We start from the raw sequence: 115,343 nt of genomic DNA, 5'->3' as shown, positions 1-115,343 counted from the left end.
TTCCAGTTGGGCCTGCAAAGCCGACGATGTCACGGCGTCAGCGCACATTGCCTGTCCAGTCGATAGGATGACGATCGATGCGGTTCATGTGCTGGGCTTCTCGCAGGAGCAGATCAACAATCGCGCCCGGCTCAACAGAGCGTGGCACGGTTGGGATACAATTCCTTCGGCGGATCATCTGGGCAATCCTAGGCTATGGGTGCACGTTAAAAGCTTCCATGATGACACGACAGCGCTCTGTCCTGCATTTCTTTGCTACGGACGCTTAGGCGATGTCGCATATTGCGACGCCAGCTTGAACGTCGACTCCAATGGCTGCGCGGCAGGCACAACGCGGGCCGATGCAAGGACTCGCGCCTTGCTTGAACTCGTGGAGCGAGACGCCACCGGAATCTGGTGGCATCGAGGCTCTTTGAGAAGGCGGCTGGACGTCGAGCAGCTTGATGACCAAGGCCTGACGTCTCATATCCGGCAGCATCGCCGCGACACCGGACGAAGGCTCTGGCTTCTGGACATATCGTCCTTCCGGACGGCCATGGTGGTCGTGGCGATCAGCTGCGAAGACAGCGGCGAGCGCATGGCTGTTGGCTTCGGAGCCGGCTTCCATATGGTGAATGCCGCCAGGGCCGCGTTTCTGGAATTGGTACAATCCGAGGCTACCATGCAGGCCCATGTCGAACGAGCTGAACGACGTTGGAATGCAACGGCGAGCGATGCCGACTGCCGGGTGAGTCGCTGGAAGCGTTTCGCCGACGTGCGCAACTTCCGTTTCGCCATCGGCGAGCCGGCCGCTGGGCTGGAGAACGCCGGCACCGGAAACGTCGACGACCTGCTGGATGAAGTCGAAGAAGTTTGTGGGCAGCGGGTCTGGTTCGCAGACCTTTCGCGATCCGAGATTGGTATCCCCGTAGCAAAGGCGATCTGCGAAGGATTATCCCACTTCAAGGTGCGCTGGGGATGCCGCCGAAACACCGCACCTTCCATCGCCAGTGTTTCGAGCAGGACCGTCAGCGGCCTGTCGCAGGCCAGGAAACTTTTCATCTAATTCGCTACAGGCGCCACCGATCAGATTTGGTACAGCACTCGCTCGAATGAGCGCACGCAGTCAATGTGAATGGCAGGAACTGCTCCTGCGTGTCCACTTTTGGGAAAGACTATTATAAGGCCGAACGACTGCAATTGGGCGCATTGCCGTCCGGCAGCTTTAAGGCGTGAATCGTCAAAAGCGGCCGTTCACCCCAACGCGACATCCGCATATCACCTGGGCACAGGCCTTCCTAGCTGTCTGACATCCATAGGTGACAAGCCCCTACGACTCGTCCCTCTCATCGCGCAAATTAGACACAACGCGGCGGTTCTGCGACCTGCAGGCTGCGTCGGGGCAGTCGCGGACGAGCCTGTCCTTGCCGTAGCCCTTGGCCCATATGCGGTTGCGGTCTATGCCGCCGGCGGCGAGGTAGCCCATCACCGCATCAGCGCGCTGCTGCGACAGCGCCGTTTCACTTGCGCCGGGATCGTCGGCGAAACCCTGCAGCTTGAGCAGCCAGCGTGGATGCTTTGCCAACCAGGCGATCTGGGTGTCGAGGGTCGCCTTGGCGACAGAATCGAGCGCGGCCGAACCTTGCGTGAAGTAGGTGCGGCGGCCGACATTGAGGATAAAATCCTCCTCGCTGCCTGGCTGCACGTTCTGGAAGCCGGCAATCTCGGCGTTGGTGACGTCGGGCGTGGGGGCCAGCGTGTTGCTTGTCGAGCAGGATGCGGCCAGCACCAGCAGGCCCATGGCGAGCAGCCGGCGCGTGTTTTCAATCATGCGGTTCATGAGGCGCCAATCATTCGACAGTGGTGGAAGCGGGCGCCTGATCGGCGATGTGCGGCAGGACCTCCACGGCGGTTCCGATCGGGCACCGCTGGTAGAGGTCGATGATGTCTTCCGGGAACATGCGAATGCAGCCGCTGGAAGCGTCGGTGCCGATGCTCCATGGTTCCAGCGTGCCATGCAGGCGGTAGCCGATGTCGGCGCCGTCGCGGTACAGATAGAGCGCGCGCGGCCCGAGCGGATTGTTGGGCGCGCCGCCTGCGACCATGGGCGGCAGTTCCGGCCTGCGCTTAAGCATTTCGGGCGGCGGGACCCATTGCGGCCACAGCGCGCGGCGGTCGATCGTGGCGCGGCCGTACCATTTGAAGCCCTCCTTGCCGACACCGACGCCGTAGCGGATGGCGGTCTTATTTTCCATGATGAGGTAGAGGAAGTGGTGGCGGGTATCGACCACGACGGTGCCGACCGTCTCGCTGCTGAAATACTTGACAATCTGGCGATGCCATCTCTTGTCGATCTTGGCGAAGTTGGTCTTGCGATAGACAAAATTGTTGTCACTCGCGATACCGGCGAAAAAGGATTTTCCCGTCGCAGCTTGAACAATATTGCCCGTCGCACCGACCGCGACCGCCGCCAGGCCGCCGAGCACGACACCCCTGCGTGACAAAACCATCGGCAATCCCCCTGCCTTAAGCCTGGCGAACCATAGTTGAGAATTATTTCGCCTCAAAGTGGAAAATGCTTGGCCTGGGGCCGACGGTCCGCTTTTGCGTGCGGCTGTTGGCCATAGCTGCCGCGATCAAACGCCCTCAGCAGAACTGAGGCGCCCGGAGGGCCTGTCCCGCCCTTTAAGCGAGTACTCGGCTCCAGCATGCAGTCGCCGCGTACCGCATGTCTGCTACAACCATGATGTTTTGCCTTTTTAGCCTTTTCGCTCCACCGACGCACTGCGTTTCAACGACCCACATTTAAGGAGGGCGTCATTGTCGATGGTGATGACGACTGACCGTTTCAGCACTTGGCATCCTCCTCGCCTCAGGCCTCCCAGCGGTGTTAGTTTTAATTCACAATGCAGGTCGGCATCCCTGCGATCCGCCGGATCCAGTCAGCGTGTGCTTCGGGTTCGGGGTGCAACATCGGGCGGTGCTATTTGAACGGATGGCGGCGAACCAATCACCACGGCAGGAGCGCCAGATTGCTCACCATGTTGGCTCTCTAATTCGCGGCTCATACCTTGGTGAGCAATCTGCATCTCCGGAACGGTGAAAACCGGCACCTCGCCCTTGAAACCTTGGAGCTCAAAGGCGCCCGCCTGGACGACCGGCATCGATGCTCCCGCTGCAAAGCCGGGTCCAAGCACCAAGGGGATGCCCAGCTTCTTGGTCGTCGATTCGAGCCGTGCCGCGCGGTTCACCGGGGAGCCGATCGCGGTGTAATCGAAGCGCCGTTCGGAGCCGAAATTGCCTACCGAGCAGATGCCGGTCTCGATGGCGACGCCGATCGCGATGGAGCGATAGCCATCCGAGGTGAAGGCGGCGTTTTCGCGCTTCACCCGCTCGATCAGGGCAAGGCCCGCCTCGAGCCCACGCTCGCGGTGATCGGGTTGATCAAGCGGTGCGTTCCAGAAGGCCAGCACCGCATCGCCCATGAACTTGTCGATGGTGCCGTCGCGCTTGAGGATCTCATCGGTCGCAATGCCGAGGAAATGGTTGACCACCTTGGCGATTTCTTGGGTGTCGAGCTGTTCGCTCATCGTCGTGAAGCCGCGTATGTCGCTTATCAAAATTGTGATCTCGCGCTTCTCGCCGGACAGGATTGCCTCGGTGTCCGAGCTTGCGAGGCGCTGCACGACGGAGGGCGACAGATATTGGGAGAACTGTCGGGTCAGGGTAGACCGGCGCTGCTCGCTGCGCCTGTAGAGGGTATAGCCTTCGAAGCCCGCAACCATGATCGTTGCAAGCGCCGGCTGCAGCGGGTCATATAGCGCACCCTGCAAGCTGTATTCGAGAGCGCCGAACACGAACGGCGTGACGGCTAGCAGCGCCACGGCGAGAGCGCCAAGCACGACACGTCCGGCGAGCGCTCCGGAAAGCCCGATGAAAACGACGGCACTGAGGAGAAACCAGAGCCGCTCGACCATACGCGCGTGCGTTGGCTCAGCCAGGTAGCGCCCGGCAAGCATCTGGCCGATCGCATCGGCGTGGATGTCCGCGCCTGGTCGCGCCGGACGCGTCGGCGTGGGCACGTACTGCGTCAGTCCCACAGCCGACAGCTCGACGATGGCGATAGCGTCCCGCAGCCGCGGATCGCCGTGGCCCGAAAGGATAGTGCTGGCAGACACGCGGGGCGTATCGGTGGCGGTTTCCCAGAGACGCATGCTCCCCTCCGGCTCGAGCGGCACAATGGCGCCGGCCATCTTGAGTGCGTCGAACCCGGCTGCATTCATCCGGGCTATGTAACCGTCCTGTCCGGCGTTAAGGCGCAGGAGCTCGAGTGCGAAGGACGGCCACAGCTGCACGCCGTGAGCGGTGTTGCGAAGCCAGAGCAGCGGCACATGGCGCAGTACACCGTCGGGATCGGGCAAGGTGCGAATCACGCCGAGGCCCGCGGCGGCATTCGAGAATTCGGCAAGCGAGCCGGTCAGGCCGGTGAAGCCGGGAAGTGTATCGGGTACTTGCCCGACGATCGACCAGCCGGCTTTGGGTTCTGCTTCTGAAACCGTCGCCTCAGTGCCAAGGCTGACGGCAAGCGCCGTTCGATTTTTGGCCAGCGCCGCTGCCAGGCGCTTGTCTCCGGCGATGCCCTCAGGCGAGGTGTCGGCCTCAGGGAGTACCAGCGCAAGCCCGACCACCGCCGCGCCGGATTCGGTGATGCCATAGACCAGATCGGCCAAGAGGCCACGGTTCCAGGGCCAGCGCCCATGTGCCCTAAGGCTGGCGTCGTCTATCGAGACGATCACGACAGGATTGCTCGTCGCCTGGCGTGGGGCGAGAAACTGGTAGAAGTCGTACGTGCGTTCGCGCAGTCGCGACAGCGGCCCGTCGAAAGCCAAATGGCAAGCGAGCAGCAAAAGAACGAGCACGAGACTGGATATCTTGCGCCTGACGGTCCAGCGCCAATCAGCAAAGGGGCTCATGCCGGGCGGCCGGGCTTAATTGCAGAAGGGGGAGCAGCCATCGCCATCGCCACCCCGCCGCCGCCCGCCGCCCACAGGTGGCGTTGGGCTGTCAGGGAATTCCATGACCACTCCTGGCAATGCGCCGTCCGTCGACTCGCAGACTTTGAGCGAGCCGCCGAGTGCCGACGCACAAATTGCGCTTACGTCCAAACCAGGACCCGGTGCGCCTGGCAGGCCGTTGCCGGCTATCCGGTCGATACTGTCCAATATCGGGAAGGTGTCGATTCCGCCGTAGCCGGTCAGCAGCTTGCCATCTTCCGATGTGCAGGCGTAGCCCGGGTTTGTGATGACCAGCCGTTTGCCCTTGATCGTGCAGGTCATGCGGCCGGCGCGCAGTATGCCGACGGTCTGGCCGGCTGCCACCAGCACTTCGATGATGCCGCCTCTCGCCCCGAGCACCATGTGCGGCGTCGCAACCTGCATGACGCCCCGTTTCGAAACCTGGCCGCCATAAAAACGGGCCAGGCCGCTGTTCATCCCGATGTCGATCTTTCCCGATCCGGAGCCCGGATTGTAGACGAATTCATCGATCGTCAGGCTGGTGTTCGGACCAATCTTGGCGCTCGATTCATCCCGGAACACCAGCATTCCAAGACCGGTGGGATCGCTGCGCAGCTGGTCGCCGAGTTCGACGCCGGCACCAACGTTCATTGTCCAACCGTTATTGCGGACGATGTTGGTCTGATAGGCTGTCATCGACCCGACCGTCTCGGCGGCGGATGGTGCCGCGAAGGCAAGGCAGGCGATGAAAATGGCGATCTGACGGTACCTCATCGCGGCCTCTTTCAATTGAGCGTCAACGTGTAGCTCATGAGCATTTCGAACGATTTTCGGTCGCGGTTGGCGATGGCAAAGTTGGTTTCGCGATAGGCGAGATCGACGCCGATCTTCTGCGCTTCCGTCAGCTGAAAATCGCTTTCCGAGGCAATGCGCCAGAAATCGCTCTTGATCTTCGTGCCAATGCCGACAGAAAGATCGGGAGTGTCGCTATGGCCGGCCGAGAAGGCGATCTGATGCGACCATGCGAAAAGATCCGGTACGTTCATCAACAGGCCGCCATAGCGGACCTCGCCCGTGTAGCTGCGGCCGATTTCGCCAGATCCGGAAGCGAAGTCATTCGAGCCGACAAAGCGCAGTCCGAGCGCCTGGCCGTTGCGGAAGCGGTAGCTGCCGCCTGCCTCATAGAAGACCCTGCTATCGGCGAAAATGCCTTGCGAGGCGCTTAGATCGATGTAGCCGCCACCGGCGAACATGGTCGTCTCGACCGTCGGGCGAACAAGGAAACGTCCACTGAGGCCGATACCGGTTTCGTGGATATCGCTGTCGAAACGGTCTGTAACGGTAAACGCGGAAAGCAGCAGGCGCAGCGAATCGATCCCACTGTTGGGCAGCCCCTTGTCCCAGGTAATCGCTGCGTTGCCGTGGATAAAAGTCTTCTCGCCACCCGGGACCGACAGGTCTTCCGTGAAAAAACGCTCCGTCCCCGTCAACGACCCCGAAAGAACGAGGGCGTCGGCACTTGGCGTGCCGAGGTCCCACCGCACAAAGCCTTCCGCCTGCCCGTAGGGCGAGACGAAGCTGTCGTCGTCCTGCGCCCCGCCTGGCTCAAAATGCGTAAATGCGCTGAATACGCCGCCGGTCATCGCGAGTTCCCAGGTGACGCCACGCAGCGCGCGCTCGATGCGGGCGAGCAGGCGAACAGCTTCCTGCTGCTCACTTGCGGTCAAACCGCCGACTTCGATGCCGTACTGCACCTGCCGCCGGGCCAATTCATAGGAGCCGACATGATAATACAACCGGCTTGCCGCAAGCCGGGCGCGCGCGTCGCGGGGGTATTTGATCAGATACTGCTCGATCGAGGAGATCGCCTGATCGTATTGTCCCGCGTTGACGGCAACCGTGACGAATTGGGCGAGCGTTCCATTGTCGGCCGGACTGGCGATGCGGGCTGAAAACGCATCGTCGTAGGCCGTAAAAAGACCTTGTGCGCCGGCCGGCAATACGCTGCAAAAAAGCAGCGCTGCGGCGAAGCCGAAGATCGTTCGAAGCCAAGATTGCATGCCGAGAACCCACCCCAAACCCGACTAGTGCGAGGGATTTAGCACGACCACAAGAAAAAGGCGACTGAACTGGCCACAGACTATGCGAGTCCCAGCAGCTGTGGCAACTACGCAACAAAATATCGGGGCTTATTCCAATTTCGGCCGCGCTGGTTGTCAAAACATCTTCTCAGCGTTGCTGCACGACGTATTTGGCGCAGCGCCGCTAACTCAAATCATCCTTACTGGTGATCGCACAGCCGACAAGATTAATTTTGCGTGCGCGATTCTGCGCTATCTGGTCGCCGAATGCGGCTTCAAGGCCGCCCACGGCTCGTCCGAAGGTCTTCCGTCGCGTTGCGCAAGGGTCGGAGCTGCCGAAAGGTGCTCTCGCCACGCGTGCGCGATGCGGCCTGGCCCTTGCAATTTCGCTGAATGCGACGAGGTCAGCTTATTGCCTCCACTCCCAGGGACGCATCACCGGACGCGCCTTGCTACAGCACGAGCATAGTGGCCAGCCCCAGCATCAGGCCCATGCCCACAATATCGGTCACCGTGGTGAGGAAGATCGCCGAAGCGACCGCCGGATCGGCGCCGATCCGGCGCAGGCCCAAGGGGATCAGCACACCGGAGATTCCGGACATGAGGCAGGATCCGGACATGGCAAGCAAGATCACAAGCGCCAGCATTGGCGCCTGGGCGGCCGACTGCGGTTGCCTCGACGCGTAGAACCACATCGCCGCGGCGGCAACAAGGCCGACGAGCACGCCGTTGGCGATCCCGAGCGCGCCCTCTCTCATCACCAAATGCAGCTTCGGTCGTTTGTCCACGTCCCCCAGGGCAAGGCCACGCAGCGTCATAGCCAGTGCCTGGCAGCCGGTGTTTCCGCTCTGCCCGGCCAAGACCGGAAGGAACGCCGCCAGGGCGACGATCTTCTCGATCGTGCCCGTGAAGGAACTGACCACGAATGCGGCCATGAAGGCTGTCACGAGGTTCAACTGCAGCCAGGGATGACGCTTCAAGAAGGCTGAACACAGCGGCGTAAACGACCGCTCCTCCTTCTGAACACCTACCATCTGGCCAGACTGGGCGGAAATCTCGATGATTTGCTGCTCGAACAAGCGCCAGCCTCGAACCTGCCCGAGCAGCCGGTTCTCCGCGTCCACCACCGGGTAGACAGGGTAGTGACGCCGTACCGCTGCCTTGCATGCGTTGCTCAAAGAGAGACCGACATTAAGAGCGAACGGCCTGGGCAGCATGATCTGATCGACAATCGCCTCCGGTTCGCTCAGCATCAGATCGCGCAGGACTACCAGGCCAACCAGTTTATTGCCCTCGTCCGTGACGTAGAGATAAGTGAGCTCGGTGGGCACCTCGGCGCGTCTGACAGCTTCGACCGCGGCAGCAACCGTCGTCCCGACAGGAACGCTGCCGGGAATCGGGTCCATCACCTCGAGGAGCGACTCGGGGATCGCGAAATCCCTGCCATCGCCCTGAGAGCTGATGGGCAGCACATGCAATGGCAAATGCTCGGCCACCTTACGGGCGTGCCCGTCCGGCAACAGCTTTAGTGTGTCGCGGATGAACTCGGGAGACTCTCTGGCGAGCAATTCAGCTGCGTCATCAGGTGCTCGGGCACGCAGCGTGCGCACCAGCTTCTGAACGCCGGTCTCTTCTTTCATTTGCTATAGCCCCCAATTGAAGCTCACATAATATGTAAAGTGTCGGATCGTACCAGTGCGGAAATACGCCAGGTTCTTCCGGCCCCAGCAGTCCGCCTTGTGGTTCTCGAAGTTATTGCGGCCTAATATGAGTTGATGTACGCCGATTGACTCCAGCGTCCACCCAGCAGACGCCATCTCACCTGGGGTGGGCCTGATATTGTTGAAAAGGTTTTCGGCAAGACCTCTCGCCTAGGTCGTGTGGACTCTTGGGGATTCCTAAGGCTGAGCAAATCAGATTCAAGGCTGCCTTTTGGAGACAGACTTGGGTGTTCTCGACCGTCTGATTCTTCGTGACGACCATTGGGAGCGCATGTCGGCGCATGTCGGCGCATATCATCGGGCGACCAGCGGACGCGAGGTTCGTCAGGCCGCAACAACCGGATGGTCGTGGAAGCAGTGCTTTGGATCGTTCGCAAGGGGCGCGATCTGCGCGATGCATTCGGAGATTGGAACAGCGTCTTCCGCGGGTTCAGCCGGGGGAGCCGTAGGGGTGTGGCGCATCTTCGCAGCGAAGTCGGATGATCCCGACTTTGAGTATCTGATCGTCGACTCCATCATCATCCGCGCCCACCAGCACGCCTCGGGAGCCAAAAAGGGGGTCTGAAGATCAGGCCCTTGGCCGTTCGCGCGGCGGTCTGAGCACCAAAATCCATATGGCCGTCCGAGGCCTTGGGTGCCCGGTGCGCTTCATTCTGACAGCTGGCCAACGCGGCTACTGCCCGCATGCTGACTTGGCGGCCATAGGACATTCAGATGGTAGGGACCACATTGCCTGCGAGTGACTCTACGTCGAGCACGGCGTGACCCTGGGACGGCAATCTTCCGTCATGCCGTTCCATGTCTACTCCAGCGGCGCTATATGGCTGTATGACGACACCATCTAACGCGACAGGGCTAGGGCCGCCGACGAGCCCTGCCGACCTCCCGCTCCGGTCGGCTCCAGCTCGGCTGCAGTGAGGGGAGGGATCGTGCTGTATCGCGTCGCGCAGTCGGCAATCCCGGCGCTCTAGCATGCCGTCCTTCAGCCTCTGCGTTCCGCTCTCAAAATAGGTCTGAACAGCAAGTCCGCAATGCTCGGTTTGCACGCGATCCCTTCCGGTCCCGGCGATGGTGGTGGTCGTCCGATAGGCTTAATTGCGCTGTCGCTAATATAAGATATACCACGCCTTGCGGGAGGCCCCCCGACCGCGATGGCCGGTGCGGCCCGCATCCCAACACCCCAGACCGCGCCGGCCATTCCAGCTCGTGTCCAATGAGGGGATGTAGCTCGCGCTGGCAAAGCTGCTTGCATGTGGATTTGACAGCGCCGCGATGAGCGAGCCGCGCACCGGAGGCATCGGCGCTGCGCCATAGGTTTGGTGTGGACACCAACATTTGCCTCAAAGGGCTACGATGAGGGCTTTGCTGGCTACGAGCTAAAGGGAGATGGAAATCACCCAGGCGTCAGCGCCGCGGAAGCATGGGCGGTCGAACACGCAAGGTGCGGGGAGCCGGCCCGGCGGAATCCCTGGGAAGGGTCATCCGGCGCCAATGGCCGTGCAGAGCCAACCCTTTTGCCGGCCTTGCTGCGGGACGGCAATGCGCTCCTCGCTCAGGAGGCATCTGGATGCCAAGTTGCTCCTACAGATGTCAACTGTCGATATAGCTGCATTCGAAACCCGCATATTCCGTCATGCCTCGTAGATCGAGCACGCGAACACGGCCTTGCCGGAATTCGAGAAATTTACGCTCGCGCAGTTCGCGCAGCATCCTGTTGACATGAATTGGAGTGAGACCGAGGGCGTCCGCGAGATCGTACTGGGTCAAAGGGCATTCATAGCTATCGCGGGTGACGGAGCCTATGTGTTCCAGGCGCGTCCTCAATTCGAGGAACAGATGTGCGGTACGCGCCAAGGCACTGCGTCGTCCAACATTGGTGAGATGTTCAGCGATGACCGCAGCCTTGTGCCCAAGAGCCTCGACGACAAGGGAGAAAAGATGGGGGGATTTCATGGCTGCGAGCGTAAATGTCTTGGTCGAGGCTACCAAGACGTTCAGTTCGGTTTGAGCAACAAACGTTTCAAGCGCGCCACCCCCGCTCGACCGGGACAGGACGAGATCCCCTTTCAAGGCAAAGTCAAGGATCTGTCGTTGCCCCCCTGCAAGTTCGTGCGACAGGCAACCCCAGCCCGACTCGACTATGAATACGCGATCATTGTCCTCACCCTGGCTGAAAATGACCGTCTCGGGTGGATAACGCTTCGGTGTGAACCCCAGCGTCTTCATGAGCGCCGAATCTTCGTCGGCAAGCCTGATATACGATGAGCGCTTTTCATTCCCGCCCAAAAACTGTGAAGCGTACAACATCTATAATCCCGCCCGATGTCTTCCTTTCTATCCCCAACGGATCGAATGTACATTAAATTTGGCGTGATGGGTACCTGTGCGACGTCGCAGCTACCAGCATGCGAAAGCAAGCGTTGTGCGTCGCAACCCCGCAGCTAGCTTTTATTTCTTGTGAAAGTTTCTTGCATGGAATCGACTATTTCGGCGGCGATGAAGCTACTGCGATTGTCCACTTGGCCGGCATTCCGCAAGGTCTTTGATGCGTCCTTGAGCAACCCTCTTATCTGTCTCGCCGACAACAATTCCGATGCCTCAAGTTCAAGCAGCACCGATTCACTTACGTGCAACGCGGCAAGGGCAACAGCTCGAGGCCTGGTGGCCAGCAATTTCAAGAGATCACTGGTGGGCCTAGTACGCGATTTCTTTTTTGCCATGGTATGCTTCTCAACTGTCCGGACAAGAAGGGTATTTGGACTCACATCACCTCGCCTTGAGCGATTTAATCGCGATCCGCGGCGGCAACGAGACTGGAAAAGCTCAATCTGTGCGTCCGTTTAGACATATTGTAAGCATGCTATCCCGGTTTGGAGCGACGACACAGAGGCAGGCCTACCGAATTAGCCGTAGCTTGCCCTTCCACCTTGGGACACCACGATACCGCCATCGCCGCTGAGACGTCGCATCGGAGAACGGCGACAAGTCTTTTATCAGAGAAACCATGGTCACTTACCCAGTTAACGGGGTCGCCGCTTGCCGTCCGCGACGGGTCTCGCCCCTTTGATCGGACGGGCGGGTACATCGGTGGCCTGCCAAGCTGTCGAATTCTTCCGCACCCAGCCGGATGAACGGTGTGGGGCAGACCGTGAGGCTTAGCCCAGAGCCCGCGCGGCGACGCTCTTGCCCAGGCCCAAAGCCGGCATCGGGAAAGATTCGATCTGCCCTTCGGTCTTATCCAAATACTGCATCAAGGCCGTCACCAAGTGGTAGAAAATGCTTGCGGGAACCTCTGTTGCCTGTGATCTTCCGCGCTCGTCAATTCTGTCGATCCACAAGCCAAGGGGGGCGGGATCGATATGCCATCGAAAGAGGCGGGCGACACGGGCCTCTATTTCTGGTTTCAAATCAGGCCCGCCTATGCCGTCCAAGGCTATGGCTGCCTTGATGGCCTCGCATTGCGGCCAACTGCGGGAGAGCCGGTCGATGGGCATTCCCTGCCGCGACACAGCCGCGTACGCCAGACCCGTAGCCCGATTCAATCCGCTGGCGATCGCGGACGAATAGAGCTTCCGTGCATAACTAGCCAAGTCCTTTTGTCCGCTTTTTTGAGCGAAATCGATGAGAAGCGAGGCCCATTCGAAATGGTGGCCCGGTTCGGTCGACAGGCCTTTTTCTCCAGGCAAAGGTAGCCAATCGACGTCGAAATTTTCCCCTACCGTCCAGCTCTCCTGGTCGAAGAAATGGCATCTGAAGAGATCGACGACGCGAGCCGCCCGGCGCAGATAGGTGCGGTCGCCAGTAACGTCATGCCACGCAAGGAAAGCCTCCAGCATGTGCATGTGCGGGTTCGAAAACCGCATCCCGTTGGAGCCGGAGGTTTCCAGGAAGCCGTTCAGGCGGTCGTCTTCGAGATGCGCGTCGATGAAAAGAAATGTCTCTTGTGCCAGTCGCAAGGCCTCGCGATGGCCACATCGATGAGCATGGCAAAGTGCCAGGAGTACGCAGGAATGATCGTATGCGTCCTCCGCAGGGTCAGCCACGCTGCCATTGACATTAAGGGTGCGCACCCAGCCGCCACGGGTGGTACGGCCATATTTGGCAATGAAGTCGATGCCGTGGTCGATCAGCTCGTCGGCTGGTCCGGCCCAGCCGCGTTGCTTGGCCACCGCGAAGGCGTAGATCTGGCGAGCCATGGTGCGCATGCGCTTGGGCTTCCCCAGCGGCCTTGTGTCGAAACCGAGCGCCTCGTGAAAGCCGCCGTTCACATCATCGACCCCTACGGTGGACCAAAGAGGCAGGGTTTCGTTGAAGAGCCAATGTTCGACGCGCTTGCGCCAGGAACCGTTGATGATGACCCGGTCTCCCGAGGGTGTGTACTTCGTCTCAAGCCGTCCGCTCTTTTCCAACTGCTCGACGACCTTCTTCACGTTCTGGCTGTGGCTGACAGGGGCGACGAACACCGCGTCCGGTGTCGCTACTACCGCCACCCCCGTCATGCCGATGACGGTCAGCAGCCTGCCTTGGCTTCTAAGGTAGGAGCTGTCGCAGTCCATGGCGACGATGTCGCCCATCACGACATTGCCATTGCCGTCTGTCGGGCTCGCTTCGAGCAGCGATTGCCACGACCCAAGGTCGTTCCAGCGGAAGGAAGCCGTAACCATGGCAATATCGCGTGCATGCTCCATGACGGCATAGTCGATCGAGGTGGAGGGGACGGCCGAGTAGAAGCCGTGGGGGAGACAGATACCCGAGAGGTCCGTGCGTGCAGTCTTGTGGGCCCGTTCTGCAGTTTCCCAGATGTCCGGCTGGAACTCGAGAAATGCCCGGCGCATGGTGTCGGCACGAAACAGGAAAATGCCTGCGTTCCAGTAGAATCGTCCTGACGATACGTAGTTGCGCGCTGTCTCTGCGTTGGGCTTTTCGACGAAGCGCGAAACTGCAGCCACGCGGTCGTCAGTTGCTGCAACTTCTATGTAGCCGTATCCAGTTTCCGCATGCGTTGGCTTGATGCCGAACACGATGATGCTCCCTGACTCGGCGGCAGGAACGCCCGACTCGACGGTCTCCCAGAATTGCGCGTCAGTCGATATTTCATGATCGGAGGGAACCACGAGCACAAGTGCATCGCTGCCATGTTCCGAGATTGTCTGCAGGGTGGCTATGGCGACGGCTGCGGCGGTGTTGCGACCGACAGGCTCGAAGATCGGTTTACCGCCGTTCAGGCCGAGCGAAGCAATGTCAGAGATAACGCGATCGGCATGTCGTTCGGAAGCGATCAGGTAGATTGGGGTCAGATTGTCGGACCGCGCCTTGAGCCGCCGGACAGTCTTTGCGAGCATTGAACCGTCACCCGAAAGGTCGTGGAATTGCTTTGGATTGTCTTCGCGCGAAAGCGGCCACAGGCGTGAGCCCACGCCCCCGCTCATGACAAAACACACCAGCTCGGATGCCATACTCGAGTCCCTTCTCAACAAATCTCTAACTACTGGCTCCGACCTATGGATCTTGGCGCAGCCGCAGGTCGAGAGCATCGACCTTGTCGCGGCGCCCTTTGGACGGAGCAGCGCACCAGAGCCGGATTATCGGCTTCTCCGACGAGGCCGTAACCGTGGCCCCGGCGAGGAGCTGGCAGCAGCGGCGTGAGGCAGGCAGGCTGCGAAAAGCCATGCCGACGTCCTGGACGATGGCCGCCAAGGAACACCCTCGCGATTGGGCGCCAGGCGCCGATCAAATGGCTGCCCAAGTCACGTCCACTGCCATCCAGCGCGGCGGCCGGCCCGACACCGCCTCGTGATGTAATTGAGTTTGTAAAGGACACCTTCCGCTCCCAAATCGCTCACGAGGGAGGGTTTTAGCATGCTGTGGGACGCCGGCCTCGTCAGGAATTCGGGCAGTCCTGACACCCAGATACGATCCCCTCATCCAATAGGAGATGCCAATCGGCCGCCAAAAGGATGTCTCGTAGAGGCGAGAGCGTTTTGTATTCTGGCACATGCGTTCCATTCGGGCGCTCACGTTAAGGATTGGGCCGCAAAATGCCGCTTCCCGCATTGAGGTCCCCGTCGCGCGAATATGTCGATGAAAGGCGCCTTGGCCGGCTGGTTCGCCTTCTTCAGGCCACGCAAGTCGAAATCGAGAAGGAGGCGACGCAACTTTATCCGTCGGAAAACGCGATGGCGGACTGCGCCGCGTTTTCTGTGCAGGCGCTCGAGAACGGCGAAACTCTCGAAGTTATCTCCGTCAGGATCGATACGCTCACACATAATATGATGTTGAATCACACACGGCAGGTCTCGCTGCAGCAGCAGCTGTCATTCGTGCGCAGGACTCAAGCAGAATTGCAGCGCCTTCTTCCCTCCCATAGGACGTAGCCGCATACGCCAATTGGCGGCGTTTACCTTCCGCACCGCCGGGATAGTCTTTTGGGGCAATCTGGGATCGCGGGGCCGCAGCTTTCCACCAGACATCGGCCGGACAACATGCTTCGCCTGCATCAGGATGGCGCGTGCGCCGGAGTTCCCGCACGCCTGCAGGAGAAGTTGAATGGACCGCATGTTGCCTCATCAATGGCCTGCGACAACGAACAAGCAGGGTGCCATCAGCCAGGAGTTTATCGGCCTCGCTGATATAAGCGGATTTTTGCGGCGTTACCTCAGAACGATCATTGCCTGTCTTGGCGCCGCGCTCTTGGTGGCCTGGTTCTACAACTCGACCACCGACCCAGTGTTTACCGCCAGTGCGCAGATCCTGATCGAGCCGAAAGTGCCGCAACATCTCCAGGAGGGCGGAGAAGTAAACCTGTCATTGGACACCGCGCAGGTGGAAAGCCAGATCGCAGTGATGCAGTCGGAAAAAATCGCCGCGATGGTCATTGAGCAGCTGAAACTCGTCGAAGACCCTAAGTTCAATCGTCCACACGCGCCTATTTTGCCGGAGGCATTCAGAAAAATAAAAATGGTCCTGGCTAACGCTTTGGGAGCCCAAAAAAGCGCCAGGCTGACGTCGCTATGGGAGTATTTCGGCTTGGGCATGCCAGAACCCGCCGCATCACTGACCGACTATCAAAAATTCCGCCACACAATGTCGAGTTTCCGCGACGGCCTCGATATCCGCAGGGTCGGTGTTTCCTACGCGATAGACATTTCCTTCACCTCCGTTGATCCCGAGGGCGCATCCAACATTGCCAACGCCACGGCCGATGCCTTCGTGCATGAACAGATCGAAACCAAGGCCGACGCGGCACGGGAAGGTGGCGCGTGGCTCGAGAAGCGTCTTCAGCAGCTTCGAGCGCAAATGAACTCGGCCATGGCGAAGGCTCAGGAGTTCCGTTCTCGGCACGACTACAGCGTCGGCAACGAGGCCAACAATGAAGAGGCCAATGCCACGGACGGCGTCAACGCCGTGCCGACGCTCGAAGAGCTCGAGGTGACCGCCGAAACCTATCAAAAGATGTACGAAAGCTTCCTCCAGGCCTACACCAACTCGGTGAGCCAGCAATCGTATCCGGTGGCCGATGCGAGGGTGATCACGGCCGCGACAGCGCCGCTTTATCCGAGCGCTCCAAGGCCGAAACTGGTCCTTGCCTTCGCCGCGATTGCCGGGCTCATTGTCGGCATCGGGATTTCGTTTGTCAGGCACACGCTCGATTGGACCGTCAGGTCGCCGCGGCACATCAGGGAGAACCTCGGCATCGAGTGCCTCGGAGAGTTGCCTTTGACGAGCAAGCGAATGGAATCCGGCCACATTGACGAGGTCAAGAGACATCCATACTCGCGATACAGCCAGTGCCTCAGGAAGGCACGGGCCGAGATCAGCCTTGCGGAAACCAACCATCAGGTCAAATTCCTCGGGTTGACCGCCGTATCCAACGGCAGTCCCAAGAGTTCCGTCATCAGCAATCTCGCCACGCTTTACTCGATGTCCGGTCTAAAGACGCTGGTGATCGACGCCGATGTGCGGCGATCGGTGACCACCATGCGGCTGCTCGGCCGCTCGGTTGTTTACGACAGACTGTGCCCGGACCCCATCCGGCTTAGCATCGTGCGCGCACCAGGCCGGCCGTTCGACCTGCTTCGCAGTTCCGTGGTGGAGGGCACCGACTTGTTGACGCCACGCAACATGGAGGCGTTCCTCTCGGAAGTTACTGCTTTTGGTCTCGCCGATCACGAACTTGGCGCCTACGACGTTGTCATCGTTGACCTGCCGACACTGGCCTCGGGAGCCGACGAACTGATGGTCGGGTCCGTTCTGGACGGTGTCGTCATCGTTGCGGAATGGGGCAAGACGCATTCCGAAACGCTGCGGGACCTTGTCAGAGCGTTGCAGGCCAGCAGGGCGCATGTGCTTGGAGCCCTTTTGGCGAACGCTCGGGCGATGACATCCAAACACCGCACGACATGAGAAGGGCAGATGCGTCGTCGAAAGCCTGGAAGACGTTCGGGATCACCCCTTGGCATTAGGGTTAGGGTGGGCGCGTAGTGCTACCTCCTTTGCCTTTCTTGCCGAGCGTCCTCCAGATTGGGAAAGTGTCAGAGTCAAACAATTCGAAACAATGATCGTCATGACAAACGCCTTCGAGAAGCAATCACATCTCGCACCCTCGGGTTGGGGCCCGCCATCCGTTCCGGTGGCAGTCGAGAACCGAGCGGTCCTGCATGTTGTTTCGGCTCCCGACCACGACAGTGGCGGGGTGTTGTTGATCGACTTGTCACCCGCCATCAGGGCAGGCTCTATAAATCCTCCCGTGGGAGGTCTTCTGAAGCGAATCCTGGATTTGATCATAGCGGTCACGGCGCTTGTCATGGCAGCGCCGGTAATGGTTGCTGTTGCCCTGCTCATCAGAATCACGACAGGCGGCCCGGCGGTGTTCCCGCACCGCCGGGTCGGCCTCGGCGGAAGACCGTTCAACTGCTATAAGTTCCGTTCGATGGTCGCCAATTCGGAAGCCGTTCTAAAAGCCTGCCTCGAAGCCAATCCCGACATCAGAATGGAGTGGGAGAAGACCCACAAGATCAGGAACGACCCGCGCGTGACGTTCCTCGGGCGAATGCTGCGAAGGTCAAGCCTCGATGAACTCCCCCAGCTCTACAACATTGTCCGTGGCGACATGAGTTGCGTGGGGCCGAGGCCGGTCGTGAAGGAAGAGCTCCAGCTTTACGGCGACCACGTAGCGGACTATCTCCGCGCCAGGCCGGGACTGACCGGTCTTTGGCAGGTGAGCGGAAGAAGCAGCGTGGACTACGCCACGCGCGTGGCGCTGGACAGCCACTATGTTCGGAACTGGTCTGTCTGGTCCGACATCGTGATCCTGTTCAGGACCGTCTTCGCGGTGATGCGCTTCGACAGGACCTCCTAACCCCCCTGACCCGTCACTCTGCGGTTTGCTTCCAGCGGACGGACAGAAACACCCCGATGATGTACGCGCCTGCCAACACGAATGCCAGGATCAGGAATTTGAGGACGCTCACATGGCCCGGAAATCCAAAGCCGTTCCAGGCCAAGCTTCCAATCGCAAGCAGGGCGGTGGCTGCGAGAAGGGCGGAAACCTTGAACCGCAGGCCTATCAGAGCGCCCGCAGCCGCCAGGGCGATTAGTGTCATGAGCACCGACATCTCCAGTGGCAGGACGGATCAACTCACTGCGGCACAAGGTTCCGTCCGGGGCCTGAGGGCCCACGGTGCTCACTGATATGCGGCCTCCAAGAGCAAGGCAAGTGCTGCGAGCACTGCCTAGACGGTCGGCTTGAGTGCCGAGTCTTGCTTCATCTTCCCGATCTTCCTGAATGGCTTCGGCGGCCGTGGTTTCAGGGCACAAGCCAGCCGATCATATGGAGGCGATCGAGAGCGTCATAGGATCTGATGCGGTGGGGACCGACCAGCCAACTACGTCAGTTGCCCTGGCGGATCGCGGACTTGATCAATTGATGCCCTGAACGGGAACCGTCCCGGCCTGAAGGCTACCGCCTGTAGGTATGCTAGCCAGACCTGCGTCCGGCGCCGGGATCTCGACCTTCACTGTGTCGCCGGGTTCTAATGCTGTCGTCTCCTCGGCGGGAAGTTCGGCTGTGCTGCTATCCGTCGTCCGGACGATCTTGAAGATTGGCTTGGCACTTTCGGAGCGTTGCCTCAGAGCGAGCAGGGCGGGGACTGCAATCTCGGTTTCGTGCAGCAACTGAACCGCGGTATCGGCCTTGCTGGTGACTTCGTTGAGCTGCAGCTGGGTTTCGCGCAAACCTTCAGCGACTTCGCTGGCGTGCCGGTTGCTGATGTTGAGGATCTCGATGTCGGTCTTGCTGATCTCCTGCCTCACGCGCAGCAGCGAGGTTTCGGCAGCGAGCCTGTCCCCTTGCATCTGCGCGACCGTCCCCTCAAGCGATAGCTCGCGTGGTGCAACCGCCAGTCCCTTCTCGACAAGCGTCGAAACACTCGCGAGCTCCTTCTGGACAAGCTCGATCTGTTTGTCGTGGAATGTGAGTTGCTGTCCCAGCGAGTCCAGTTCCTTTTCTAGGAAGTCCCTGAGTTCATGGAGTGAACGCAGTTGCGTCGTCAGCGCGTCTTTGCCGATCGCAAAGATCTTGCGTTCCTGGTCCATTGTCGATGCAACGGTTTGGTTGGAAGCCCTGTCGTTCAATTCCGCAGGAAACGAGATCTCCTCGCTGCCGGCCAGTTCGGCTTCAAGGCGCGCCTTGCGGGCAAGAAGGCTGACATTGTTCAGCGCCAGTAAACCCACATCGCCCTGGCCTGAGATGACTTCCCGCCCGAGCCGCGATATGTCGTCCTGGCGTATGGGCAAGCCGCCCGCGATCCCCACCGCCTGCAGCACGGTCAGTCCGGGCCGATAAGGAAACTCCCCGGGCTGCTTGACGTTGCCGACGATGTAGAAAGGTCTGTACTGCACAATTTCGACAGCGACATCGGGCTGGCGGCCGAGCCCCATGTTCCGCATCAAGCGATCGCCGATGGCCCGGGCGAGGTCGCCGGGAGCGGTGCCCTGCGCGCGTATCTGGCCGACAAACGGAAGGAAGAGCGTGCCGTCGGCACCGACGACGAAAGCGTCGTTGAGAGCCGTCCATTCGAAAATCACATCACGTGATGCGCGCCATTCATAAACCTTGAGCCTGACCTTATCTTGGGGTCCGAGCAGATACTCGGCAGCCGCCGAAGGCAATGTGCCGGCGACCGCCGCGGCCAGTGAGGCAGACGCGATCGTCAAAACCCATTTGCGCATTGTCTTCCCCTTCGTCAGATTTTCAAGATGTACTCGGGTTCGATTCGGCCAATCGCGACGTGCAGGATAGCGAGCAGGTTACCCCTGAGCCTGCCCCTACGGTCGACATACGGCTCGGGCGACAGGCTCTTTGCCAGATTGGCTGCAATATTCCTGAGCATCAGGGGAAGCGCGAAAGAGGCCGGCACAGACCCCTTTCTGATCAGATAGATCGCATTAGCAACCTGGGAGTAGCCGAATCGCTCTCCGCTGACGCGACCTGTCTTGATGCCCAGATGGACCCCCCTGATCGAGGATACGCAGACCACCCGGCCTTTGGATCTCAGTTGGCTGGTGAAGTCGATGTCCTCCTGCCAGCCATACAGGACGAGGCGCTCGTCGAAACGCAAATCGCCCACAAGCGAGGAACGGACGGACATGTTACATCCGTATGCACCCACATGGTCGATTGCCGAAGGTCCGGCACTGCGGGTGCCCTCTGCTGCCCGCAGCGCGGCTTCGGCATCTTCCCAGGTGAGGCCAGCGTTGGCGGCCCCGTCCTTGATGACCCTGCCCATCACCACCGCCCACTCTTCATTTGTGACAAAGGCTTCTTCGATCTGCTTCAGGTATTCGGCCGATGGGACGAAATCGTCGTCGAAGAATGTGATGATGTCGAAGCGCGCCAGCGACGGCGCAAGAGCCGTGTTCCGCTGTGCGGTGAGCCCCCTCGGCCCGAAAACACATTTTACAGGAAAGGGGCAACTGGCCGGCAATTCAACATGCGTGGCGTCGGGCGCGGACACTATGACTTCATCGGGAAGTCTCTTCTGGCTACCCAAATAGCCGAGCAGGCGCGCAACCTGCGCGCTGCGGCCTAGGGTTGGGATAATCACTGCCAGTCTCATGCCCGGTCCATGTTTCGGTGTCCGCCGACCCTAGGACGGCGAACACACCTGGACAGCCTGCATAAAAGGGTAAGGACAGCCCCAGGTTACCTCGGAGCACAGGCTTTTGGCGTATTCCGGGCGGACGGTCTCCAACCAAAAGTATTAGGCCGGCCCGCGCCCGCAGCGTCCTGTAACCGATCGGACGACTTGCAAGAGCCATGGCATGAAAGGGAGACTGCGGGCAGTGCGATTGCTGGCTGCAGCAAGGGGGGAACCATGCTCCACGAACGTTCTTCCGACCTGGCAATCGCCGCCAAGCTCGCGGTGCCAATCGAGAAACCGCCGACCGCGCCGGGAAGTGTCGACAGATACGCGAGAATAGCGGTGGTTCACGACTGGTGCCCCAACTTCCGGGGAGGGGAGCGGGTTCTTGCGCAAATCTGCAAGCAGTTTCCGAATGCCGAAGTCTTCACGCTTTTCGATTTTCTGCCGGCCGACGTCAAAGAGCAATATTTTCGGGATGTGGAATTCCATACGTCGGCAGCCAACCGGATCCCCATGGTGCGGAAGTTCTACCGGTCTCTTTTCTTCTTTTGCCCTTTCCTGATCGAGCAATTCGACGTGACAGGCTACGATGCGGTGATCTCCTCTTCGGCCGCGTTTTCGCGCGGCGTAATCACCAGGCCGGATCAACCGCACTTATGTTACGTGCACAGCCCCGTCCGCTATGCGTGGGATGAGCAGTTCTCCTATCTTCAGCAGGGAAAGTTGGGCTTTGGTCCCAAGGGAATTCTCTATCGATACATGCTGCACCGGCTGAGGACGTGGGATACCAGGACCGCGCATGGTCCGGATCTGATGTTGGCGAACTCGAACTATGTCCGTTCCCGAATCCAGCACATTTACGGGCGCGACGCGCGTGTCGTCTTCCCGCCGGTTTGCGTAGGAGAACTGCCGTGTGTGGAGGACAAGGATGACTACTACGTCTCGGCATCCTTCCTAGCCCCATACAAGCGCACCGACCTGGTCATCAGGGCCTTCAACGAAATGCCGTCGCGACGGCTGGTCGTCGTTGGCGAAGGACAGCAATCCGCCAGCTTGCGATCGCTGGCTGGGCCCAACATCTCGTTTGCGGGTTTTCTACCCCGCAAGGAGTATATAGAGACGCTGGCGCGGGCAAAGGCCATGGTCTTCGCGGGCTGCGAGGACTTCGGCATCGCTTTGGCCGAGGCGCAAGCCTGCGGGACCCCGCTGATTGCCTTCGGCCGAGGCGGCGCGGTTGACATCGTGCGGCGCCTGGGGTCCTCGGCCGAGCCGACGGGGGTGCTGTTCAAGGCGCAGACTATCGAGTCTCTCAAGGCGGCGGTCGTGCGCTTCGAAGAAAACAGCCACGCTATCACCCCCAGCGCCTGCACCGCTAATGCAGCGCGCTTTTCCGAAGAGAACTTCGATCGCGCGATTCTGGAATCGATCGGGGCAGTCCAGTCACTTCACGACATCATATGAGTTCGCGCACCCTGACGTCCTTGGTTTGCGCGTCGAGGCCATCGGCAGCCGCCATGGCCTTGAGATAAAGCAACGCCGTCGCCCTCCAGCTGTATGCTGACGCCCTTGCCTTTCCCTTTGCCAACATCTCCGTTCGCAACGCCTGAGAACGATGAAGTCGCATGAAGCTGTCGAACCATGCCTCCGGATTGTCGGGAGAGGCGTATAGGGCCGCGCTCGCGCAGACCTCAGGCAGGCTTGCGCGGTCGGAAACCACCACGGGGCAGCCGACAGCCATCGCCTCGAGGGCAGGGAGGCCGAAGCCTTCGGTAAGCGACGGGAAGGCCAGGCACAGCGAGTCCGCAAGGAGAGCAGCCAACTCGCCATCGGAAACGCGGCCAAGCCAGTGGATGTTTTGCGCTTGCGTGCGCGCAGAACCTGACCGGTAAACGCGGGATTCCGACATTCCGACGATGGCTATCCTGAGCCCGACTGCTCCAAGCCGGTCAGCCATGTTCAGGACCAAGTCTACATTCTTGTGGGGTGCGGCACTTCCGATCATGACTATGGTGTCCCGGGAGGCCGCCAACCGTGTCGGCGCCGAGTGTTCAGGCTTCCAACGCAAGACATGCTCATGGCCGTTAGGGGCCACGAGGGCCTGGTGGGCCTGGATCACGCCTTGCCGGATGAGTTCACCGAGCGAAAAATCGGAGACAGTCGAAATACCCCACGCAGTCTTGCCGAGGCGAGGCAACAGCGTTCTGTAAAGGCTTCTGAAGGCGAGGGAATAGCTCTGCGGCGCGTTCCATACATTTGCGTCATGAATACAAACGATATGTTTGTGGGCAAGCAGCGGCCCGGTATTGCAGAGGCTGAGCAGACCGCCGCCGTCGAGAGCGACGGGAAGTCGCGCTTGCTCCCAAACATGCCCGCGCGCGCCTCCGATCTCTCGGCGTTCGATGGACGTGAGGGGAATGTCCCCCGATCCGGGTGGACAGAGCAGGCGGAGCTGGAGATCGCTAGCAAGTGGTACTCGCTCCTCAATCAACGAGTCCAGCGAACGGACGATTTCACGGGCATAACGTTGCACGCCCGTTGTCGCCTGGGAAAGAAAGCGCCCATTAATCGTCCAACGTCGTGGCATGCCCTTACCCCCGAGACTTTCACTGTGGAGCGGCCATAGGGGCGCAGTCACTACGGCCATTCGGTCACCTGTTGGCGCGGAGCCTCATCCGGCCGGGCGAGGGCGGTGTTCAACCTACCTCGAACGTTGGAGGGCCGTGCGCGACCGAGAATGCTAATCTGACCACAGGTGCGGCCGGACCGGAGAGGGTTATGGGTAATTCCGAATTCGATGCGACGCAGTCGCCGTCATCAAGGCGGTTGAATGGCCACGACAGCGGCACACAGCTGGCGGGAACCCTTGTCGAAGACGCCAAATACCTGGTTGGTATACCCGAGCGAAAGTCACGGGACCAGGGGGCGGCGAGGCGACGCTGGACGATAAACGGAGACTTCACGACGCTTCGCCGTAATGGAGTAGCCCGTTATGCTCGCGAAGTGACCATGGCTCTCGACGCTCTCATTTCGGAAGGTCATCCCCTTGGTCGCGACCTGGACATGGATCTGGTGATCCCACGCCCGCTAACCGAACCCTTGCCCCTTAAGGCCATCGCCGTCCGCATCATTCCGGAATTCAACAGACCACGACTTCCTCAATTTTGGGTTCAGGCGCAGTTGCCCTGGCATGTGCCTGGCGGGTTGCTGAGTTTCTGCAACCTCGCTCCCGTCATGCTTAGCCGTCAAATCGCTTGTATCCACGACATGCACACGAGGCTGATGCCGTTGAGCTATGCGAGAGGCTTCCGGTGGGCGCATCGCCTCATACTCCCAGCGCTCGGCAGGCGGGCTGCTCGTATCACGACGGTCTCGCAGCTGGCGCGAAGTCACCTGATCAAGTTCGGAATAGCACCGGAGGAAAATATCGTCGTCACCTACAACGGCAGCGACCATGCCAGGAGATGGGATGCCAAGAAATCGTCCCTGGCCGTGGATCGGCGTAGGCCATATGTCCTTTGCCTTGGCCGGGGGGACCAAGAATACAAGAACCTGGAACTTCTTGCCCGGCTGGCTCCACTCCTCGATGACATGGGTCTGGATCTGTGGATGCCTGGGGACGTCGACGAAGCCACAATCCTGCGATACGTTGCGAAACTGCCCGACAACATCGTCTTGCTTGGCCACATAGGCGATGACGACTTCAAGAAGGCGCTCGAGGGCGCTTTGTGCTTCCTGTTCCCCTCACGCATCGAGGGTTTCGGGCTCCCGGCGGTCGAGGCGATGGCGTCTGGCTGTCCCGTCATTGCATCGAGCTCGCCGTGCCTCCCGGAAATCTGTGGGGACTCTGCTCTTTATGCCGATCCTGACGATGTCCATGCGTGGGCCGAGAAGGTCCGCCAGCTTGTGCTCACCCCAGCATTGCGCGAGTGGCTGGTGACCAAGGGCAACACCAGGGCAAGCAGTTATTCCTGGCGGTGGATCGCGTGGAAATACCTGGAACTGATGGTCCAGGTTGACGCCGATTTCGCGGAGCGGTCCCGCGGCTAGAGACCGTCCGAAGGAAACGACCTTGCCGATTTCCCGAAACCGGCCGCAAAGCCGCGCTGATTGAAGGCTTCGTGTCTGGCCGGGTGCCAATCCGCGCTCGACAGCCTAACAGAAACGATTGACCCAATATTCCTCAAATGGATTAGCAATGCGCCGTTTGGGTCAATTCTCAGGTCCGCTCGCCTCCGGTAAATTGAGATCGAAGCCGATCGAGGGCAAACAGGCCACCGTAGCGGCTTCATTGGATAGGGCGATGGTCTTCTTAACGCTCGGCACGGTCCGCCTGGCATCGATAACGGCCAGGGTCAACGCTGAGTACTCTCCGGCCGCGGCCCGGTCTGCTCAGGCAAGGAAGTTCTGGCACAATCCTCAGCTTTTGAGGCTCGTATCCGCCTATGCCATCGCCTACATCCACATGCCTGCGGTGGTTGGCGCCGCCCACATTCATCCGGCTGTCTTGGAGATTTTCCGTTTCGGAACGGATTTGTTCGTGGTTCTGGCCGGCTTTCTAACCGCGCATGTGCTCGGGAACAACGGCATGTCCGCAGGTGCTTATTTGCGCGCGCGGCTCATTCGCATCGTGCCTTTATACTGGGGCTTCACGGTTCTCGCATTTCTTGTCGAAAATTACGCGATGAATAACCATTCGACGCCCTTGTCAGCACTCTTCATGTCGCTTGCCTTCGTCCCCTACGGTCCATACCCGATCCTGTATCCGACCTGGACCTTGCTGGTCATCGTCGAGTTCAGCTTGATTATCGCGGCTTTTCAGACTGCCAGCGCCAAAAACGGTGTTTTCTATTCCGCCGCCTTTGCGGTACTCCTTGCAGGCGCTGGCAGAATAACGAGATTCGAGAACCCGATTTTCGTATTTTATACCAATCCCATACTGATCGATTTTGCCCTCGGCATCCTCATCTTCACGCTTGTCAGCTCTGGGCCCTTCCTTTTCAAAATGCCGCAGCGCCGCGTCGTTGTTCTCGCAGCGGTGGCAGTCACCTTCGGAGCTGTGGCTGCAGTGTTGCGTCCGTTCTTCTGGCCGGCACTGCCTCGCGTCCTCGCCCTCGGCGTGCCGATGTCGCTTCTGTTGCTGGGGGTTGTTACTCTGGAGCAGCTTGGCATCTACGCCCACTCGAAATTTTTGAACTTTCTCGCCAAATGCACCTACTCGATCTATCTGACACACTGGTTCGTGGATCTCATCTCCGAAAAGCTCGTTGTCGAAAGCGGAAATTCGGCATGGCTGGCCACGGTGCTGTTGTTCGTGACCCCCATGGCCGTAACCTGCGTGTCAGTTTTCGTCTATCTTTATGCTGAAGTGCCTATGACTCGATACCTGTCTGATTGGTTCGTCGCACCGGGAATATCACCGTCATCGGCAGCGCCTAGATCGACGACAGGGCATCAAGGTGGCGCGCAGCCCGGATCGGAGCATCGAAGCCGTTTGCCATGAGAAAGGTCCTGGGCTGCCTCATCTTAACGAAGCCACCGACAGAAGCTGAGGTCGGCTTCTCGCTTTTGAGTAGGTCAATTCAATATCGCCGTCCGAAACGAAAAAAGATAACGTTATGAGACACTGCTCGGCGCCAGCTCTACCTCTCGTTGCGGTGGTAACGCCCGTATACAACGGAGGTGCGTATCTGGAGGCTACGATGAGATCTGTTCAGCGGCAAAGCTATGATAACATTATACACGTTATCGTTGACAATTGCAGCTCGGACAACACGCCGCAAATCATCGATCGCTTTCGGTCGGAGCGTGTTGAGCTGATTACCATTCGCAATGACAGCCTCCTTCCGCTGCGAGAAAACTGGACCAAGGCGCTTTGTGCGGTTCCCACCGAGGCCCTTTACGTGAAGATTCTATGCGCAGACGACCTGATGCGCAGCGATTGCATCTCGCGCTTCGTGGAGATTGCTCAATGCGACGAAAAAATCGAGGTCGTTCTTTGCGACGACATCTTCATGGACAGGGTCCATCGCGCGAATTTGCCGTTGAAACAAGGTGTTTTTGGAGGCCTTGAGATCGCGGCCAAGATGCTAGACGAAAGCATTAATTGGCTGCCCTATCACCACTTATTCGTTCGTTTTCCTGGCAGCGCGCAAAGCCCGGTATTCTTCAACGATGCGCCGATCCATTTTGATTTTTCTGCAGTCGTGCGCAGTGTCCTGCGTGGCAAGCTCGCCTATTTGCACGCGCCACTCGTCTACACACGGTGGCACCCGAACTCGCTTACAAGCCAGCAACTCGGTGCGAATCAGTTAAAAACCTTACTTGAGCGTTTTGACATTTTATGTGCCTTTGGGGTGCAGTGTTGGGACGAGCCGACTTTCCGAAGTAAAAAGGAATGTATGCGTGCCAGAATGATGCGCTTGGCCATAAAATGGACAGTGATGGGAAGGCTAGACGCCGCTCAGGAACTCTTGAAGGGCCTGAAAGAGCGGCAGGTCGCTCCGAGCGCCGCGGATTGGGCCAAATCGCTGGTTGGATGGCTGCCCTATTCGAATTGGAAACGAAGCTGGCGTCTTTCAACGGGCCCTGAGATTGGCGAAGCCAAGTTCTGCTCGGAGAATTTTTAAGGCGGAGGCCGCTGACCGAATGCATCCACAGGAGTTGCTGAGCGGTTGAAGCCGCGACAGATCGCGCGAGACAGTATTTCAGCAGGCAATAATTTGGCGCCTCGGCTTAATTTCAAAGGATCTTGGACAACAACTCCTGCTCGTGCTCCTTTACACGAAACAGTACATGATCGAGATGGCGCCGAACGACTGCGCGATAGTGCACCTTGTTCTTTAACAGTTCGGTGAGGTGCGTCTCCAACAGCTCCAGGTCGAGATTTTCTATGGATTGACAGAAATCGCCAAGACCGAAATCAGTCATCACCGCATCGTTCTTGGCCTCGTATCCGATGGAGATTGTCGGTACAGCAAGCTTCAGAGCGCAAACCACGTTATGGAAACGGGTGGCGACAACGACGTCAGTGTCGCCAATTTGCCGCATGACGTCATGCAGGGAGTTGATTGGCTCGGCAACAAGCTGACGAGCCTGCCGAGTGAAGCGGGTGCCGTCGATCAGGTCATATCCGCTCGCCTTAGCAATTCGGCCGATATCCCTGACTGCCCGCATATCCACGGTTTCGCCGATAATAAGGCGTACTCGGTAGCCTCGATCCAGCAATGAGTTGACGAAACGGCCCATCTTCTCGATATAGGTTTCATAGATAGCGGTATCCGACCCTGAGCGCGCGCCTGCGCGCCAGCCGTTGTAGTTCATGAGCCCGACCCCAACTGTCGTCAGTTTTCCTCCGGTGTTGTCTCGCACGGGCAATGGCGTAGGCAGTCTGAACACCAGATCTGGGTAGACTTGATCTCTACTTGTGTCGATGCGGAGCGACGATAAGAAATCCTTGGAGACCTGATCGCGGAACGAACGGAAGTAGGCCCAGGCCGCTGCAGACCTCAACATCCGGCGGCTGGTAGAATTTAGGATCGGACCTGCGCCGGTTCCAATAAAGCAGAACTTCACCCCCGACAGTCGCGCAGATGCAGCCCAGCGGAACAGACCGTAGGATGTTCCAAATGGACCTGAGCCGTAGTCGTTTAACGTTGACGTTCCTGGCACAATTATGATGTCGAATTGCCTGACATATTTGATTGCCCGGCGCCAGTTCGCTAGCCTTCCCATTATTCTCAGGCTGACTTTATTGCAGAACCTTAGGAGGGTATTGGAAAACTCTGGGGCGCTGATTGGTGTTGTGACAATCTGATGCGCTTTACCAATGGCATCTGGATCAACACAGACGCACGCGATAGCCGCCTCCGGCCGAGCTTCCCGCAAGAAAAGCAAGAACGCTTCCAATGACGCGTCATTACCGAAATTACCCCCGCCAAACATTCCGAAAAGGCATATTTTCTGTGGCTTTGCGCCGATGACCTGCGAGAACCCATTCCTGTGCGAAAGGACCATGGTGTGTGCTCGCTATCGGTGCATGCATGCGTGCGGCAGCATGATACCGCGGCCGTGCACGCTCTGATTGGAAGGGGCGACCGAGGTCAGGAGGTCCGAATGGCAAATGCGGCGGCTTCGGCATGCCTCGCAGTCCAAGCCTTTCGGCAGGGTGAGGCCCTGCTTCTTGTCCCGCTTGTTCTCGTCCATAAACATTCGCGTCCTTCCAGGCTCGTTTGGATAACCATTGGCTATGCGACTTTTTCGTCGGCCATCGTGTTCACTGGTGCTCGCCTCACTCGGCCGGGCGGAGCGAGGCACGCCCTAAACCGGGAATGGACCTGATTATCTCGTCAACCAAAGGATGTCGGGTAAGGACCAATGCCGCTCCCCATCCACCAAACGCCAACACCCCTGCTGCGAGTGCCTGCCCATGTGAAAGAGCGAAGCCTGTGCCCGACAAGAAAGCCACGCACAGCGGACCAGCCGCGCTCGCTATGGCCATGACGGCGCTTCTCCATAGCGCTGCGGCGATATCCTTCAGTTTCAATCCCAACCGTCGCCGAACGAAGCTCAGGGCAACATATGCCTGGAAAGGAACCGTCACCAGCATACACCAGGCGGCCGCCTGCAATCCGCCGAAGACGCCAGCCATTGACAACAGAATGCCAGAAATCGGGAAGACGATGAGGGCACGGATGAACAAGTCGCGGATCGCACCGACTGCAACCAATACCGGGTAATTGAGCTCAAAACTGAAGGAGAAGAGAAGAGCAATCGCGACGACCTGAACAAGCGGCGCAGCCTCGATCCATTGTCGACCGAGCACGACGTCCACGACCGGATAGGCCAGCACTGAGAGCACAAGGAGAGCCGGCCAGTAGAAAGCCGTGACAATAGAAAGGGCCGCGAGATACGGGCGCTTCAAATCACTGCCTTGTCTGACCTCTGCCGAAAACGCCGGCAATACGACAGCCACGGCCCCTCCGAGGAGGAGTTTGTCGGGTATCTGGCTGATCAAGAGGGTCCTGCTGAACAAGGCTGCGGCATTCGGTGACACCAGTCGGCCCAACAACAGCAGGGGCAGGGCGTCAAAAATGCGGAAGAGTATGGCGATGGAGCCGTTGTATCCGCCGAACGAGACCATTGCGCGCCAATTGGCGAGGGTTGGCTTGAACATCCAGAAATGCGGACACAGGGCAAGTGCAAGGCATGCAGCAAGCCCACTGCCGATTAGCCACGCCCAAGCGAAGCTCATATAGCTGAAGCCCGCGAACGCCAAAGCGATTGTTGCCACAGCCCCTGTCGCGCCGTTGGTGATGCTAATGGCAGCTACCTTGCCGAAGGCCATTTCCCGGCGCAGGAGAGCGTTGACCAGGATAACCAAGGCGTCGAGGAAGAGGCAGGCTGAAATAACTCGAAAATAGGGGACGAGGTTCGGCTCCGCGTAGACTGAGGCCAGAATAGGGGACGCGGCTAGGAGAACGGTGACGGCAATCCCGGTAAGGACGAACATCACTGTAAAGGCCCCCCGAATATCCTCGCGGCTGAGTTCCCCGCGCTGGATCAGGAAGCTTGAACTGGAGAATTCCCTGACAGATAGGGCTATCGCCAGGATTGCCATCCCGATCACCGACACGCCGATTTCCTGTGGTGTCAATAAGCGCGAAACCACTGCGGTCGTGGCGAAATTCGATACGAGCAGGACATAACGTTCGCCCGTGCTCATCAGAAGTGCGCGTTTAACAGAAGGCATAGTGCCCTTTCCCGGTAGCGGCGGGGCCGCCTTCGTCACGCTGAATAGTCCGACAAACCCAGTTAAAGGTCAGTACCTTCAAAGTAAGGACTAATCACAGACGAAAGGGGTAACGAGCATGGCAGCCGGAGTTGTCGGGCCTTTTTCCAGATCAGCTATGGGCTGATCACATTTGGGTAAAATAGGGCGTAAGAGGTTCAAGACAGGGCGTGAGTTGGTGGCGACCTCCGAAAGGGGTATCGCAGACGCGTCGGTCACCCGTATGGGTAGATTGCTACCGGCGCTCACAGTCCCGACTATCGAGGCCGCCCCGACCGGGAGAACTGTCGCCATGTCGTTTCGTTTCGCAGTCGCTTTGGCTTGCCTGCCGGCGTTTGTCTCGTCTGCCTCCGCCAGTTTCCTTTGGGGCATTAATGGTCATCCAATAGTTGCTTATCCGGGTATCCCGATCGAAAGGCAACTCGACTTCGTTAAGGATCTCGGCCTGAAGTCGTACAGGGTCAATGTTAGGGGCGAGGGCGACGTGGATACGCTTGCCAACCTTGTCTCCGCCGGAAAGGTGAGAGGCATCGAGATCCTGCCCGTCCTCACGCCCGCCGGAATCGATATGGACAAGGATAGTCCGGAAGAACTTTACGCCAGGACCCGGAAACTTGCGATCGCACTTGGCTCAAGGTTCAAGGCCGACATCCGTGTCTGGGAACTCGGCAACGAGATGGAGAACTACGCCATCATCAAACCTTGTGAGAAGCGCGATGATGGTTCGCAATATCCATGTGGTTGGGGACCTGCAGGTGGAACGGGAACGCTCGATTACTACGGCCCGCGCTGGATGAAAGTGAGTGCCGTCCTCAAGGGGCTGTCCGAAGGGATGATTGCGGCCGATCCGACCATCAGCAAGGCGATCGGCACCGCCGGATGGGGCCACGTCGGCGCGTTCGCACGGATGAAGCAGGACGGCATCGCTTGGGATATCTCGGTTTGGCATATGTACGGCGACGATCCGGAATGGGCTTTCCGGGAAATCTCGGCCTACGGCAAGCCGATATGGGTTACCGAATTCGACAACCCTTACGGAAGCCAGCGCGGCGAGAAGCAGCAGGCCGACGGCATCAAGCAGACAATGACGAGACTTCAAGACCTCAACAAGAAGTACAAGGTCGAGGCCGCGCACATCTACGAACTCGTCGATGAGGCCTACTGGGCTCCTAGCATGGAAGCCAATATGGGATTGGTGAGGCTGATCCCGGCGCCCTACGGTAAATGGAGGGTCGGCGAGCCTAAGCCTGCCTATAAGACGGTGCGTGACTTCACCCGCGGCCCGCAGCCGGCGCCTAGACCGTACCGGGAATGCGATCCAGAGACCCTGGCTGCAAACAAACCCCTTTATGTGAGGCAGGCAAGTTTCGTCTATTGCCTCATTCTTGGTCACGATGGCGACACGGCCAGCGTGGATCGTTGGTCGGCAGCTCTTGAAAGCGGGAATAGCAAGCTTGCTGACATGATCTTGGACATGATGGACACCGACGATTTCGAAAGCAGATATGCCACGATCGGCCTGACGGACCGCGCCTACATCAGTTTCCTCTACCTGCTGCTTCTTGACCGTCCCGCAGACAACTACGGCCTTGACACCTATACGCGGCCGCTACGCGCGGGCACCATGACCCGCAAGGACGCAGCCTACGGCATTGTCACCTCATCGGAGTTCAACTCCAGGCACTCCTCCATCCATGAGGTCTCCGGGGCGCCGACCCCTGGGTGAGCATGATCGACGGGCGGGAGGGAGTGAGCGCAATGCGCTTGATGTCTGTTGTCATGACCTGCGTCTTTTTGGTGGCTATGGAGACCGGAAGCTTAGCCTGCGAACGCGACAAGGGGACGCGTTTCCCTTTACGGATCGAATCTGGAAAGAGCTTTCCGGTCGACAAGGACGGCCATCCATTCTTGATGCATGGCGACTCGGCCTGGTCCCTCATCGCAGATCTGAAGGATGACGAAGCATACCTCTATCTTGAGGACCGCAAGGCTCGTGGTTTCAATACGGTGCTGGTCAACCTGCTAGAGCACCGATTTTCCCGCAACGCGCCCGCAAACGCATATGGCGAGAGGCCATTCGCTGGCAACGCCGATTTCGCCGTTCCGAATGAGGCGTATTTTGCCCATGCGGACCGTGTCCTGCAGAAGGCTTGCGACCTCGGTTTCCTGGTGCTGCTTGCCCCAGCGTATCTCGGCTATCGCGGTGGTATTGACGGTTGGTATCAGAACATGGCGGCCGCAGGGCCAGGAAGGCTTGCTTCGTACGGCCATTTCGTCGGACATCGCTACCGGCACTTCGACAATATCATGTGGGTCAACGGTGGCGATGACGATCCAGCGGACAAGGATCTGGTGAGGGCTGTTGCCAAAGGCATCCTTGACGAGGACCCGGGCGCTCTTAGCACCATCCATGGCGCTCCCGAAACGCCACCACTTGATTTGTGGACTCACGAATCCTGGCTGAACGTGAACAACATCTACACATACGGACCTGTCTACACGGCCGCGATCAGGGAGTACGGCAGGGGTATGCCTTTCTTCCTGATTGAGAGCGCCTATGAGTTCGAAAGTGGTACCGACGAGTACCGGGTCCGCATTCAGGCTTACCAGGCGATCTTCTCGGGCGCCTTTGGCCACCTCTACGGCAACAACCCGATATGGCATTTCGGCGGGCCCGGTCTCCATCGGCAAACATTGGGGTGGAAAGAGGCTCTGAACAGCCCGGGGGCAAAAAGCATGGGGGTGCTTTTCGCTTTCATGTCATCGATAAAGTGGTGGCTGCTCGAACCCGACAGCAAGAACAGACTGCTCGTCGATGGCACGGGCAAGGACATGGGGAGGGCGGTCGCCGCGGCCGCCAGGGACGGATCCTACGCTGTCGTCTACATGCCAGGCAACGACCGCATCACAGTGGACCTGGCGCAGCTTTCGGCGGCTTCCGTCCGCGCTCGCTGGCGCGATCCAACCAGCGGAGAGCTGACGGATGTCGAAGATTCTCCCTTCAAGGCGGAGCGCACGGTTTTCCAGCCGCCAGAGCTAAACAGCCGCGGATACAGGGATTGGATCCTGGAGCTGATAGCTCAAGGCCCCGTAGCTCAAAGCCAATGAACGCGCAATTGCGTGCAGCCGGCAGCGCAAGGCAAGTCGTGCGCCGGTTCCTTCGAAAGGGTTAGACGAGCGCCACTGCAAAAGAGGTAAGCGCCGGCAACGCTTCCTCGAACGGGGAATCCTGGGCGTCCATTGGCGTTCTCCCCCGTTCCTTCAAGCCCAAGTAGCCTCCCGGATATCAATATCGGTTTGAGAAGAGGTGCGCGATGAAAGTCATGGTAACCGGCCATCAAGGCTATATCGGATCGGTGATGGTGCCGATGCTGCTTCGTGCCGGGCATTCGGTGATGGGCTATGACAGCGATCTCTACCGGCGCTGCACCTTTGCCGCTGGGGGCGAGCGGGCTTCAATTCCATCCATCCAAAAGGATGTCAGGGACGTGCATGCGCGCGACCTCGAAGGGTTCGATGCCGTCATCCACCTTGCGGCCCTTTCCAATGACCCGCTGTCCGACCTTGATCCGGACATCACCTACGAAATCAACCATAAGGGCAGCGTCCGCTTTGCGAAGGCGGCCAAGGACGCCGGCGTGTCGCGCTTCCTGTTCGCCTCGTCTTGCAGCAATTACGGACAGGCAGGGGACGGGATGGTCGATGAAACTGGCGAACTGAATCCGGTCACGCCCTATGGTTGGTCGAAGGTCCTTTCAGAACGGGATATTTCCGAACTGGCCAGCAGCAGCTTTTCTCCCACCTATTTCCGCCCCGCCACGGCGTATGGGCTCTCGCCGCGGCTCCGTTTCGACATCGTATTGAACAATCTGGTCGCGTGGGCGGTCACCAAAGGCGTCATCCTCCTGAAGTCCGATGGAACACCGTGGCGACCGATTGTCCATATCGAGGACATTTCCAGGGCATTCATTGCCGGGCTGGAGGCGCCCCGCGAGGCCATTCACAATCAAGCCTTTAACGTGGGACGAACCGACCACAATTACAGGATCCGGGACATCGCCGAGATCGTCGCCGAGATCGTGCCCGATTGCCGGCTTGAACTCGCGCCCGACGCCGGACCCGACAAACGCTCCTATCGGGTCAACTTCGACAAGATCGCGCTTGCCCTGCCTGCCTTCAGGCCACAATGGGATGCGCGCAAGGGTGCCGAGCAACTCTACCAGGCATACCGGAAGTCGAATGTCACGCTGGAGGAATTCGAGGGGCCGCGCTTCCAGCGCATCGGTCACATCAGGCATCTGTTGACCAGCGGACTTCTGGACGAGCGGATGCGGGTTGCTGGAGTATCCAAGCCATTGGAGGAGGCGCTCGGATAAGCTGGATGGAACACCTGAACCCCGCCGGGATCGGCCCGCCGGCAACCGGAGTCGGTCACGAAATTTATGCCCTGGCCGAACGTCTGTTTCCCATCTGCCGGAGCATCACGGGAAACGGCGTTCGAGCAACGCTGGATGTCCTGTCACAGCATATCGAGTTGGAACGGCACGAAGTGCCCACCGGGACGCAGCTGTTCGACTGGACCGTTCCGAAGGAATGGAACATACGCTCTGCAACCATCACAGGCCCGGACGGACAGACGGTCCTCGATTTTGCGGATTCCAACCTGCACGTCGTCAACTACAGCTTGCCGTTCAAGGGCATCCTGCCGCTCGCCGAGCTGAGGCCGCACATTCATACTCTGCCCGAACAGCCGCAGCTGATCCCCTACCGCACCAGCTATTACGCCCCGACCTGGGGCTTCTGCGCAGCCCACGACCGTGTGGCCGACCTGCCCGACGGTTTCTACCGTGTGGAGATCGACGCCGAGCTCGAGGACGGCACTCTCACATACGGCGAATACCTGCACCGCGGGGAGAGCGAGCGGGAATTCCTCCTCTCGGCCCACATTTGCCATCCCTCACTTGCCAACGACAACTGTTCGGGCTTGGCGCTGCTGGCAATGCTGGCGAGAAGTCTCAAGGCAAGGAAGACACGATACAGCTACCGCTTCCTATTCGCTCCCGGCACGATCGGCGCGCTCGCGTGGCTGTCGCGCAACGAGGACCGTACATGTCTCATCGACCACGGTCTGGTGCTGTCATGCGTTGGCGATTCAGGAGGCCCGACATACAAGCGCAGCCGCCGCGGGGACGCCTCTATTGACCGAGCCATGTCCCACGTGCTGGAGCGTCGAGCCGGGGCAAAGCTGATGGATTTCTCCCCATACGGGTATGACGAGAGGCAATATTGTTCGCCGGGCTTCAATCTTCCGGTCGGGATGTTCCAGCGAAGCGTCCACGGCACATTTCCCGAATACCACACCTCGGCCGACAATCTTGACTTCATCAGGCCAGAGCATCTCGAGGATTCCTTCCGCATCTTGATGGAGGTGATCGACATTGTCGAAGAGGACTGGACGCCGTTGAACCGCTTGCCCAAGGGCGAGCCGCAGCTCGGCAAACGCGGCCTTTATGCAGCCGTGGGAGGGCAGAAGTCGTCGGGGGCGACGTCGATGTCCCTGCTTTGGGTGCTGAACCTCGCCGACGGGCAGCATTCGCTCCTGGCCATGGCGGAGCGCTCGAACCTGCCCTTCAAGGAACTGGCCGCCGCTGCGAAACTGCTGTTGGAACATGAGCTCCTGGTAGCCTTATGAGGCCGTTGCGGTTCGCCGTCTGATAAGGGGCCAGCTTTTGTCCCTTTCCGACATGGCCGTCGGCATCAAGGGCCATCCGATGGACAAGGTGGGGTCATTGTAATGAACGCCGGTTGAAGCGTTGGGCGTATAGAACTGTGATATGAGATACGAGACCTCGGTGCCGTCGGTTAGGGTCTGGAGGCCGTGGGCGAACCCGGCAGGGATATAGAGCTGCTTCATGTTTTCGGAAGTCAGTTCGAAACCGAGCCATTTGTAGCGCGTCGGCGAATTCGGGCGCAGGTCCACGACGACATCAAAAATCGCGCCCCGGACACAGGAGACCAGCTTGACCTCTGCGTAAGGCTCCTCCTGGTAGTGCAGCCCCCTAAGAGTTCCCTTTTTGATCGAATGAGCCCGGCTGTGCTGGACAAAGCGCGTCGCCAGACCACAATCGGCCATCTCCTTCTCACAGAAAAGGCGGGTGAAAGAACCACGGTCGTCAAGCATGGGAGTAGGCTCGATTACCCAGACCCCTTGAAGCTCCGTTTCGGTAAACTGCATGGGTTGACTCCCCGGCGCCGAGTGAGACTGCCGCCTCAATTGTCAGCGTCGCCAGCCCACGCTGTAAGGGCTACCTAAGCCTTAGCTGGCCTCTCCGATAGCGGTACGTGCGGACGACAGCTGACTACCCGTTCGGCGAGCCCGGTATCGGCCTCGCCGCCGCCGGCTCGCTATAAGGATTAATGCACCCGACGGATTGGCAAATCGAACCGGAGAGGGCCGGATCCTAACCTGTCATCTGTCTACGGAGGCGCGGCAGACATGGGTTCTGCGTAGCGCCTGCGTCTCCGTTAGACGGCGGATAGGAGCGGGGAAATGAACATTCAGCCTATCGAAACCGTTCGCGGTCACAGTGCGGCAAGCCGGAATGTCGGTTGCAGGCTCTGCGGGTCGCGCCTGCGCCACACATTGGTCGATCTAGGCATGTCTCCACCTTGCGAAAGCTTCCTGCAGGCCGAGCAGCTTGACCAAATGGAAGCTTACTATCCTCTCAACGTGCTTGTCTGCGACACTTGCTACCTGGTGCAGCTCAAGGAGTATCTGAGCCCCGAGACCATTTTCAGCGAATATGCCTACTTCTCTTCGTTCTCCTCCAGCTGGGTGGCTCATTCGAAAGTGTATTGCGAGGCCATCACCAGACGGCTTGGACTTGGCCGTGACAGTCTTGCGGTCGAGCTCGCTAGCAACGATGGTTACCTGCTGCAGCACTTTCTGCCGCTGGGCGTTCCTGTACTGGGCGTCGAACCGGCAGCCAATGTTGCGCGCGCCGCGATCGAGAAAGGTGTGCCCACCCGGGTCGACTTCTTCGGGGTTCGGTTGGCAAATCAGATGATGAGCGAAGGACATTGCGCTGACCTCATCATTGGCAACAACGTCCTGGCGCAGGTGCCGGACCTCAATGACTTCGTCGCCGGGATGAAAATCCTGCTCAAACCTCAGGGGGTGGTCACGCTCGAGTTTCCACATATCGAGCGGCTGATGGCGGAGAATCAGTTCGACACCATTTATCACGAGCACTTTTCATATTTCTCGCTGCTGACGATCGAACTGATGGCGGCGCGCCACGGATTGCGGCTGATCGACGTCGAGGAGTTGCCCACCCATGGCGGCTCGCTGCGCGTCTATCTCGCCCATGAGGGTAGTCGCTGGGGCGTGGATGACAGCGTGGGCAAACTTCTCGCCCGAGAAAAACGCCACGGGCTAACGGAGATGATTACCTATGCCTCCTTCGGTCACAAAGCGCAGCGTGCCAAGCGCGACCTCTTGGCGTTCCTTATCTCGGCCAAGAACGAAGGGAAGAAGATTTGTGGCTACGGCGCTCCAGGTAAGGGCAACACGCTGCTCAACTACTGCGCCATCGGCACCGACTTCCTGGACTTCACGGTGGACCGTAATCCTTACAAGCATGGTCGCTTCACACCGGGGATGCATATCCCGATCAAATCCGTCGAGGCCATCGACGAAGTCCGGCCTGATTACATTCTCATCCTTCCGTGGAACCTGAAGGACGAGATCATCGAACAGATGCGCCATGTCGCCTCCTGGGGTGCAAGGTTTGTGGTCCCAATTCCTTTTGTGGCGGTGATCGATCCATCGGAGTTAGGCAGATGAAAGTTGTCCTCTTCTGCGGCGGTCGCGGAACCCGGATCCGCGACTATTCCGACAGTATACCCAAGCCGATGATCCCGCTTGGCCACCAGCCGATCCTGCGCCACGTGATGCAGTGGTACAGCGATTATGGACATGATGAATTCGTCTTGTGCCTGGGCTACAAAGCCAATGTCATCAAGGATTTCTTCCTCAACACACGGCCGCAGACCTTTTCCGATTGCGTGGTCACGCAGGGAGGTCAAGACGTGAAACTGCTCGGCGACCAGGTCAAGGACTGGAGCATTACCCTGCTTGATACCGGGGTCTGGCGCAATATCGGCGAACGCCTCTGGGCGGCAAGGGACCAGGTTAAGAACGAGAAGATGTTCCTGGCCAACTACTCCGATGGTCTGACCAACGTCGATCTCGACGACGTGGTGGCGAAATTCGAAGCCAGCGGCAAGATCGGTTGTTTTCTCGCGGTGCGCGCACCACTGACATACCATTTGGCCGATATCGCGGAAGACGGTCGCGTGCGTGAGTTCCGCACAACCGATACCTCGGAGATCTGGATCAACGGCGGCTACTTCCTGTTCCGCCCGCAAATCTTCGACTATATGCGCGATGGCGAGGAGCTCGTTCTGGAACCTTTCAGGCGACTGATCGACGACAACATGCTCATGGCGTACAAACATGATGGCTTCTGGCGATCGATGGATACGCTGCGCGATTGGCAATCGCTCGAAGACATGGTCGAACGGGGCGACATGCCCTGGAATAGAAAAGTTACCGCCGAAAAAACCAGACGCGGTCTGGTAATGGCCGCTTCGTGAGAGGGCTTGGCCTCGCACGTGGCGGGGAGGAACTCTCGATCCTCTGCCTTGGCGCCCATTCCGATGACATCGAGATCGGCGCCGGCGGCACTATCCTTGGTCTGATCGCGTCGGGGGTGAAACTGGACGTCCACTGGTGTGTGCTAAGCGCCGGCGGCCAGCGGTCGGTCGAGGCCCGCGCTTCGGCCGAAGCGTTCCTGAAAGGATCGAAGTCGTCCGTAGTCGACATCGCGGATTTCGAAGACAGCTATTTCCCGGCCCATAGCCGGGCGATAAAGCAGCGGTTGATAGATCTAAGATCTCGCGTCCATCCCGACCTGGTGCTGACCCATGCTAGGTTCGATGCCCATCAAGACCACCGGGAGGTCAATCAACTGACCTGGAATGTCTTTCGCGATCATCTTGTGATCGAATACGAGATTCCCAAATGGGATGGCGATCTTTGCCAGCCAAATGCCTACGTGCCGCTCTCTGCCGCAGTGCTGGAACGCAAGATCGAGCTACTGCAACAGCACTTCGGCACGCAGCGCTCCAAGGACTGGTTCGACCGCGACACATTCGCGGGGCTGGCGAGATTGCGCGGGATGGAGTGCAGGGCGCCGGACCATTTCGCCGAGGCGTTTACACTCAGAAAAGCCAGACTTCTTTAGCGGATTTTCCGTCCCGATTTGCTTGAGGCTTGTCTGAGCCAAGGGGGCACATGGATCCTGGGACTTCGGGTCGGGTTTCTCCTTCAGGAGCCATCCTCGACGTGGTTGGCGATCTTCGCACGACACTTTTCGGACACCACGCTCTGCCAGATCGGGGTTACCGGCTCATGAAGTGGATACGAGCCGGCGGGTTTCTGATTGCCGTTTGGTTTCACTGCTCGCTGGCCCGGGGTTCTGTGAGACCGCCGGTATCCGGGCCTGTGCATCGCCATTGTTGAAGCGACGAAAGACGATCTGCGAGGGGCGGCCGACCAAAAATTGGCTTGCTCCCGAATCCAGGGCCTTGGCGTACACGCCCAGAGCACCGTCGACGGCGTCTATGGTTTTCATGACGGCCGCGTCGTCGTGCGTGTAGCTGACGACGAGAGATGGCATGAGGACACCACGCTTGATCGTCTCCTGCAGGAACAGGGAACGATATGTCTGCGAGGGCTTGCCGTCCTGGTCAAGCGTGGCGTAGGCGAGACAACTGGGACGGCCGACAACTTTGAAGTGCCGATCCAGTCCATGGCGTCTGGAAACCTCCGTGATACCTTCCTTCAATTTCGTTCCCTGACGGTGCAGGTGTTCGATGACGGACTGGTCCCGATAAACCCGTATGGTCGCGATGGCCGCGGCAAGCGCGTGGGTTTCCGCGCCATGCGTAGTCGACAGCAGAAACACACGGGGGCGATCCGTATGCTCGAGCCCACCCAGCCGCATATATTCGCGTTTGCCTGCCAGGGCGGAGACCGAAAAACCATTGCCCAGAGCCTTGCCGAATGTGGATAAGTCCGGTTCGATGCCATAGAGCCTTTGTGCTCCCGCTGCATGCCACCTGAACCCGGTGATCATTTCGTCGAGAATGAACAGCGCGCCATTTTCCCGGCAAAGACGCTGGACATTATGCAGGAAGCCGTCGGCCGGATCGTCGCCACGGGAAGGTTCCAGGATCAGGGCGGCTACCTTACCCGGGTGCCTGTCGAACAAATCCTTGACACTAGCGATGTCGTTGTACCGGAAAGTGAGGGTCAGGTTTTGAACCGCTTCTGGAATTCCCGCGTTCATCGGTGTGGTCCCGATGAACCAATCGTCTGTCGAAAAGAAAGGGTGGTCGGCGCAGCACGCGACGAGATCGCGACCCGTGTAGGCGCGGGCAAGGCGGACGGCGCCTGAAGTCGCGTCCGATCCGTCCTTGCAGAATTTTACCATCTGCGCGCCGACGAGTTCAAGGAACGTTTCGGCGCAGTCAACTTCGATTCTTGCGGGGCGCGTGAAGTTGGCTCCGCCGGCGAGCGCCGCCTCCACCGCCCTGAGCACCGTTGGGTATGCATGCCCCAGCCCGACGGAACGGTTGCCCATGCCGTATTCGATGTATTGGTTTCCATCGACATCCCAGACGTGGCACCCCAGACCACGTTCGATAAAGCCCGGCGCGAGAACGGGATACTGATCCTCGCCTTTCGCGTAGGTGTGGCTGCCGCCTGGGATCAGCTCACGGCCACGTTCTTGAAGGCGTCCCGATTTGCGAAAACAGAGGCTTTGCTCAGGCATGCGGACTGCTCCAGTTCGACAGAAAGTCTAGATGTCTGAGCCTGGATTTTCGCGTTCTCCATAAGGTCACCGGTTTAGCACTTATGGTGGATGGTTGGCGCGATTGTGCGGTCCTGTGCGGCAAACGCGCCGCCAACTGACAAGCAGCATCAAGGCGCAAGCGAATGAGTTCGCGCAGCGTTGCTTCCAGCCGGGAGCAGCTAATCCTGCGTAGGTTGGTTGAACTAGGCTCAACTCTGGAACCTGGGGGAACAGTCCGGCGTGTGCGAAACGCCGGGGAGCATTGCGCCGCGGCTGTTGCGAAGTCCGACCCCCCGGACATCCCGGAAATTCCAGGCGATCCTGCCAAATAGCCGTCCCCTACGTGATCACGCCATTCACGGGAAAGAATCTTATGATAAACAGCTAGCAGCGGTCGATTCCCCTGGGATGTAGCCGCTCAGAATGAAGCCCGCCCGGTTCGCTACCGTGGCGGGCTTTTCGTTGACCGCGCCCCGCTTGGTGCGTTCGCTATATAAGATTGCGATCGTACATTGAGGGAAGGCGGCTTGTGATTGCGATCACCGTTCAGCCGCAGCTCCTTCCGCGAAGAGATCATTGACCTTGTATGCGACTTCCGTGCGGTTGGTCGCCTTGAGCTTTTTCATGATGTTGCGGATGTGCACCTTCACCGTACTTTCGCGCAGGTTCAGTTCAAAGGCGATGATCTTGTTCGCCTTGCCGCGTCGGAGCGCCTGCGCGACCTCAGCCTGCCTGAGCGTGAACATGCCGGTCAAAGGCGCATCACGGCTGCCTGAATCTATCAGGTGCCGCATAGAAAGAACGCTACTTGCCGGAACGAAGATGCCTCCCGCTGCCGCAAGATTGATTGCCTCGACACAGACATCGATCCCTACAGAGGTTGGAATGTAGCCACGCGCGCCACATTCGAGAGCCGTCAGTATCTGTGCGAGGTCTTCGGTGTCCGCCAAAATCACTACGGGCACCGACTTGAATTCGCTCGAAATTCGCCTGATCTGGTCCGCGATACCCTGGTCGGTGACTTTCCGGCCACCTAGGTTGAAGAGAATGGCTGCAAGGGTCATCCCCTCTTTGGCGCGCCATTCGGCAATCGATCCCATGGCCTCGACGGCCATGCCGAGATCGTGGTCTTCCAGCGCCGATGCGAGACATTCGCGGTCGAGCGCCCTTCCGTCCAGGATCAGCAGACATTCCCTGCCTGCTCGTTGCACCATTCCCGCTCCGCCCGACGGGATTTCTGCCTGATCTGCCGCAGTATATCTATGCAGTTCTACTGTGGAGCCCATACTCTTACCCACCCTTTTTTCCACGCGATCCGCCCTGCGGCGGCCAATTAGCCCCTCACTCTTCAGTTCCTTCAGAAATTGAAAAATAGCGCCCACCATTTTGGGAGCTTCAGCTGGAATTTGCCCAGCCTTGCACCCACTGCTGTTCCCTGTTCCCAACCCCAACCAGAACAACCTGAGCTTATGGGCTATTTATGAGCCAGCGCTAACTTAGATTAACATTTGGTTAAATTTTTGAATCTGCGAGAAACACTAACGGCTAGCCCCGCTACCGTTTTAGTTAAACATGCGAGCCGGCCAGTCGATGGATGTTGTGGAGCGTCTGAAGACCGCACGACATCGCAACGCTCTGAAGGTGAACCCATCCGAAGGCTGGCCTCGGCGGTTCTCATTCCAAAGGCGTAGCCGAGGACTACCCCTTCCGGCAGTCAAAAGCCATGCATCCCAAAGCATCGGTTGACTGCATAAGCGCCGGCACTGTCTTCTAAGCGCCTGCTTCGCGCAACGCTCAACGAAAGGACCGCGTAGGGCAGCTCCTTGGACGCTGTGGCAAATGCCAGCTCGTTTGGTTGGGAAGGGCAGGGCAAATCGGCCAGCATCCCTTGCCGACAGGTCCGAAGCAGCACACTGTGCCGCACTTACCCCGACAGAGCTACGCTTTGTATAGCTCGGGCTCAGGCGGTCCCCTGGGGGTCACTTTCGGTCAGCCAAGATGCATCCAGAACAGTTCCGGCATTCTGGACATCGGCTTCGAAGGCGTCGATCAACCTTTTCGCGGCTTTGCTGGCGATATGACCCTCAGGGTAGGTGGCCTTCACGGCCCGTGCACACTCGTAAACTTCCTTGAGTTTCCTAACCTGCTTGAGCCCTAACGCGCGATATACTCCCTGGCTGGTCATATCGCCTCTCCTCCCTGTAGTGGAATTCTCCGCTGCCCGGCCTACTATGCGTCTGCATTGACAGAGAGTTTCCTGGCTGAAAGCAAAAAACTGCGTGCGACTGTAGTAAGGTCGTCGGTTTCCCGGGTCGAGGCGTTCTTTAGGGGGCCCGCCGGAACCAGGGCTTAGCCATTCGCGGGAGGGTACGACCCGCTTCGCGCCTCCGTCGCAGACCTGTTTGTTCTCGAATTGTGCTCAGGTGCATGTTTTGGCGCGACTTTGATGGGGACATTCGATCACTCAACCCCAAGCGCTTTTGAGCGCACCACCACCTTGATATCAAGGCCACGGAAGTGACGTGGGGACGAGCATTGGCGCGCTCTACCGTCGCCGGTGGAAGGCTACCCCCTTTGACTCACTTGCTCAGGACATCCAGCTGTCGAAAGATTAGCGATCGGACAGCTCGCTGTATCCGCGTCACAGGGCCAAACCAAGCGGGAACTCGTCGGCATGCAGGTGTCTCTGCCGGGACTGCTAATATGCGCGGCTATTTTGGTCACGTCCTACTATTCAAGGGGAATGCTGATCATCGGCTTGATCGCTTCCCAGGCTTTCGGCGCGACGGCCGTCATGACACTGACCTTTCTGGGCGGGTCATCTCCATTGATCTTTACCATGTTCGCGGCCTTGCTTGTCACGACCGTCGCTGCAAGACGTCGTATATGGCTTGATCTTGGACTCGTGTTCGGAAGCATCCGGACGGTCTGGATCCTGACAAGCCTCATGCTGTACGCAATCATCGGATCATGGTTGTTTCCGAGATTCTTTGCGGGACAGACCGCCGTATTCGTGCAGTCCAAGACCCGCGGCATAGTCATAGAAGATTCCTTGGCGCCGGTTTCCGGCAACATTTCTCAGACCGGCTATTTCGTCCTTGGTGGACTCGCCGCAATAGCGCTTTGCGCCCTGCTGCTGCACTCCGACCGGATCGACCAGGTCCGGCGCGGCTTCTTCGTGTGGTGCGGCCTCCACACGGGGATGGGAGTCTTCGATTTCATCAGCAAGACCGTGGGCGCAGGAGACCTGCTGGCCCCCATCAGAACCGCCAACTACGCGATCATATCGAACGCGACGGAGGCCGGATTCGTGCGGATCACCGGACCTTTTTCGGAGGCCTCTTCATTCGCCAGCGTTTCCCTCGCCTGCCTGGCATTCTGCTACAGCTACTGGAGAAGGACGAAATCACCGCTGGCCAAATGGCTGTCTGCCATCCTGCTCTTCCTGTCCATTCTGTCGACTTCATCGACCGCCTATGTCGGGCTGATACTGCTATGCATCCCGGTCGCTTTGTCGATGCTGGCCTCGATCCTGAGGGGAAAAGTCGAGGGCGAAGAGATCCTCATAATGGCACTCATGGTGTTGGGCGGGACTGCCATATTGGGCATAAGTCTTTACAAGGCCGAGGCGTTTGACCCGTTCGTCAGGCTGATCAACAGCACCATCATCAACAAAGCGGATTCCGGCTCAGGCCATGAACGCACCTATTGGAATGTAAAGAGCCTGCAGTCTTTTCTCGATACCAGCGGACTGGGTGTGGGGTTCGGCAGCTCAAGAGCATCGAGTTGGCCGATTGCTGTTCTTTCCCAGTTGGGCTTGTTCGGGTCGCTGATGATGGGGGGCCTGCTGTGTGTCCTGGCTAGGGGGCTGGGGGCGGTTCGGCAGTGGGTGGATCCAGAAACAGACGCGGTCGTGGCTAGCGTCAGGAATGCTGCCCTTGCAAGCATAATTGCCATGTCGGTGTCGGGCGGCAGCGCTGATCCAGGCATCCTCTTTTTCATTGCACTTGCAGTCGTTTGCGCCACGAGAGCCAGTGCTCGGCGCGGCATTGCCGCTTTCGAGCGATCTAGCCCGGCGTCCGACGACGGCGCGGCCGCCGTCGTGTACTCCGGTTCCGCCGAGTTGGCTTTGCGACGGCAAAGGTTGCTGGCAATGTGTCAGGGCCCGGTCATGTTCAAAATGGACGGGGATGTTGACTAACCGGCGACCCTGGGCTCGAACGCCCTTGGCTGGGGCGCCGGTCGCCTGGCAAGAAGAGGAGGGTTGCCGCCAAAAGCTGGTCGCAACCTGCAGGCTGTGCCGAACAAGTGCAACACGCTGGCGCCACAAGCCTGCCTGACCTCACCCGCGCATCGGAGGCCTATATCGTTGCGGGGCAACTCATCCGTGCGAAGCTGACGCGGTTTTGGGGATTTTCAGAAGACTTTTATATTGCAATCAATATTTGCTTCCATCACGGGCCTACGGCTTTCGTCGGATACGACTACCGAAAGCTTGCTTTGCAACTCGCCCTGAACTTCGTCCTGTGCCATGGCGACCAGCATTCTGACTGCGTCTACCCGGGCCTCAAGCGCACCGACGTAATGGGTTCCCTCGGTGTCGGGAAAATGGGATTTGCCGTCCCGGACATCGAAAAAAAACAGTGGCATTTTGTCCGCGCTTAACAACAAACCGCTCGTTAAAGCGGGGTTTTGCATCTTGCTCACGGTTGCTTAGGGCATTCGCCCAAAAGATTCTAGCAACCGCAGATGGTCAGCCGGAGACGGTTGTGGAGAACTCAAATCCGGTTGATCACAAAATATTAAAAAGGTTCGATTGGCCGACAAAACCGTTCCCGAGACTTCGCCTTCTGCACGATCGCGAAGGCGACAACCATCGCCTTTTCAAAAGCAGTGTCGGCCCGCTAAGGAAGCAGCAGGCGTCTAGTCTGAGTAGGCTCAACCAAACTGATAAATAGTCCTGAGGAATGGTTCCGGTAAGCTACCGCCTCGACAAGCGCATTCGTGTCGTTTTCATCGTGCGGAGTTTCCTTTCGTGCCTCTGAATTTCATTGCCGAAGCCCGGCCCAACACCTTCGCGTTTGAAACCTCTGCGCTGATCAAGGCATGCGGCTTCAGGGAATACGACGCGCGCTGGTGGTTTGGCCAGGTCGCGCCAGAACTCAATCTGATCGGCGTCCAGGCGCTTGGCATGGGGCTCGGCACGATGATCCGCCGTCTCGGCGTTGGGCCCGACATCGTCACCGGGCATGATTTCAGATCCTATTCGCTTGGCATCAAGCTGGCGTTGATTTCGGGGCTGATGGCGGCCGGCGCGCGGGTGAAGGACATCGGCCTGGCATTGTCGCCGATGGCCTATTTCGCGCAGTTCGCGCTCGATACGCCGTCGGTGGCCATGGTTACCGCCTCGCACAACGAAAATGGCTGGACCGGCGTCAAGATGGGAGCGGCGCGGCCGCTGACCTTCGGCCCCGAGGAGATGAGCGCGCTGAAAGCGATCGTGCTGGCCGGCGATTTCGACCTTGTTGGCGGCGGCTCTTATGATTTCGTCGACAATTTTCGCGCCACCTATCTCGACGATGTGACAAGGGACAAGCGCATCACACGAAAGCTCAAAGTGGTTGCCGCCTGCGGCAATGGCACTGCTGGCGCCTTTGCCCCTGAAGCGCTGGAACGCATTGGCTGCGAGGTAATCGCGCTCGATGTCGAGCTTGACCATACGTTTCCAAACTACAATCCCAATCCGGAAGACATGCAGATGCTGCATGCCATCAGGGACAAGGTGCTGGAGACAGGGGCCGATGTCGGTCTGGGCTTCGATGGCGACGGCGACCGCTGCGGTGTCGTCGACAATGAAGGCAACGAGATCTTTGCCGACAAGGTTGGCGTCATGCTTGCGCGGGATATCTCGCGGCAGTATCCGGGCTCGACCTTCGTCGTCGACGTCAAGTCGACCGGACTGTTCAACACCGACGCGGTGCTGCGCGCCAATGGCGCTGTCACCGACTATTGGAAGACCGGCCATTCCTACATCAAACGCCGGGTTGCCGAACTCGGCGCGATCGCCGGCTTCGAAAAATCAGGCCATTTCTTCTTCAACCCTCCGATCGGGCGCGGCTATGACGACGGACTGGTCACGGCAATCGCCATCTGTCAGATGCTGGACCGCAACCCCGCCAGTTCGATGGCCGGTCTCTACCGGGCACTGCCGCTGACCTTCGGCACGCCCACAATGTCGCCGCACTGCGCAGACGATGCGAAGTATGGCGTGGTCGAACGGGTCGTCTCCGATTTCCAGGCTCTGAAGCGTGACGGCGACAGTTTCGCTGGCCAAAAGATTGGCGACCTCGTCACCGTCAATGGCGTGCGGGTCGTCGCCGAGGACGGCACCTGGGGTCTGGTGCGGGCTTCGTCGAACAAGCCGGAACTGGTCGTGGTCGTCGAAAGTCCGGTCTCGTCCGAGCGTCGCCGGCAGATGTTCGATGCCGTCGACGCCGTGCTGCGCCGCAGTCCGGAAGTCGGCGCTTACAACCAGACTTTTTGATAGGGCCAGGCGGCGAGACAGGCGGCTTGGTGCAACTGATTATTGCAAAGTGGGACGACGGGCTCTTGCATCCTCACGCTCCAGGGCAGGCTCTGCCGGGGTTCGCAGCGTTAAAGGTGTGCCGTAATGGGCCACCCGCAAATGGTCCCTCAATTGCATCTCCCATCCAGCGTCAGGGGTGAACCTATGGCGAGCGCTGGGATAACCATCATGATTGCAAACACACCGCGGCTCGGCTGCAATAGGTGCAAACTTGCTCTTGTCGGCGATGAGACAAGACCGTCGAATGTCCTGAGATGCCCTGGGTGCGGGGCTTCAGACACGTGCGAGAATGTGATGCTGGAGATTGACGAAAGGCGAGCCGAGGCACTTTCGCGCGCCCTTTGCCGGCCAGAAATGCGGGGTGTAAGAACGGGTCGCACAAAAGTGTACCGTTTCGCGCTTCTGTTTGGGACAGGGCGGCTCGTGCGTGCCGACGTCAAAGACGGGCAGTAGCATCGCGCCGGCTGTCGGCCCTTGCCATGCCGACAGCAACCGCCAAGATCAGGTGCTTCTGTTGACGTGATCGCGAGCCGTAATGGCAAGCTGTATTCCACGACTGTCAATTGTCTGCCATGCACCTTCCTCAGGCGAACGATTTGCGGGCAGTATGCAAGCTGTATGTAGCTATCTGTACAGAGCAATGAACGTAACGGCCCGCACCGCGGTCCATGGCAGCTGCCGGAAGTACGCGCGACTTCAGAATTCGTCGGAGGCTCTTAGTCCGTAAGGCCTACTTGAATATTTGCTAGACTATGATGCATCCTTGAGGCCACAGATGGTCCTTGGCCCGGCCACCTCAGTGCTGAGCTAGTGGCACTCGGACTACCGGTCGCCGAAACGGAGCTCAACAATGACGCCCAAGCGCTTCACCCGCCCGGTTCAGGTAATTGTGGGACTTGGCTTTGCGCATGAGGTGTCGTCTGTCATGGATGCCTATCAGCTTCTCGACGAATGGGTCGGGTTCCGCAGCCCAACACATGCGGCCACACTTGCGCTTTTCCGGTCTGCCCTTGCAGACGACGAGGATGCTGAAACGGCTCGTCTTGCCTTTGAGGCATTTGCTCGATCTCGGGGAATTCTCGCTGCGGAGGCAATCGAGTCCTCTGGTGGTGCTGCAGAAGAGTGGATGACAGCCTATGACAGACGGTCAGAAGTCGTGGTTGATGGCTAGTGCACGGTGCCCAACAGTGACTTCGGTTTTGGGAAGGCGACACGCATAATACCTACGTAAAGCGCGTCGCCTGAAATCCGTCTCGACGCGAAGCGCTTTAGGCGATGACCAGAGCGGTCGCCCCGGTGGTTTGCAAGCTCTGGACGTGTCCGCACGAGGCCACCTCAGCGGGCGATTGTGCGACGAGCCTGCGGTTTGTTGGCAAAATCGGCAAAGCTCAACCAGATATGGGCTCCGCGAGTTCGTCGGCCGCTTCACTGACGCCGCAGGCAGCCGCGCGCTCGAGCCATACCCGGCCGGCCGCGGGGTCGCACTCCCCGGCCAGGCCATTGACGAGGTAACGCCCGAGCATGAGCTGGGCTTGGCCATGACCACGCCCGGCAGCGGCGGCGAACCATTTCTGCGCCGCCTTGTGGTCAACCGGCAGGGCCTGGCCAGCACCGTACAGCGCACCTAACGCAAACATCGCCCCAGCGTGGCCGTCGAGAGCGGCCTGCTTGAACAACTGCGTTGCGACCTCTGGCTCGCGGGCGCCACCGCGCCCGTTGAGCAGCATCTCGGCAAGCGCGACCTGTGCGTCGAGGACGCCGGCTTTGCCCGCCCGAGCAAACCAGAGGCGGGCCTGCCTTGGATCCGTCGCCACGCCTCGGCCATCCTGGAGGAGGCGGGCATACATATATTGCGCCTCCGCGACACCTTCGGCGGCCCGCCTCAGCCACTGCGCCGCTTGTGCCTCGTCCTGGCGCACGCCAACGCCGTTGGCGAAGCAGAGCCCGAGATTGAATGCCGCAATCAGGTCGCCCGATGATGCGGCGGCCTCGAACCAACCGGCAACGCTTGCACGATCGTCTGGCTCGCCGGCTCCTCCGAGGACGAGATTGGCGAGGTCGATCTGTGCGTCCTGATTGCCGGCATTGGCAGAGGCGCGCAGCCAGCGTGCTCCCTCTTCGACGTCCTCAGCCACGCCGTTCCCCGTTAGGTAGAGAGAGGCCAGGGCGCGGGCGGCGGCCTGGTGACCCGCTTCGGCCGCCCGCCGATACCAGTTGGCGGCTTCCGCGAAATCGGGCCGCTGCGTTTTCACATAGCGATCGCCCAGGAGATAGGCGGCCTCACTGTTGCCGGCCAAGGCGGCACTGCGCATCCAGGCCTCGCCGGCGGCGGGATCATGGTCGACGAGGCCACCATCAATCAGTGCCAAGCCCAGCCGGAACTGGGCGGAGGGAAGGCCCTTCTCCGCGGCGGCCTGATAGAGTCGAGCGGCGGCCGCCAGGTCGCGTGAGACGCCGAGCCCGTGCTCGGTGAGGACCGCCAGAAGATAGGTTGCGGTCGGCAGGCCGGCGTCGGCCGCGCGCCGCACCTCGGCCGCAATCCTGACCCGGTGTTCGCGATTGCCACGCCGGGCGAGCGACAGGGCAAGGCCAAGACATCCTTCGGCGCAGCCGGCGGAAGCCGACTTCTCGTACCAGTGATGCGCCGCATCTGCATTGCGCATCGGCTTGGGGCCGCTGGTGAGAATATAGCCGAGGATCGCCTGTCCGGTTGCCGAGCCCGCCTCGGCCGCCTTGGTGGCCAGTTCGAAGGCTGCCGTGAAGTCCGGTTCGCCTGGGCGGTCGCGTTTGAACAATTCTTCCGATCCGGCGCCTTTACCGGCGGCTTCCGCCGGGACCAGCCCGGTGACGTAGAGTGCGGCAAGGAGCGCCTGCGCATCGGCGCTGCCGTGATTGGCTGCCCGCAGCAGCCAACGCGCGCCTTCCACACGGCTGGGCGGCACACCCGCTCCCTCGAGATAGCAGCGCGCGACCCGGTACTCGGCGTCGACAATCCCAGCGCGCGCCGCTACCGCCATAAGCGGAAAGGCTTCAGCGGGCTTGCCGCTGTCAGAGAGCTGGATCGCCCTGCGCAACGCTGCCGCAGGGGAGGCAAGACCAGCCAGCCGATCAAGTATTGTCATCGAGCCTCGGTTCCTCCAGTGCTCTACGGCTCCCGCATCGCTTCCTGACCGATCGGGAGCATCGCGCCGAGAATGTACTTGAGCACTGTGCGCCGGCCGACCTTGACGTCGGCGGTCACCGGCATGCCTGGGCTGACGGTGAAACCGGCAGGCACGCCGTGGAGGGCGACCTGATCGATGGAAATGCGCACGCGATAGAACGGCTCGGCGTCGGAAGGCAGCATAGCCAGCGAGCTGTTCGGATCGCGCGCTTGCTCCTGGGCAGAAAAGGAATCCGGGCTGAGCGTCCGCACGGTGCCATGCGCGAGCCCGTATTGCGAATAGGGGAAAGTGTCGAATTTGATGACCACCTGGTCGCCGACATGGACGAAGCCGCTGCTGCGGCCGACGATGTTTGTCTCGATCTCGAGCGGCGCGTTAGCCGGTACGAGGGTGATCAAGCGCTCGCCGGACTGCAGTACCGAACCGACCGAGACCTTGGCAACCGATTGGACGGTGGCCTCGGCTTCACTCTTCAATTCAACCAACTGCTTGCGCAGCTTTGCCTTGTTGAGAAGTTCGCGCGCGTCGGATATCCGCGAACTCGCCTCCGAGAGACTTTGCGAGACATCGGCTCGCCATCCCTGAATGTAGCCGTCGCGCTCGGCGGCCACGGCCTGCTGCTGGAGCCTTGCGGCTTGGGCCGTCTGCTCGGCATTGCCCAGCGACCGGGACATTTCGGCGCGATTGTCCTCGGCCAACAGGGTGTTGAGGCGGCTGCCCACCTGCCGTGCTTCGAGCTGCTTGCGCATCTGTTCGATCGAGGCCGCCACAGCGAGCCGCTGGCGGTAGCCATCGGCATCCGACAGCGAGCGCGAGATCACGGAACCGAGTTCGTCGCGCTGGCGGTCGAAATTTTCGACCTTGGCGTCGTAGACCGCCTTGCGGCGCTCAAAGATCGATGCCTGTAGGGTCCAGCTTGGGTCCAGACCATCATAGTTGAAGACCTTGCCGTCTGCTTCCGCCTTCAGGCGCGCCACTTCGGCTTCAAGCGTCGAAACCTGCATCGCAAGCGCCGCCAGGTCGGCTGAAGCAAAGGTCGCATCGAGGCGAGCAAGCACTTGACCGGCCTGAACGTGCTGTCCTTCACGAACGTCGATCGAACGCACGATCGCGGTCTCCAATGGCTGCACGAGGATGTTGGGCGCGTTTGACACCACCAGCCCCCTTGCCGTCACAACCTGATCCACGGGTATTAGTCCTGCCACGGCAATCAGCGCCATGACCAGGCTGGCAATGATCCAGACGATGCCGCGCGCGGTGCGCGGAATGGGTGCATTGGTGACGGCGCTCGACGGCCACTGGAACTCGAGTATGGCCGGGGTTGTCGGATCTCTCGTTTCCATCCGCTGCCGTCGGGCGGGGAGGGCGATGAGCGAAGTGCTACTCATGGGTTACCGGACCTGAAGCGTATATTGTCTTGGCATCGTCAAACCAGCCGCGGCGGGATGGCGACCGGACGGCCTTGGCGGCCATCGAGATGCCGGTTTTGCTGCGACCACAGCTGGCGATAGAGCGTGCATCGCTCGAGCAGCGTCGCGTGCGGTGCGACGTCGAGCACCTTACCTTGATCCATGACCAGGATGTTGTCGCATTCTGTCAGCGAGGACAGCCGGTGCGAAACGATGATCATGGTGCGCCCGCTGGCGATGCGCATGAGGTTGGCGCTGACCACGGCCTCGCTCTCGGGGTCGAGTGCGCTTGTCGCTTCGTCGAGGATGAGGATTGTCGGATCATGGATGAGGGCGCGCGCGATCGCCAGCCGCTGCTTTTGACCGCCTGAAAGATTGGGCGAACCTTCCTCGATGTAGGTGTCGTAACCATTGGGCATCCGCTCGATGAATTCCTGCGCGCCGGCGAGATGCGCGGCACGCATGGCGTCCGAAAGCGTCAGCCCTGGGCGCCCGGCGATGATGTTGTCACGGATCGAGCCACGGAACAGAAAATTGTCCTGGAGCACCACGCCGAGCCCTTGGCGAAGATGGCGCAGGTTGATCTCCTTGAGGTCGACGCCGTCAAGCTTGAGGAAGCCGCTGTAGTCACGGTTGATCCCCTGCAGGAGGCGCGCGATGGTCGATTTTCCCGACCCACTGCGCCCGACAATGCCGAACATGGTGCCGGCAGGGATGTGGAAGCTGACCCGGTCGAGCGCCGGCGTCTTTGTAGCGATATAGCTGAAGGTCAGGTCGCTGAACGCGACCTCGCCGACGAGCTTGGGTCTCAGGCCGGTGGAATTCGAGCTGCTCTCCAGGGGCCGGTTGAGAACCGACGCTGCCTCGCCGATCGCCGCGCCGACCTCCTCGTAGTCTTCAACCAGTCGCGCCAAGCCGACCAGCGGCTGCGCCACGCGCTGGGAGATCATCATGAAGGCGAACAGGCTGCCGACCATGTAGCCGGAGCGGTCGTTCATGGCGAGATAGGCGCCGATCAGCATGGTGCCGAGCACCATCACGCGTTCGATCGGCGTGACCAAGGTCTGCGGCCAACTGGCGAACTGGCCGAAGGCGAGACGGGCCTTTCCCGCTTCCGCCACCCGTTCATCCCAGAGCGCCTTGCGTTGCGGCTCAAGGCCGAGCGCCTTCACCGTCTTGATGCCGACGACAGTTTCGCCGAGCGCCGCCGACTTCCAGGTCTCGGCTTCGACCACCCGTTGGTACCTGCGGCGCAGCGGCTTGAGATAGGCAAGGATGATCAGCATGATCACGACCGCGCAGGCCACCACGATCCAGGCCAACGTGGCGTTGATATAGAACATTACAGGCACCAGCACGCACAGCGTGATCAGATCCAGGAACGTGCTGAGGAGCTTTCCGGTCAGGAATTCGCGGATACGATAGACCTGGGCGAGGTGATACATCGTCTCGCCGGCCGGATGGCGCTCGAAATAGTCGAGCGGCAGGCGCAGGAGCCGGCTAAAGACGTGCAGATGCAGCTTGGTGTCGAGACGGGCGGCGACGACGTTGATGATCAGCCGCCGCGCATGGCCAAGGAGGGTCTCGTAGACGAAAACCACGGCAATCACCGCGGACAAGAGCACCAGAGTGGACAGGCTGTTGAACTGCAGCACCTTGTTGACCAACGTCATGACCATCAGCGGCGGCAAGATGGTAAGGACACTGAGCGTGAACGAGGCAATGGCGATGTCGCGCAGGGGGCGGCTTTCCAGCCGCACCAGTTCGGCCAGCCAGTGCAGGGTGAAAGGCGCGTCCGCCGCCACATGCGACCGTGTAGGGCGCAGCAGCACGGCCTCGCCCGTCCACACCTGGGACAGCCGCAGCTCGTCGACGGCGGTGACCTCGCCGTCGTCTGGCGCATCGGCACTTTTAAGGAAGACGACGTTGCGCTCGGCGCTCACGCCGGTAAGGAGACCCGCGCCGCCATCGTTGAACAACAGGACGACCGGTCCGGTGTCCTGGAACCGCAAGAGGTGGGTCCACCGGATGCGAATGGCGCGCGACCACATGCCGGCGTTCTGCGCCCACTCGGAGAGATCGGCGGCGCTCGGGACCGGGTTCGCCGTCCTGAATTCCGAGGGATCGAGTTCGACGCCGTGATAGCGGGCGGCCCGCAGTACGGCCTTGAGGCGCGCCCCGAGCTGGTCGAGCTCGGCGGGACCGCCGGGCGCATTCTGGCCGTCCGCCTGGTCCGCCGCAGCCTCTACTTCGGTGCCGGCGCGGATCCGGAGCGGCTGATTCTCGGCATTTACGGGAACGTTCACCACAGGCTTCTCATCCGGTACGCAGCGCCAATGACCCAGAATGCCCAGGCCGAGGCGTTTCTGCCGAGGTTCCTGGCAATGCCGCACTGTACTCCGAACTGATCGGGAGCGCGACTCTCATGGCTTTTCCTCTCTCGAGATGATGAACGCGCGGGTGCCGATTTCCAGGTTAGTCCGCGCGTCCTTTTTTCAAACTTGGACGAGTTCCCGTTCTTCCGTTCAACAGTCCTGCTCACTCATGTGGCTTCAAGAGATCCTTCAGGGTCGTCTTGACGGTATGGTCGTTGCTGGCGTAGCCGGCGCCAGGCTTGGTCCTGTCCGAGGCAAGATCCGTGCTCGCCCCCGTCGGCTTGTTTTGGTTCTGACCAGATCCGCTGATCGTCTTGAGGACGTTGAGCAGGTCTGTCGTCACCGATGTGGCTGCAAGCCCGATCAGGTTGCGGAACGACGCTTGGCCGCTGGGGTTACTGCCGTTGCCGGCCGAGCTCGACGGCAGGAATTGCGTCGTGTCCTTGAGGCCCAGCGTGCTCGCCGTGACGTTGGCTTTGGGGCCGCCGTTTCCGTTGCCGGAGTTGCCCTGACCTTGGTGTGAGCTGTTGTCGGCATTGTTGTGGTCCCCGGAATTGCCCGGCGCGGGCTGTTCTCCGTTGCCGTGGCCGTTGTTGCCGTGACTACCAGTCTCACCACCACCCGAACCGGTCGGGCCAGTCGACCCTGTCGGACCAGGCGAGCCCGTCGGACCGGTTGCTCCGGTCGCGCCAGTCGACCCGGTAACTCCGGTCGAGCCTGTGGCGCCGGTCGAGCCTGTCGCCCCGGTAGAACCAGTGGCACCTGTGGAGCCGGTTGCACCGGTAGACCCAGTAGCACCGGTTGAGCCAGTCGCTCCGGTTGCACCGGTATGACCTGTGGCACCGGTCGAGCCCGTAGCACCCGTCGAACCCGTTGCTCCGGTCCCCCCGGTAGAACCAGTGGCACCTGTGGAGCCTGTGGAGCCGGTCGAGCCGGTTGCTCCTGTCGAGCCGGTCGCACCGGTATGACCTGTCGCACCAGTGGAACCCGTAGCACCACTGGAACCCGTAGCACCCGTCGAACCAGTCGCTCCGGTATGGCCTGTCGCACCAGTGGAACCCGTAGCACCCGTCGAACCAGTCGCTCCGGTATGACCTGTCGCACCGGTCGAGCCCGTAGCACCCGTCGAGCCAGTCGCTCCGGTATGACCTGTCGCACCAGTGGAACCCGTAGCACCCGTCGAACCAGTCGAGCCTGTCGCGCCGGTCGAGCCAGTTGCGCCGGTATGGCCAGTCGCGCCAGTGGAACCCGTGGCACCGGTTGAGCCAGTCGCTCCGGTTGCACCGGTATGACCTGTGGCACCGGTCGAGCCCGTAGCACCCGTCGAACCCGTTGCTCCGGTCCCCCCGGTAGAACCAGTGGCACCTGTGGAGCCGGTCGAGCCGGTATGACCTGTCGCACCAGTGGAACCCGTAGCACCAGTGGAACCCGTAGCACCCGTCGAACCAGTCGCTCCGGTATGGCCAGTCGCACCTGTGGCTCCGGAAGCTCCAGTCGAACCTGTAGCGCCGGTAGCGCCGGTAGCGCCTGTGGCGCCGGTATGGCCAGTCGCACCAGTGGAACCCGTAGCACCCGTCGAGCCAGTCGCTCCGGTTGCACCGGTATGACCTGTCGCACCGGTCGAGCCCGTAGCACCGGTCGAGCCCGTAGCACCCGTCGAGCCAGTCGCTCCGGTATGGCCAGTCGCACCAGTGGAACCCGTAGCACCCGTCGAACCAGTCGCTCCGGTATGGCCAGTCGCACCAGTCGAGCCTGTCGCGCCGGTCGAGCCAGTTGCGCCGGTATGGCCAGTCGCGCCAGTGGAACCCGTGGCACCCGTCGAGCCAGTCGCTCCGGTTGCACCGGTATGACCTGTGGCACCGGTCGAGCCCGTAGCACCCGTCGAACCCGTTGCTCCGGTCCCCCCGGTAGAACCAGTGGCACCTGTGGAGCCTGTGGAGCCGGTCGAGCCAGTGGCGCCGGTTGCACCGGTCGAGCCAGTCGCTCCAGTCGAGCCAGTTGCGCCGGTCGAACCCGTTGCACCGGTCGAGCCGGTTGCTCCTGTCGAGCCGGTCGCACCGGTTGCCCCAGTCGAGCCAGTAGCACCTGTCGACCCTGTTGCACCGGTCGAGCCAGTGGCGCCGGTCGAGCCTGTTGCTCCAGTCGAGCCAGTGGCACCGGTCGAGCCCGTAGCACCCGTCGAGCCAGTCGCTCCGGTATGACCTGTCGCACCAGTGGAACCCGTAGCACCCGTCGAACCCGTTGCTCCGGTCCCCCCGGTGGAACCAGTGGCACCTGTGGAGCCTGTGGAGCCTGTGGAGCCTGTGGAGCCGGTCGAGCCTGTGGAGCCGGTCGAGCCAGTGGCGCCGGTTGCACCGGTCGAGCCAGTCGAGCCAGTTGCGCCGGTCGAACCCGTTGCACCGGTCGAGCCAGTGGCACCTGTATCGCCGGTCGCACCTGTGGCGCCGGTTGCTCCGGTCGAGCCCGTAGCACCCGTCGAGCCAGTCGCTCCGGTATGACCTGTCGCACCAGTGGAACCCGTAGCCCCCGTCGAACCAGTCGCTCCGGTATGACCTGTCGCACCGGTCGAGCCCGTAGCACCCGTCGAGCCAGTCGCTCCGGTATGACCTGTCGCACCAGTATGACCTGTCGCACCGGTCGAGCCCGTAGCACCCGTCGAGCCTGTGGCGCCGGTCGAGCCGGTATCGCCGGTCGCACCTGTGGCGCCGGTTGCTCCAGTCGAGCCCGTGGCTCCGGTATCGCCGGTCGCGCCTGTGGCCCCCGTTGCCCCAGTATCGCCAGTCGCACCTGTGGCACCGGTTGCTCCGGTCGCACCCGTGGCTCCGGTTGCACCAGTCGAGCCTGTGGCTCCCGTTGCTCCGGTCGAGCCAGTGGCGCCGGTATCGCCGGTCGCACCCGTGGCTCCGGTTGCTCCAGTCGAGCCCGTGGCTCCGGTATCGCCGGTCGCGCCTGTGGCCCCCGTTGCTCCAGTATCGCCAGTCGCACCTGTGGCACCGGTTGCTCCGGTCGAGCCTGTGGCGCCAGTCGAGCCTGTGGCGCCAGTCGAGCCGGTGGCCCCTGTCGAGCCAGTAGCTCCAGTCGAACCTGTGGCGCCCGTAGCACCAGTTGCGCCAGTCGAACCGGTCGCTCCAGTTGAGCCTGTGGCGCCTGTATCGCCGGTCGCGCCTGTGGCGCCGGTTGCTCCAGTCGAACCCGTGGCGCCCGTGTCACCAGTCGCACCAGTGGCACCGGTAGCTCCGGTTGAACCCGTGGCGCCCGTATCGCCGGTCGCGCCTGTGGCACCGGTAGCTCCAGTCGAACCTGTGGCGCCCGTAGCACCAGTTGCGCCTGTGGCACCGGTTGCTCCAGTTGAACCCGTGGCGCCCGTAGCACCAGTTGCGCCTGTGGCACCGGTTGCTCCAGTTGAACCCGTGGCGCCGGTATCGCCGGTCGCGCCTGTTGCACCGGTTGCTCCAGTCGAGCCCGTGGCGCCTGTTTCACCAGTTGCGCCTGTGGCTCCGGTAGCTCCTGTTGAGCCCGTGGCACCCGTATCGCCAGTCGCACCTGTGGCTCCGGTAGCTCCAGTCGAGCCCGTGGCACCTGTATCGCCGGTCGCACCTGTGGCGCCGGTTGCTCCGGTCGAGCCTGTGGCGCCAGTCGAGCCGGTTGCTCCGGTCGCACCCGTGGCTCCGGTTGCACCAGTCGAGCCTGTGGCACCGGTTGCTCCGGTCGAGCCGGTGGCGCCTGTATCGCCGGTCGCACCCGTGGCGCCGGTGGCCCCTGTCGAGCCAGTAGCTCCAGTCGAACCTGTGGCGCCCGTAGCACCAGTTGCGCCAGTCGAACCGGTCGCTCCAGTTGAGCCTGTGGCGCCTGTATCGCCGGTCGCGCCTGTGGCGCCGGTTGCTCCGGTCGCACCCGTGGCTCCGGTTGCACCAGTCGAGCCTGTGGCTCCGGTTGCTCCGGTCGAGCCAGTGGCGCCGGTATCGCCGGTCGCGCCTGTGGCCCCCGTTGCCCCAGTATCGCCAGTCGCACCTGTGGCACCGGTTGCTCCGGTCGAGCCTGTGGCGCCAGTCGAGCCGGTGGCCCCTGTCGAGCCAGTAGCTCCAGTCGAACCTGTGGCGCCCGTAGCACCAGTTGCGCCAGTCGAACCGGTCGCTCCAGTTGAGCCTGTGGCGCCTGTATCGCCGGTCGCGCCTGTGGCACCGGTTGCTCCGGTCGAGCCTGTGGCGCCAGTCGAGCCGGTGGCGCCGGTATCGCCGGTCGCTCCAGTTGCGCCAGTCGAACCGGTTGCTCCGGTCGAACCCGTGGCGCCAGTGGCACCGGTCGCACCTGTGGCGCCGGTAGCTCCAGTCGAGCCTGTAGCTCCAGTCGAACCCGTGGCGCCGGTATCGCCGGTCGCTCCGGTCGAGCCGGTAGCGCCTGTATCGCCGGTCGCACCCGTGGCTCCGGTTGCACCAGTCGCGCCCGTGGCACCGGTAGCTCCGGTCGAGCCTGTGGCTCCCGTATCGCCAGTCGCTCCAGTTGAGCCTGTGGCGCCTGTATCGCCGGTCGCGCCTGTGGCGCCGGTTGCTCCAGTCGAACCCGTGGCTCCGGTTGCACCAGTCGCGCCCGTGGCACCGGTAGCTCCGGTCGAGCCCGTGGCGCCCGTATCGCCGGTGGCACCCGTGGCGCCGGTAGCACCAGTCGAACCCGTGGCGCCCGTATCGCCGGTGGCACCCGTGGCACCGGTTGCTCCAGTCGAACCCGTGGCGCCCGTATCACCAGTCGCGCCCGTGGCACCGGTAGCTCCGGTCGAGCCCGTGGCGCCCGTATCGCCGGTGGCACCCGTGGCGCCGGTAGCACCAGTCGAACCCGTGGCGCCCGTATCGCCGGTGGCACCCGTGGCACCGGTTGCTCCAGTCGAACCTGTGGCGCCCGTAGCACCAGTTGCGCCTGTGGCACCGGTTGCTCCAGTTGAACCCGTGGCGCCGGTATCGCCGGTCGCGCCTGTTGCACCGGTTGCTCCAGTCGAGCCCGTGGCGCCTGTTTCACCAGTTGCGCCTGTGGCTCCGGTAGCTCCGGTCGAGCCCGTGGCACCCGTATCACCAGTCGCACCTGTGGCTCCGGTAGCTCCAGTCGAGCCCGTGGCACCTGTATCGCCGGTCGCACCTGTGGCGCCGGTTGCTCCAGTCGAGCCAGTGGCGCCGGTATCGCCGGTCGCACCTGTGGCGCCGGTATCGCCGGTCGCACCTGTGGCGCCGGTTGCTCCAGTCGAGCCCGTGGCTCCGGTATCGCCGGTCGCGCCTGTGGCCCCCGTTGCCCCAGTATCGCCAGTCGCACCTGTGGCACCGGTTGCTCCGGTCGAGCCTGTGGCGCCAGTCGAGCCGGTGGCCCCTGTCGAGCCAGTAGCTCCAGTCGAACCTGTGGCGCCCGTAGCACCAGTTGCGCCAGTCGAACCGGTCGCTCCAGTTGAGCCTGTGGCGCCTGTATCGCCGGTCGCGCCTGTGGCACCGGTTGCTCCGGTCGAGCCTGTGGCGCCAGTCGAGCCGGTGGCGCCGGTATCGCCGGTCGCTCCAGTTGCGCCAGTCGAACCGGTTGCTCCGGTCGAACCCGTGGCGCCAGTGGCACCGGTCGCACCTGTGGCGCCGGTAGCTCCAGTCGAGCCTGTAGCTCCAGTCGAACCCGTGGCGCCGGTATCGCCGGTCGCTCCGGTCGAGCCGGTAGCGCCTGTATCGCCGGTCGCACCCGTGGCTCCGGTTGCACCAGTCGCGCCCGTGGCACCGGTAGCTCCGGTCGAGCCTGTGGCTCCCGTATCGCCAGTCGCTCCAGTTGAGCCTGTGGCGCCTGTATCGCCGGTCGCGCCTGTTGCTCCAGTCGAACCCGTGGCGCCCGTGTCACCAGTTGCGCCTGTGGCACCGGTTGCTCCAGTTGAACCCGTGGCGCCGGTATCGCCGGTCGCGCCTGTTGCGCCAGTCGAACCGGTTGCTCCGGTCGAACCCGTGGCGCCGGTTGCTCCGGTCGAGCCAGTCGCACCTGTGGCGCCGGTTGCTCCGGTCGAACCCGTCGCGCCTGTATCGCCGGTCGCGCCCGTGGCTCCGGTTGCTCCGGTTGCTCCGGTTGCTCCGGTCGAGCCTGTGGCGCCAGTCGAGCCGGTGGCGCCGGTATCGCCGGTCGCACCTGTGGCGCCAGTCGAACCCGTGGCTCCGGTCGCACCTGTGGCTCCGGTCGCACCCGTGGCACCAGTCGAACCCGTGGCTCCGGTCGAACCGGTGGCTCCGGTCGAACCCGTGGCTCCGGTCGAACCGGTGGCGCCAGTCGAACCCGTGGCTCCGGTCGCACCTGTGGCTCCGGTCGCACCCGTGGCACCAGTCGAACCCGTGGCTCCGGTCGAACCGGTGGCTCCGGTCGAACCCGTGGCTCCGGTCGAACCTGTGGCTCCGGTCGAACCCGTGGCTCCGGTTGAACCCGTTGCGCCGGTCGCACCTGTGGCACCAGTCGAACCCGTGGCACCAGTCGAACCCGTGGCTCCGGTCGAACCGGTGGCTCCGGTCGCACCCGTGGCTCCGGTCGAACCGGTGGCTCCGGTCGCACCTGTGGCTCCGGTCGAACCCGTGGCTCCGGTTGAACCCGTTGCGCCGGTCGCACCTGTGGCGCCCGTCGAACCTGTCGCACCCGTCGGGCCGGTCGAACCGCCTCGAACAGAGCTCATCGTGTAACCGTCCACGGTGCCGACGGTGCCGCCGGCCGAATTCTTGATAGTAAGGATCGAACCGACCGCCGACGATACCGGCACGATCAGGTCGAAACTGTCGTTGTTGCCGGTACCGAAAGTACCTTTCGCCGGTATAACGAAGTATCCGACGATCGTCGTTCCCTGAAATATGTAAAACGTACCACCTGCATCAGCGATCGCCCCATTAGATGGGCCGTAGTGTCCAGTTATCTCAACGTAGTTATCTGGGAGAACGCTGCGATATCGCTCCGCCCCTTCAGAGGTAAGAGGGCGCTCGGCGACCCCGGATATGGAGGACTTGAGTTCCCATCTGCCGCCCAAAGTGGAGGAGCCGACAAGTCCCTCAGCCGCGCCGACATACGTTCCCGTTAAGGCCTCCAGTGCCTCGACAAAAGCCTCGCCCGCCTTGCCCTTGCCCGTCTCGCAGCTCCACAGCCTGAGATCGCCATCGGCGCTGAGCGCCCTGCCGATCGCGGCGAGATCGTCAGACTGTGCTGCCAGCGTCTCGATTGACCAGGCGCCGGCGCTGAAATGGACCCGGCCCGGCGAGCCGTGCGCGATGACGTGCACGGCGTCGAGCCCGCTTCGCCCTTCGAGCGCCTGTGCAATTTGCCTTGCCGCCGGCTGGCTGCCGTCGAGCACGATCGCTTCGACCCGAGGTCGCAGGTTACCCAGAATCGTGCCCAGATCGGGCGCGGAGCGGTCGACAAAGAGAATTTCGGAGACGCGGCCCATGGCGAGGTCCTAGAATTCAGCTTGTGGAAACGACGAAGGCCGGTATGGCCGGCGCAGCGAGTGACGAGATTTGGAAGGATCCGGCGATCATCTGCCGGATGGTCCCACGGCCCCGGTCGGCTTGGCCGGGGCGTTCACGCTCAGGATGTCGGAAGCTTGAAAATTGCCGGATGGGTCGTACGTGCCGATGGCGAGCCGGGCCGTCGCGTTCGGCACCTTGACCGCCATGGACACCGGCGTCGCCTGTGGCATGGCGCCGGGCAGAATGACCTGACCAACAATGGTTTTCCGCTCGGTGTCGAGGATGTAATAGGTGACCGGCCCGCCCATGGCGCCGACCGGCAACATGCCGGTGACCATCACTTCGGCGACCAGAATTCCCGCATAGATTCCCATACCCACCTCCGTCAGCGGCGGCCGTACCGCGGCGTCCTTTGTTTGAATGTTCAGTGCCCAGTCGCCGCCAAACGACGGCGACCCGACCAGGTCGTCGGCGGCCGCAACCGGCACTCCCGCCGCGCGCGACAGCGCATCGACAAAATTCGTTCCGGCCGCACCGGCGCCGGCGTTGCAACTCCACAGAAGCAGCTCGCCAAATCCGCCTAGCGCCTGGCCGATCGCGGCGAGGTCGACCCCATCGTTGTCCAGCGTCCGCGCCGACCACTCGCCGGCAGCGAAGCTCACCCGCCCTGGCGCGCCGTGGGCGATGACGTGCACCGCGTCGAGGCCGTCGAGACCTTCGAGGGCCTGCGCCATCTGGCGCGCGGCTGGGCGCTCGGCGTCGAGCAAGATCGCCTCGACCCCCGGCCGCAGGTTTCGCAGGATGGCGCCGAGATCGGCTACTGAGGGATCGACGAAAAGTATTTCTGAAGGGCGGGGCGCATCGGTCCCCGCGTTCGGGCGATCAGTCGCAGCGTCCGGTAGCGTATCAATCCGGCGCCCGTCGAACTGCGGGAATGCACCGACGCCCCCATGGGGCACACGCGACAACACTTGACTCACAGCCACCCAACTCCCATCGCCGGTGCCGCCGATTCTCGACGGCAAACTCGCGAGTGAACTCCGGAATGGGAAACCGTCTGCCTTCCGCCGAAGCATAGGCACGGACGCGACATGTCACGGTACGCCCTGTGGACGCACCTTCTTCATGCCCGAAATTGCCTTGCTACCCGATCCCTGTCCAACCCACCTGCACAGAACTTACGGCCACCGACCGTGTGATCTATGGGCACCCTCCATACCCCGCATATTAGTAAATGCGACAATTAGGGATTTGTAAACTATTAAGTAGGGAATTGGTAAATTTCGGAGAACGAGGCAGCAGACCTCCATCAATAGTGAGGCATCTGCCTCGCCCAAATTGTTCCTGAAAATCGAATACTTGCCGGCCGTTCCGTTGCTGCGAACCCTGCGAATAGTCGCCTGGCAGGGCGCCAGCTGCGGAGCTTGCCGGGTGCCAGCTCGTGCTGACCACTATCGTCCCGCTACAGGAACGCTGCTAGCCGATGATCAACGCGCGGGCTTCCAGGGAAGCCCGCGCGCCCGTTCTTCACCTGGCCAGTTACCGTCCAGTCCGTTCGCCGCTCACTCATGCGGCTTCAAGAGATCCTTTAGGGTCGTCTTGACGGTATGGTCGTTGCTGGCGTAGCCGGCGCCAGGCTTGCTCAGATCCGAGGTGAGATCCGTGCTCGCACCAGCCGGCTTGTTCTGGTTGCCACCAGATCCGCTAACCGTCTTGAGGACGTTCAGCAGGTCTGTCGTCACCGAAGTCGCCGCAAGGCCGATCAGGTTGCGGACCGATGCATGGCCGCCGGAACCGCCGCCGTCGGTCGAGCCGGACTGCAGGAATTGCTTCGTGTCCTTAAGCCCCAGCGTACTGGCCGTGACGTTGGCGTTATGCCCGCCGTTGCCACCGCCGGAGTTACCCTGTCCCTGATGTGAGCTGTTGTCGGCATTGTTGTGGTCCCCGGAATTACCCGGCGCGGGCTGTTCTCCGTTGCCGTGGCCGTTATTGGCATGACCAGTGTCACCACCACCCGAACCGGTTCCTCCGGTCGGGCCGGTCGGACCTTGCGAGCCTGTTGCTCCGGTCGAGCCTGTTGCACCGGTCGAACCCGTGGCACCGGTCGAACCCGTGGCACCGGTCGAGCCTGTGGCACCCGTCGAACCCGTGGCACCGGTCGAGCCTGTGGCACCCGTCGAACCCGTGGCACCGGTCGAGCCTGTGGCACCCGTCGAACCCGTTGCGCCGGTCGAGCCAGTGGCACCGGTCGAGCCGGTTGCTCCGGTCGAGCCTGTCGCTCCGGTCGAGCCAGTTGCTCCGGTCGAGCCAGTGGCACCAGTCGAGCCTGTCGCTCCGGTCGAGCCAGTTGCTCCGGTCGAGCCAGTGGCACCAGTCGAGCCTGTTGCACCGGTCGAGCCAGTCGCTCCGGTCGAACCGGTGGCACCAGTCGAGCCCGTTGCACCGGTCGAGCCAGTGGCTCCGGTCGAGCCAGTGGCACCAGTCGAGCCTGTCGCTCCGGTCGAGCCAGTGGCGCCTGTCGAACCTGTTGCTCCGGTCGAGCCCGTTGCTCCGGTCGAGCCAGTGGCGCCTGTCGAGCCCGTCGCCCCAGTCGAGCCGGTCGCTCCGGTGGCGCCTGTCGAACCTGTTGCTCCAGTCGAACCGGTTGCCCCGGTCGAACCAGTCGCTCCGGTCGAGCCAGTCGCGCCGGTCGAGCCTGTGGCGCCTGTCGAACCTGTTGCTCCGGTCGAGCCCGTCGCTCCGGTCGAGCCTGTGGCTCCAGTCGAGCCTGTCGCTCCGGTCGAACCCGTCGCTCCGGTTGCTCCGGTCGAGCCGGTTGCCCCAGTCGAGCCGGTTGCTCCGGTCGAGCCGGTGGCGCCTGTCGAACCTGTTGCTCCAGTCGAACCGGTCGCTCCGGTCGAGCCGGTGGCGCCTGTCGAACCTGTTGCTCCAGTCGAACCGGTTGCCCCGGTCGAACCAGTTGCGCCGGTCGAGCCGGTGGCACCGGTCGAACCTGTTGCTCCAGTCGAACCGGTCGCTCCGGTGGCGCCTGTCGAACCTGTTGCTCCGGTCGAGCCCGTCGCTCCGGTCGAGCCTGTGGCTCCAGTCGAGCCTGTCGCTCCGGTCGAACCCGTCGCTCCGGTTGCTCCGGTCGAGCCGGTTGCTCCAGTCGAGCCGGTTGCTCCGGTCGAGCCGGTGGCGCCTGTCGAACCTGTTGCTCCAGTCGAACCGGTCGCTCCGGTCGAGCCGGTGGCGCCTGTCGAACCTGTTGCTCCAGTCGAACCGGTTGCCCCGGTCGAACCAGTTGCGCCGGTCGAGCCGGTGGCACCGGTCGAACCTGTTGCTCCAGTCGAACCGGTCGCTCCGGTGGCGCCTGTCGAACCTGTTGCTCCGGTCGAGCCCGTCGCTCCGGTCGAGCCTGTGGCTCCAGTCGAGCCTGTCGCTCCGGTCGAACCCGTCGCTCCGGTTGCTCCGGTCGAGCCGGTTGCCCCAGTCGAGCCGGTTGCTCCGGTCGAGCCGGTGGCGCCTGTCGAACCTGTTGCTCCAGTCGAACCGGTCGCTCCGGTCGAGCCGGTGGCGCCTGTCGAACCTGTTGCTCCAGTCGAACCGGTTGCCCCGGTCGAACCAGTTGCGCCGGTCGAGCCTGTGGCACCGGTCGAACCTGTTGCTCCAGTCGAACCGGTCGCTCCGGTCGAGCCGGTGGCGCCTGTCGAGCCTGTCGCGCCGGTCGAGCCTGTGGCACCAGTCGAGCCTGTCGCTCCAGTCGAACCGGTGGCGCCGGTCGAACCTGTTGCTCCAGTCGAACCGGTCGCTCCGGTCGAGCCGGTGGCGCCGGTCGAACCAGTTGCGCCTGTCGAGCCGGTGGCACCGGTCGAGCCCGTGGCGCCGGTCGAGCCTGTGGCACCGGTCGAGCCGGTTGCTCCGGTCGAACCTGTGGCACCAGTCGAGCCTGTCGCGCCGGTCGAGCCTGTGGCACCAGTCGAGCCTGTCGCTCCGGTCGAACCGGTGGCGCCGGTCGAACCTGTTGCTCCAGTCGAACCGGTCGCTCCGGTCGAGCCGGTGGCGCCGGTCGAACCAGTTGCGCCTGTCGAGCCGGTGGCACCGGTCGAGCCCGTGGCGCCGGTCGAGCCTGTGGCACCGGTCGAGCCGGTTGCTCCGGTCGAACCTGTGGCACCAGTCGAACCGGTGGCGCCGGTCGAACCTGTTGCTCCAGTCGAACCGGTCGCTCCGGTCGAGCCGGTGGCGCCGGTCGAGCCGGTTGCTCCGGTCGAACCTGTGGCACCAGTCGAGCCTGTCGCGCCGGTCGAGCCTGTGGCACCGGTCGAGCCGGTTGCCCCGGTCGAACCTGTTGCTCCGGTCGAGCCGGTTGCCCCAGTCGAGCCTGTCGCTCCGGTCGAACCCGTCGCTCCGGTCGAGCCAGTTGCTCCGGTCGAGCCAGTCGCGCCGGTCGAGCCTGTGGCACCGGTCGAACCTGTCGCTCCGGTCGAACCGGTTGCTCCGGTCGAGCCCGTTGCTCCGGTCGAGCCGGTCGCTCCGGTCGAGCCAGTCGCTCCGGTCGAACCAGTTGCACCAGTTGCTCCGGTCGAGCCCGTTGCACCGGTCGCACCAGTCGCACCGGTAGAGCCGGTTGCTCCGGTTGAGCCTGTCGCTCCGGACGCCCCGGTCGAGCCTGTGGCGCCAGTCGAACCAGTCGCGCCGGTATCACCCGTGGCGCCGGTCGAACCAGTTGCACCAGTTGCTCCGGTCGAGCCCGTTGCACCGGTCGCACCAGTTGCTCCGGTCGAGCCCGTTGCACCGGTCGCACCAGTCGCACCGGTAGAGCCAGTCGCACCAGTCGAGCCTGTTGCACCAGTCGAACCAGTGGCTCCCGTATCACCGGTATCACCGGTCGCACCTGTGGCTCCGGTTGCACCAGTTGAACCTGTCGCGCCGGTCGAGCCAGTGGCTCCGGTTGAGCCTGTCGCTCCGGTACCACCGGTCGCACCGGTAGAGCCGGTTGCACCAGTCGAGCCCGTCGCCCCGGTCGAACCAGTGGCACCTGTATCGCCGGTCGCACCTGTGGCTCCGGTCGCGCCAGTCGAGCCGGTCGCGCCAGTGGAGCCGGTTGCACCGCTCGCTCCGGTCGCTCCGGTCGAACCTGTGGCGCCGGACGAACCTGTGGCCCCCGTATCGCCGGTCGCACCTGTGGCTCCGGTCGCGCCAGTCGAGCCGGTCGCGCCAGTGGAGCCGGTTGCACCGCTCGCTCCGGTCGCTCCGGTCGAACCTGTGGCGCCGGACGAACCTGTGGCCCCCGTATCGCCGGTCGCACCTGTGGCTCCGGTCGCGCCAGTGGAGCCGGTCGCGCCAGTGGAGCCGGTTGCACCAGTCGAGCCGGTTGCACCAGTCGAGCCCGTCGCTCCAGTTGAGCCCGTGGCTCCAGTTGAGCCTGTCGCTCCGGTACCACCGGTCGCACCGGTAGAGCCCGTCGCCCCGGTCGAACCAGTGGCACCTGTATCGCCGGTCGCACCTGTGGCTCCGGTCGCGCCAGTCGAGCCGGTCGCGCCAGTAGAGCCGGTTGCACCCGACGAGCCGCTCGCGCCAGTTGAGCCTGTGGCTCCTGTCGCGCCCGTTGCCCCGGTCGCACCTGTTGCGCCGGTCGAGCCAGTCGCACCCGACGAGCCGCTCGCGCCAGTTGAGCCGGTCGCGCCTGTAGAGCCCGTGGCGCCGGTTGCACCAGTCGCGCCCGTTGCTCCGGTTGCGCCTGTGGGACCAGTGGGGCCTGGAGTGCCGGCACTTGCGACGCTTAAATTGCCTCCATCAAAATGATCGCCGTTGTTGCTCGATCCGCCAACGGCATTGATGGACGTGGTCGTGAAACTGAAACCAGGTTGGTTGCCCGGCGTGATCGGATCAATGTCAACGACAGCAGTTAGCGTACCGTACAAATGAAATCCTGAATCATAGACAAGATAACTATGAGTTATATCAGGAACAGTAACAGTTATAGAAAAATGTGATCCGGCGGTCGGATCACCCGGAAGAACGAAACTTCCGACTATGACGTCATCAGAAGTGCCAGCGGTGTTCTCCGTATCTGCTAAGTAAAATGTGTTAATGCTCTTTCCGGAGCCATCTATCGACCCAGTCAGCGTCAAATCACCTGCGGTAAGGACTCCCCAGTAATTCACCACCCCATTCTGGGTCAGCGGCGGCAGGGTTCTGGTCGCGTGTTCGGACATTCTCCAAGAGCCACCTAGCTTGGCTGCGCCGACCAGCGATCTCGATGCGCGGACGTCCGCGCCGATGGCCTCTTCAAGCGCCGTCACGAACGTCTCGCCAGCATTGCCCAACGCCGTCTCGCAGCTCCACAGCCGCAGTTCGCCGTCCGCGGCAAGTGCCTTGCCGATCGCGGCAAAATCCTCAGCCGCTTCCTTCACTGTGGCGACCGACCATTCTCCGGCAGCGAACCCAACCCGGCCGGGCGCGCCATGAGCGATAATATGGACCGCATCGAGGCTTTCGTGCCCTGCGAGCGCGGCAGCGATCTGCTGCGCCGCCGGCCGGCGGCCTTCGAGCACGACAGCCCGAACTTCTGGTCTCAGATTGCCGAGAACCGTCGCGAGGTCGGAAACTGAAGGGTCGACAAAAAGAAATTCAGAGGCGCGGGCCATGGCTGGCTCCTGTTGGCTTCGAATTCGGTTCAAGGGAAAACCGCCCATCGGCTTGGCCGGCGAGCGGTCGGGAGAAGGAGCTTGGGCGCAGTCATCGTCCGGACGGCCCGACGGCGCCGTCGGGACGTGCAACAGTGGGGCTCTCTACGCGGAGGAAGCTGCAGGCTTGGAAAGTCCCGCCATCGTCAAACGTGCCAATCGCCAATGAACCGGCCGCGGCCGGAACCTTGACGGTGACAGCGACGGCGAGGCTTCGCTTGACGGCCTTGGGAAGAATGACCTGACCGACGATAACGCTCTTGGCCGTGTCCAGGATAAAATAAGGCACATTTTCGGTTGTGTCGCCGATGGGCAAGACGCCTCTAACGGCAACTTCCATGACCGCAAACCCTGTTATGCAGCTCATCTTATCCTCCTTGGTCGGCGGCAACTGTGCCGCGCAGTCAATTTCCATTTGCCGCCGAGTGCCCGCGGCCCGACGAGCTCGCCGGCATCGGGTGCTTGAGTTGAATGCGACAGTGCATCGATGAAATTCGTTGCGGCCGCGCCGGAGCCCGCCGCGCGGCTCCACAGCAGCCCGCCAAAGCCGGCCAGCGTGCCCGGCCGACCGACGCGAGATCGACCTCATCGACCTGCCTCGGGTTTTGGAAGATCGTGCCAAGATCGGATGCCGAGGCATCAACGAATAAGAGTTCGGAAGCGCGGCGCCGAGGCGCGCCGGTCGGCCCATCCGCGCAATCGGCTCTGACGCCTCCTGCACGGCGCTTGAGGTGCGCACGCGACACAACCAGATTCACAACCCACTCCCGTTACCGTGACGCTGACGTCTCGGCGATAACTCTCGAGGGAAGGGGCCGTCCGCCTCCAAAGCGGAGATATAGGCACAACTTAAGAGTGGCGCGCCCATGGACGCACCCTCGAATCTGCCAAACGGCCCTGATAACCCAGACCCTCTAACTCAACTCCCTGAGAGGCTTTCGCGGAATTTCAGGCACGCGGCCGTCCAATCCACAGGCGCCCCTCGGTACAGCATTTTAGTAAATTCTAAAATTAGCAAGTTGTAAACTCTTAATTAAGTAACTTATAACTTAGCTGCAAACAGGATAACGGCGTTCGAGCAATACCGGCGGGCCAGACGGAAAAAATCGTTCTGAAAATCACATGCTTAACAGTCCCGCCCCGAATCCTGCCGGCATCAGCCTTCAGTTCAAGGTCCGCGTCGTCCATGCAAACGCACCGACCATGGCGCGTACAGACGGTGTCGGACAGTTGGCAACGTGTCGGCGGACGTGGGTGTCTCAACTTTGACGGCAGCCTGCAAATGGCGGCGGAATGCACAGCCTAAACCGGACGGAGCGGTAAATGCCGGCTGTTGCAGTTCGAACACGATCCTTTCACGATAGTGGTTGCCGCGCATGCCGCCGCGATGGCAGGCTGCTAACCACGATGGATAAGGTTAAGCGCGGTTTCCAGAGGACGACCTGCACGATCCGTGAGAAGGAATGATCGGACTTTAGGAATATAGGCTGTTCCGGCGGCCGGACCGGCAAAAGGGTGGCGACTGCGGGGGGAATGTATGAGCGATCGAAGCCTGTCAAATCCGCATCGAAGCGGATCCCGCAAGGCGAGGCGGCACGCCAATCGTCCCCATCACCAACAGTCATGTTGAGGGCCGATGGAGCACGAATGACAAGCCGCAAGCGCCTCTGCCTCAACATGATCGTCAAGAACGAGATGGCGAACCTGCAGCGCTGCCTCGGAGCGGTTGCCGATCACATCGACTGCTGGGTCATCGGCGATACCGGCTCGACCGACGGGACCCAGGATTTCATTAAATCGTTCTTCGCTGCCCGCAACCTGCCGGGCGAACTGCATGAGTTTCCCTTCCTGAATTTCGAGCAGGCTCGTAATGCGGCGCTTGATCACGCCTACGCCTCGGCACTCGCTTACGAATATCTGCTATTTGACGACGCCGACATGGAACTGGTGGTCGAGGACGTAGGCTTCCGAGAACAACTCGTCAGTCCGGGCTATCGGCTGCTGCAGCGATCGGATTCCGGCCTGACCTATTGGAACACCCGCCTGGTCAGGCGCGACGCCGGCGCGCGCTACCACGGCGTGACCCATGAATATCTCGACGTGCCCGACGGTGTGCAGGAACTGCGCAGTGCCTGGTACAAGGACCACGCCAGCGGATCGAACCGGATCGACAAGTTCGAGCGTGACGCGAAGCTTTTGCTCGAAGCTCTTGAGAAGGATCCGGAAAATCAGCGCTATTGGTTTTATCTGGCGCAATCCTATCGCGACGCCGGGCGGACGGCTGAGGCTGCGGTGGCCTACGCCAAACGCGCCGCGATGGGCGGCTGGGACGAGGAGGCGTGGAACGCACGCCTGCAGGGGGCTCGCTGCTTGCGCAAGCTCGGCGACGAGCCAGGCTTCGTTGAGCAGGCGGTTGCCGCTTTCAATCAACGGCCGCAACGTGCTGAGCCGCTCTATGACCTGGCCAGGTTCTACCGCGACAAGGGAATGAACGATGCCAGTGTGCTGTTTTCCGAAGCGGGGCTGGCGATCAAGCGGCCCGAGCAGGACATCCTGTTTCTCGAGGACTACATCTATACAACAGGCCTGCTGGAGGAGTTTGCGATCGCCGCGAACTATTCGCGCGATCCCGTGCGGAAGGAACGAGGCTTTGCGGCGTGCAACAGGCTGGCGCTGAACCGGACCATTGGCGACGGCCCCAGGGAGCTGGCGTGGTCCAACCTGTTCTTTTATGTGCAGCCCGCCAAGACGATGATGCCGTCCTTCAGCGCCCGTCCGGTCGGGTTTACGGCGCCCGATGGCTATCGGCCATCGAACCCGTCGGTGGCTCGATTGGGCGACCAGATCGTGTTTTTGCAGCGGACGGTTAACTACACCCTGGCCGAAGACAACCTGCAATACGACACGCCGGGCGGAGCCCCGGTTCACACGCGCAATTTCCTGCTCCGATTGAGTGACGAACTTGCCATCCAGTCCGCAAGCGAGATTTTGCCGCCGGTTGACATGCCGGACCCAGCTAACGGCCGGGTTCTCGGATTCGAGGACATGCGCCTGTTCGCTTGGCGGAATGCGCTGTGGGGCGTTTCCTGCGTGCGCGAGCTGACAGAGGAGGGCTGGTGCGAGCAGGTCGTCGCGCGCATCGACGAGAGTGGCGCCTGCCGGCTGACTGACTGGCGCGTGCTCCATCCGGCAGGACAGCGGGTGCACGAGAAGAATTGGATGCCGCAAGTAAAGCCCGGCAGGACGGGGGCAGGGGCAGAGACGCTGCGGTTCATCTATCTCTGCGACCCAACCCGGATTGTGGACGAGCAGGGCGCGACGCTCGGCGAGACTCCTCCCGCGATTGCCGCCCAGAGTTTTAGGGGTGGAACCCAGCTGATCGCATTCGCCGGCGGATGGCTCGCCTTGATCCATGAAGTCCAGTGGCGGACCGCGGAGAAGCGGCGTTATTACCTGCACCGGTTCGTCTGGTTCGATGAAGCCGACGCCTTGCGAAAAGTAAGCCGTCCATTCTTCTTCGACAAAAAGGGCGTCGAGTTCGCTGCTGGGCTGGCGTGGCACCCCGACGAAAGGCGTTTGGTGATATCCTACAGCGTCACCGATAGTGAGTCCTGGATCGCCACCGTCGGCGAGGCGGAGGTGAGGTCGCTGCTGGAGGGTGTGGATAGCCTGCCATCGGCTGTGGCTGATACAGCGTCGAGGCTGACGCCGGCCGGTGGGCACAGCAGCCCGCCAACGAAAGCAGGGATCAAGCCTGACCGCGCTGAAGACGATGGGGCCATGGGTGATGCCAGCCAGACGGCGTCGCAAGGCAAGGACCTCGGCGCCAGCGGCATCAAGTCGACAGACGAAATTTTTCATGAGTTCGCGCCGTTTCTGCGCGACGTCGATTCTCCGCTGCAACGACGGGAAGGATCGCGCCAGTTCGACGCGCGGATTTCTCGCTTCCTTGGCGGCGACGACACGGCACTTCCGCAGATCAACTGCTTCTACCAGGTGATGTCCGACAAGGCCGAGCATCGCACCTTGATTGCAGCCACGACGTCGATGCGGATAGCGGGCCATCCGGTGCGGGTATGGAGCTACGCACCGGACAAGCTTGCGTTCCTCGTCCCGCATGGGATCGAAGTCCGCAATGCCGACGACGTCATGCCGCGGGCCCTGTTCGAGCGGATCGTCGCCGGCTCCGAGATCAGGTATTTCAGCGATATCTTCCGCTACGCCTTGCTCTACGAGCATGGCGGGCTATGGATGGATTCCGACGTCATCCTGCTGCGGCCGTTCCCGTTTCGCGGCGATCATTTCTTCAATCTGCAATGGCGCGGATCGCACAAAGGTCATTTTGTCTGCGGCAACGTGATCTATGCCAAGCCCTACAGCAGTCATCTCAGGGCGCTGTACGAGATGTCGATCTCGCGCTTCCATGACACCAGCGGTAAGGAATTCGGAGACATCGGCCCCAAGCTGCTGTCCGACTACATCGCCTCCGATGCGGGAGCCGAGCTGCGAGAATGGGTGTTCAGCCCGATGTTCTTCAACACGATCGATTGGAATGAGATCGACCGGTTCGAGAAGCCGATTGGGGAATTGGCAGACTATCTGAATGACGAACGAGTGTTCGGCATCCATCTGTGGACGGCTCGCAACGAGGCTCGGCCGGGCGGCGAAGGGGCGCCGCTGATCTCGTCGCTGATCAGCCCGCTCGACAGCTTTCCCACATTCACGAGCCTCGCCGATCGCTTCAACACCGACAAGAACAGGCACACCGGCAACCGTCACTGCTACGCGAGGGTCTACGATCGCCTGTTGTCGCCCCGGCGCCTGTCCATGCAGCGGCTGATGGAGATCGGCCTGTGCCGTGGGTTGGCCGAGGGCAACCAGAGCGAGACGCCATCGGTCTCGCTGTGGCAGAGCTATTTTCCGTTCTGCCAAGTGATCGGTGTCGACCTGACGGATTTTTCTCGGCTCAACAATGAACGGTTCAAGTCGTTTGTCGGGGACCAATCCAAGCTCGACGATCTGCGCCGCGTCGCTGCAAAGCTCGAATTGGGATCGCTCGACGTGATCATCGACGACGGCAGCCACGCCTCGTTCGACGAGCAGTTAACGCTGCGCGAGTTCTTCCCACTGCTCGCCGGGGGCGGCTGGTATTTCCTCGAAGACCTCGACTGGCAGCCGCCCGGCGAGGATGCCGCCAAGATCACGCTGACCAAGACCCTGCTGCGGGAAATCCAGCAACACGGCAGCGCACGCTCGGTCGATCCGTTGGGGGTGAGCGCGATTGCCGGTCAGTTCGCCGAGATCCTGTTCTTCGACAGCCACTATGAGTTGAATAGAGCCAAGCTGATGGGTGGTCTGGTGGCTATCCGCAAAGCGGGAGAGACGAAATCCGATGGCTGAGCCGAGGGGATTGAATGACGGTGGTGCTTTGACGGCCAGCGTCGCGGCGCGGGACTCGCTCGTGAACCACCTCCGTATTCGTCGACACAATAGAGAGCATGTTCCTAACGAGGACCTGGTCGGCCGTGCCTTATCATGTCCAATTTAGACAGGAGACCTGAAATGAACTCCGACGAACTCGGGCAGACACTAAACAAAACGTTTACCGGGGCCATAGATGCAATTTGGCAGCGAAAGGCACTGAACCGTCGGCTTGATATGCAGCTCGAGCATTATTGGATGGCAAAGAGAGCAAATAGCGGCAATCCTCTCGTGCGCAGTGGAGCGAAATACTTTTCGCAAAATGATGAAGACGGTATTATAATAGAAATACTCCGGCGAATTGGCTTAGAGGAAGGCGTCGCTTTGGAGCTTGGTGTCGGAAATGGACTGGAGAACAACAGCCTTATTTTGTTGATGCTTGGATGGAGAGTGTTGTGGATCGGGAACGATGAGTTAAGTTTTACGCTGCCAGACAAATGCACAAATCTCCGTTTCTCCAAGAAATGGATAACGAAAGAGAATTGCATTGAGATGCTTTCTGCTAGCCTGGCATCTATAGACGCGCAAGGTGCGAACCTCATTAGTATTGATCTTGACGGCAATGATATTTACATCTTGGAGGCTCTCCTTGAGGCGGGTCATCGTCCGGAAGTTTACGTTGTTGAATATAATGGAAAGTTTCCACCGCCGGTAAGATGGAGAATAAAATACGATTCGTCGTATTCTTGGGATGCTAGCGACTATCAAGGCGCGTCACTTCAGGAATTTATAGATGTGATGCGTTCAGCCGGATACGTATTAGTCTGCTGCAATGTCACTGGAGCTAACGCATTTTTTGTCAAATCGGATCGTCTCAACAGATTCTCCGACGTTCCGACTGACATACAAGAATTATTTTTCCCTGCGGACTATAATTGGTTTTACCAGCGGGGGCATTGGACTTCCCCAAAAACGATAGAGCGGTTTCTTAAAATCTCTGAGTGAAAATATAAATAATTCGTGAAATGGAGACATTTCTTAAATGGAGGGTTGGAGGCCGTGAACTTCTTCCTCGAACTCTAGTCCTCTAGGAAGGTGCGACTTCGTGAAGATCGCCGTCTACACCATCGCCTTGAACGAAGCCGAAAACGCTGAACGCTGGGCCAATTCGGTCGTCGACGCCGACTATCGCATTGTGGCCGACACCGGTAGTACTGACGACACGGTGAAACGGCTGACCGCTGCCGGCGTTACCGTGCACCGGATAGCGGTCCGCCCATGGCGTTTCGACGACGCCCGCAACGCCGCCATGGCGCTGATCCCTTCCGATGTCGATGTCTGCTGTACGATGGATATGGACCGGTTTCTTGAGCCCGGCTGGCGGCCAAAGCTCGAGGCTGTCTGGATGCCTGAGACGACAGCCCTCTATTGCCAGACGGTCTACAGAGCGAGCGTCAACGACCCGACGCCACTTCGTAACTGGCCAGCGAAAAACTTTCATCATCGCTGGGGATATCGCTTCAGGCGGCCAGTCCACGAAGCTCTGGTCTTCACCGGAGAAACGGAAGTCACGGCGAACAGCAGCGACATCGTTATGTTCGAGGTGCAGGATCTCGCCAAGCCAACGAGGAGCAGTTACCTGCCGCTGATGGAAGTGGCACACAAGGAAAATCCCGACGACGCGCAGATCTGCTTCTGGCTCGGGCGGGATTTGATGTGGGCCAACCAACACGAGCGGGCGATTCCATTGCTGGAACGTTACCTTGCGTTGCCGACAAGCAAGTGGGCGGAAGAACGATCCGAAGCGATGCGCTACATCGCGCGTATGCTACCGGAGCAGCGATTGTCCTGGCTGGACAAGGCCCGGTTGGAAGCGCCTCACCGACGTGAGATCTGGCTCGACCTGGCCGAGGAGTTCCACGGCAAGGCGGACTGGCTGAACCTCTTTTGGGCTTGCACCAATGGGCTCGAGAAGACGCACCGCACCGGTAGCTATCTGGACGACCCGAACAGCTGGGGATTCCGGTTGTATGATCTTGGTGCTATCGCGTCTTGGCACCTCAATCTCATGGACCGGGCGGTCGAGTGGGGGCGACTTGCGCTTGGCCTCGACCCAAACAATCAGCGCCTGAAAAACAATCTCAATTTCTTCAATGGGCGGCGGGAAGAGGTGTGGCCGCAACAATGACCAAGCAATTCCAATCTTCTCCCGCTCGACTGTTTACGGCATTCGGAACGGTACTTTTCGTCGATCCATTCACCGGCGAGCTGCGGCACGGCGCAATCGAAGATAGCCCTGTGAACGTTTTCTTGGATGCCGATTGGGCCCCGACGGACGGCTACAGGCGGAGTCAGTTGATCTTTGCTGCCGACGGATTGCAGCAGTCAATTCACTGCTTCGCCGCTATGTGCCACACTTCACCGACCTCGCGGAGCAAAGATCGACCAGATACTGGTACGACGCTCGAACTGATTCCTCTGGAACGCGGCCTGCTTGCACTGCGATCCGGCGGTCATTTTCTGTCGGCCATACCCGACGGCCGGATGATGCATCAGGCCTCTGTCTGTAGCATTTGGGAATTGTTCATCGCCTCTGAGAACTGGTGCACCGACACCCCTGGGGTTGCCATCAACGATGCTTGGCGCCGCGACAACGCCTTCAACAAAAGCCATGTGGTGAGCTACATCGTTCATCCATTGACGCGGATGAAATCCAACCGCCAGCCGGTGGCGAGGAAGATTTTGATTTACGGCTACCCAAAATGGTCCCACGGGCGAGTTTACTACGATCTGTCCAGGCATCTTCATGACAGAGGCTATCTGGTCGACATACTTGATTGGCAGCAAGACCACGCCTTGTACGCTCAAGACCTTTTCCCCTACTACGATTTCGTCATTTCGGCCTTGGACGGAATCGCCACACTGGTCGACCGCTATAAGGTCCCTTTCGACAAGATCATCGCCATTTCGCATCACGAGTTCGATATACGGATGTTAATCGAGCAGAAGGGGATCGAAGTCTTCGAGAAATTTGCCAACTACGGTGTGGTGAGCGAATACGTATATTGCGCATCTCTCATGCGTGGCGTTCCCAGAGCTCCAATGGTAGCGTCTCTTGGAATAAATTTTGATGAATTCTACGCTGAAATTCCCAAAACGTTGAAGACAGTCGGTTATGCTTCATCGATGTCGGTCAAGACATTTGGTGTGGAATGGAAGCGTGGCGAACTCGCAGAGGCGGCAGCTGCCGACGCTGGTCTCGCGTTCAAGATAGCCGGTTCGACCGGAAACCAGATGTCGTTTCACGATATGCCCAACTTCTATCGTAGCGTTGATGCGGTGGTGACCAGTTCGATCAGTGAGGCTGCCCAGCTGCCAGTGATGGAAGCCGCAGCTGCGGGCAGACTAGTGATAGGCACTCCCGTTGGACACTTCCCCCTCAAAGCTTACCAGGGCGCTGGCATCATAGCCCCAATCGAAGCAGCAAAATTCCGCGCGTTTGCGACCGCCACGTTGAGCTACTACAGAGACGCTCCCAACGAGTTCGTGAAAAAATGTCGCTCTATACAAGAGGCTGCACAGGTTTTTGATTGGAAGCATCAAATCAAAGATTGGACAGAACTAATAGATGCGGCATGATCCGTCGAGACACGATCTAGATCACAGCACGTGCGTACAAACGCCGCAACAACAGAAATATGGGGTAGCACGCATCACAAGGAAATCACGGCAAGGTAACAAGGTGCGCAACTTTAACCTAACCACTCTGGCGAACAACTTCGGCTCCGACAAAGGGTCCGCGATGACTCCACTCGGATTGGCACCAAACAAATACACATACATCTATGATCTTACTTTTGGTTCATTTCGGCACGAGAGTATAAACCTTTTAGAACTAGGCTTAGCTGTTGGCGGCCCAGAGGTTGGGGGACCGAGAGACCGCAAGGTCATTCCACCGTCTGTGCAGATGTGGCTTACTTATTTTAGTAAAGCACAGGTTTTTGGATTTGACATCTCCGATTTCTCCCATATCGCGCACCCGCGCTTTACATTCGTGAGAGGAGATGCTGGCGCAGAGGCAGATTTGCGCAAGCTTGCCGAAATCGCGAACGGCTTTGATGTCATTATTGATGACGCATCACACGCATCTTTTCATCAGCAATTGGCATTCAAGGTACTGTTTCCGTGCCTAAGGCCGGGGGGGTTGTACATCATAGAAGACCTGGGTTGGCAGCCATATATTTATGAGTCAATTCTTCCAGAAGTGCCTAAGACAGCGGAATTCTTTGTGTCATATTTTGAACACCGCAAGTACATCAACAATCCGGTCCTCTCATCCGAATTCATGACAGACTCTGATGCGCTCATAGCCTCCTTTGCTCAGTTCCCTCCCTTCGACGGCACCGGGGGCCCTACAAGGCTGATCGTAATAGGGAGGCGCCGGGCGGATGAAGATGATGAAGGCACAGAAGGAGTCGCGCAAACGAGCGCGTCGACATCATTTGCGGAGCTGCGTTCATCAACTGCGCCGCGCACTCGGGTGTTCACCTCAGGCGGCACGGTGCTGTATATTGATCTCCCTGCAGGGGAGCTAAGGCACGGAGACCCAACCACCAGCCCCGCGAATGTAGTATTCGTCGCTGACACCTTATTAGCTGGCAGTTCGAGCCGTGGTTGGCTGGCCTTTGACAACGGAGCGACGTGGGAGCCGATTGCTTGTCTTCCCCATCATTCATGTCTCGTCTCTCGGGCCACTGAAACAGCAGAAGGGACCCTTCTCGAAGCCTTACAACTTGAAAGAGGGCTTGTCGGCTTCACCGCAAGAAGCGCGTTTGTTTGCGCCGAACCCGATGGACGAATTACGTTATCGAGAGCAGTCTGCTCGGCATGGGAAAGTTTTGTCACATCCGAAGATTGGTCTATCCAAGTATGGCCTGCTGAGACATTGCCCACGCCGCATATGGCTACGCATAGTATCGACAAACCCGGAGTGGCGGCCACAGTGGTGCACCCGCTAGCTCGTGCCAGAGTTAACACCTCTTCAGCAAAAAAGAAGATCGCTTTCTTTGGACCGACACAATGGTCAAATGGTCGCGTATATTATGATCTGTGCAAGATATTATACAAGAAGAACTATATAGCTGACGTTATTGACTATCGCAAGATGCATGGATCCTATATACATGAGCTAGTTGACTTTTACGATCTTGTGGTAGCCGGCCTGGATACGATCCACATATTGCGTGATATATACGGTGTTTCACCGAAGAAGATCCTAGGGTTATCCCATTGGACCTTTGATATACAAGAGATAATCGATAGGTGTGGGCGTGACATTTTTGGAGAGTTGGCCGGATATGGAGTCGTAGGCCCGACTTTGCTTTGGGATTCGCTGACGCTTGGGGTTCCTATCATTCCCAAGATAGTTTCCTTAGGAATGGACTACGCAGAATTTGAAGGCCAAATTCCCGAAAAACTGCTTACTGTAGGCTGCGCGAGCTCGTTATCCGCGAAGAACAAATTCGGCGTCGAGATCAAGAGAGGGCAGCTTGCTAAGGACTGCGCAGATGGAGCTGGGTTGAAATTCAAACCTGCCGGATTTTGGATCGGAGGAAACACCCCAATCCATGAGATGCCAAAATATTATCAGTCTGTTGATGCGGTGCTCGTCTGTTCTCTTATAGAGGCCGGCGGCCCAATGCCAGCAACGGAGGCCGCAGCGGCGGGCAGGCTTGTGATAAGCACACCAGTCGGTGTATTTCCGTTGAGAGCATATGACGGGCTCGGCATAATTGCCCCGATCGATGCTGAAAAGTACGTGAGATTTACCACCGACGTTCTGAGATATTATGCGAATAATCCAAAAGAATTTGTTGAAAAGTGCGCGAAGGGCAAAGAAGCTGCCAGAATGTTCGATTGGAGGTTCACTGTGGATTCCTGGATAGAGCTGTTTGAATCGGCTCGGCTTTAGATAGCAGCATTTTTCGCTGGCGCCGCGCATGAAGGTGCGCGACAACTTGAGAGAGGCAGGTCGTGATGAGGCGAGAGCTCGTGACAATCGCGACCGGCTCGGCGGCCGTCGTATCAATTCGGGGAGACATTGACACATTGCGTTGGCGTGACCACAAAGTTTGCAGATGCAGCTGCTAAGTCTTCCTTACGCCTCCAACCGTCCTCTCCGCGCCCATCGAACTCGCCAGCGACTGGACAGAATTGAGAGTCATATCTGGCTTTTCAATTTGCAGATGTATATCAAAAAGAGTTTCGCTTATCTTTTTTTGACTCCAGAAGGGTTCTCCTTAGTTGTCTGTTTGGCGTAATCGGATAGTTTCTGAGCGAGCACAAAGAGCTCGCATTCTATGCGCCATCACTTTCCATTTTGATCGGACCCGCCTTGGCTACTTGGCGGAAGTCCTCCGTTCGCTGGCCGAATATCCGGTGGCGTCGATGGATGTCATCATCGTAACGAACACGCTCCAAAAAGATGAATTGGGCGCGCTCAATCGCCTTTGCAGAGAGACGCTAACGAGTGGCACAGGGACGGTCCGCAGTTACGGTGATCTGACTAACGGTTGGGATCTGACGTGGTGTCACAAGTCGATTATCGCTAAAGACTTCATTAAGGAGAATCACGGCCGCTACACGCACTTCATCTACCTCGAGAACGACATTCGTCTTAGTTTTATGAATTTTTGCTATTTCGTAGAGTACCGCGAGGCGCTTCGCACATTTGGGCTACTGCCCTCGTTCATTCGGGTGGAATACAGCACAGCCCTCGGCGGCTTCACCTCCAGCGACGTTTTTTGGCCGGTCTACGTACCGGTTCAATCCCATGTGTTGCTAGGTGATTTGGTGCTGGTGAACATGCCGAATCCTTACAATCCCCTGTTCATCCTCGATCTCGAACTTGGTGCGGAATATGTCCAATCGCCCTCATTCGACCGACAGGCAAGCGGGACAGTATGTCCATGGGGTGTGGCGGAGCGGGCAGCTATGGGACTGTGCTTGGAGAATGTCCCGGCACCCTTCCAAAGTCGATACGTTGCGCCAATTTATCAGAAAGCCGGCACAGTTCCGGCCTTTGCATGGGTATGGCACATGCCGAATAACTATGCCGACAATCCGCGCTCGGCTCTGGGTAAGATTCGGATGGATCGGATGTTCGTAGGCGCGGGAGAACTGGGACAAGAAGGCCGCTGGAGCATCGCAAATTCAATCGCGGTCACCGCTGACCATCTGGACGATCAGAGACAGGGAAGCTCCGATGAGCCTGGCCGTTACCATGCCGGGGTTGCCAGCAACGCCGCCGCCGACGATTTCGATACCGACGCTTCACTCCTAGCCGAGAATGTGCCGGCTTTGTCAGATCAGAATTACCTCATTACTCATCATGATACCGTAGTATTCTTTGATAGCGATCTCCGACGGGTTCGCCACGCACCTTTTGGCATCGCGCCGTGGAGCCTTGCGATTGAATTAGCGGGTCAGACGGGCCGATTGTTGGCGCAAGGAAAGTCTCCTGGGGAGGTTCGCCAGCTCTCTTTTGGAACGGCTGACAACGACGCCACAACGCACGTGACCTCCACAAGCTTTGACTGCGATATTGAGACTTTTTCCGATGGCAGTGTCGGCATCCGTACCGGCGACCATTGTCTGGGATCGGACCTGGATGGTTTTGTTCGCCCAAAACATTGGTGTCGGGAGTGGGAGCGCTACCAACTAGTTAGAGCGGACACGATCGAAGGTTTAGCCCTTCTGCGCCGTTACTCTTGGCTCAGCCACGCCGATCGACGGGTATACTCGCTGGCCGCGCAGCCGATCGACTTTGGCAGAGAGCGCCCGGCTGAATCGAGCGCGCTGGCGGCATCGCTTGCGCCAGGAGCAATTGCATTCCGTCGCAAGGTCGCGTTCGGGCCAGTTGCGCTGAAACTGATCGAGAGGCGCCCGCAAATCGTTTTTGAGCCATGCAATCCGGCTCTCGGGCAAATCATTCCCGAGCGACTAAAAATACTCGACAGCAACACGCAGGCTCAAAGCGATTTTTCACTCTTTCGACCGCTCATTCATTTCTTGCTCGGAAACGAGCATTCGGAACTTGAAAAGCTCCGGCATTCTCTGGACACGTTAAGCCGCGTGGCAGGACTTGGTGCCGCAATTTGTATTACGAGCGCTCAATCCAGTACCTATCTAAGGCAGCTGATCCCGGAACCATATCGCAGTGACGCTGTGTTTTTGGATGCCCGGGTGACAGGTGCTTTGGTAGGCATACTCAACTATCATCCTGTGGTTCATGCGTATGTGGGGTGCACTTTTGATACCGACCTCAAGGAAAACCTCATAAAGCTGCTGCTCTCGCGCAAGGGAGAGTTGATGCTGGGCTCAGGATCAACAGCGTACACAAGCGCGCCAAATTTTCTAACACAAAGCTGAGACCTAAATGGTCCCTGGCTTTGAACGCTGTAGATCACAAGGCTTAATAGGAACTCGCTATGAATAGGCGCGAATTCGCGCTTCGTTTGGGATCAATCGCCGGGCTTGTGACGTTTTCCGGCAGTCTGAGTTTGAGTTGTAATGCCATGAACTCTCCGGCTCGATCTTTGGGCTCCTCCCTCCTCTCCGCGCCGATCGAACTCGCCGGCGATTGGGGCCACATGCTTCCTCGCTCCGCCGATCAGGTCGTCGAGCGCATGCGGCACGCCTGCCTGGATGGGGTCCGCCTCGTCTCCGACCGCCAACCGGTTCGGCTGCGCGTCGACGAACACACGTCGGGCCCACCGTCCGTTTGGCTGCATCCGGACGGCAGCAGCATGGCGTGGATCATTGTCGACATAGGCGAGCGCGACTGGTCGAAGCTTGCCTACCAGTTCGGGCACGAACTCGGTCACGTCACGGCCAACAGCTGGCAGGCGGATGCCAAACCGGCGGCGCCCTGCCAATGGCTGGAGGAGGCGATGGTCGAGGCCTTCTCGCTGCGCGGCCTCGGGCGTCTGGCACCGAGCTGGAAGGAGGCCCCGCCCTTCGCGGGCGACAATGCTTTCGGCGATGCCATAGCCCGGTACCGCCAGGATATCATCGACCGCTATACCACGCTCGTTGACAGCCAGGGGCTCGCCCACGACGCCGTAGCGTGGTACGCCGACCATCGCAGCGAGATCGAAATGCCCGCCCTCAATCCATTCGCCCAGGCAATGTCGCTGACCATCCTTGCCGAATACGAACGCACGCCGAACTGCGTCGAGGCGCTGGGCGCACTCAACCGCTGGCCCGGCCGTACCGGTATCCCGATCGCCGACTATCTGAAGCGATGGGAGGCGAGCTGTACCGAGCTGCAAGCCTCGCCGCGACTGCCACTCCGCCTGCGCGAACTGTTGCGTATCGCCTGACCAGCCAAAGGTGAGCGAGGTGTGGCCGGAATTCACCAAGCGCAAATGGGAGACAAAGCCGCCGCAGCGACTGCGGAACGAGGCCGTGACCGTGATTTGAACGTACACAAACGGCAGCCTGTGGCATGCGGCTCCGCGCCTTGGTCACCACCCTGCGGCTTTCCGGGCTTGCGCTCAGGTTCGGGCCGGAGCTGTTCAGCGGCGTCTACATGTCTCGCAATCGACTGGCCGCGTGGCGTGCGGCCGCGCCTGATCCCATCCGATGGATCGTCATAGACGATCGTGGACTCCCGAACTGGGCGCGCGAGGGAGAGGTTCACACCACGGGAATTCCGTTCAGGACCCCGGACGCCGAGACGCGGTTCGTATCGGCGCAGCAAGGGATCGGGATGACGAAGCTGCCGTGCTTCGTCGGAGATGCCAACTCTCTAAATGGTGAGGGTGCCAGGCACCGACCTGCCCATGCATGGGACGCTCGGCTTCTCACACAGGGAGAGACACGCAAGACGAAGCGTAACCGCTGTTCTTAGGCCACGGCCTTGAGCGGCGCGGGGGCATAGGCCCAGGGCAGCAGGTCGTCCAGCTGGCTTTGCGGATGGCCTGCGACGATGCGGGTGATGACGTCGGCGAGGTAGGCGTACGGGTCGACGCCGTTGAGTTTCGCGGTTTCTACGAGCGAGGCGATGGTCGCCCAGTGCTCGCCACCGCCGTCGGAACCGGCGAAGAGCGCATTCTTCCGATTGAGGGCGATTGGCCTGATCGAGCGTTCGACGACGTTGGAGTCGATCTCGACGCGGCCGTCGTCGAGGAAGCGACCAAGTCCGGCCCAGCGCGAGAGCGGGTAGCGGATTGCTTCGGCGAGGTTGCTCTTCTGGCTGACCAGGGTGAGCTTCTCGCGCAGCCATGGCTGGAGGGTATCGATGACGGGGCGGCTTCTCTCCTGGCGGGCGGTGCGCCGCTCTTCGGGCGAGCGTCCCCGTATCTCGCTCTCAATCCTGTAGAGCTCGGCGATGAGCTGGAGCGCCTCCGTGGCGATCGGCGCGGGTCCGGACTGGGCCAGTTCGTGGAACCGGCGACGGACATGATGGCATGGACGCCCCCTTCCGCTTCCGCCCTGTGGCGGGGAGTATGAGGTGTGGTCAAACAGAAGGATATTACCATGCCAGATGAAGTTCACGTGGTTGGTCTCGACATTGCCAAATCAGAGAGAATGCGCGCGCCCGGTCGCGCGGTAGGCAGTCGAAGCCAGAAGCCCGCAACGCCGCCGACCGTCGCGGGTTCGACCCGCACATCCGTGGCGGCGGGTGTTGCGGCAAACATGGCGTCGAACATCGGCCGCGCCTCGGGACCGAGTTTTTCACCCTTATGGGCCGAGGCGGCCTGTCGCATCGCGGCTGCCGCGGGAGCATCTTCAGGGGAGAGGGGATGGATCGTCGTCATGGCAGGTCTCCTTGGTTGGGGGGTAACGTGCGGGCTCAGCCGTTCGCCCACTGGGCGGCGGCATCCCTGGCAAAAGCGGCATAGGAGCGGGGAGCGTGGCCAGCAGTTTGGTCAAGCGCTCGATGTCGTCAGCGGTCGCCACCGCGCCTTCCGTCTGGTACCGGCTGAACATCAGGCGCAGGTCGAGCGCATGCCAGGCGGGCAGCATCGTCTTCGTGCGCTGCTCCATGACGACGAGATCGTCGCCGCCATGGCGGATCGCGCGGCCGAGGGCTTCGCTCCAGATACCGGCGATACCTTCGCCGGTCAGACTGTCCGGACCAACCAGGGCGTAGGTCTCGCGTTCGAGCGGCGTCGCTGCCTGCTCGCGGCGAACCAGTTCGATCGCGGCAGCCTCGCCGATGTCGCGGATATCGACCATCGAGACGCCTTTCTTGCCGATCGGCGAGCCATAAATGCCGGTCTTCAGAAGTCCGTCCTTCTGACGAAGATCGTTCTGGATGAAGTAGGCGGGACGCAGAATCGTCGCCGGCAGGTCAAGCGCATCGATCATGCGCTCGACCGTGTACTTGCCCGCAAAATGCGGCACCTCGGCATAGCCGTCGCCGCCGAACACCGAGAGATAGACGATGCCCTTGATGCCAGCCTCGAGGGCGACTGTCAGGGTCAGCATGGCCTGGGTCAATTCATCGGCGACATTCGGCGCGAGCAGGAACAATGTGCTGACGCCTTGCAGTGCCGCGCGGACCGAATCCGGATCGGCGAGGTCACCGCGGACCGCCTTTACGCCAGCGGGAAGCTGCGCCGTCTCAGGAGAACGCGTCAGGGCGCGAACCTCGACGTTGCGCCCCTGCAGGTGGGCCAGGACCTGGGAGCCGATCGTCCCGGTGCTGCCGGTTACCAAAATAGCCATTGTGAAAACTCCTTAAGATTTCTGTTCTGTCCATGAGGAAGATAGACGTTCCAAAGATGAACGGGAGAGGGCATGATCGAGATAGCTCGTCTCAATATTGGAACATCACCATGGATCTCGAGGCTTTGGCCGACTTCAATCTCGTTGCCGCCCATGGCGGTTTCGGGCGAGCCGGCCGCATCTCCGGCCGATCCAAGGCGACACTGTCTCGCCATGTGAGCGAACTCGAGCATAGCCTTGGCGTGAGGCTGATCGAGCGTGGATCCCAAAGTCTGCGACTGACAGACGAAGGCCAAGCGCTTCACGAGCGCACCGATGGATTGCTGTCGGAAATTGCGGAGGCGGGGGAGGCAATTGTGTTGGGTGCGTCGACCCCGAGAGGCAGGCTGCGGGTGAGCGCTCCCATGGTTTTCGCGCATGTGGCGCTTCCCACGATCGGCACCCGTTTCGCGCTCGCCTATCCGGAGGTCAAGCTTGAGATTGTTGCCGAGGATCGCAAGGTCGATCCGGTCGAGGATGGCTACGACCTTGTTATCCGGATCGATCCTTCACCGGATGAACGGCTCATCGGTCGCCGTTTTCTTAACGACGAGCGCCTGATCGTTGCCTCGCCGGACATGCCGCGCCCTCAGCCCGTGCCGGGCGGTGCAGCGAGTCCCGTAAAGGCGGTCTTGCTGAGCGCGACATCGCTGGACGTCATCTGGCGCATGAAATCCGATCTTGAGGACGAAGTCCTTTTCAAGCCCGAGCCGATCCTGCGCTTCTCTTCTCTGCTTATGGTGCGCGATGCCGTTCTGGCAAATGCGGGCGCGGCGTTGCTTCCGAAGCTTCTTGTGGAAGGCGATGTCGAGGCGGGCCGACTCGTTTGCTGGGGAACTCATGCCGGTCCGTCTGTGCAAATCTGGGCGCTCCAAAGCTCGCGACGTCTTATCGGAGCGAAGGTTCGCGCTTTCCTGGATTTGATGGAGAGGTCGTTTCCGACCAAAGTTTTTGTTCCTGCACCCTGAACAAGCACCTGCCGAAAGCGGACTGTCAACTTCCGGCCCCGCAACAGTCTAGCGGCGTTTCTCTGGTGGCCAATCATGGCCGAAGGAGAAGCAAAATGGGACACTCGTGCTACGACCTCACCGACTCCGATCGCCGGGCATGGAATGCCGGGAAGAAGGTCGGGACGAAACGACCTCTGAAACCTCGACAGATATGGGCGATACGCTTCTTTCTCGATCGAGAGCTGCGTCTGCGAGACAGAGCGCTCTTCGATTTGGCGATCGACAGCAAGTTGCGCGGCTGCGATCTCGTCAAGATCAAAATCGGCAACCTCGTGGTAGGACCGGAAGTCCGAACTCGCGCGATGGTCATCCAACAGAAAACTGGCCGACCTGTCAGTTCGAGTTGATGAGCGACGTACGCTCCAGCTTTCTCGCATGGCTGGAGCGACGCGGCGGAACAGTCGATGATTAAGCGTTTCCGAGCAGGATCAATCCAAGGGCTCACCAGTATGCACGCCTCGTAGACGAATGGGTCGGGGCGATCGGGCTTAGGCCAGAGGAATACGGAACCCATTCCCTGCGTCGCACCAAGGCCTCGATTATCTACAAAGCGACGGGAAGTCTGCGAGCCATCCAGATTTTGCTCGGTCATACTAAGATCGAGAACACGGTCCGCTATCTGGGAGTCGATGTTGAGGATGCTCTCGAACGTTCCGAGGCAACTGAGGTTTGATCAGGTGCGGCTCCACTTCACGAGTGGAGCCGTGACCAATTTGCGCCTCATCTTGGCCATTGAGGGTGTCCATTCTACCTCGAAAAGCTGACATCAAAAGACCGACAGATTTCGGCTCCCTCTGCGGCAAGTTTCTTGTCCAGTGGGAATTATTATAATAGCATAATCCAAAAGGCGGTTACGGTGGGCTATGCGGTGCGATTTGAGTGGCAAGATTGCGCTGGTTACCGGGGCAGCCGGTGCGATCGGAAGGTCCGTCGCCAGACGGCTGTCCGCCAATGGCGCAGCGATCATTGTCGCTGATATCGACTTCGAAGGCGCAGAGCGCGTTGCTGCGGGCCTGGATGGAGCGATGGCTTGCGCAGTCGACATCCGCAATGCCGCATCGGTAGACGCTGCGGTCACAGCAACGATAGAACGATACGGCCGGCTCGACATTCTCGTCAACAATGCCGGCGTCAACACGCTGGCGCATCGGGTCACCATCGACGAGTTTCCTGCCGAGGAATGGGATCGCATCACCGGTATCGATCTTGACGGACTTTACACCATGAGCAGAGCTGCGCTTGCGCCCATGCTGGCCGCAGGAAACGGTGGGCGCATCATCAACATCGCCTCGGTCGTCGGGCTTGCTGCCATGCGCTTACAGAGCCCATTTGTCGCCGCCAAGGCTGGCATCATTCATTTGACGCGGTCGATGGCCATCGAATTGGGGGCAAAGGGCATCCTTACCAATGCTATCGCGCCGGGCTCGGTGATGACGGCCCTGACAGCCAAGCTATTCTATGGTGATGACGGTAAGTTTGCCGGGCGCACTCAAGAGTTTCTCGCCCATGTTCCACTCGGACGGCCCGCCCAGCCGGAAGAGATCGCGGAGACAGTGTTGTTCCTGGCTTCTCCGGCTGCCAGCTATATCAACGGCCAGGTGCTGGCCGTCGATGGCGGCTGGACGGCGGGATATATGATGTGAGCGCCGCCATGGAAATTGAGCTCAATGGCGCCGCCGTTGCACTGGATGGCGACAGCAATCTGTTAGCCGAGGCAGCGCTTGCCGCGTTGCAGGCCAATGGCGGGCAATTGGTAGAGGGCTCTCATGCTCGTGAAGCTGATATCCTGCTGATGTCCTGTCCGCTGCGGCCGGGGACGGCGGCAGGGGACCCGAAATCCCTTTATGGCGATGCGCGAAAGGCTGCCATGACCATGACCGATCGCGGCAGCGGCCGCATCGTCTTTCTGGTCTCCGTAGTCGCCGGCATGCCGATGCGCCGCCACCCGCGCTTTTCAATGGAGAGCGCCTTTATCCTCGCCGGCATGCGAACGCTGGCCATGGAGTTTGGCCCGAAGGTCTTGGTCAATGCCGTCGGTGTCGGTGCGGTCGAGTATGAAACCATGGTCTCCGGCGACAAGGCGATGCTTAGCCACACGCCGATTGGCCGCGCCGGATGCATCGAGGAAGCAGTGGCAGCGGTGCTGTTCTTCTGCGATCCGCTGAACACCTATACAACTGGCCAGATGCTGAGCGTCGATGGTGGATGGATGGCAGGCTATGGGCGCAATTTCTGAAGCGTTGACAGTGAATGGCTCGCTATGCTGCGCTGCCACCGGGACAACTGACAATGCTGCTAGACTGTCGTCCCTTGAGTGGAAACTCACCGGTTCGGTCCCTAAGATGCGGCAAATGGTTCGCGGAGCAGACTGATGGCCGCAAAATCTGGCGGCGGCGAAAGAAGGCCGCCGGAGCGCCTTGGCGTCCGCGAGATCGCCAAGCGCGTTGGGGTGGCGCCGATGACAGTGTCGCGCGCGCTGTCCAATCCCGACATGGTATCGCCAGAGACGCGCGCCAAAGTGCTTGAAGCCATCGAGCAGGCCGGCTTCGTCCCCAACCGGCTGGCGTCCAGCATGCGCGGCAATGGCCGCATGATCGGCACGGTCGTGCCGCCGCTGATCAATTCCGGCATCGCCGAACAAGTCCAAGGCATGTCCGACGAATGCCATGAGAGCGGCTATTCGATGCTTCTGGTCCAGGGCGAGTTCACACAGGAAGCCGAGGAGAAATCGATCCGGAATCTGCTCGGCTGGCGCCCGATCGGGATGATCCTGCAAAGCTTCGTGCAAAGCGAGACGGCGCGCGCCTTGCTGAAGAGCAGCGGTGCGCCGGTGGTCGAGATTTCCGAGATCAAGGGCCGCAGGCCGATCGACATGGTGGTCGGCGTCTCCAATTTCGAGACCGCTTACGCCATGACCATGCATCTGGCGGCCAAAGGCTACAAGCGCATCGGCTTCGTCTCGACGCCGATCCATGGCAATGACCGACTGCAGCAGCGCCGCACCGGCTACCATGCCGCGCTCACTGAACTCGGCATCAAGAACCATGCCGACATGGAGGTCGAGGTGCCGATCACCGCGCAGGGCGGCGCCGAGGCGCTGGTGACGTTGACCTCTCGCCACAGGGATATCGACGCCATCTTCTTTTCCAGTGACACGCTGGCCGTCGGCGCTGTGCAGGAATGCCATCGCCGGCACTGGGCGGTACCGGGCAGGATCGCAATTGCCGGTTATGGCGACATGGATCTCGCCGCGCAGCTTTATCCGCCGCTGACCACGGTGAAGGTCAATCGCTACGAGATGGGCCGGCGCGCGGTGCGGCAGTTGCTGGCAAGGCTCGGCGGTGACACCAAAGTGCCGACCATTACCAGCCTCGGGTTCGAAATTGTCGACCGCGAAAGCGCTTGATCATGACGTTTGCTTATTCGCCATCTCTTCGCGGCGGCCGAGGCGCTTTTCCCAGCCTTCGGCATGGACGTTGAGATAGGCGTCGGGATCGTAGGGATGATGTTTGATCGCATCGATGTTGAGATCGATGCCGAGCCCCGGTGCGTCCGGCAGCGACAAATGGCCGTTGTCTGGGTTGACGGTTGGATGCCAGGTCACGAGATCGGGCGTCCACGGATCATTGAACGCGTCGAAGTGCTCCTGGATGAGAAAGTTCGGCACCGCCGCAGCGAGTTGCAGGCACACCGCCGTCGCCACCGGGCCGCCGCTCTGATGCGGGGCAATATGGCTGCCATGGGCGAGCGCGAGGTTGGCCACCTGCATCGATGGCGCAATGCCGCCGAGCGACATCGGCTCAGGCTGGAAGATGTTGACTCCGCCACCGGCGGCCAGCGCGTAGAACTGGCCGACCGTGTCGTACATCTCGCCAGTCGCTACCGGGATCGGCGAACGATGCGCCACTTCATGCACGGTCTCCTGGCGGTCGCGCGAGGTCGGCTCCTCCCACCAGTAGATGTCGAGGTCGGCGAATTTTTGCGCTGCCTGCAGGGCGGCGATCTCGGTGAAGCGCGCATGCACATCGATCAGGATCAGCGTGTCCTTGGGCAGCCTGTCGCGTAGCATGCGGCAGATCGCGTAGGACAGGTCCAGCTCCTCACGCGAAATGAACCCTTGGGTGGTGCCGAACGGATCCAGCTTGAACGCCTTGAAGCCCTTGGCCAGAACCGCCTGGGCAGCTTCGAGGAAAGCTTCAGGCGTGCGCTCGGTGCGATACCAACCATTGGCGTAGCCGAGCACGCTGTCTCGCACCTGGCCGCCGAGCAGCTGGTGGATCGGGACGCCGAGACTTTTGCCGAGGATGTCCCAGCAGGCGACTTCGATGGCAGCGATGACAGTGCGGTGGATATGGCCGCCATCGAGCGAGACGCTGTCCAGCATCCGCTTGGCCAGCGCGTTGATGCGGCGCGGATCCTGGCCGATGGCGAGATGCTTGAGCTCATGCACGCCGGCTTCGGTGGTCTTGATGAAACCGTTCAGCGTGCCTTCGCCGATGCCGTGGACGCCCTTGTCGGTGTGGACTCTGGCGAACAGCCAGTTCTTCCAGCCGGCACCGACGGCGAAGGTCTCGATCTCGGTGATCTTCATGCGACAGTCCTAATTCAGCGCGGCAATCTTTGCGACAATGGCCTCGGTCGTCAGCCCATACCTGGCTTGCAAGGTCGGCACCGCGCCGCATTCGATATAGCGGTCCGGCAGACCGATGCGCGTTACCTTCTTCGCAATGCCGGCATCGAACAAGGTCTCGACGACAAGGCTGGCCAACCCACCGACGACAACATGGTTTTCGGTCGTGACGATACGGTCAACGGAAGCAGAAAATTCGGTGACCGCCTCAGCGTCGAACGGCTTGATCGTGGGAACATGGAGCACGCTGGCGGAGATACCTTGTTTGCGCAAAGCATCCGCCGCATCCAGCGCCCGTTCGGTCATGAAGCCGGTCGAGATGATGCCGACATCGCTGCCTTCCCGAAGATGCCGCGCCTTGCCGATCTCGAAGATGTAACCGGGCTCGAACACGACAGGCACACTGGCGCGCAGCAGCCGCATGTACACTGGACCCCGATGCTCGGCGATCGCCTCGGTCGCGGCCTCGATCTCCGTGGCGTCGCAGGGGTCGATGATGGTCAGGCCGGGGATCATGCGCATCAGCGCCAAATCCTCGATCGCCTGGTGCGTGCCGCCATAGCCGGTTGTCAAACCTGGCAGGCCGGCGACGATCTTGACGTTGAGGTTGGAGTGGGCGAGCGCGATTGCGACGAAATCATAGGCGCGACGCGTCGCGAATACGCCATAGGTGGTGGCGAACGGCACCTTGCCGGTGCGCGCCAACCCCGCAGCTACGGCGACTAGATTCTGCTCGGCCATGCCGACATTGAAGAAGCGTCCGGGAAAGGCATCGCGGAATGGCAATATGTCCGTGTATTTGCCGAGGTCGGCGGTCAGGCCGACGATATCGGGCCGGCTCTGGCCGAGCCTCGCCAACGCCTTGCCAAATGGTGCCTCGACGCTCGGCCGGCCGCCGCCGCCGACCGCCTCATCCTGGCCCATGGCCAGTGTCCGTCCGGCGTCCATCACCGCGCCTCTCATTGCGGTGTTCCCACGCTTTTGTCGAACTCGGCGATGATGCCGTCCCATTGCGCCACGTCGATGCGGAAGAAGTGCGATTTCTCACTGGTCTCGATGCGTGGCACGCCCTTGCCCGGCAGCGTGCGCAGCACGATCGCCTTCGGCTTGCTGTTGCGATTCCTTGCATCCGCCAGCGCGCCGACCACGGCCGCCATGTCGTTGCCGTCGATCTCTGATGCCTGCCAGCCGAAGGCGCGCCATTTGTCGGCCACCGGCTCCACGTCGAGCACGACAGGTCCGTCAGCCTGGATGCCATTGCAGTCTATCAGCGCCACGAGCCCGTCGAGCTTGAAATGGCTGGCCGACATCGCCGCTTCCCAGGTCGAGCCTTCCTGCATCTCGCCATCGGACAGTTCGACGAACACGCGCGCATCGGATTTGTCGACGCGAAGCCCAAGTGCTTGGCCGACACCTTGCCCCAGCCCATGGCCGAGCGAGCCGCCGATCATCTCGACGCCGGGCGTGGTGTCGAGCGTCGACATTTCCAGCCGGCTGTTGTCGGCGCCGTAGGTGACAAGTTCTTCGACCGGAAGGATGCCGGCCTCGGCCAGTGCTGCCCACAGCGCGATCGAATAGTGCCCGGTCGACAACAGGAAGCGGTCGCGGTCGGGCCATGCCAGATTGTGCGGATCGTAGCGCAGTTCATGGAAATAGAGTGCAGCCAGCGTATCGGCGATGCCGAGACCCTGGCCGATATAGCCTTGGCCCTGGCCGCGCGCCATGGTCAGCATGTGGCGGCGCAATTGGGTCGCCTTGCGTTCGAGCGCGCCGATGTCGGCGTTGCTGGGAGGGGAGTTTCGCAGCATTGGATCAGTCCTTGTCGAGCCCGCCCGACATGTTGAGCCGCTCAGCGGTCATGTATTTGGGCGAATCGAGGCAGAGCCAGACGACGGCCTCTGCGACCTCGGAAATCTCGGCTCGCCGGCCAATCGGGATCCGTCGTGTGCGCTCGTCGAGAAAGGCCTGCAGATCGTTGCGGCCATTGGCGCGGGCAAGATCGACCTCGGTCGAGCGCTGCATTTCGGTGTCCATCATGCCTGGCGCCAGGCTATTGACGAGCACGCCATAAGGCGCCAGCGCCACGGCAGCTGCACGGGTGATGGAATCGACGCCCGCCTTGCTCGCCGTATAGGCGGTGTAGTCGGGCAACGCCATGCGCGATCCGGGCGAGGTGATGTTGATGATGCGCCCCGAACGCTGCTCGCGCATCACCCGGCCCGCCGCCTTGCAGGCCATGGCAAGTGCGGTGACGTTGAGCGCCAGCGTGCGCGTCCAGGCCTTATAGCTCGCATCGAGAAACGGCTCGATGACGCCGTAGCCGGCATTGTTGACGAGGACGTCGATGCCGCCCCAGCGCGCGACCACCTTTTCCACCGCCGCCTCCGGCGCGCCTTCCCCGGTGAAATCGCTGACGATGCTTTCGCTTTCCGCGCCGGCTTCGCTGATCTGCCTGATAGTCTTGGCAAGTCCATCGCCATTGATGTCGGTAACCGCTACGCTACAGCCACGCCGGGCCAACTGGATCGCCACCTCACGCCCGAGGCCACCCGCAGCGCCGGTGACCAGTGTTCTCTTTGGCGTCGTAGTTTGATTTTCTGCGGGCAAACGAGCACCCTCCCGGCGACCATCTTGACCGTTTGATACCGGTACCATAAATGGCTGTCAACAGCGATGTGCTATTGTCCCGTCGACTGCACGGTCCGCTGTAATGGGGAGGAAACCATGAGAGTTATCGCGCTCGAAACGCTGCAGCTGGCGGAATTCCCTTTCCTGTTCTGGCTGCGCGTCCACACCGATGCCGGCATCATCGGCACCGGCGAGACCTTCTGGGCGCCGGGGCCGGTCGCCTCCTACATCCACGACAATGTCGCGTCCTATCTCCTGGGCAAGGATCCGCGCGACATCGAGTTGCATGACCGCACGCTGGGCAGTGTCTATGTCGGCGCGCGCGATTCCGGCGCCGAGGTGCGCGGCAATTCCGCCGTCAACATCGCACTCTGGGACATCTATGGCCAGGCGCTCGGTGAGCCGGTCTGGCGGCTTCTCGGCGGGCGCACCCATAAGAGCGTGCCGATCTACAACACCTGCGCCGGCTACAAGCATGTCCGCGCCACAAAGAAGAACGCGCTGTTCGAGCGTGGCGAGGACTGGTCGCTGAAGACTGGTGATTCTAACGAAGGCCCTTATGAGGACCTGCTGGCCTGGCGATATAATGCGTGCGACCTTGCCAGGAGCCTGAAATCGGAAGGCATCGGCGCGATGAAGATATGGCCGTTCGACATCGCCGCCGAGGCGTCGAATGGCACACGCATTTCGCTTGCCGACCTCGACAAGGCGCTGGAGCCGTTTCAGAAGATCCGCGACGCCGTCGGCCGCGACATGGAAATCATGGTCGAGCTGCATGGGCTGTGGACGTTGCCGCCGGTGCTGCGCATTGCCGAGGCATTGAAGCCTTACGATGTCGCCTGGCTGGAAGAGCCGATCCGCTACAATGAGCTTGACGCCATGGCCGAGCTTGTCCGCCACACCTCGATACCGATCGCCGCCAGCGAGCGGCTGGCCTCGCGGCAGATGTTCAAGCAGCTGATCGACAAGCGCGCGGCCTCGGTGATCATGATCGACCTCGCCTGGTGCGGCGGACTCTCGGAGGCGCGCAAGATCGCCAACATGGCCGAGGCCAGCGAGCTGCCAGTCACCTTGCACGACTGTACTGGGCCGATCGTCTATGCCGCTAGCTGCGCGCTTTCTGCCACCTTGCCGAACGTCAATTACCAGGAAGCGGTGCGCGCCTATTTCGCCGGCTGGTACACCGAGATCGTTGCCGACATTCCGCCGGTCAAAAACGGCCATGTCGCACCGCTCGAAGGGCCAGGGCTTGGTCTCAGCCTGCGGCCGGAGCTATTCCAGCGGCCCGACGCCACGGTGCGCATTACCAAAATCTAGCCGCCATGTCGGCTCAGTTCGGGGTCGGTAGACATTATGCTATTATAATCTATGATCGGACGAAGCGAGCGGTCAACAAGCTCGTCGCCGGCGCGATGTTGCCCGGCACCAGACGGATTCACGGAGGCTTTGGTGGCAATTTCTGCAGCGCGCGCGCGCGAGGATTTCAAGGGTGCACCAAATCTGCCCGATCGGAAAATCCTGCTCGACCTGTTCGAACGCATGGTTCTGTTGCGCCGCTTCGAAAGCATCGCCCAGATTGCTTGCCGCAAGGGCGAGACGCCGGGTTTCCTGCATCTTTATATCGGTGAGGAGGCGACAGGCGTCGGCGTCTGCGCGCATTTGCGCCCGACCGACTGGGTCACCTCCACCCATCGCGGACACGGCCACGCACTCGCCAAGGGTGCCAACCCCGGCCGCGTCATGGCAGAATTGTTCGGCAAGGTCGACGGCATTTGCGGCGGCCGTGGCGGCACCATGCATCTCTATGACCGTTCGGTGGGCCTGTTTGGCACCAATGGCATCGTCGCCGCGGGCATCGGCCATGCCGTCGGCATCGGTATGAGTGCCCGCCAGCAGGGCCGTGACGACATCGGCGTCGCCTTCTTCGGCGATGGCGCCGCCAATCATGGCGGTTTCCACGAGGCGCTTAACTTTGCCGCCGTGCAGCGCGCGCCGGCAGTCTTCATCTGCGAGAACAATCTCTACGCCACCGCCACGCCGCTGAAATCCATCACGCTCAATCCCGAGATCGCCACTAAGGCTTCCTCCTATGGCATGCCCGGCGTTGCCGTCGACGGCAACGACGTCTTCGCCGTCTGGCTGGCCATGAAGGAAGCCACCGAGCGTGCCCGTTCCGGCAAGGGTCCGACATTGATCGAGGCCAAGACCTATCGCACCGTCGGTCACCATGAGGGCGATCCGGTCATCGGCACGTACCGGACGCAGGAGGAACTCGACGCCTGGATCAAGCGCGATCCGATCGACCTGTTCCGCAAGAAGCTGGTCGAGGACTATGGCATCGCTGATGCGGAAGCACTCGCCGCCATCGAAACGCGGATCGAGAAGGTGGTCGAGGAAGCGCTGACCTTCGCCCGCAACTCGCCCGAACCCGATCCGGCAACGGTCCGGCTGCACGTCTTTGCCGATCCGATCAATCCTCCTGCCGCCTTGCAACCACGCGCCGTCGGAGAGACGCGCACGCAAGGCTGGCTGGAGGCGGTGCGCGACGGTATCGCCGAGGAGATGCGTGCCAATCCGGCGATCCTCTATTTCGGCGAGGGTACCGGCGAGCGCGGCGGCAGTTTCGCTCACACCAGGAACCTGTGGCACGAATTCGGCGCCGAGCGGATGGTCGACACACCGATTTCCGAACAGGGTTTTACCGCCGCGGCCGTCGGCGCCTCGGCCACTGGCGCGCGCACCGTCTCGGACCTGATGTTCGCCGACTTCGCCTTCGAGACTGCCGGGCAGATTTTCCTGCAAGCGGCAAAGCTGCGTTACATGACCAGCGGTTTGATGAGCGCGCCGATGGTCGTGCGCGTTGGCGCCGGTGCGCTGCGCAGCTCGGGCCCGCATCACAGCGGCATCTATCATCCGGTGTTCGCCCACATGCCCGGCCTCATCGTCTGCGTGCCCTCGACCCCGGCCGACGCCAAGGGGTTGATGAAGACGGCGCTGAGAGCCGGCGATCCCGTCATCATGCTTGAACCCAAGGCGCTGTTCGCCTCCAAGGGCGAAGTGCCGGTCGACGAACACTATGTCCCGTTTGGCGTCGCGCGCATCGCCAGGAGCGGTACCGACATCACCATCGTTGCGGCCGGGCAGATGGTGCAACGTACGCTCGAAGCGTCGGAGGCATTGGCAAGCGAAGGGATCGAAGCCGAGGTCATCGATCCGCGCACCATCATGCCGCTCGATATCGACACTATCGTCGCCAGTGTCAGGAAAACCCACCGCCTGCTCATCGTCGACGAGGCTTGGGCGATGTGCGGCCTCGGCGGCGAGATCGCGCAAGCCATTAACGAGCTCGCCTTCGACGAGCTCGACGCCCCACCCGGAAGGCTGCACACCGCGCCGACATCGCATCCCTTCGCGCCGGTGCTGGAACGCGCGATGCTGGTCGACACGGCCCACATCGCCCACGGCGTGCGCGACGTTATATCAGGCAAACCGCCGGTTCCCGATCACTGGTATACAGTCGGCCTGAAAAGTCCTGCGCCGGCCAATCCCGCATCTGCTCCGGCCAAGCCGCAACCCGCCGCACCCGCGACGGCCACTCCCGCTGCCGGCGACGACGAGCCGGTGACGATGCCGTTCGGCGATCTCACCGTCAGCGAAGGCATGGTCATCAAATGGCTGAAGGTGATTGGCGACGCGGTGAGGGAAGGCGAACTGATCGCCGAGATCGAAACCGACAAGGCTGTGGTCGAGATCGAGGCGCCGATCAGCGGCACGCTAAGCGCGATCGATCAGCCGGTCGGCGCCGTGGTGCCGATGGGCGGCCGTATCGGCGGCATCAAGAAATAGTCATCGTTCCATCTTAGATTCGAAGAGCAAGCATGAAGATCCTGTGCGCCAACTGGCAAGCCGCCGACGAGGCCGAACTCGAGCGCGAGCATTATCCCGACATTGAATTCATCCTCGCTCGCTCGACCAACGAGAAGGCCGCGACACTGGATCCGACCATCTGCGGGTCGGTCGATGCCGTCATCAACTATTCGCCGACCCATATTGTCGCCGCAGCTCCAACCGCCTTTCCCAGGGCGCGGATCGCCGTGCGTTCAGGCGTTGGCTTCGACAACATCGACACGGCGGGCTGGGGCGCGCGCAAGATTCCGGCGTGTAACGTGCCGGACTATGGCACGACCGAAGTCGCCGATCATGCCATCGGCCTGATGCTAGCGCTGACACGTGGCACGTCGGCTTATGGCACAGAACTTTCCGGCAATGGCCCCGAAGGCTGGCATTTCTCCAAGGCGCCGCTGGTGCGCCGGCACAAGGGCGCCACCTTCGGCATTGTCGGGCTCGGCCGCATCGGGTTGGCCACGGCGCGTCGCGCCGCCGCCTTCGATATGAAGGTGGTGTTCCATGACCCGCATCTTCTGTCCGGCGTCGACCTGTCGACCGGCTACGAGCGGGTCAATTCGCTGGCCGAGCTGATGGCGCGCGCGGATGTGGTGAGTGTTCACACGCCGCTGAGCGAGGAAACCCGCAAAGTGCTCGGCGCAGCCGCCTTTGCCGCCGCCAAGCCTGGCCTTGTCCTGATCAACACCGCGCGCGGCCCGATCGTCGATCTCGACGCGCTGGAAGCGGCGATGCGTAAGGACAGGGTCGCCGGCGCCGGACTTGACGTACTGCCGAATGAACCCGGCGATCTCGACCATCCGCTGCTGGCGGCATGGCGGCGCCGCGAACCTTGGATCGCCAACCGGCTGATCGTCACCCCGCACGCTGCCTTCTACAGCCCGGCGTCGATGCGCGACCTCAGGCTGAAATCGATCGAGGTCGTGCACGCCTATCTCGCCGAGGGGCGGCTGAACAACTGTGTCAATGCCGAGTATCTGAAATGAACATGACGGTGGCACAGACGCAGCGGCTAGCCGTTTCGCCCTATGCGCGACGTTTGGCGCGCGAGCGTGATCTGCCTCTGTCAACTCTTCGCGGCAGCGGTCCGGGTGGCCGCATCCTGGCCGCTGACGTACTGAGCTTCGTTGCAATTTCCACCCATGACATCCCACCTGCTGCGGCGCCAACAATCGCTGCGCCTCGCATCGCCGCCTTCGCCGCGTCGATCACGCTGGGCGCGCTGAAAGACCTGCTGGGCGCCATTGAAGTCTTGGGGAAATCGCTCGACTTCGACGAAATCCTGTTGCGCGCTGTGGGTCGTGCATTCGCCGAAGTCTCGGATGCCGCCAAGGGCAGCGCAATGGCGCTGGAACTGGCCGGTCGGCAAGCGGTGTTTGCGACAGTCCCGGAGATGCCCCTGACATCGCTGCGCGCAGTGCGGCGTGCAGTCTTGACTGACAACCGTGACGACGCGGACAAGCCGGCCGTATTGTCGTTGCAGCTGCTGCCGGCAAGCGACATCCGGCCGCTGGCGATGCCGCTGTTGCCGGGCCGTGCAATGCGCCTGACAATCTCAATCAACACGGCAGGCGATCATGCCGAATGCCTGCTGACGATAGATGCGGCAAGCGTAGACGAAACGGCAGCTGTTGCGTGGTTCGCGACCCTGAAATCGGCGATCGAACACCCGCTCCGGCTCTTCGTCTGACGCTGTCGATCGTCGGCGGCATTGCCTAGCCTCGGGGCACGGAAGCTATTATAAAAGCTTCGAGGCACGCGACGAGGCTCATGGATCACTCAGTTCCCACCATCGATAGTCTTCCCCGGCGCACACTCGGCCGCTCGAACGGGCCGCTCTATCGCCAACTCGCCGACATCCTGCGCGAGCCGATCGGCAACGGCGCCTTCCCCGTCGGTGGCGAGCTGCCGAAGGAGGCGACCATCGCCGAGCATTTTGGTGTCAGCCTGATCACTGTGCGCCAGGCACTGCGCGATCTTGAGGCCGACGGGCTGATCAGGAAGCGGTCGGCGAAACCGGCGGTGGTCACGGCACGCAATCCGTCGGTCAATCTGAGCTGGAAATTCAAGAATTTCGCAGACATGGCGGCCTTCACCAAGGACGCGCAGCTGACGGTGAAATCCTATCGCAAGGAGGCTTCCCCCGTGCTCCAACGACATTTTGGCATGGGCAAGGACGAGGCCGGCTACTGCTTGCGCGGCATCCTGTCAGTGGGTGAACAGAAGAAGGCTCAGATCACCAGCTATTTCCCGTCTTCTGTCGGAGCGAAGCTGAAGCGGGACGATTTTACCGACGTGTTGATCTTTCGTTCGGTGCAACGGCATCTCGGCCTGCGGCTGGACGTCGCGCATGTCACGGTCCGCGCCGAGATCGCCGATGAGGCCATCGCCGAGGACCTCCGCATAGCCCTTGGCAGTGCGGTCCTGAGTGTGGAGATGCTCTACCAATCGGCTGACCAGCAGAGCATCGAGTTCACCATTGCCCGTCATCCGGCCGATCTCTTCAGCATTAGCTACGACGCGCCGAACGACCTGGCCTGAACCAGATCGGCGGCATTTGCGCGCGCCGATTTCCTGGTCTCGGTCATGGACAGCCTTATAAAATTATAATAGCATCATAGCTAGGATGAAGGCTGCGCGGAGGACCACGATCGAACGTGGATGCAAAGCCACTTCCGACGCTGAGCATTTGCCTGCTGCATGTCACCCAAGATGCGCAGCGGTTCTGGGGTAACTGCATGCACAACGACAAAGTCTGTTCATAAGGGGCTGTGCCTCGAAGCACTCGATAGGCGGCGGCGTTCGCGCGGCCGACAACAAACACGGGAGGAGGAAATCATGAAAGCAGGCGTATTTTTCGCCGGCCTTGCGGTGATCGCGACGACGTTGCTGTCGGTCGATACCGTGCCGGCCAATGCACAGGATAAGAAGCCCTACACCATTTATCTCTCGAACAATTTCGTCGGCAACGACTGGCGCCAGCAGATGCTGCGCAGCGCCGACATCGCGGTGAAGAAACCGCCGCTTGCCGGCCGGGTCGACCTCAAGGTCGAAGTGGTCGAAACCACGGTCCAGGCGCAGATCAATTCCCTCAACAACATCATTCGCAACAAGCCCGACGCCATCGTGATCGATGCGGGCTCCGGCGAAGCCCTCAACCCGACGATTGAGAAGGCCTGCAAGGCTGGCATCGTGGTGATCGCCTTCGATCAGATCGTGAGCGCCCCTTGCGCTTATACGATGGAGTCCGACTGGGGTCGGGCGCCTCGCGTCGAGGCCGAGTGGCTGGTCAAGAAACTCGGAGGCAAGGGCAAGATCCTCGTCGACCGCGGACTTGCCGGCGCTCCGATCTCCGCCCAGCTGCAGGGTGGGTTCGAGGAAGTCATCAAGAAATATCCCGGCATTGAAGTGGTCGGCTATTTCAACGGCGACTATGCGCTGGGGCCGGAACAGGCCGGCGTCGCCAGCCTGCTGGCGGCCCACCCGCAAGTCGACGCGATCTTCGTCCAGGGTTACGGCGCCGGAGCAATCAAGGCGCTGCAGGATGCCGGTCGTCCGATCGTCCCCATCACCGGCAGTCCCTTCAATCTGACGACCACGACTTGTGCCCAAACCCAGGGCGCGCAATGCATCCTTGCACCCAACCCTGCCTATCTGTCGGCCGAGGCCTTGAAGCTTGCGGTCGAGATACTCGACGGCAAGAAACCGGCCGAGAAGAAGATCCTGCTGCGCAACGCCTTCCTCACTACCGATCCGGTCCCGTCGGAATTGTATCCCGATGCGACCATGCAGAAGATCGAAGTCGGCAAGAACGCCTTTCCGGACATGGCTCCCGGTCTGTTTCTTCCGGTCAGCCCTGATTGGGTTGAAATTACCCCTGCCGAGGCCGCTGGCTCGAAATGAGCGACGTTTGCAATCGGCGGCGAATGGATCGCCTCGAAGCTCCTCCAATGCGTCTTGGCTTAAATTGACAAGGCGCATTGGTACCGGTATCAATTTGCGTGCAGCACCCACCAAGATGGCGAAGTCCGTCACCGGCTGATGCAGGAAACACGAAGGAGGAGAGATCATGAAACTGAAGACAGTTTGCGGCGGATTGGCAGCTCTTGCCATGTCCGCAATCGGCGTGGGCACGGCGCCGAGCCACGCCGAGGACAAGAAGCCCTACACCATCTATCTCTCGAACAATTTCGTCGGCAATGACTGGCGCCAGCAGATGGAACGCGTCGCCACCGTTTCGGTCAACAAGGGGCCGTTGAAGGGTCGAGTCGACCTCAAGATCGAAAACGTCGAGAACACCGTTCAGGCGCAGATCAATTCGCTGAACAACATCATCCGCCAGAAGCCGGACGCCATCCTCGTCGACGCCGGTTCGGATTCGGCGCTCAACCCGACCATCAAGAAGGCCTGCGATGCCGGCATCGTCGTTATCAGCTTCGACCAGGTGGTGACCGAGCCCTGCGCGTTTGCCGTCGCGTCCGATTGGGACCGTATTCCCTCCGTCATGGCCGAGTGGATGGCCACCCAGCTTGGCGGCAAGGGCAATATCATCCTCGACCGCGGCCTTGCCGGCGCGCCGATCTCCGCACAGTTGCAGCAAGGCTATGAGAAGGTGCTGGCCAAATATCCTGACATCAAGGTCGTAGGCTACTACAACGGCAATTACGCGCTCGGACCGGAACAGTCGGGCGTCGCGGCACTGCTTGCCGCCAATCCGAAGATCGATGGCGTCATGACACAGGGCTATGGTTCCGGCGCCATCCAGGCGTTGAAGGATGCCGGCCGGCCGATCGTCCCGGTCGTCGGCTTCTCATACAACGTAGCTGCTCTCACCTGTGCGCAGACGCAAGGCGCCAAGTGCATCCTCGGCTCCAACCCGGCCTATCTCTCGTCGGAAGCGATCAAGCTGGCGGTCGACATTCTCGACACCGGCAAGAAACCGGCGGAGCGCTCCGTCTCGGTCAAGGGTGACTTCGTCACCACCGATCCCTTCGAGTCCAAGCTCTATCCAGGCACCAAGATGATCAAGATCGCGGTTGGCGAAAATGCCTTCCCCGATCAGGCGCCCGGCCTGACGCTGCCGATTACGCCTGACTGGGTCGAGATCACGGCTGCGGAAGCCGCAGGCAGCAAGTAACATCCTGTCACCACGACCCTGTCTCCCGGCATCGCAGGATGCCGGGAGAGCTTTTCGAAGGCGCATCCATGGACCTCGTCACCGTCAAAGGCTTGTCCAAACGCTATGGCGGCATCGTTGCGCTGAGCGAAGCGACATTCAGTGCCCGAGCCGGCGAAGTGCACGCGTTGCTCGGCGAGAACGGTGCGGGCAAAAGCACCTTCATCCAGATCCTGTCGGGCGCGGTCCGGCATGATGGCGGCTCGATCCTGGTCGACGGTCAGGATTATCGCCCCGCCAATCCAGATGCAGCTCAGGCGCGCGGCATCGCCGCTGTCTTCCAGGAACTGTCGCTGATCCCCGATCTCAGCGTCGAGCAGAACATCTGGTTCCGCCACGAGCCAAGGACGCTGCTGCGCACCATCAATCGCGGCGAGATGCGTCGCAAAACGCTGGCGCTGCTCGACAGATACAATTTTCCGAGCCTCCGCCCCGACCAGGAATTGCGACGGCTGACACTGGCCGAGCGCCAGATCGTGGAGATCGCCAAGGGGCTGGCCAAGGACCCGCGCATCCTGATTCTCGACGAGGCGACCTCGGCGCTGCCGGCGCGCGAAGCCGAATGGCTGCTCAAGCTAACCCGGCAGCTGGCCGCCGAAGGCAGGCTGGTCATCTTCATCTCACACCGCATGGCCGAGGTGCGCGCCATCGCCGACCGGCTGACCATCTTCCGCAACGGCAGTACCATCGCCGTGCACGAGGCCAAAGCGGTGTCCGACAACGAGATCGTCACCCAGATGATCGGCCGGCACCTCGATCGGCTCTACCCCGAGCGCATTGCCACCGCGACCGATCGCGTCGCGCTCAGGGTCAAGGCATTCTCGAGCGGCAGCCGGCTCTCCGGCGTCGATTTTGCCTTGCGCGAGGGCGAGGTGCTGGGCGTCGGCGGCCTGCAGGGCCACGGCCAGCGCGAATTGTTTCAGGCGCTGTTTGGCGCCAGCAAGGCCAACGGCACCATCGAACTCTGGGGCAAGTCCACCTCGATCGGCAATCCTCGCCAAGCGCTGATCGGCAAGGATGGCATCGCGCTGGTGCCGGAGGACCGGCGCGGACAGGGCCTGCTTCTTACCAAGAGCGTGCGCGAGAATTTGACGCTTTCCGTGATCAAGCGCTTCACCGAACACGGCTTGCTGAGCCGGCAAAAGGAGGCTGCCCTGGTTAAGGAAATGGTCGACTTCCTGCACATCAAGGCCGGCACGTCAGAGCAGCTTGCCGGCACGCTGTCGGGCGGCAACCAGCAGAAGGTCATCTTCGGCAAGATGCTGCTGACGCAGGCGCGTGTGCTGCTGCTCTACGATCCGACGCGCGGCGTTGACGTCGGCACCAAGGGTGAGATCTTCCAACTGATGCGCGACCTGGCGGCCAAGGGCTATGCGATCCTGTTTCATTCCAGCGACATGCCGGAGCTCGTCCACGTTGCCGACCGCGTGCTGGTGATGCGCAATGGCAGCATTGCCGCGACGCTCGAAGGCGACCGCATTTCGGAGGCGGGTATTTTGCGCGCCGCCATGCTTGAAAGTGAGGCGGCTTAAGGCATGGTGATGGCGATCGCGGAGCAAACTGTGGAGACGGCGCAAAGGACTGCCGAAATCAAATCCGCTTCGCCACGCATCGATTGGCGCGGCCGGGTGCTCGACCGCGCGCCGTTTCTGGTCGCTTGCCTGATGCTGGCCTCGATCGTCGCCATCTATGGCAGCCTGCAATCCGGTGTCTTTTCGCTGGACGAACTGAACCTTGATACGGCCGCGGCGCTGACGCTGATGCTGGCAGCGACGGGGCAAACCATCGTGCTGGTGCGCGGCGGCATCGATCTGTCGATCGGCGGCATGATCAGCCTCGGCACGGTGATCGCGGCAACGCGCTTCACCGATGATCCGTCGACCACAGCGCTTTGGACGCTGGTCATCCTCGCGCTTGGCTTCCTGATCGGCGCGCTCAACGGCTTACTCATCTCGCTGCTCAAACTGCAACCCTTCCTCGTCACGCTCGCCACCTGGTCGATCCTCAACGGGATCGCCATGATCATCTTGCCGACCGATGGCGGCAGCATTCCCAGCTGGTGGGTTGGCTTCGCCTCCGCGCAGTTCTTCGGCCTGACCAGCCCTGTCTTGATGCTGCTAGCGTTGCTGCTGTTCTGGTGGTGGTTCCGCGCGACCCGGGTCGGTATTGCCATCCAGGCGACCGGCTCCAACGAAAAGTCGGCCTTTCTGTCCGGCGTGTCGATCACCCGCGTCAACCTCATCACCTATGGCCTGTCCGGCCTGTTCGCAGCCGGGGCAGCGCTGTTCCTGGTGACGCAAACAGGTGCCGGCTCGCCGACCATCGGCAAGGATTACATCCTCCCTTCGGTGGCGGCGGCAGTGATCGGAGGCGTCAGCCTGTTCGGCGGTCGGGGCCATCTCGCCGGCACGCTGATCGGCGCCTTCGTGCTGACCCTGATCGGCAACCTCGTCTTCGTCCTGCACGTGTCGAGCTACTGGCAGCCGGTCGCTTCGGGCGTCATCCTGCTGCTCTCGGTACTGGCGAGTTCCGTCGCCGAAAAGGCCGCAAGGGGTCGCGTCCAATGAGCGCCTTCCTTGCCCGCAACCGCCTCGTCGCGCTCGCTTATGCCGGCATGGTCGTGCTGCTCCTGGTCACGGCGCTGTTCTCGCCGGGCTTCTTGTCTGTCTCCAACATGCGTTCGACTGTCGTGCTGGCGGCCTTCGTCGGTATCGTCGCGCTCGGCCAGACTTTCGTCATCATCGGCGGCGGCATCGATTTGTCGGTGCCATGGGTGCTCAATTCGGCGGCAATCGTCATGGCGCTGCTGTGCGGCGGCCAGGACCTGCCATTGGTCTGGGTAATGCCGCTTCTGCTTGCAGGCGGAGCCTTCGTCGGATTGGTCAACGGCTTCGGCGTTGCCCAATTCGGCGTGCCGCCCATCATCATGACGCTAGCCACCAATGTCATCCTGCAAGGCCTTATCCTGGTGCTGACCGGCGGCTCGCCGACACCGTCGGCGCCGGCGTTGATCCAGTTCCTGTCGGTCGGGCGCATCGGCGCCTTCCCGGTGATCGCGCTGATCTGGCTTGCGCTGACCCTCGTGGCGACGCTGCTGCTCACCAAGGCGGCATTCGGCCGCCATCTCTATGCGCTCGGCACCAGCGCCACGGTGGCTGAATTCTCCGGCGTGCCAACGGCGCGCACCACTATCCTGACCTATGTCATCTCGGGCCTCACCGCCGCTTTCGCCGGCATGCTGCTTACCGGCTATTCCGGCCAAGCCTATCTGGGCATGGGTGACGCCTATCTGTTCACCTCGATAGCGGCGGTCGCCATCGGTGGTGCCTCGATCCTCGGCGGCAGCGGCCACTATCTTGGCACAGTCGCCGGCGCCATGGTGCTCACCATCCTCACCGGGCTGCTGCCGGCGCTGAATCTGTCAAGCGGGGCGCTGCTCATCGTCTACGGCGCGGTGATCCTGCTCACCGTGTCCATCGGCAGCGAAACCTTCGCTGGGCTTGGCGGTAAGTTGCGCAGAAAAGAGAGCTGACCATGGTCGAAATCACTTGTGTCGTAGATGCCGGGGCCGAACTTGGCGAAGGCACGCTTTTGGGACTCCAAGGCCGGCGTTCTGTGGTGGATCGACATCTGGAACAAGCTGATCCATCGCTACGATCCGTCGACCGGCAGGGACGATGTGTTCAAGACGCCGGAATATCTCGGTTGCCTTGGCCTGCGCGAGAAGGGCGGACTGGTGCTGACCATGACAAACGGCTTCCATTTCTTCGACCCGGCAACCGGCAAGTTCGAGGCGATCGTCGACCCGGAAGCGCATATGCCAAAAACCCGCTTCAACGACGGCAAGCCCGACCGCCAGGGCCGCTTCTGGTCTGGTTCGATGTTCGAAGTGCCGGGCCAGCCGATCGAATTCATCGGTTCGCTTTACCGGCTCGATCCAGACCTTTCGGTGCACAAGATGATCGACGGCATCGGCTGCTCCAACGGCCTGGCTTGGAGCCCGGATTCGAAAACCATGTACTTCTCCGACAGCCATGCCGGTGCCGTGTGGGCATATGACTTCGACCCCGCCACCGGCGACATTGAGAATCGCCGCACCTTCATCGACATGACGGTAACCGGCGGTTTGGCCGACGGCGCGACAGTCGATGCCGAGGGCTGCTACTGGGTGACTATTCCGGTGACCGGCAAGGTCTGCCGCTACGATCCCAAGGGCAGGCTGATGCAGACCGTGGTGCTACCGACCGACCTGCCAACCTGCTGCGAGTTCGGCGGCAAGGATCTCGATATCCTCTATGTCACATCAGCTGTGCTCAGGCGTCCAGCCAGCCACTTTGTCGGGCAGGAGAATCAAGGGGGGCTGTTTGCGCTCGACGTTGGCGTCAAAGGCCTGATATTGCCGGCGTTTAAGGGTTAAGCATATTCTTGCGAACAGGGCTTAAGCCGCCCATATGACCAATGGCTACCAAACAGCGCGTGTCGTTTCCATGGCGAGACGACGCCCCGGGAACTAGCCGCTCGTTAGCAATCTGTTACCATCCGTGAGCCGCGCCTCATTGGCAGTCGTGGGGCTAGCATGGTGAGCCGTTTAATTAGCCACAACATCAACATGAAACGCCCACCGGCCATAGGGCAACTCCTGACTGGAAGCCCTTACGTCTACCACGACGTGAACGGCAGCTTTGCGCCTCTTTCGGTCGTTCAGCAAACCATAGTCGCATCCGAAAAGCGGACATCCCCGCGAACGGCCAGTTTGCGCTTACCGGCTATCCCAACGGAGCAACAGGCGGTTACGCGCGAGGCCGCTCGGCGCATCGGTAATCGACGCTCTTCAAAAGTCAAAACTGGACCTGTGTCCCTACTAACGAACCCAGTAGCCCTAACGCCTTTCCCGCCCTGGGCCGCGTTCGCTACGTCCGGCCGCGCCGTCCGCCGGGATCCACCCGATGAGCCCAGGACAGCTTGTACGAACCCAAGCTAATATGATACTTTGCACAATGCGCGCACTGCTGGCACTTGGTATGCTGGTATTGGCGGCTACAACGGCAGCCGCAGGTGAGCGATTGTTCGAGTCCGTCGCCGCTGGCGACAAGGGCGCAGTGGAGCAAGCACTGGCAGGCGGTGCCGACGTCGACAGCCGGGCACGCGATCAGGCAACCCTCCTCATCGCTGCGGCGCTCGACAACCAGCCGGAAATCGCGCAATTCCTCCTGGGCAAGGGTGCCGACGTCATGGCGCGAAACTCTGGCGGCACCCACTTCACGCGGCAGCCTTCTCGGGCAGCCTGTCGATAGCCAAGCTTCTGCTGGAAAAAGGCGCGGTGCTCGACGATGCCGCCAACAAGGCGGGCGCTACGCCATTGCTGGTGGCCGGCGAGGAAAACCACGTTGAACTAGCCGAATTCCTTATTGCGAAGGGTGCCGATGTGAACCATCCCGAGGGGCATGGCTACATGCCGACAACACGCGCATTCTGGAAGGGCAACACCGATATCTTACGACTGTTCAAACGCCATGGCGCTACCTGCCAAGCCAAAATCCTTGGCGAGGCGAACGCGGCGAAGTGCGCGGAGATCCACGATTAACGGAGGATGCAGATGAGCACGATGATCAAGTCATGGCTGGTTCGGAATTTGGGGGCGGCTGCCCTGGTCGCGGCAGCTGCGGTCGCCGGCACGGGATCGGCCTGGGCCGACGGTTCGGTAAACACCGGCTATTTCGGCGGTGTGGCGATCATGGGCTACGACACGGTCGCCTATTTCACGGACGGCAAGGCGGTGAAGGGCTCTGAGAACATCTCCTACAACTGGTTGGGAACGCCATGGCATTTCGCCAGCAAGAAACATCAGGAAATGTTCATGAGCGACCCGGTCAAGTACGCTCCTCAATACGGCGGCTACTGCGCTGGCGAGGTCGTAGGGGAGGGGTCACGGTCAATGTCGATCCTGAGGCATTCAAGATTATCGATGGCAAGCTCTACCTGATCTACGACGTCGGCAATGCGGATGATTTCGCTGCGCATGCAGCTGAGTATATCCCGAAAGCCGATGCCAACTGGCCCAAGGTCGCGGCCAATTTGGAACTCGATCACTATCCTTGAGACGCACGTGTGCGTCTACTGAACGACTATGAAGTGAAACACTTTACTTGTATTGGCATAGGAGTAGCCTTTGACGGCTGTGTCGTTGCGTCTGTAGACGGGACCGCAGTCGGCGCGTCCGAACAGGTTCTCGCTCTGCTCGCACAAGAGATCGCCATCGACGTAGACGGTCTCGGTCACCAGCCGCGTCGTCGAGCGGAAGGCCGCCTTGCCGTCGCTCCTGATCTGAAGGAAGGCTGGTTGGAGACCGGGTTCGATCTGGCCTTGCAGTGTGTGGCCAATGACGAGGGAGGCGATCTCAGCACCCTTCAATTGGTTGTGTTCGTCCGGGGTAAAGCCGAAGCGCCATTGGGGTAGTCCTGCTTGGCGCAGTGCATTGACGAGAACAGCCAGATCCTGCGGGGTTCGGAAATGTGCATGGGTCATCTCCCACCCAGCCAAAGAGTCCACGTAGCTGGACCCTGCTACGAGGCGGAGCCCATCGGCGATTGCGGCTTTCGCATCCGGTAGACGGCCGCCGCGAACATACGCCGCAGCGAGCGCAAACCGAAAGTTGCCAACCGTGGGCGCATCGGCGCGCGTGCGTTCGAGAGTCTCGATCGCTTTCGCGACATTCCCTTGGAGAAGAAAAACCAGCCCAGCAGTTTCCCGGTTGATGGCGGAGAGGTCGGGGTCGAGCCTAAGTGCCGTCTCGACCGCATTGGCTGCCTCGGCATGATTGCCGGCGTATAACTGAACATATCCAAGGGCTGCTTGCGCCTCCGCATCGCCCGGACCGATTGAAACAGCCTTCTTGGCAGAGGCAATCGCATCTTCGTAGCGGCGATTGACGACCTGCATGATACTGAGAATTGCGTAGGGCGATGAAAGGTCCGGTTCGAGTTCCAAAGCTCGGCTCGCCTTCTCATAGGCTCTCTTTCGTGCTGGCGCGCTCTGGATGATGTCGTTGAAGGCCTCCCGCCAGATATAGACGGTCGTGCGCGCGTCGGCCGCGAAGGCTTCGGCAAAGGCGGGGTCAAGCTCCTCCGCCTTGTCGTAGAGCGCAAGCGCGTCCCGCAGCCCGGCCTGCAGGACGCTGCGTGACACCGTCTCGGCTTGTAGATAGTAATCATAGGCCTCGAGATTGCTCGTCGGTGCGCGCGCCATGCGCTCGCTTTCCGCTGCCGATGGTTGCATGCCGAGCGCCTTGGCGATCTCTCCGCTCATCTCTTCCTGGACGGCAAACACGCCGGCCATGCGACGGTCGAACCGGTTGGCCCATAGATTGTCGCCCGTTGCCGCGTCGATGAGCTGAGCATTGAGGCGGATCTGCTCGCCGGTGCGGCGGACGCTCCCTGTGACGACAAAGCGGACCCCAAGGACGCGCGCAACGTCCGCCAGCGCCGCAGGCTTATCCTTGTAGGCGAACACCGAGTTGCGCGCGATTACGTCCAGACCGGAAAGTTTGGTGAGGTCGGTGATCAAGTCTTCGGTGATGCCGTCAGCGAAATAGTCCTGGCCTGGATCGCCACCGAGGTTTGCAAACGGCAGCACGGCAACCGATGGCCGCGATGGCACCGACAACTTCTGCCAGCCAAAAATGCCGGCAACCACGGCAATTGCAAAGGCCGCGACGCTCGCCAGGACCATGATGCGCGAGCCCGGCCGGTGTGGCGCGGCCACGACCTTGCCCGAGGCTGCGGGATCGAGCAGCAGCCGATACGCGCGAATCGGATCGGCGATGTTCTTGAGGCGCTGCTCGCCAAGACTGGCAAAGCCGACGTCCACCTTGTGGACGGCATGATCGAACGCGGTTCCGGAGATGCAGACCCCGCCTGGCTCGGCCATCGCCTCAAGGCGAGCGGCGATGTTCACGCCATCGCCGTAGATGTCATTTTCCTCGACGATAACGTCGCCGAGATTGACGCCGATGCGAAATTGGATGTGGCGGGCGTCGGAGGGGCCCTGGTCTCGGACAGCCATCCGGCGCTGAATCGCGGCGGCGCACTGGACGGCATCGACGACACTCGCGAATTCTACCAGTGCCCCGTCGCCCATGAGTTTGACCATGCGGCCGCGGAATTCCTCGATCGCAGGGTTGATCAACTCGCGACGGCAACCCTTCAATCGTTCGAGCGTGCCTACCTCGTCCTCGCCCATGAGACGGCTATAGCCAACCACGTCGGCAGCAAGGATCGCGGTAAGCCTTCGCTCCATGTGCGGGTGTCCTGCCTCCCTAGCTCAAAGCTTCGCTGACGAGCGTATTCGACTGGCGTTTCGAATGCGAGCGTGCTTGGCTTACTGGACTGCGATAATGCAACCACGCCTTTTTTGAAGACATTGCCCACATGGGTTAGCCTTGTGCGAACCGGATGTTGCCGCATGGCGGGTGTGGGTCAAGTCACGACATCGGCTGAAGGTCCGCTATCGTTCTTAAGTGGCCATAAGCGGACTTACTGGTCCCGGCCCCAGAAGCACCCAATGTCCGTCCGCCGTTGATGTCAATTGGTCGTTCCCCGAAAGCAGACGCTCGGGTCAGGCGGCATGATGTCCGGGTTTGACCCGTAACTGCCGTTCCCCTCGTTCCTGCGGGTATGACGACTCCCCTTCCAATTTGCGATATGGTTCCAGACAGCACCCTTAGGGGAGAAGGACGTGGACATCCCGGGATGGCTAAGTAGCCTTGGACTGGAGCGGTACGCTCCGGCCTTTCGCGACAATGACATTGAACCCGAGATGCTTCCTCAGCTAACGGCGGAGGATCTGATAGCACTCGGGGTCACATCGGTCGGTCATCGGCGCCGGTTGCTTACCGCTGTGGCTTCCTTCGGAGACACGTCCAGCCCGTTGCCGATCAAAGCATCCTCGCGTGACCGCGGAAGCTCGCCGGCAAGGCCGCCCGAGCAGGGTGACGCACGGCCACCGCACGCCGAACGGCGCCAGTTAACAGTCATGTTTGTGGACCTCGTCGGCTCGACCGAGTTGTCGCAGCGCCTCGACCCTGAGGACATGCGGGAGGTCATTCGCGCTTATCAGATCGCAGTGTCAGGAGAGATCACCCACTACGAAGGGCGAGTCGCCAAGCTCATGGGTGATGGGGTGCTGGCCTATTTCGGTTGGCCGCAGGCGCACGAAGACGATGCCGAACGAGCGGTTCGCTCGGGCATGGCCGCCGCTGCAGCAACAGCCCGACTTACAGCGCCGGGAGGCCAACCGCTGGCTGCCCGCATTGGCATCGCGACGGGACTGGTCGTTGTCGGTGATCTCGTTGGCGAAGGATCAGCACAGGAAGAGGCCGTTGTAGGCGACACGCCTAACCTGGCTGCGAGGCTGCAAGCGCTCGCCGAGCCGGGCAGCGTTGTTGTAGCTGACGGCACGCAACGACTGGTGGCCGGTCTATTCGATATGGTCGATCTCGGCCACCGGGAGCTCAAGGGTTTCGCAAAGCCGTTCCGCAGCTGGCGCATTGTCAGCGAGACGGCGGCAGAGAGTCGTTTCGAGGCGCGGCAGGACATAGTGACGGCGATTGTTGGGCGGGACCAGGAACTCGAGTTTTTGGTTGACCAGTGGCACCGGGCCTGTGCCGGGGATGGCCGAGTGGTGCTGCTGTCTGGAGAGCCGGGTATTGGCAAGTCCCGGATTATCGCGGCGATGGTCGATCGATTGAGCGCCGGGCCCCCTGCGCGACTACGCTATTTTTGCTCGCCCTATCATATCAACAGCGCGCTTCACCCCGTGGCCGCGCAGGTCGAGCGGGCGGCTGGACTGGATCGCAACGACAGCACCGACACCAAGCTCGACAAGCTGGAGGCCCTGCTCCGCGGGATCGTTCCGGACGTGGTGGAAGCAATTCCGCTGTTGGCGACACTGCTGTCGATCGACACGACCGGCCGATACTCGTCGACCAGGCTGCCACCGTCAGCCCAAAAGGCCCGTACTTTGGCAGCCCTCGTCCAACAAATTGAATCGCTGGCCGCGCGCGAACCCATCATCGTCCTTGTCGAGGATGCGCACTGGATCGATCCGACGACCGGCGAGTGGCTGGATATGCTGATTGAACGCCTGCGGAACATGCGGGCACTCCTGATTGTAACCTTTCGACCTGAGTTTCAGCCGCGTTGGATTCAGTTTTCGCATGTAACCGCGCTCTCGCTCGATCGCCTCGGACTCGGTCAAGGAGCAGCGATCATGGATCGCGTGGCGGGTGGAAAGACGTTGCCGCCGGAGGTAGCCAGCCAGATCTTGGCCAAAACCGAAGGCGTTCCGTTGTTCGTTGAAGAGCTGACCAAGACCGTGCTCGAATCCGGTCTCCTTATCGACGCGGGCGACCACTACGTGCTCTCAGGTCCTCTACTTCCTTTTGCCATTCCGTCGACCCTTCAGGATTCTTTGATGTCTCGCCTCGACCGACTGGGTGCGGTCAAGGAGGTAGCTCAAATCGGCGCTTGCATTGGCCGCGTCTTCCATCACCGGTTGCTGGCAGCCGTGATGGGTGCCAACGAAGTCCATTTACAAGAGGTGATGCCGCAGTTGGAACAATCCGAGCTCGTTTTTCGGCGAGGCGTTCCTCCAGAGTCGACCTATACGTTCAAGCATGCGCTCGTGCGGGATGCAGCCTATCAGAGCCTGCTGAAAAGCCGTCGGCAAAAAATCCATGCCAAGATCGCCTCGACGCTGGAGGCGCAATTCCAGGATATTGTCGTGGCAGAGCCCGAGACACTGGCCCACCATTATACGGTGGCCGGCGTAAATGATCTGGCTGTCGCCTATTGGCTGAAGGCAGGGCAACTCGCGCTGAAGCGATCTGCCAATCTCGAGGCAGCGTCCCACCTCCGGAAAGGGCTAGAACTGGTTGGATCATTGCCCGGATCTGAGCAGCGCCTCTGGCTGGAGCTTTCCCTAGAGAGCGCGACCGGCACCGCAATGATTGCAGCCAAGGGCTGGGGGGCTCCAGAAGTCCTTCAAGCCTTTTCGAATGCGCGAAGGCTCGCCGACACGCTGAACGACAAGCCTCAAATATTCGCTGCGATGCGCGGGGAGAGCTCGTATCAGACCATTTCAGGCAACCTACGAGCGGCCGAGGCCCTGGGCCACCAATGCCAAACTCTAGGTTTGGAGCTTGCGCAAGCTTCCGATGATTCAGGGTACATCCTCGAAGCACATCACCAACTTTGGGGGATCTACTATTACCTCGGCGACTACGGCGCGAGCGAACGTCATGCAAGCCATGGCCTGGCCACTTATGATTATGAGCGACATCATCACCTTGCCTGGGGCTATGCCGGACACGACCCGGGCGTATGCTGTAGGGCGTTTTCTGCACAGATGCTCTTCATGCGCGGCCATTCGGTCCAGGCTCTCGCACGCTCACGCGATGCAATAGCGCTAGCCGAGCGAGACTTGCATCCGGTCAGCACAGCACAA

General features: G+C 60.9%; 78 protein-coding genes and 9 pseudogenes (2 of these 87 cut by a window edge). 50 read left to right on the top strand and 37 right to left on the bottom strand.

What is annotated here, in order from left to right:
- Nucleotides 1–1,045 carry the 3' portion of a YcaO-like family protein gene (locus ACVWWD_RS30735; protein ID WP_352548276.1) on the top strand. 353 nt of this gene lie to the left of the window's left edge, so the window shows 1,045 of its 1,398 coding nt (coding positions 354–1,398); its start codon lies off the left edge, out of view; its stop codon occupies nt 1,043–1,045.
- Between the two features lie 264 nt (nt 1,046–1,309).
- On the opposite strand, the gene ACVWWD_RS30730 is transcribed toward ACVWWD_RS30735, so the two are convergent.
- The 6 genes from ACVWWD_RS30730 to ACVWWD_RS30705 form a co-directional block, all read right to left on the bottom strand.
- Nucleotides 1,310–1,819, bottom strand: coding sequence for an OmpA family protein (locus ACVWWD_RS30730; protein ID WP_023785049.1), 510 nt, complete (start codon nt 1,817–1,819; stop codon nt 1,310–1,312).
- Nucleotides 1,820–1,829: 10 nt separating this feature from the next.
- Nucleotides 1,830–2,489, bottom strand: a complete 660-nt coding sequence (locus tag ACVWWD_RS30725; RefSeq protein WP_352548273.1) for a L,D-transpeptidase — start codon at nt 2,487–2,489, stop codon at nt 1,830–1,832.
- 432 nt (nt 2,490–2,921) lie between these two features.
- Nucleotides 2,922–4,952 carry a CHASE2 domain-containing protein gene (locus tag ACVWWD_RS30720; protein ID WP_457103705.1) on the bottom strand — a complete coding sequence of 677 codons (2,031 nt, stop codon included), beginning with the start codon at nt 4,950–4,952 and terminating at the stop codon, nt 2,922–2,924.
- Nucleotides 4,953–4,967: 15 nt separating this feature from the next.
- Nucleotides 4,968–5,768 carry a FecR family protein gene (locus tag ACVWWD_RS30715; RefSeq protein WP_457103704.1) on the bottom strand — a complete coding sequence of 267 codons (801 nt, stop codon included), beginning with the start codon at nt 5,766–5,768 and terminating at the stop codon, nt 4,968–4,970.
- 11 nt (nt 5,769–5,779) lie between these two features.
- Entirely contained in the window at nt 5,780–7,054 is a 1,275-nt protein-coding gene (locus ACVWWD_RS30710; protein WP_352732682.1) for a tetratricopeptide repeat protein, read from the bottom strand.
- A gap of 473 nt (nt 7,055–7,527) precedes the next feature.
- Nucleotides 7,528–8,715: a magnesium transporter gene (locus tag ACVWWD_RS30705; RefSeq protein ID WP_352732685.1), complete on the bottom strand. Its 1,188-nt coding sequence runs from the start codon at nt 8,713–8,715 to the stop codon at nt 7,528–7,530.
- A gap of 304 nt (nt 8,716–9,019) precedes the next feature.
- Here ACVWWD_RS30705 and ACVWWD_RS30700 point away from each other — a divergent pair.
- A pseudogene (locus ACVWWD_RS30700) lies at nt 9,020–9,488 on the top strand (IS5 family transposase); the annotation flags it as partial.
- An 898-nt stretch (nt 9,489–10,386) separates the two neighbouring features.
- Here ACVWWD_RS30700 and ACVWWD_RS30695 read toward each other — a convergent pair.
- The 3 genes from ACVWWD_RS30695 to ACVWWD_RS30685 form a co-directional block, all read right to left on the bottom strand.
- Nucleotides 10,387–11,103, bottom strand: a complete 717-nt coding sequence (locus ACVWWD_RS30695) for a Crp/Fnr family transcriptional regulator (RefSeq protein WP_352596805.1) — start codon at nt 11,101–11,103, stop codon at nt 10,387–10,389.
- Nucleotides 11,104–11,237: 134 nt separating this feature from the next.
- Entirely contained in the window at nt 11,238–11,516 is a 279-nt protein-coding gene (locus tag ACVWWD_RS30690) for a hypothetical protein (RefSeq protein ID WP_352732688.1), read from the bottom strand.
- 435 nt (nt 11,517–11,951) lie between these two features.
- On the bottom strand, nt 11,952–14,252 hold the full coding sequence (locus ACVWWD_RS30685) for an AGE family epimerase/isomerase (RefSeq protein WP_352732691.1): 2,301 nt from the start codon (nt 14,250–14,252) through the stop codon (nt 11,952–11,954).
- A 582-nt stretch (nt 14,253–14,834) separates the two neighbouring features.
- On the opposite strand from ACVWWD_RS30685, the gene ACVWWD_RS30680 reads away from it, so the two are divergent.
- The 3 genes from ACVWWD_RS30680 to ACVWWD_RS30670 all read left to right on the top strand — a co-directional run bounded on the left by ACVWWD_RS30680 (nt 14,835) and on the right by ACVWWD_RS30670 (nt 18,154).
- Nucleotides 14,835–15,170 carry a hypothetical protein gene (locus tag ACVWWD_RS30680; RefSeq protein WP_352662464.1) on the top strand — a complete coding sequence of 112 codons (336 nt, stop codon included), beginning with the start codon at nt 14,835–14,837 and terminating at the stop codon, nt 15,168–15,170.
- Nucleotides 15,171–15,342: 172 nt separating this feature from the next.
- Nucleotides 15,343–17,199: a GumC family protein gene (locus ACVWWD_RS30675; protein ID WP_352732694.1), complete on the top strand. Its 1,857-nt coding sequence runs from the start codon at nt 15,343–15,345 to the stop codon at nt 17,197–17,199.
- A 151-nt stretch (nt 17,200–17,350) separates the two neighbouring features.
- Nucleotides 17,351–18,154: a sugar transferase gene (locus ACVWWD_RS30670; RefSeq protein ID WP_352662470.1), complete on the top strand. Its 804-nt coding sequence runs from the start codon at nt 17,351–17,353 to the stop codon at nt 18,152–18,154.
- Nucleotides 18,155–18,167: 13 nt separating this feature from the next.
- Here the strand turns inward: ACVWWD_RS30670 and ACVWWD_RS30665 are convergent, their stop codons facing one another.
- The 3 genes from ACVWWD_RS30665 to ACVWWD_RS30655 form a co-directional block, all read right to left on the bottom strand.
- Complete coding sequence (locus tag ACVWWD_RS30665) at nt 18,168–18,398, bottom strand: hypothetical protein (protein ID WP_140663930.1); 231 nt, start codon at nt 18,396–18,398, stop codon at nt 18,168–18,170.
- A gap of 316 nt (nt 18,399–18,714) precedes the next feature.
- On the bottom strand, nt 18,715–20,025 hold the full coding sequence (locus ACVWWD_RS30660; protein ID WP_457103703.1) for a polysaccharide biosynthesis/export family protein: 1,311 nt from the start codon (nt 20,023–20,025) through the stop codon (nt 18,715–18,717).
- A 14-nt stretch (nt 20,026–20,039) separates the two neighbouring features.
- Nucleotides 20,040–20,912, bottom strand: a complete 873-nt coding sequence (locus ACVWWD_RS30655) for a glycosyltransferase family 2 protein (protein WP_352732700.1) — start codon at nt 20,910–20,912, stop codon at nt 20,040–20,042.
- A gap of 258 nt (nt 20,913–21,170) precedes the next feature.
- Between ACVWWD_RS30655 and ACVWWD_RS30650 the strand changes: the two genes are divergently transcribed.
- The gene (locus ACVWWD_RS30650) at nt 21,171–22,400 is read left to right on the top strand and encodes a glycosyltransferase (protein ID WP_352548247.1); all 1,230 of its coding nucleotides are present in this window, start codon (nt 21,171–21,173) and stop codon (nt 22,398–22,400) included.
- Here the strand turns inward: ACVWWD_RS30650 and ACVWWD_RS30645 are convergent.
- Nucleotides 22,393–23,469 carry a glycosyltransferase family 4 protein gene (locus ACVWWD_RS30645; RefSeq protein ID WP_352662481.1) on the bottom strand — a complete coding sequence of 359 codons (1,077 nt, stop codon included), beginning with the start codon at nt 23,467–23,469 and terminating at the stop codon, nt 22,393–22,395. The genes ACVWWD_RS30650 and ACVWWD_RS30645 overlap by 8 nt on opposite strands.
- A gap of 245 nt (nt 23,470–23,714) precedes the next feature.
- Between ACVWWD_RS30645 and ACVWWD_RS30640 the strand changes: the two genes are divergently transcribed.
- From ACVWWD_RS30640 to ACVWWD_RS30630, 3 genes are all read left to right on the top strand, one after another.
- On the top strand, nt 23,715–24,986 hold the full coding sequence (locus tag ACVWWD_RS30640) for a glycosyltransferase family 4 protein (RefSeq protein WP_352662484.1): 1,272 nt from the start codon (nt 23,715–23,717) through the stop codon (nt 24,984–24,986).
- A 148-nt stretch (nt 24,987–25,134) separates the two neighbouring features.
- Nucleotides 25,135–26,439 (top strand): acyltransferase family protein, encoded by a 1,305-nt coding sequence (locus tag ACVWWD_RS30635; protein ID WP_352662487.1) that lies wholly within the window; start codon nt 25,135–25,137, stop codon nt 26,437–26,439.
- Between the two features lie 115 nt (nt 26,440–26,554).
- Complete coding sequence (locus ACVWWD_RS30630; RefSeq protein WP_352662490.1) at nt 26,555–27,565, top strand: glycosyltransferase family A protein; 1,011 nt, start codon at nt 26,555–26,557, stop codon at nt 27,563–27,565.
- Between the two features lie 112 nt (nt 27,566–27,677).
- Here the strand turns inward: ACVWWD_RS30630 and ACVWWD_RS30625 are convergent, their stop codons facing one another.
- Nucleotides 27,678–28,952, bottom strand: coding sequence for a polysaccharide pyruvyl transferase family protein (locus ACVWWD_RS30625; protein ID WP_352662493.1), 1,275 nt, complete (start codon nt 28,950–28,952; stop codon nt 27,678–27,680).
- 274 nt (nt 28,953–29,226) lie between these two features.
- Nucleotides 29,227–30,660, bottom strand: coding sequence for an oligosaccharide flippase family protein (locus ACVWWD_RS30620; protein ID WP_352732707.1), 1,434 nt, complete (start codon nt 30,658–30,660; stop codon nt 29,227–29,229).
- A gap of 358 nt (nt 30,661–31,018) precedes the next feature.
- Here ACVWWD_RS30620 and ACVWWD_RS30615 point away from each other — a divergent pair, with 358 nt between their 5' ends.
- From ACVWWD_RS30615 to ACVWWD_RS30600, 4 genes are all read left to right on the top strand, one after another.
- Nucleotides 31,019–32,452 (top strand): DUF4214 domain-containing protein, encoded by a 1,434-nt coding sequence (locus tag ACVWWD_RS30615; protein WP_352732710.1) that lies wholly within the window; start codon nt 31,019–31,021, stop codon nt 32,450–32,452.
- 32 nt (nt 32,453–32,484) lie between these two features.
- Nucleotides 32,485–33,834 carry an apiosidase-like domain-containing protein gene (locus ACVWWD_RS30610; RefSeq protein WP_352732713.1) on the top strand — a complete coding sequence of 450 codons (1,350 nt, stop codon included), beginning with the start codon at nt 32,485–32,487 and terminating at the stop codon, nt 33,832–33,834.
- Nucleotides 33,835–34,040: 206 nt separating this feature from the next.
- Nucleotides 34,041–35,102 (top strand): NAD-dependent epimerase/dehydratase family protein, encoded by a 1,062-nt coding sequence (locus ACVWWD_RS30605; RefSeq protein ID WP_023781624.1) that lies wholly within the window; start codon nt 34,041–34,043, stop codon nt 35,100–35,102.
- Nucleotides 35,103–35,107: 5 nt separating this feature from the next.
- The gene (locus tag ACVWWD_RS30600; RefSeq protein WP_352548228.1) at nt 35,108–36,418 is read left to right on the top strand and encodes a DUF4910 domain-containing protein; all 1,311 of its coding nucleotides are present in this window, start codon (nt 35,108–35,110) and stop codon (nt 36,416–36,418) included.
- Here ACVWWD_RS30600 and rfbC read toward each other — a convergent pair.
- A complete protein-coding gene (rfbC, locus tag ACVWWD_RS30595) occupies nt 36,413–36,961 on the bottom strand; it encodes a dTDP-4-dehydrorhamnose 3,5-epimerase (protein ID WP_352566414.1) in 549 nt (182 codons plus the stop codon). The two genes, ACVWWD_RS30600 and rfbC, sit on opposite strands and share 6 nt — an antisense overlap.
- Before the next feature lie 315 nt (nt 36,962–37,276).
- On the opposite strand from rfbC, the gene ACVWWD_RS30590 reads away from it, so the two are divergent.
- The 3 genes from ACVWWD_RS30590 to ACVWWD_RS30580 are packed head-to-tail and all read left to right on the top strand — an operon-like array spanning nt 37,277 to nt 40,034.
- Nucleotides 37,277–38,572, top strand: coding sequence for a class I SAM-dependent methyltransferase (locus ACVWWD_RS30590; RefSeq protein ID WP_352576031.1), 1,296 nt, complete (start codon nt 37,277–37,279; stop codon nt 38,570–38,572).
- Nucleotides 38,569–39,384, top strand: a complete 816-nt coding sequence (locus ACVWWD_RS30585; protein ID WP_023774755.1) for a sugar phosphate nucleotidyltransferase — start codon at nt 38,569–38,571, stop codon at nt 39,382–39,384. The genes ACVWWD_RS30590 and ACVWWD_RS30585 overlap by 4 nt, the downstream gene beginning before the upstream one ends.
- The gene (locus ACVWWD_RS30580) at nt 39,381–40,034 is read left to right on the top strand and encodes a PIG-L deacetylase family protein (RefSeq protein ID WP_352576033.1); all 654 of its coding nucleotides are present in this window, start codon (nt 39,381–39,383) and stop codon (nt 40,032–40,034) included. The genes ACVWWD_RS30585 and ACVWWD_RS30580 overlap by 4 nt, the downstream gene beginning before the upstream one ends.
- Before the next feature lie 165 nt (nt 40,035–40,199).
- Here ACVWWD_RS30580 and ACVWWD_RS30575 read toward each other — a convergent pair whose 3' ends face one another.
- The 3 genes from ACVWWD_RS30575 to ACVWWD_RS30565 all read right to left on the bottom strand — a co-directional run bounded on the left by ACVWWD_RS30575 (nt 40,200) and on the right by ACVWWD_RS30565 (nt 43,833).
- Nucleotides 40,200–41,627, bottom strand: a complete 1,428-nt coding sequence (locus tag ACVWWD_RS30575; RefSeq protein WP_352732716.1) for a glutamate-1-semialdehyde 2,1-aminomutase — start codon at nt 41,625–41,627, stop codon at nt 40,200–40,202.
- A gap of 560 nt (nt 41,628–42,187) precedes the next feature.
- Nucleotides 42,188–42,934 (bottom strand): LuxR C-terminal-related transcriptional regulator, encoded by a 747-nt coding sequence (locus ACVWWD_RS30570; protein WP_435054089.1) that lies wholly within the window; start codon nt 42,932–42,934, stop codon nt 42,188–42,190.
- 674 nt (nt 42,935–43,608) lie between these two features.
- The gene (locus ACVWWD_RS30565; RefSeq protein WP_352548214.1) at nt 43,609–43,833 is read right to left on the bottom strand and encodes a hypothetical protein; all 225 of its coding nucleotides are present in this window, start codon (nt 43,831–43,833) and stop codon (nt 43,609–43,611) included.
- A 558-nt stretch (nt 43,834–44,391) separates the two neighbouring features.
- Here ACVWWD_RS30565 and ACVWWD_RS30560 point away from each other — a divergent pair.
- A complete protein-coding gene (locus tag ACVWWD_RS30560; RefSeq protein WP_457103702.1) occupies nt 44,392–45,849 on the top strand; it encodes a hypothetical protein in 1,458 nt (485 codons plus the stop codon).
- A 215-nt stretch (nt 45,850–46,064) separates the two neighbouring features.
- On the opposite strand, the gene ACVWWD_RS30555 is transcribed toward ACVWWD_RS30560, so the two are convergent.
- The gene (locus ACVWWD_RS30555) at nt 46,065–46,298 is read right to left on the bottom strand and encodes a DUF6894 family protein (RefSeq protein WP_023781630.1); all 234 of its coding nucleotides are present in this window, start codon (nt 46,296–46,298) and stop codon (nt 46,065–46,067) included.
- Nucleotides 46,299–46,683: 385 nt separating this feature from the next.
- On the opposite strand from ACVWWD_RS30555, the gene ACVWWD_RS30550 reads away from it, so the two are divergent.
- Both ACVWWD_RS30550 and ACVWWD_RS30545 read left to right on the top strand, forming a co-directional pair.
- Entirely contained in the window at nt 46,684–48,192 is a 1,509-nt protein-coding gene (locus ACVWWD_RS30550; RefSeq protein ID WP_352732722.1) for a phosphomannomutase/phosphoglucomutase, read from the top strand.
- 892 nt (nt 48,193–49,084) lie between these two features.
- Nucleotides 49,085–49,405, top strand: coding sequence for a DUF982 domain-containing protein (locus ACVWWD_RS30545; protein WP_352576045.1), 321 nt, complete (start codon nt 49,085–49,087; stop codon nt 49,403–49,405).
- Between the two features lie 217 nt (nt 49,406–49,622).
- On the opposite strand, the gene ACVWWD_RS30540 is transcribed toward ACVWWD_RS30545, so the two are convergent.
- The 4 genes from ACVWWD_RS30540 to ACVWWD_RS30525 form a co-directional block, all read right to left on the bottom strand.
- The gene (locus tag ACVWWD_RS30540; RefSeq protein WP_352732725.1) at nt 49,623–51,356 is read right to left on the bottom strand and encodes an SEL1-like repeat protein; all 1,734 of its coding nucleotides are present in this window, start codon (nt 51,354–51,356) and stop codon (nt 49,623–49,625) included.
- A 23-nt stretch (nt 51,357–51,379) separates the two neighbouring features.
- Nucleotides 51,380–52,741 (bottom strand): HlyD family type I secretion periplasmic adaptor subunit, encoded by a 1,362-nt coding sequence (locus tag ACVWWD_RS30535; RefSeq protein ID WP_457103701.1) that lies wholly within the window; start codon nt 52,739–52,741, stop codon nt 51,380–51,382.
- A gap of 83 nt (nt 52,742–52,824) precedes the next feature.
- On the bottom strand, nt 52,825–55,113 hold the full coding sequence (locus ACVWWD_RS30530) for a peptidase domain-containing ABC transporter (RefSeq protein ID WP_352732728.1): 2,289 nt from the start codon (nt 55,111–55,113) through the stop codon (nt 52,825–52,827).
- A 232-nt stretch (nt 55,114–55,345) separates the two neighbouring features.
- On the bottom strand, nt 55,346–55,525 hold the full coding sequence (locus ACVWWD_RS30525; protein WP_352576053.1) for a hypothetical protein: 180 nt from the start codon (nt 55,523–55,525) through the stop codon (nt 55,346–55,348).
- A gap of 1,573 nt (nt 55,526–57,098) precedes the next feature.
- Here ACVWWD_RS30525 and ACVWWD_RS30520 point away from each other — a divergent pair.
- The 3 genes from ACVWWD_RS30520 (at nt 57,099) to ACVWWD_RS30510 (ending at nt 61,856) form a co-directional block, all read left to right on the top strand.
- Nucleotides 57,099–57,383, top strand: a complete 285-nt coding sequence (locus ACVWWD_RS30520) for a hypothetical protein (RefSeq protein ID WP_457103700.1) — start codon at nt 57,099–57,101, stop codon at nt 57,381–57,383.
- Nucleotides 57,384–57,449: 66 nt separating this feature from the next.
- Complete coding sequence (locus tag ACVWWD_RS30515) at nt 57,450–57,680, top strand: hypothetical protein (protein ID WP_457103699.1); 231 nt, start codon at nt 57,450–57,452, stop codon at nt 57,678–57,680.
- 165 nt (nt 57,681–57,845) lie between these two features.
- Nucleotides 57,846–61,856, top strand: coding sequence for a hypothetical protein (locus ACVWWD_RS30510; RefSeq protein ID WP_457103698.1), 4,011 nt, complete (start codon nt 57,846–57,848; stop codon nt 61,854–61,856).
- A 305-nt stretch (nt 61,857–62,161) separates the two neighbouring features.
- On the opposite strand, the pseudogene ACVWWD_RS30505 reads toward ACVWWD_RS30510, so the two are convergent.
- The 3 genes and pseudogenes from ACVWWD_RS30505 to ACVWWD_RS30495 form a co-directional block, all read right to left on the bottom strand.
- A pseudogene (locus ACVWWD_RS30505) lies at nt 62,162–62,608 on the bottom strand (DUF4347 domain-containing protein); the annotation flags it as partial.
- Between the two features lie 87 nt (nt 62,609–62,695).
- On the bottom strand, nt 62,696–63,706 hold the full coding sequence (locus tag ACVWWD_RS30500) for a DUF4347 domain-containing protein (protein WP_352733274.1): 1,011 nt from the start codon (nt 63,704–63,706) through the stop codon (nt 62,696–62,698).
- A gap of 486 nt (nt 63,707–64,192) precedes the next feature.
- Entirely contained in the window at nt 64,193–64,372 is a 180-nt protein-coding gene (locus tag ACVWWD_RS30495) for a hypothetical protein (protein ID WP_457103716.1), read from the bottom strand.
- A 259-nt stretch (nt 64,373–64,631) separates the two neighbouring features.
- On the opposite strand from ACVWWD_RS30495, the gene ACVWWD_RS30490 reads away from it, so the two are divergent.
- A complete protein-coding gene (locus ACVWWD_RS30490; RefSeq protein WP_457103697.1) occupies nt 64,632–68,414 on the top strand; it encodes a hypothetical protein in 3,783 nt (1,260 codons plus the stop codon).
- Nucleotides 68,415–68,827: 413 nt separating this feature from the next.
- On the opposite strand, the pseudogene ACVWWD_RS30485 reads toward ACVWWD_RS30490, so the two are convergent.
- Nucleotides 68,828–69,259: pseudogene (locus tag ACVWWD_RS30485) on the bottom strand (DUF4347 domain-containing protein); the annotation flags it as partial.
- A gap of 91 nt (nt 69,260–69,350) precedes the next feature.
- Nucleotides 69,351–69,614 carry a hypothetical protein gene (locus ACVWWD_RS30480; RefSeq protein ID WP_352733277.1) on the bottom strand — a complete coding sequence of 88 codons (264 nt, stop codon included), beginning with the start codon at nt 69,612–69,614 and terminating at the stop codon, nt 69,351–69,353.
- Between the two features lie 1,361 nt (nt 69,615–70,975).
- Here ACVWWD_RS30480 and ACVWWD_RS30475 point away from each other — a divergent pair.
- From ACVWWD_RS30475 to ACVWWD_RS30440, 8 genes and pseudogenes are all read left to right on the top strand, one after another.
- Entirely contained in the window at nt 70,976–74,698 is a 3,723-nt protein-coding gene (locus ACVWWD_RS30475) for a glycosyltransferase (RefSeq protein WP_457103696.1), read from the top strand.
- A 162-nt stretch (nt 74,699–74,860) separates the two neighbouring features.
- Entirely contained in the window at nt 74,861–75,724 is an 864-nt protein-coding gene (locus ACVWWD_RS30470; RefSeq protein ID WP_352733283.1) for a hypothetical protein, read from the top strand.
- A 100-nt stretch (nt 75,725–75,824) separates the two neighbouring features.
- Nucleotides 75,825–76,907, top strand: a complete 1,083-nt coding sequence (locus ACVWWD_RS30465) for a tetratricopeptide repeat-containing glycosyltransferase (protein WP_352597014.1) — start codon at nt 75,825–75,827, stop codon at nt 76,905–76,907.
- Nucleotides 76,904–78,358 carry a glycosyltransferase gene (locus tag ACVWWD_RS30460; RefSeq protein WP_352733286.1) on the top strand — a complete coding sequence of 485 codons (1,455 nt, stop codon included), beginning with the start codon at nt 76,904–76,906 and terminating at the stop codon, nt 78,356–78,358. Before ACVWWD_RS30465 ends, ACVWWD_RS30460 begins: the two co-directional genes overlap by 4 nt.
- Nucleotides 78,348–80,690, top strand: coding sequence for a hypothetical protein (locus ACVWWD_RS30455; RefSeq protein WP_457103695.1), 2,343 nt, complete (start codon nt 78,348–78,350; stop codon nt 80,688–80,690). The genes ACVWWD_RS30460 and ACVWWD_RS30455 overlap by 11 nt, the downstream gene beginning before the upstream one ends.
- 476 nt (nt 80,691–81,166) lie before the next feature.
- The gene (locus ACVWWD_RS30450; protein ID WP_457103694.1) at nt 81,167–83,149 is read left to right on the top strand and encodes a hypothetical protein; all 1,983 of its coding nucleotides are present in this window, start codon (nt 81,167–81,169) and stop codon (nt 83,147–83,149) included.
- Between the two features lie 59 nt (nt 83,150–83,208).
- Nucleotides 83,209–84,102, top strand: a complete 894-nt coding sequence (locus ACVWWD_RS30445; protein WP_352733295.1) for a hypothetical protein — start codon at nt 83,209–83,211, stop codon at nt 84,100–84,102.
- A 152-nt stretch (nt 84,103–84,254) separates the two neighbouring features.
- Nucleotides 84,255–84,617, top strand: a pseudogene (locus ACVWWD_RS30440) (LysR family transcriptional regulator); the annotation flags it as partial.
- A gap of 11 nt (nt 84,618–84,628) precedes the next feature.
- Here the strand turns inward: ACVWWD_RS30440 and tnpC are convergent.
- From tnpC to ACVWWD_RS30425, 3 genes and pseudogenes are all read right to left on the bottom strand, one after another.
- Nucleotides 84,629–85,186: pseudogene (gene tnpC / locus ACVWWD_RS30435) on the bottom strand (IS66 family transposase); the annotation flags it as partial.
- A gap of 89 nt (nt 85,187–85,275) precedes the next feature.
- Nucleotides 85,276–85,542, bottom strand: coding sequence for a hypothetical protein (locus tag ACVWWD_RS30430; protein WP_352733011.1), 267 nt, complete (start codon nt 85,540–85,542; stop codon nt 85,276–85,278).
- A gap of 35 nt (nt 85,543–85,577) precedes the next feature.
- Nucleotides 85,578–86,455 (bottom strand): annotated as a pseudogene (locus ACVWWD_RS30425) (NmrA/HSCARG family protein).
- A 110-nt stretch (nt 86,456–86,565) separates the two neighbouring features.
- Here ACVWWD_RS30425 and ACVWWD_RS30420 point away from each other — a divergent pair.
- The 5 genes and pseudogenes from ACVWWD_RS30420 to ACVWWD_RS30400 all read left to right on the top strand — a co-directional run bounded on the left by ACVWWD_RS30420 (nt 86,566) and on the right by ACVWWD_RS30400 (nt 90,910).
- The gene (locus ACVWWD_RS30420; RefSeq protein WP_352733008.1) at nt 86,566–87,462 is read left to right on the top strand and encodes a LysR family transcriptional regulator; all 897 of its coding nucleotides are present in this window, start codon (nt 86,566–86,568) and stop codon (nt 87,460–87,462) included.
- 95 nt (nt 87,463–87,557) lie between these two features.
- A pseudogene (locus ACVWWD_RS30415) lies at nt 87,558–88,177 on the top strand (tyrosine-type recombinase/integrase).
- A gap of 190 nt (nt 88,178–88,367) precedes the next feature.
- Nucleotides 88,368–89,147: an SDR family NAD(P)-dependent oxidoreductase gene (locus tag ACVWWD_RS30410; protein ID WP_457103693.1), complete on the top strand. Its 780-nt coding sequence runs from the start codon at nt 88,368–88,370 to the stop codon at nt 89,145–89,147.
- Nucleotides 89,148–89,155: 8 nt separating this feature from the next.
- On the top strand, nt 89,156–89,740 hold the full coding sequence (locus ACVWWD_RS30405) for an SDR family oxidoreductase (RefSeq protein WP_352551525.1): 585 nt from the start codon (nt 89,156–89,158) through the stop codon (nt 89,738–89,740).
- Nucleotides 89,741–89,875: 135 nt separating this feature from the next.
- A complete protein-coding gene (locus tag ACVWWD_RS30400; RefSeq protein WP_352617420.1) occupies nt 89,876–90,910 on the top strand; it encodes a LacI family DNA-binding transcriptional regulator in 1,035 nt (344 codons plus the stop codon).
- On the opposite strand, the gene ACVWWD_RS30395 is transcribed toward ACVWWD_RS30400, so the two are convergent.
- The 4 genes from ACVWWD_RS30395 to ACVWWD_RS30380 are packed head-to-tail and all read right to left on the bottom strand — an operon-like array spanning nt 90,911 to nt 94,741.
- A complete protein-coding gene (locus ACVWWD_RS30395; protein ID WP_352551521.1) occupies nt 90,911–92,095 on the bottom strand; it encodes a mandelate racemase/muconate lactonizing enzyme family protein in 1,185 nt (394 codons plus the stop codon).
- Nucleotides 92,096–92,104: 9 nt separating this feature from the next.
- The gene (locus ACVWWD_RS30390; protein ID WP_457103692.1) at nt 92,105–93,097 is read right to left on the bottom strand and encodes a transketolase family protein; all 993 of its coding nucleotides are present in this window, start codon (nt 93,095–93,097) and stop codon (nt 92,105–92,107) included.
- Nucleotides 93,094–93,942 (bottom strand): transketolase, encoded by an 849-nt coding sequence (locus ACVWWD_RS30385; RefSeq protein ID WP_352662105.1) that lies wholly within the window; start codon nt 93,940–93,942, stop codon nt 93,094–93,096. The genes ACVWWD_RS30390 and ACVWWD_RS30385 overlap by 4 nt, the downstream gene beginning before the upstream one ends.
- A gap of 4 nt (nt 93,943–93,946) precedes the next feature.
- A complete protein-coding gene (locus ACVWWD_RS30380) occupies nt 93,947–94,741 on the bottom strand; it encodes an SDR family NAD(P)-dependent oxidoreductase (RefSeq protein ID WP_352551515.1) in 795 nt (264 codons plus the stop codon).
- A gap of 117 nt (nt 94,742–94,858) precedes the next feature.
- Here ACVWWD_RS30380 and ACVWWD_RS30375 point away from each other — a divergent pair, with 117 nt between their 5' ends.
- The 13 genes and pseudogenes from ACVWWD_RS30375 to ACVWWD_RS30315 all read left to right on the top strand — a co-directional run bounded on the left by ACVWWD_RS30375 (nt 94,859) and on the right by ACVWWD_RS30315 (nt 109,940).
- Nucleotides 94,859–96,079 (top strand): mandelate racemase/muconate lactonizing enzyme family protein, encoded by a 1,221-nt coding sequence (locus ACVWWD_RS30375; RefSeq protein WP_352551513.1) that lies wholly within the window; start codon nt 94,859–94,861, stop codon nt 96,077–96,079.
- Between the two features lie 132 nt (nt 96,080–96,211).
- Nucleotides 96,212–98,608 carry a thiamine pyrophosphate-dependent enzyme gene (locus tag ACVWWD_RS30370; RefSeq protein ID WP_352662102.1) on the top strand — a complete coding sequence of 799 codons (2,397 nt, stop codon included), beginning with the start codon at nt 96,212–96,214 and terminating at the stop codon, nt 98,606–98,608.
- A 32-nt stretch (nt 98,609–98,640) separates the two neighbouring features.
- Nucleotides 98,641–99,651: a C-terminal binding protein gene (locus ACVWWD_RS30365; protein ID WP_352551510.1), complete on the top strand. Its 1,011-nt coding sequence runs from the start codon at nt 98,641–98,643 to the stop codon at nt 99,649–99,651.
- A complete protein-coding gene (locus tag ACVWWD_RS30360) occupies nt 99,648–100,355 on the top strand; it encodes an E3 binding domain-containing protein (protein ID WP_352662099.1) in 708 nt (235 codons plus the stop codon). The genes ACVWWD_RS30365 and ACVWWD_RS30360 overlap by 4 nt, the downstream gene beginning before the upstream one ends.
- A gap of 80 nt (nt 100,356–100,435) precedes the next feature.
- A complete protein-coding gene (locus ACVWWD_RS30355) occupies nt 100,436–101,206 on the top strand; it encodes a GntR family transcriptional regulator (RefSeq protein ID WP_352551505.1) in 771 nt (256 codons plus the stop codon).
- 297 nt (nt 101,207–101,503) lie between these two features.
- Entirely contained in the window at nt 101,504–102,568 is a 1,065-nt protein-coding gene (locus tag ACVWWD_RS30350) for a sugar ABC transporter substrate-binding protein (RefSeq protein ID WP_352566557.1), read from the top strand.
- Nucleotides 102,569–102,734: 166 nt separating this feature from the next.
- Nucleotides 102,735–103,802 (top strand): substrate-binding domain-containing protein, encoded by a 1,068-nt coding sequence (locus ACVWWD_RS30345; protein ID WP_352551501.1) that lies wholly within the window; start codon nt 102,735–102,737, stop codon nt 103,800–103,802.
- Between the two features lie 68 nt (nt 103,803–103,870).
- Nucleotides 103,871–105,373 carry a sugar ABC transporter ATP-binding protein gene (locus ACVWWD_RS30340; protein ID WP_457103691.1) on the top strand — a complete coding sequence of 501 codons (1,503 nt, stop codon included), beginning with the start codon at nt 103,871–103,873 and terminating at the stop codon, nt 105,371–105,373.
- A gap of 3 nt (nt 105,374–105,376) precedes the next feature.
- A complete protein-coding gene (locus tag ACVWWD_RS30335; RefSeq protein ID WP_352732993.1) occupies nt 105,377–106,408 on the top strand; it encodes an ABC transporter permease in 1,032 nt (343 codons plus the stop codon).
- Nucleotides 106,405–107,373, top strand: a complete 969-nt coding sequence (locus ACVWWD_RS30330) for an ABC transporter permease (protein ID WP_352551495.1) — start codon at nt 106,405–106,407, stop codon at nt 107,371–107,373. The genes ACVWWD_RS30335 and ACVWWD_RS30330 overlap by 4 nt, the downstream gene beginning before the upstream one ends.
- Before the next feature lie 42 nt (nt 107,374–107,415).
- Nucleotides 107,416–108,258, top strand: coding sequence for an SMP-30/gluconolactonase/LRE family protein (locus ACVWWD_RS30325; RefSeq protein WP_457103690.1), 843 nt, complete (start codon nt 107,416–107,418; stop codon nt 108,256–108,258).
- 580 nt (nt 108,259–108,838) lie between these two features.
- Nucleotides 108,839–109,425 (top strand): annotated as a pseudogene (locus ACVWWD_RS30320) (ankyrin repeat domain-containing protein).
- Nucleotides 109,426–109,437: 12 nt separating this feature from the next.
- Nucleotides 109,438–109,940 (top strand): annotated as a pseudogene (locus ACVWWD_RS30315) (YHS domain-containing (seleno)protein).
- Nucleotides 109,941–109,955: 15 nt separating this feature from the next.
- On the opposite strand, the gene ACVWWD_RS30310 reads toward ACVWWD_RS30315, so the two are convergent.
- Nucleotides 109,956–112,136 (bottom strand): adenylate/guanylate cyclase domain-containing protein, encoded by a 2,181-nt coding sequence (locus ACVWWD_RS30310; RefSeq protein ID WP_352597231.1) that lies wholly within the window; start codon nt 112,134–112,136, stop codon nt 109,956–109,958.
- A gap of 438 nt (nt 112,137–112,574) precedes the next feature.
- Between ACVWWD_RS30310 and ACVWWD_RS30305 the strand changes: the two genes are divergently transcribed.
- Nucleotides 112,575–115,343, top strand: the 5' portion of a protein-coding gene (locus ACVWWD_RS30305) for an AAA family ATPase (protein WP_457103689.1). The gene runs 636 nt beyond the window's last position; only the first 2,769 of its 3,405 coding nucleotides appear in the window; it begins with the start codon at nt 112,575–112,577; its stop codon lies beyond the right edge, outside the window.

The sequence above is a fragment of the Mesorhizobium sp. URHB0026 genome (assembly GCF_054059755.1).
The sequence above is the reverse complement of the archived record's forward strand: the minus strand, read 5'-3'. Positions and strand labels throughout refer to the sequence as shown.

Bases quoted from the DNA above. Each gene is read 5' to 3' on its own strand.
- ACVWWD_RS30730 (WP_023785049.1), bottom strand. From the start codon at position 1,819: ATGAACCGCATGATTGAAAACACGCGCCGGCTGCTCGCCATGGGCCTG.
- ACVWWD_RS30390 (WP_457103692.1), bottom strand. From the start codon at position 93,097: ATGAGAGGCGCGGTGATGGACGCCGGACGGACACTGGCCATGGGCCAG.
- ACVWWD_RS30445 (WP_352733295.1), top strand. From the start codon at position 83,209: ATGAATAGGCGCGAATTCGCGCTTCGTTTGGGATCAATCGCCGGGCTT.
- ACVWWD_RS30665 (WP_140663930.1), bottom strand. From the start codon at position 18,398: ATGACACTAATCGCCCTGGCGGCTGCGGGCGCTCTGATAGGCCTGCGG.
- ACVWWD_RS30500 (WP_352733274.1), bottom strand. From the start codon at position 63,706: ATGCTTCGGCGGAAGGCAGACGGTTTCCCATTCCGGAGTTCACTCGCG.
- ACVWWD_RS30715 (WP_457103704.1), bottom strand. From the start codon at position 5,768: ATGAGGTACCGTCAGATCGCCATTTTCATCGCCTGCCTTGCCTTCGCG.
- ACVWWD_RS30650 (WP_352548247.1), top strand. From the start codon at position 21,171: ATGCTCCACGAACGTTCTTCCGACCTGGCAATCGCCGCCAAGCTCGCG.
- ACVWWD_RS30460 (WP_352733286.1), top strand. From the start codon at position 76,904: ATGACCAAGCAATTCCAATCTTCTCCCGCTCGACTGTTTACGGCATTC.
- ACVWWD_RS30540 (WP_352732725.1), bottom strand. From the start codon at position 51,356: ATGACAATACTTGATCGGCTGGCTGGTCTTGCCTCCCCTGCGGCAGCG.
- ACVWWD_RS30720 (WP_457103705.1), bottom strand. From the start codon at position 4,952: ATGAGCCCCTTTGCTGATTGGCGCTGGACCGTCAGGCGCAAGATATCC.
- ACVWWD_RS30590 (WP_352576031.1), top strand. From the start codon at position 37,277: ATGAACATTCAGCCTATCGAAACCGTTCGCGGTCACAGTGCGGCAAGC.
- ACVWWD_RS30610 (WP_352732713.1), top strand. From the start codon at position 32,485: ATGCGCTTGATGTCTGTTGTCATGACCTGCGTCTTTTTGGTGGCTATG.
- ACVWWD_RS30725 (WP_352548273.1), bottom strand. From the start codon at position 2,489: ATGGTTTTGTCACGCAGGGGTGTCGTGCTCGGCGGCCTGGCGGCGGTC.
- ACVWWD_RS30640 (WP_352662484.1), top strand. From the start codon at position 23,715: ATGGGTAATTCCGAATTCGATGCGACGCAGTCGCCGTCATCAAGGCGG.
- ACVWWD_RS30545 (WP_352576045.1), top strand. From the start codon at position 49,085: ATGACGCCCAAGCGCTTCACCCGCCCGGTTCAGGTAATTGTGGGACTT.
- ACVWWD_RS30615 (WP_352732710.1), top strand. From the start codon at position 31,019: ATGTCGTTTCGTTTCGCAGTCGCTTTGGCTTGCCTGCCGGCGTTTGTC.
- ACVWWD_RS30695 (WP_352596805.1), bottom strand. From the start codon at position 11,103: ATGTTGTACGCTTCACAGTTTTTGGGCGGGAATGAAAAGCGCTCATCG.
- ACVWWD_RS30410 (WP_457103693.1), top strand. From the start codon at position 88,368: ATGCGGTGCGATTTGAGTGGCAAGATTGCGCTGGTTACCGGGGCAGCC.
- ACVWWD_RS30330 (WP_352551495.1), top strand. From the start codon at position 106,405: ATGAGCGCCTTCCTTGCCCGCAACCGCCTCGTCGCGCTCGCTTATGCC.
- ACVWWD_RS30655 (WP_352732700.1), bottom strand. From the start codon at position 20,912: ATGAGACTGGCAGTGATTATCCCAACCCTAGGCCGCAGCGCGCAGGTT.
- ACVWWD_RS30560 (WP_457103702.1), top strand. From the start codon at position 44,392: ATGCTGATCATCGGCTTGATCGCTTCCCAGGCTTTCGGCGCGACGGCC.
- ACVWWD_RS30475 (WP_457103696.1), top strand. From the start codon at position 70,976: ATGATCGTCAAGAACGAGATGGCGAACCTGCAGCGCTGCCTCGGAGCG.
- ACVWWD_RS30455 (WP_457103695.1), top strand. From the start codon at position 78,348: ATGCGGCATGATCCGTCGAGACACGATCTAGATCACAGCACGTGCGTA.
- ACVWWD_RS30395 (WP_352551521.1), bottom strand. From the start codon at position 92,095: ATGAAGATCACCGAGATCGAGACCTTCGCCGTCGGTGCCGGCTGGAAG.
- ACVWWD_RS30335 (WP_352732993.1), top strand. From the start codon at position 105,377: ATGGTGATGGCGATCGCGGAGCAAACTGTGGAGACGGCGCAAAGGACT.
- ACVWWD_RS30585 (WP_023774755.1), top strand. From the start codon at position 38,569: ATGAAAGTTGTCCTCTTCTGCGGCGGTCGCGGAACCCGGATCCGCGAC.
- ACVWWD_RS30710 (WP_352732682.1), bottom strand. From the start codon at position 7,054: ATGCAATCTTGGCTTCGAACGATCTTCGGCTTCGCCGCAGCGCTGCTT.
- ACVWWD_RS30355 (WP_352551505.1), top strand. From the start codon at position 100,436: ATGGATCACTCAGTTCCCACCATCGATAGTCTTCCCCGGCGCACACTC.
- ACVWWD_RS30340 (WP_457103691.1), top strand. From the start codon at position 103,871: ATGGACCTCGTCACCGTCAAAGGCTTGTCCAAACGCTATGGCGGCATC.
- ACVWWD_RS30350 (WP_352566557.1), top strand. From the start codon at position 101,504: ATGAAAGCAGGCGTATTTTTCGCCGGCCTTGCGGTGATCGCGACGACG.
- ACVWWD_RS30690 (WP_352732688.1), bottom strand. From the start codon at position 11,516: ATGGCAAAAAAGAAATCGCGTACTAGGCCCACCAGTGATCTCTTGAAA.
- ACVWWD_RS30630 (WP_352662490.1), top strand. From the start codon at position 26,555: ATGAGACACTGCTCGGCGCCAGCTCTACCTCTCGTTGCGGTGGTAACG.
- ACVWWD_RS30535 (WP_457103701.1), bottom strand. From the start codon at position 52,741: ATGGAAACGAGAGATCCGACAACCCCGGCCATACTCGAGTTCCAGTGG.
- ACVWWD_RS30570 (WP_435054089.1), bottom strand. From the start codon at position 42,934: ATGGGCTCCACAGTAGAACTGCATAGATATACTGCGGCAGATCAGGCA.
- ACVWWD_RS30310 (WP_352597231.1), bottom strand. From the start codon at position 112,136: ATGGAGCGAAGGCTTACCGCGATCCTTGCTGCCGACGTGGTTGGCTAT.
- ACVWWD_RS30420 (WP_352733008.1), top strand. From the start codon at position 86,566: ATGGATCTCGAGGCTTTGGCCGACTTCAATCTCGTTGCCGCCCATGGC.
- ACVWWD_RS30605 (WP_023781624.1), top strand. From the start codon at position 34,041: ATGAAAGTCATGGTAACCGGCCATCAAGGCTATATCGGATCGGTGATG.
- ACVWWD_RS30675 (WP_352732694.1), top strand. From the start codon at position 15,343: ATGGACCGCATGTTGCCTCATCAATGGCCTGCGACAACGAACAAGCAG.
- ACVWWD_RS30470 (WP_352733283.1), top strand. From the start codon at position 74,861: ATGAACTCCGACGAACTCGGGCAGACACTAAACAAAACGTTTACCGGG.
- ACVWWD_RS30635 (WP_352662487.1), top strand. From the start codon at position 25,135: ATGCGCCGTTTGGGTCAATTCTCAGGTCCGCTCGCCTCCGGTAAATTG.
- ACVWWD_RS30660 (WP_457103703.1), bottom strand. From the start codon at position 20,025: ATGCGCAAATGGGTTTTGACGATCGCGTCTGCCTCACTGGCCGCGGCG.
- ACVWWD_RS30625 (WP_352662493.1), bottom strand. From the start codon at position 28,952: ATGGTCCTTTCGCACAGGAATGGGTTCTCGCAGGTCATCGGCGCAAAG.
- ACVWWD_RS30555 (WP_023781630.1), bottom strand. From the start codon at position 46,298: ATGCCACTGTTTTTTTTCGATGTCCGGGACGGCAAATCCCATTTTCCC.
- ACVWWD_RS30360 (WP_352662099.1), top strand. From the start codon at position 99,648: ATGAACATGACGGTGGCACAGACGCAGCGGCTAGCCGTTTCGCCCTAT.
- ACVWWD_RS30685 (WP_352732691.1), bottom strand. From the start codon at position 14,252: ATGGCATCCGAGCTGGTGTGTTTTGTCATGAGCGGGGGCGTGGGCTCA.
- ACVWWD_RS30400 (WP_352617420.1), top strand. From the start codon at position 89,876: ATGGCCGCAAAATCTGGCGGCGGCGAAAGAAGGCCGCCGGAGCGCCTT.
- ACVWWD_RS30670 (WP_352662470.1), top strand. From the start codon at position 17,351: ATGATCGTCATGACAAACGCCTTCGAGAAGCAATCACATCTCGCACCC.
- ACVWWD_RS30705 (WP_352732685.1), bottom strand. From the start codon at position 8,715: ATGAAAGAAGAGACCGGCGTTCAGAAGCTGGTGCGCACGCTGCGTGCC.
- ACVWWD_RS30385 (WP_352662105.1), bottom strand. From the start codon at position 93,942: ATGCTGCGAAACTCCCCTCCCAGCAACGCCGACATCGGCGCGCTCGAA.
- ACVWWD_RS30600 (WP_352548228.1), top strand. From the start codon at position 35,108: ATGGAACACCTGAACCCCGCCGGGATCGGCCCGCCGGCAACCGGAGTC.
- ACVWWD_RS30620 (WP_352732707.1), bottom strand. From the start codon at position 30,660: ATGAGCACGGGCGAACGTTATGTCCTGCTCGTATCGAATTTCGCCACG.
- ACVWWD_RS30450 (WP_457103694.1), top strand. From the start codon at position 81,167: ATGGATGTCATCATCGTAACGAACACGCTCCAAAAAGATGAATTGGGC.
- ACVWWD_RS30430 (WP_352733011.1), bottom strand. From the start codon at position 85,542: ATGACGACGATCCATCCCCTCTCCCCTGAAGATGCTCCCGCGGCAGCC.
- ACVWWD_RS30365 (WP_352551510.1), top strand. From the start codon at position 98,641: ATGAAGATCCTGTGCGCCAACTGGCAAGCCGCCGACGAGGCCGAACTC.
- ACVWWD_RS30575 (WP_352732716.1), bottom strand. From the start codon at position 41,627: ATGCCTGAGCAAAGCCTCTGTTTTCGCAAATCGGGACGCCTTCAAGAA.
- ACVWWD_RS30405 (WP_352551525.1), top strand. From the start codon at position 89,156: ATGGAAATTGAGCTCAATGGCGCCGCCGTTGCACTGGATGGCGACAGC.
- rfbC (WP_352566414.1), bottom strand. From the start codon at position 36,961: ATGCAGTTTACCGAAACGGAGCTTCAAGGGGTCTGGGTAATCGAGCCT.
- ACVWWD_RS30345 (WP_352551501.1), top strand. From the start codon at position 102,735: ATGAAACTGAAGACAGTTTGCGGCGGATTGGCAGCTCTTGCCATGTCC.
- ACVWWD_RS30680 (WP_352662464.1), top strand. From the start codon at position 14,835: ATGCCGCTTCCCGCATTGAGGTCCCCGTCGCGCGAATATGTCGATGAA.
- ACVWWD_RS30565 (WP_352548214.1), bottom strand. From the start codon at position 43,833: ATGACCAGCCAGGGAGTATATCGCGCGTTAGGGCTCAAGCAGGTTAGG.
- ACVWWD_RS30375 (WP_352551513.1), top strand. From the start codon at position 94,859: ATGAGAGTTATCGCGCTCGAAACGCTGCAGCTGGCGGAATTCCCTTTC.